At 39.8% G+C, this 88,487-nt stretch carries 89 protein-coding genes, 1 rRNA gene and 4 pseudogenes; 60 read left to right on the forward strand and 34 right to left on the reverse strand.

Translation table 11 applies throughout. The features are described 5' to 3' along the window. Window positions 1-132 precede the first annotated feature (132 nt). The 6 genes from rrf (at window position 133) to M3221_RS18215 (ending at window position 2,401) form a co-directional block, all read left to right on the forward strand. Window positions 133-248 (forward strand): 5S ribosomal RNA (rrf, locus tag M3221_RS18195). 824 nt (window positions 249-1,072) lie between these two features. Then, complete coding sequence (locus M3221_RS18200; protein ID WP_251273148.1) at window positions 1,073-1,237, forward strand: hypothetical protein; 165 nt, start codon at window positions 1,073-1,075, stop codon at window positions 1,235-1,237. After that, on the forward strand, window positions 1,234-1,359 hold the full coding sequence (locus tag M3221_RS26365; protein WP_285881188.1) for a hypothetical protein: 126 nt from the start codon (window positions 1,234-1,236) through the stop codon (window positions 1,357-1,359). Before M3221_RS18200 ends, M3221_RS26365 begins: the two co-directional genes overlap by 4 nt. A 116-nt stretch (window positions 1,360-1,475) precedes the next feature. Next, complete coding sequence (locus tag M3221_RS18205) at window positions 1,476-1,691, forward strand: hypothetical protein (RefSeq protein ID WP_251273149.1); 216 nt, start codon at window positions 1,476-1,478, stop codon at window positions 1,689-1,691. 39 nt (window positions 1,692-1,730) lie between these two features. Next, entirely contained in the window at window positions 1,731-1,874 is a 144-nt protein-coding gene (locus M3221_RS18210) for a hypothetical protein (protein ID WP_251273150.1), read from the forward strand. A gap of 254 nt (window positions 1,875-2,128) precedes the next feature. Beyond that, window positions 2,129-2,401, forward strand: a complete 273-nt coding sequence (locus M3221_RS18215) for a hypothetical protein (protein ID WP_251273151.1) — start codon at window positions 2,129-2,131, stop codon at window positions 2,399-2,401. Between the two features lie 834 nt (window positions 2,402-3,235). Here M3221_RS18215 and M3221_RS18220 read toward each other — a convergent pair. Beyond that, entirely contained in the window at window positions 3,236-3,565 is a 330-nt protein-coding gene (locus tag M3221_RS18220) for an ImmA/IrrE family metallo-endopeptidase (RefSeq protein WP_311316150.1), read from the reverse strand. 180 nt (window positions 3,566-3,745) lie between these two features. Between M3221_RS18220 and M3221_RS26610 the strand changes: the two genes are divergently transcribed. Continuing rightward, window positions 3,746-4,996 carry a two-component system sensor histidine kinase NtrB gene (locus M3221_RS26610; RefSeq protein ID WP_251273152.1) on the forward strand — a complete coding sequence of 417 codons (1,251 nt, stop codon included), beginning with the start codon at window positions 3,746-3,748 and terminating at the stop codon, window positions 4,994-4,996. A 199-nt stretch (window positions 4,997-5,195) separates the two neighbouring features. Here M3221_RS26610 and M3221_RS18230 read toward each other — a convergent pair whose 3' ends face one another. From M3221_RS18230 to M3221_RS18265, 8 genes and pseudogenes are all read right to left on the reverse strand, one after another. Continuing rightward, a complete protein-coding gene (locus tag M3221_RS18230; RefSeq protein WP_311316151.1) occupies window positions 5,196-5,492 on the reverse strand; it encodes an ImmA/IrrE family metallo-endopeptidase in 297 nt (98 codons plus the stop codon). A 72-nt stretch (window positions 5,493-5,564) separates the two neighbouring features. Continuing rightward, a pseudogene (locus M3221_RS18235) lies at window positions 5,565-5,687 on the reverse strand (excalibur calcium-binding domain-containing protein); the annotation flags it as partial. A gap of 324 nt (window positions 5,688-6,011) precedes the next feature. Further along, window positions 6,012-7,022 (reverse strand): formamidase, encoded by a 1,011-nt coding sequence (locus M3221_RS18240; protein ID WP_251273153.1) that lies wholly within the window; start codon window positions 7,020-7,022, stop codon window positions 6,012-6,014. Window positions 7,023-7,067: 45 nt separating this feature from the next. Next, entirely contained in the window at window positions 7,068-8,333 is a 1,266-nt protein-coding gene (locus tag M3221_RS18245) for a cytosine permease (protein WP_251273154.1), read from the reverse strand. 38 nt (window positions 8,334-8,371) lie between these two features. Further along, window positions 8,372-9,067, reverse strand: coding sequence for a biuret amidohydrolase (gene biuH / locus M3221_RS18250; RefSeq protein ID WP_251273155.1), 696 nt, complete (start codon window positions 9,065-9,067; stop codon window positions 8,372-8,374). Between the two features lie 51 nt (window positions 9,068-9,118). Beyond that, a complete protein-coding gene (locus M3221_RS18255; RefSeq protein ID WP_251273156.1) occupies window positions 9,119-9,859 on the reverse strand; it encodes a 5-oxoprolinase subunit PxpA in 741 nt (246 codons plus the stop codon). A 31-nt stretch (window positions 9,860-9,890) separates the two neighbouring features. Then, window positions 9,891-11,399, reverse strand: a complete 1,509-nt coding sequence (locus M3221_RS18260) for an amidase (RefSeq protein WP_251273157.1) — start codon at window positions 11,397-11,399, stop codon at window positions 9,891-9,893. 51 nt (window positions 11,400-11,450) lie between these two features. Next, entirely contained in the window at window positions 11,451-12,113 is a 663-nt protein-coding gene (locus M3221_RS18265; RefSeq protein ID WP_251273158.1) for a GntR family transcriptional regulator, read from the reverse strand. Between the two features lie 268 nt (window positions 12,114-12,381). Here M3221_RS18265 and M3221_RS26375 point away from each other — a divergent pair, with 268 nt between their 5' ends. The 4 genes from M3221_RS26375 (at window position 12,382) to M3221_RS18280 (ending at window position 17,494) form a co-directional block, all read left to right on the forward strand. Further along, window positions 12,382-12,513: a hypothetical protein gene (locus M3221_RS26375; RefSeq protein WP_285881195.1), complete on the forward strand. Its 132-nt coding sequence runs from the start codon at window positions 12,382-12,384 to the stop codon at window positions 12,511-12,513. A gap of 594 nt (window positions 12,514-13,107) precedes the next feature. After that, on the forward strand, window positions 13,108-15,312 hold the full coding sequence (locus tag M3221_RS18270; RefSeq protein ID WP_251273159.1) for a phosphatase PAP2 family protein: 2,205 nt from the start codon (window positions 13,108-13,110) through the stop codon (window positions 15,310-15,312). A 739-nt stretch (window positions 15,313-16,051) separates the two neighbouring features. Beyond that, the gene (locus M3221_RS18275; RefSeq protein ID WP_251273160.1) at window positions 16,052-16,873 is read left to right on the forward strand and encodes an SH3 domain-containing protein; all 822 of its coding nucleotides are present in this window, start codon (window positions 16,052-16,054) and stop codon (window positions 16,871-16,873) included. 297 nt (window positions 16,874-17,170) lie between these two features. Further along, window positions 17,171-17,494, forward strand: a complete 324-nt coding sequence (locus M3221_RS18280; protein WP_251273161.1) for a hypothetical protein — start codon at window positions 17,171-17,173, stop codon at window positions 17,492-17,494. Window positions 17,495-17,635: 141 nt separating this feature from the next. On the opposite strand, the gene M3221_RS18285 is transcribed toward M3221_RS18280, so the two are convergent. Beyond that, window positions 17,636-19,399: a sigma-54-dependent Fis family transcriptional regulator gene (locus tag M3221_RS18285; RefSeq protein ID WP_251273162.1), complete on the reverse strand. Its 1,764-nt coding sequence runs from the start codon at window positions 19,397-19,399 to the stop codon at window positions 17,636-17,638. A 241-nt stretch (window positions 19,400-19,640) separates the two neighbouring features. Between M3221_RS18285 and fdhA the strand changes: the two genes are divergently transcribed. Both fdhA and M3221_RS18295 read left to right on the forward strand, forming a co-directional pair. Next, window positions 19,641-20,855 carry a formaldehyde dehydrogenase, glutathione-independent gene (fdhA, locus tag M3221_RS18290; RefSeq protein WP_251273163.1) on the forward strand — a complete coding sequence of 405 codons (1,215 nt, stop codon included), beginning with the start codon at window positions 19,641-19,643 and terminating at the stop codon, window positions 20,853-20,855. A 12-nt stretch (window positions 20,856-20,867) separates the two neighbouring features. After that, window positions 20,868-21,623, forward strand: coding sequence for an MIP/aquaporin family protein (locus tag M3221_RS18295; protein WP_251273164.1), 756 nt, complete (start codon window positions 20,868-20,870; stop codon window positions 21,621-21,623). Between the two features lie 138 nt (window positions 21,624-21,761). Here M3221_RS18295 and M3221_RS18300 read toward each other — a convergent pair whose 3' ends face one another. Continuing rightward, a complete protein-coding gene (locus M3221_RS18300) occupies window positions 21,762-23,429 on the reverse strand; it encodes a GDSL-type esterase/lipase family protein (protein ID WP_251273165.1) in 1,668 nt (555 codons plus the stop codon). A gap of 522 nt (window positions 23,430-23,951) precedes the next feature. Then, window positions 23,952-24,722, reverse strand: a complete 771-nt coding sequence (locus M3221_RS18305; protein WP_251273166.1) for a thermonuclease family protein — start codon at window positions 24,720-24,722, stop codon at window positions 23,952-23,954. 579 nt (window positions 24,723-25,301) lie between these two features. Here M3221_RS18305 and M3221_RS18310 point away from each other — a divergent pair. Together M3221_RS18310 and M3221_RS18315 are read left to right on the forward strand one after the other, a co-directional pair. Further along, a complete protein-coding gene (locus M3221_RS18310; protein WP_251273167.1) occupies window positions 25,302-25,778 on the forward strand; it encodes an excalibur calcium-binding domain-containing protein in 477 nt (158 codons plus the stop codon). Between the two features lie 76 nt (window positions 25,779-25,854). After that, window positions 25,855-26,487, forward strand: a complete 633-nt coding sequence (locus M3221_RS18315) for a class D sortase (RefSeq protein ID WP_251273168.1) — start codon at window positions 25,855-25,857, stop codon at window positions 26,485-26,487. 133 nt (window positions 26,488-26,620) lie between these two features. Here M3221_RS18315 and M3221_RS18320 read toward each other — a convergent pair whose 3' ends face one another. Continuing rightward, window positions 26,621-28,162: an SNIPE associated domain-containing protein gene (locus M3221_RS18320; protein WP_251273169.1), complete on the reverse strand. Its 1,542-nt coding sequence runs from the start codon at window positions 28,160-28,162 to the stop codon at window positions 26,621-26,623. 516 nt (window positions 28,163-28,678) lie between these two features. On the opposite strand from M3221_RS18320, the gene M3221_RS18325 reads away from it, so the two are divergent. Further along, on the forward strand, window positions 28,679-29,101 hold the full coding sequence (locus tag M3221_RS18325; RefSeq protein WP_251273170.1) for a DUF6884 domain-containing protein: 423 nt from the start codon (window positions 28,679-28,681) through the stop codon (window positions 29,099-29,101). Between the two features lie 27 nt (window positions 29,102-29,128). Then, on the forward strand, window positions 29,129-30,499 hold the full coding sequence (locus tag M3221_RS18330) for an HI_0552 family protein (protein ID WP_251273171.1): 1,371 nt from the start codon (window positions 29,129-29,131) through the stop codon (window positions 30,497-30,499). 119 nt (window positions 30,500-30,618) lie between these two features. On the opposite strand, the gene M3221_RS18335 is transcribed toward M3221_RS18330, so the two are convergent. Continuing rightward, window positions 30,619-31,353, reverse strand: a complete 735-nt coding sequence (locus M3221_RS18335; protein WP_251273172.1) for a hypothetical protein — start codon at window positions 31,351-31,353, stop codon at window positions 30,619-30,621. Between the two features lie 243 nt (window positions 31,354-31,596). Between M3221_RS18335 and M3221_RS18340 the strand changes: the two genes are divergently transcribed. Continuing rightward, entirely contained in the window at window positions 31,597-33,444 is a 1,848-nt protein-coding gene (locus M3221_RS18340; RefSeq protein ID WP_251273173.1) for a DUF2075 domain-containing protein, read from the forward strand. 344 nt (window positions 33,445-33,788) lie between these two features. After that, entirely contained in the window at window positions 33,789-34,127 is a 339-nt protein-coding gene (locus M3221_RS18345; protein ID WP_251273174.1) for a nucleotide pyrophosphohydrolase, read from the forward strand. 328 nt (window positions 34,128-34,455) lie between these two features. Here M3221_RS18345 and M3221_RS18350 read toward each other — a convergent pair whose 3' ends face one another. Beyond that, the gene (locus M3221_RS18350) at window positions 34,456-34,614 is read right to left on the reverse strand and encodes a zinc-ribbon domain-containing protein (protein WP_251273175.1); all 159 of its coding nucleotides are present in this window, start codon (window positions 34,612-34,614) and stop codon (window positions 34,456-34,458) included. Between the two features lie 121 nt (window positions 34,615-34,735). Between M3221_RS18350 and M3221_RS18355 the strand changes: the two genes are divergently transcribed. Then, the gene (locus M3221_RS18355; RefSeq protein ID WP_251273176.1) at window positions 34,736-35,410 is read left to right on the forward strand and encodes a Rossmann-fold NAD(P)-binding domain-containing protein; all 675 of its coding nucleotides are present in this window, start codon (window positions 34,736-34,738) and stop codon (window positions 35,408-35,410) included. Window positions 35,411-35,564: 154 nt separating this feature from the next. Next, complete coding sequence (locus M3221_RS26875; RefSeq protein WP_396120369.1) at window positions 35,565-35,786, forward strand: hypothetical protein; 222 nt, start codon at window positions 35,565-35,567, stop codon at window positions 35,784-35,786. A 658-nt stretch (window positions 35,787-36,444) separates the two neighbouring features. Here M3221_RS26875 and M3221_RS18365 read toward each other — a convergent pair. The 5 genes and pseudogenes from M3221_RS18365 to M3221_RS18375 form a co-directional block, all read right to left on the reverse strand. Beyond that, window positions 36,445-37,041, reverse strand: a complete 597-nt coding sequence (locus M3221_RS18365) for a restriction endonuclease (RefSeq protein WP_251273177.1) — start codon at window positions 37,039-37,041, stop codon at window positions 36,445-36,447. 38 nt (window positions 37,042-37,079) lie between these two features. Next, window positions 37,080-37,265: pseudogene (locus M3221_RS26380) on the reverse strand (IS3 family transposase); the annotation flags it as partial. A 33-nt stretch (window positions 37,266-37,298) separates the two neighbouring features. Next, a complete protein-coding gene (locus M3221_RS26385; protein ID WP_285881207.1) occupies window positions 37,299-37,976 on the reverse strand; it encodes an IS3 family transposase in 678 nt (225 codons plus the stop codon). Then, window positions 37,977-38,261, reverse strand: coding sequence for a transposase (locus M3221_RS26390; protein ID WP_285881209.1), 285 nt, complete (start codon window positions 38,259-38,261; stop codon window positions 37,977-37,979). Window positions 38,262-38,693: 432 nt separating this feature from the next. Continuing rightward, window positions 38,694-41,087, reverse strand: a complete 2,394-nt coding sequence (locus M3221_RS18375; protein WP_251273178.1) for a hypothetical protein — start codon at window positions 41,085-41,087, stop codon at window positions 38,694-38,696. A 259-nt stretch (window positions 41,088-41,346) separates the two neighbouring features. Here M3221_RS18375 and M3221_RS18380 point away from each other — a divergent pair, with 259 nt between their 5' ends. Beyond that, window positions 41,347-42,429, forward strand: coding sequence for a DNA sulfur modification protein DndB (locus tag M3221_RS18380; RefSeq protein WP_251273179.1), 1,083 nt, complete (start codon window positions 41,347-41,349; stop codon window positions 42,427-42,429). A gap of 560 nt (window positions 42,430-42,989) precedes the next feature. Here M3221_RS18380 and M3221_RS18385 read toward each other — a convergent pair. Beyond that, entirely contained in the window at window positions 42,990-43,382 is a 393-nt protein-coding gene (locus tag M3221_RS18385; RefSeq protein ID WP_251273180.1) for a hypothetical protein, read from the reverse strand. A gap of 530 nt (window positions 43,383-43,912) precedes the next feature. Between M3221_RS18385 and M3221_RS18390 the strand changes: the two genes are divergently transcribed. The 7 genes from M3221_RS18390 to M3221_RS18420 all read left to right on the forward strand — a co-directional run bounded on the left by M3221_RS18390 (window position 43,913) and on the right by M3221_RS18420 (window position 50,853). Further along, the gene (locus M3221_RS18390; RefSeq protein WP_251273181.1) at window positions 43,913-46,144 is read left to right on the forward strand and encodes a Rab family GTPase; all 2,232 of its coding nucleotides are present in this window, start codon (window positions 43,913-43,915) and stop codon (window positions 46,142-46,144) included. Window positions 46,145-46,661: 517 nt separating this feature from the next. Next, a complete protein-coding gene (locus M3221_RS18395; protein ID WP_251273182.1) occupies window positions 46,662-47,669 on the forward strand; it encodes a RecT family recombinase in 1,008 nt (335 codons plus the stop codon). Then, a complete protein-coding gene (locus M3221_RS18400; RefSeq protein WP_251273183.1) occupies window positions 47,666-48,016 on the forward strand; it encodes a hypothetical protein in 351 nt (116 codons plus the stop codon). Before M3221_RS18395 ends, M3221_RS18400 begins: the two co-directional genes overlap by 4 nt. Further along, the gene (locus M3221_RS18405; protein WP_251273184.1) at window positions 47,985-48,656 is read left to right on the forward strand and encodes a CHC2 zinc finger domain-containing protein; all 672 of its coding nucleotides are present in this window, start codon (window positions 47,985-47,987) and stop codon (window positions 48,654-48,656) included. Before M3221_RS18400 ends, M3221_RS18405 begins: the two co-directional genes overlap by 32 nt. Before the next feature lie 138 nt (window positions 48,657-48,794). Next, window positions 48,795-49,154, forward strand: coding sequence for a hypothetical protein (locus M3221_RS18410; RefSeq protein WP_251273185.1), 360 nt, complete (start codon window positions 48,795-48,797; stop codon window positions 49,152-49,154). A gap of 119 nt (window positions 49,155-49,273) precedes the next feature. Continuing rightward, window positions 49,274-49,924 carry a JAB domain-containing protein gene (locus M3221_RS18415; RefSeq protein ID WP_251273186.1) on the forward strand — a complete coding sequence of 217 codons (651 nt, stop codon included), beginning with the start codon at window positions 49,274-49,276 and terminating at the stop codon, window positions 49,922-49,924. 107 nt (window positions 49,925-50,031) lie between these two features. Further along, window positions 50,032-50,853, forward strand: coding sequence for an ArdC family protein (locus M3221_RS18420; RefSeq protein WP_251273187.1), 822 nt, complete (start codon window positions 50,032-50,034; stop codon window positions 50,851-50,853). Window positions 50,854-51,238: 385 nt separating this feature from the next. Here M3221_RS18420 and M3221_RS18425 read toward each other — a convergent pair whose 3' ends face one another. Genes M3221_RS18425 through M3221_RS26615 form a run of 3 tightly spaced genes read right to left on the reverse strand, consistent with a single transcriptional unit; the run spans window position 51,239 to window position 52,858 of the window. Further along, window positions 51,239-52,420 carry a macrolide family glycosyltransferase gene (locus M3221_RS18425; RefSeq protein ID WP_251273188.1) on the reverse strand — a complete coding sequence of 394 codons (1,182 nt, stop codon included), beginning with the start codon at window positions 52,418-52,420 and terminating at the stop codon, window positions 51,239-51,241. After that, entirely contained in the window at window positions 52,417-52,716 is a 300-nt protein-coding gene (locus M3221_RS18430) for an AbrB/MazE/SpoVT family DNA-binding domain-containing protein (RefSeq protein WP_251273189.1), read from the reverse strand. Before M3221_RS18430 ends, M3221_RS18425 begins: the two co-directional genes overlap by 4 nt. Further along, on the reverse strand, window positions 52,706-52,858 hold the full coding sequence (locus M3221_RS26615) for a helix-turn-helix transcriptional regulator (RefSeq protein ID WP_311316148.1): 153 nt from the start codon (window positions 52,856-52,858) through the stop codon (window positions 52,706-52,708). Before M3221_RS26615 ends, M3221_RS18430 begins: the two co-directional genes overlap by 11 nt. A gap of 643 nt (window positions 52,859-53,501) precedes the next feature. Here M3221_RS26615 and M3221_RS18440 point away from each other — a divergent pair. The 13 genes and pseudogenes from M3221_RS18440 to M3221_RS18500 all read left to right on the forward strand — a co-directional run bounded on the left by M3221_RS18440 (window position 53,502) and on the right by M3221_RS18500 (window position 64,809). After that, window positions 53,502-53,648 (forward strand): DUF2264 C-terminal domain-containing protein, encoded by a 147-nt coding sequence (locus tag M3221_RS18440; protein ID WP_251273190.1) that lies wholly within the window; start codon window positions 53,502-53,504, stop codon window positions 53,646-53,648. After that, window positions 53,605-53,937, forward strand: coding sequence for a DUF2264 C-terminal domain-containing protein (locus M3221_RS26880; protein WP_396120376.1), 333 nt, complete (start codon window positions 53,605-53,607; stop codon window positions 53,935-53,937). Before M3221_RS18440 ends, M3221_RS26880 begins: the two co-directional genes overlap by 44 nt. A 112-nt stretch (window positions 53,938-54,049) precedes the next feature. Then, window positions 54,050-54,421, forward strand: a pseudogene (locus tag M3221_RS18450) (pyridoxal-phosphate dependent enzyme); the annotation flags it as partial. Window positions 54,422-55,242: 821 nt separating this feature from the next. Continuing rightward, window positions 55,243-55,422: a GGDEF domain-containing protein gene (locus tag M3221_RS18455; protein ID WP_251273227.1), complete on the forward strand. Its 180-nt coding sequence runs from the start codon at window positions 55,243-55,245 to the stop codon at window positions 55,420-55,422. A gap of 367 nt (window positions 55,423-55,789) precedes the next feature. Further along, the gene (locus M3221_RS18460) at window positions 55,790-56,389 is read left to right on the forward strand and encodes a sugar transferase (protein ID WP_285881218.1); all 600 of its coding nucleotides are present in this window, start codon (window positions 55,790-55,792) and stop codon (window positions 56,387-56,389) included. Between the two features lie 121 nt (window positions 56,390-56,510). Then, window positions 56,511-57,140, forward strand: coding sequence for a YveK family protein (locus M3221_RS18465; RefSeq protein ID WP_251273192.1), 630 nt, complete (start codon window positions 56,511-56,513; stop codon window positions 57,138-57,140). 24 nt (window positions 57,141-57,164) lie between these two features. Further along, the gene (locus M3221_RS18470) at window positions 57,165-58,616 is read left to right on the forward strand and encodes an oligosaccharide flippase family protein (RefSeq protein WP_251273193.1); all 1,452 of its coding nucleotides are present in this window, start codon (window positions 57,165-57,167) and stop codon (window positions 58,614-58,616) included. Window positions 58,617-58,621: 5 nt separating this feature from the next. Continuing rightward, on the forward strand, window positions 58,622-59,902 hold the full coding sequence (locus tag M3221_RS18475) for a glycosyltransferase family protein (RefSeq protein ID WP_251273194.1): 1,281 nt from the start codon (window positions 58,622-58,624) through the stop codon (window positions 59,900-59,902). A gap of 3 nt (window positions 59,903-59,905) precedes the next feature. Further along, window positions 59,906-61,036, forward strand: coding sequence for a glycosyltransferase family 4 protein (locus M3221_RS18480; protein WP_251273195.1), 1,131 nt, complete (start codon window positions 59,906-59,908; stop codon window positions 61,034-61,036). Then, window positions 61,036-61,698 (forward strand): acetyltransferase, encoded by a 663-nt coding sequence (locus tag M3221_RS18485; RefSeq protein ID WP_251273196.1) that lies wholly within the window; start codon window positions 61,036-61,038, stop codon window positions 61,696-61,698. Before M3221_RS18480 ends, M3221_RS18485 begins: the two co-directional genes overlap by 1 nt. 10 nt (window positions 61,699-61,708) lie before the next feature. Continuing rightward, the gene (locus tag M3221_RS18490; RefSeq protein WP_251273197.1) at window positions 61,709-62,611 is read left to right on the forward strand and encodes a glycosyltransferase; all 903 of its coding nucleotides are present in this window, start codon (window positions 61,709-61,711) and stop codon (window positions 62,609-62,611) included. Beyond that, the gene (locus tag M3221_RS18495; RefSeq protein ID WP_285881221.1) at window positions 62,608-63,783 is read left to right on the forward strand and encodes a DegT/DnrJ/EryC1/StrS family aminotransferase; all 1,176 of its coding nucleotides are present in this window, start codon (window positions 62,608-62,610) and stop codon (window positions 63,781-63,783) included. Before M3221_RS18490 ends, M3221_RS18495 begins: the two co-directional genes overlap by 4 nt. Window positions 63,784-63,795: 12 nt before the next feature. Further along, a complete protein-coding gene (locus M3221_RS18500; protein ID WP_251273198.1) occupies window positions 63,796-64,809 on the forward strand; it encodes a Rossmann-fold NAD(P)-binding domain-containing protein in 1,014 nt (337 codons plus the stop codon). A 35-nt stretch (window positions 64,810-64,844) separates the two neighbouring features. On the opposite strand, the gene M3221_RS18505 is transcribed toward M3221_RS18500, so the two are convergent. Beyond that, on the reverse strand, window positions 64,845-66,692 hold the full coding sequence (locus M3221_RS18505; RefSeq protein ID WP_251273199.1) for a polysaccharide biosynthesis protein: 1,848 nt from the start codon (window positions 66,690-66,692) through the stop codon (window positions 64,845-64,847). 1,277 nt (window positions 66,693-67,969) lie between these two features. Between M3221_RS18505 and M3221_RS18510 the strand changes: the two genes are divergently transcribed. Both M3221_RS18510 and M3221_RS18515 read left to right on the forward strand, forming a co-directional pair. Beyond that, window positions 67,970-68,287 carry an IDEAL domain-containing protein gene (locus M3221_RS18510; protein ID WP_251273200.1) on the forward strand — a complete coding sequence of 106 codons (318 nt, stop codon included), beginning with the start codon at window positions 67,970-67,972 and terminating at the stop codon, window positions 68,285-68,287. A 611-nt stretch (window positions 68,288-68,898) separates the two neighbouring features. After that, entirely contained in the window at window positions 68,899-69,192 is a 294-nt protein-coding gene (locus M3221_RS18515) for a hypothetical protein (RefSeq protein WP_251273201.1), read from the forward strand. A gap of 176 nt (window positions 69,193-69,368) precedes the next feature. On the opposite strand, the gene M3221_RS18520 is transcribed toward M3221_RS18515, so the two are convergent. From M3221_RS18520 to M3221_RS18550, 7 genes are all read right to left on the reverse strand, one after another. Further along, window positions 69,369-69,905 carry an RNA-guided endonuclease TnpB family protein gene (locus tag M3221_RS18520; protein WP_311316149.1) on the reverse strand — a complete coding sequence of 179 codons (537 nt, stop codon included), beginning with the start codon at window positions 69,903-69,905 and terminating at the stop codon, window positions 69,369-69,371. Further along, window positions 69,877-70,566: a zinc ribbon domain-containing protein gene (locus M3221_RS18525; RefSeq protein ID WP_251273203.1), complete on the reverse strand. Its 690-nt coding sequence runs from the start codon at window positions 70,564-70,566 to the stop codon at window positions 69,877-69,879. Before M3221_RS18525 ends, M3221_RS18520 begins: the two co-directional genes overlap by 29 nt. Continuing rightward, the gene (locus M3221_RS18530; RefSeq protein WP_251273204.1) at window positions 70,563-70,811 is read right to left on the reverse strand and encodes a hypothetical protein; all 249 of its coding nucleotides are present in this window, start codon (window positions 70,809-70,811) and stop codon (window positions 70,563-70,565) included. Before M3221_RS18530 ends, M3221_RS18525 begins: the two co-directional genes overlap by 4 nt. A gap of 134 nt (window positions 70,812-70,945) precedes the next feature. After that, window positions 70,946-71,233 carry a hypothetical protein gene (locus tag M3221_RS18535; protein ID WP_251273205.1) on the reverse strand — a complete coding sequence of 96 codons (288 nt, stop codon included), beginning with the start codon at window positions 71,231-71,233 and terminating at the stop codon, window positions 70,946-70,948. A 544-nt stretch (window positions 71,234-71,777) separates the two neighbouring features. Beyond that, complete coding sequence (locus M3221_RS18540; protein ID WP_251273206.1) at window positions 71,778-71,927, reverse strand: hypothetical protein; 150 nt, start codon at window positions 71,925-71,927, stop codon at window positions 71,778-71,780. Window positions 71,928-72,330: 403 nt separating this feature from the next. Beyond that, a complete protein-coding gene (locus M3221_RS18545) occupies window positions 72,331-72,582 on the reverse strand; it encodes a hypothetical protein (RefSeq protein WP_251273207.1) in 252 nt (83 codons plus the stop codon). Between the two features lie 333 nt (window positions 72,583-72,915). Continuing rightward, complete coding sequence (locus M3221_RS18550) at window positions 72,916-74,865, reverse strand: S-layer homology domain-containing protein (RefSeq protein ID WP_251273208.1); 1,950 nt, start codon at window positions 74,863-74,865, stop codon at window positions 72,916-72,918. Window positions 74,866-75,051: 186 nt separating this feature from the next. Here M3221_RS18550 and M3221_RS18555 point away from each other — a divergent pair, with 186 nt between their 5' ends. The 3 genes and pseudogenes from M3221_RS18555 to rpsI form a co-directional block, all read left to right on the forward strand. Continuing rightward, window positions 75,052-75,321 (forward strand): hypothetical protein, encoded by a 270-nt coding sequence (locus tag M3221_RS18555; RefSeq protein WP_251273209.1) that lies wholly within the window; start codon window positions 75,052-75,054, stop codon window positions 75,319-75,321. A gap of 113 nt (window positions 75,322-75,434) precedes the next feature. Continuing rightward, the gene (locus M3221_RS18560) at window positions 75,435-75,737 is read left to right on the forward strand and encodes a hypothetical protein (protein ID WP_251273210.1); all 303 of its coding nucleotides are present in this window, start codon (window positions 75,435-75,437) and stop codon (window positions 75,735-75,737) included. Between the two features lie 1,066 nt (window positions 75,738-76,803). Next, a pseudogene (gene rpsI, locus M3221_RS18565) lies at window positions 76,804-76,875 on the forward strand (30S ribosomal protein S9); the annotation flags it as partial. A 367-nt stretch (window positions 76,876-77,242) separates the two neighbouring features. Here rpsI and M3221_RS26885 read toward each other — a convergent pair. Further along, window positions 77,243-77,383 (reverse strand): hypothetical protein, encoded by a 141-nt coding sequence (locus M3221_RS26885; protein ID WP_396120384.1) that lies wholly within the window; start codon window positions 77,381-77,383, stop codon window positions 77,243-77,245. 361 nt (window positions 77,384-77,744) lie between these two features. On the opposite strand from M3221_RS26885, the gene M3221_RS18570 reads away from it, so the two are divergent. The 13 genes from M3221_RS18570 to M3221_RS18630 all read left to right on the forward strand — a co-directional run bounded on the left by M3221_RS18570 (window position 77,745) and on the right by M3221_RS18630 (window position 88,041). After that, window positions 77,745-78,104, forward strand: coding sequence for a DUF192 domain-containing protein (locus M3221_RS18570; RefSeq protein WP_251273211.1), 360 nt, complete (start codon window positions 77,745-77,747; stop codon window positions 78,102-78,104). Window positions 78,105-78,150: 46 nt separating this feature from the next. Continuing rightward, the gene (locus M3221_RS18575) at window positions 78,151-78,327 is read left to right on the forward strand and encodes a Flp family type IVb pilin (RefSeq protein WP_251273212.1); all 177 of its coding nucleotides are present in this window, start codon (window positions 78,151-78,153) and stop codon (window positions 78,325-78,327) included. Window positions 78,328-78,487: 160 nt separating this feature from the next. Continuing rightward, a complete protein-coding gene (locus M3221_RS18580) occupies window positions 78,488-78,997 on the forward strand; it encodes an A24 family peptidase (RefSeq protein ID WP_251273213.1) in 510 nt (169 codons plus the stop codon). After that, a complete protein-coding gene (locus M3221_RS18585; protein ID WP_251273214.1) occupies window positions 78,991-79,365 on the forward strand; it encodes a TadE/TadG family type IV pilus assembly protein in 375 nt (124 codons plus the stop codon). Before M3221_RS18580 ends, M3221_RS18585 begins: the two co-directional genes overlap by 7 nt. Before the next feature lie 5 nt (window positions 79,366-79,370). Further along, window positions 79,371-80,276 (forward strand): pilus assembly protein TadG-related protein, encoded by a 906-nt coding sequence (locus tag M3221_RS18590; protein ID WP_251273215.1) that lies wholly within the window; start codon window positions 79,371-79,373, stop codon window positions 80,274-80,276. Window positions 80,277-80,287: 11 nt separating this feature from the next. Further along, on the forward strand, window positions 80,288-81,250 hold the full coding sequence (gene cpaB, locus M3221_RS18595) for a Flp pilus assembly protein CpaB (protein ID WP_251273216.1): 963 nt from the start codon (window positions 80,288-80,290) through the stop codon (window positions 81,248-81,250). Window positions 81,251-81,253: 3 nt separating this feature from the next. Then, window positions 81,254-82,096, forward strand: coding sequence for a CpaE/TadZ family protein (locus tag M3221_RS18600; RefSeq protein ID WP_251273217.1), 843 nt, complete (start codon window positions 81,254-81,256; stop codon window positions 82,094-82,096). Next, window positions 82,062-83,492 carry a CpaF family protein gene (locus M3221_RS18605; RefSeq protein ID WP_251273218.1) on the forward strand — a complete coding sequence of 477 codons (1,431 nt, stop codon included), beginning with the start codon at window positions 82,062-82,064 and terminating at the stop codon, window positions 83,490-83,492. The genes M3221_RS18600 and M3221_RS18605 overlap by 35 nt, the downstream gene beginning before the upstream one ends. Window positions 83,493-83,640: 148 nt before the next feature. Then, the gene (locus M3221_RS18610) at window positions 83,641-84,423 is read left to right on the forward strand and encodes a type II secretion system F family protein (RefSeq protein WP_251273219.1); all 783 of its coding nucleotides are present in this window, start codon (window positions 83,641-83,643) and stop codon (window positions 84,421-84,423) included. A 2-nt stretch (window positions 84,424-84,425) separates the two neighbouring features. Beyond that, on the forward strand, window positions 84,426-85,337 hold the full coding sequence (locus M3221_RS18615; RefSeq protein ID WP_251273220.1) for a type II secretion system F family protein: 912 nt from the start codon (window positions 84,426-84,428) through the stop codon (window positions 85,335-85,337). A gap of 152 nt (window positions 85,338-85,489) precedes the next feature. Beyond that, on the forward strand, window positions 85,490-86,638 hold the full coding sequence (locus tag M3221_RS18620; protein ID WP_251273221.1) for a glycosyltransferase family 2 protein: 1,149 nt from the start codon (window positions 85,490-85,492) through the stop codon (window positions 86,636-86,638). Between the two features lie 720 nt (window positions 86,639-87,358). After that, on the forward strand, window positions 87,359-87,625 hold the full coding sequence (locus M3221_RS18625) for an AbrB/MazE/SpoVT family DNA-binding domain-containing protein (protein WP_251273222.1): 267 nt from the start codon (window positions 87,359-87,361) through the stop codon (window positions 87,623-87,625). Between the two features lie 14 nt (window positions 87,626-87,639). After that, window positions 87,640-88,041 carry a type II toxin-antitoxin system death-on-curing family toxin gene (locus M3221_RS18630; protein WP_251273223.1) on the forward strand — a complete coding sequence of 134 codons (402 nt, stop codon included), beginning with the start codon at window positions 87,640-87,642 and terminating at the stop codon, window positions 88,039-88,041. Window positions 88,042-88,317: 276 nt separating this feature from the next. Here M3221_RS18630 and M3221_RS26890 read toward each other — a convergent pair whose 3' ends face one another. Further along, window positions 88,318-88,485, reverse strand: coding sequence for an IS3 family transposase (locus M3221_RS26890; RefSeq protein ID WP_396120271.1), 168 nt, complete (start codon window positions 88,483-88,485; stop codon window positions 88,318-88,320). Window positions 88,486-88,487 lie beyond the last annotated feature (2 nt).

The following is an 88,487-nucleotide window of genomic DNA, read 5'->3' on the forward strand; positions in this document are numbered from 1 at the left end:
GAAGTGCGGCGACGCATGGAGCTGACGAATACTAATCGATCGAGGACTTAATCAAGATTAACAATGGCACGGTATGCCGTTACTTTACAGAGATTATCCAGTTTTGAAGGAACAATTTTGTTCCATACATAGTCTGGTGGCAATAGCGAAGAGGTCACACCCGTTCCCATCCCGAACACGGCCGTTAAGCTCTTCAGCGCCGATGGTAGTTGGGGGTTTCCCCCTGTGAGAGCAGGACGCCGCCAGGCAAAAAAGAAGAACAGCGTAAGCTGTTCTTTTACTTTGGAATTATATTCCATGAAACAGCATATGATTTAAGGAAAAGTTATAAAGAAAAGGCAAGGTGCTGCAACAGTCACCTCCTTTTATATAGATAAACACCGCCTGAAATGAAATTCAGGCGGTGTTTTTGTATTTGAATTGCTATTCCCTGTTTTAGAATTGTGAAATTAAGGGTTCTTATTTAGTTAAGGGCGGAGCTTTCGATATGCACAACATTAAGAATATCACTATGATTGCATTATATACAGCTGTTATGCGTACGAAAACGAAGAAAGCCCGCAATCTGGTCGGATTCTACAATGGCATATTGGATAAATAAGATGCTTGACCATTTTGTACTCGAAGGTTGTGTACGTGTGCTTGCAGAAGAAGCGTGGTTAAACGCACAAAAAAGCCACGGAGGGAGCTCCGCAGCAAAAGACTGATTATGTAACGAAGGTTGAAACTCGCAGGAGGTAGTTGGGGGACTACCCTGACGCTAATTTACCCGCTTTGATGTGAGAATAAACTATAGACGCCAAAAAAAGCCGCGGTGACCGCCGCAGCAAACAAGATGAACTATGTAGAGTTCAGGAGAATGGGTGGCGGGTGTGTGCCACAGGAAAACATTTACCCGCTTCGGCACTAATGTAAACCAAAGAAATAGAAAAAGGCCGCGGTCGCGACTCCGCGGCGGGAAAAGATGAGTAATGATGCAACGACTGGTGAGGTATCCAAGATGTTGTGCATCGTTGCATGGTATTTTTTACCCGATCGAAAGAACAATAAACAACAGGGAGGAATTTATAGCATGAGGATCTATCAGTTATACAGCGTCTTAAACAACGAAAATCATTACACTACGTATGTCGGCCCGGACCGTGAGGAAGCCTTTGACAGCGGAGGCAATAACGCTCGCATCCGCGTCTGGATCCACGGCACCTATGCCGAGGACTATTCGTATGGGAGCGGGTGAATAGCAGTCTGTCTACACGCGATCGGACTGAAGAGCTCAAGGAAGGCTTTGAGCGTATGAAAGAAGACGAAGAAAAGACGCAGCAACGGCTGGATGGAGAACATCCGGAAAGCAATCGTTAACTATGAGCAAATGTTTGCCGTCGTCTTGAAGGCGAAGTAACGCCGCGACGGGCGCTACAGTCTTATGGCGATCGCAACTGCATTATTTTCCGTTTGCTCTGCGAAGAAGCTAATTTTTGAGCAAAAAAAAGAAAGTACAAGCTACCACCCTTGTCCCTTCTCACGTTGGTATTCCTGCTAATCGTGTGGTTATGGTTGACGATGAAGGCAGGTATTTATTTCCAGGTAAAGACGTAATCTCCAAGCATAAAAGTCGGCATGCAAAAGTGAAGGGGAAAGATCTTAGCTCGCCACTCTTGCAGCTGGAAAAAGGGAAGGGCAGTAGGGTTTAATTACCTGAGTGCCTTAATAGATGAGTATCAATTAAGATCATGCGGACTGTTGCTGTTCTTCCTTTATACACAACCTTAACGGTATCACCGTCAACAACTTCTTTAACTGTCACTTTTGTAGCCGTCTTTGGCAGTGCAGCTTCAGCAGTGCAGCTTCAGCAGTTTGAGACGATAGATCGTTAAATACAGGTGTAAATGATCCAGCTAATAATGAAACAGACAGAAGGGACGTGGCAACTGGTTTAAATAATTTCTTTTTAAGCATTCTTTTTCTCCTCTTTTAGTAAATTATCTAAGATTATTTTTCTATGAAAGAGGACATGTTGCTAGCTTTTTCGTTCGACAAAATATAACAATAAGAGTACTGTTAATTATTCTTTCCTAAATGTACTAATCAAACAGGCAGAAACATAAAGCTTTTTGAAGGGGGTACTGCCATGCATTGGATTAAATTTATGATGAAACAATTCCTGAAAGAGCCATTGTGGTTTAAAATACTAATCTCTATCACTTTGCTTAGTTCAATTATTTTTAGCAGTTCGTTTTTTTCGGATAATGCCTATTACCAGGGTGGCTCTAAATTAGCTGCAGCTATCTTTTTTTGTGCCTATGGTATTAAATTGAGGAGAAAACGTCTGGATTCTATCTTAGTATTTGCTACAGCAATTATATGTATTTTTTTATTCTGGCACAGTATTAAGAATGCTTAGTCTTTTCTCTTGATACTATGAGATGGAAAGAAGTTTTTAAACATACCAACAAAGCAAAGCCGTATCAGTTATAGCTGCGTACAGCTTTTTTAATTTATGCACAAAAGTTCCTTTTTGTTAGGGCTCTGTTAAAGCCCGATGTCGATAAAAGCCCTGTTGTTTCTATGATGCACTATATAGACGTACTGTTGATTAAAACGTATCTTTTCAACTCACTTTATCATTGTAAAATTCGCAAGCAGCCTTTGGTTTGCTTTCCAGCTCTGTGGGGTATTATCAGTAAAGTAGCAAGTACTACCCCCATCTAATGTTAACTCATCTTTTTTCCCGAAGATCCTTTGGTTCTTCGGCTCTTTTTTTGCATATTTTTCTACAAAATGGGTATATGAAAATTAGAATGACATCTCAGATACTTCGCCTAAAACGGGATACATTCCCGTTTTTTAATGGCTGCTTTTTGCAAGAAAGATTAACAACTACCCACTTATAGAGCGGAGCTATTGCTATGAAACAAATAGTAAATATCTTTTCTAATGAATTATCCCTCTTAGCTGACGAATATAGGCGGTGCTCAAACATTACTCTTAAAAAGCAAATCCAAATAGATATCCAGCTCTTACAGAAAGCAATCGAACTTTGCGAACGGAAAGAATAATAGCCAGTATGTTTCATTGGCCTAACTGCTTTATTTTTTGTAGATGTGGTCCGTTAACAGTTTCGGTCTAATACTTAATTTCATTTTTATAAAAAATCAACAGTAACGTTTAATAGAGCCTTTATTAAAACAAAACCGCCATTATAAAAGAGAGGGGAATTTTCGTTACATAGCGCCCATCATTTGAATCTCCTACAAAGCAAGGCGTCTACTGCAAAGAAATATTCAACATTAAATAGCTCTGGAGCTTTATTGATGGCCAACCTTTTATCAAAGGGCAGATCCAATTTTTCAAGCATAACAGTCGGCATACAGAAATGAAGGGTGAATGTCTTAGCTTGCCACTCTTGCAGTTGCACAAAAGGGAAGGGCAGCACGGTTTGATTACCTGAGTGTCTTAATAGATGACAAACCTCCTGAGCGAATTCCTGCCATTGTTCTGCTTTAGATAAATTTTCATTAACTTGATCATCATAAAAGAAAAACCTGTCACTAATTAGATAAATTATCTATAGGAAAATACGTTATAATGTAGCATTTCTATTTTTATGTAAGCATTTTTTTGAATTAAAACTTTTAGGGTAGGTAAAATAATAAAACAATGTCTACAATGTATGCAATCGCAGTTAAGTGATAAATAATTTTTTAGTTTACCCATCAAAAGGGATGGAGAAGTGGAGTTGAAATATGTGTCTAAGGATAAAGGAAACTTTAATAAACTTAAGTCAGTTCAAGAGGAATTAGAGCTATATAAACGATTAGTTACAGAGCTCCCTGTAGATATAGATTATATTGACGAAAAAACAAATATCAGAGTTTTCAAAAATAAAAATGACAGATCTATTGTTATGGAAGAAGTTAATGTAGAAGATATCGAAAAAAGCGATTTAGTTTATCCGTCGATTGGATATAAATTTGAGCAGTTAGAAACGTTTTTACAACCACTCCTAGATGTAGTACCCCATCACATTGTTTTTATCGATAAGAATGGAATTATCACACTTTGTAACGCACAAACGTTAATTGATTTAAATGAAACGAAAAAAAACGTAATTGGTAAGAACATTTCTTACTTGTTAAAAATAGAGGAGAAGGATATTAAACTGCTAGAAACACTGAATACTGGGAAAGAATTTTATAACTCAGAGATTTTAGACTCGAACTACGGAATTATCAATACTAGAATAATATATGATGATAATGGCGATATATTGAGGATCGTTGGTTTTTTTCATTTCTTAAACCATTTAAAAGAAGCAGAAAAAATGAATATGATCGGACAAATATCAGCAAGTATTGCTCATGAAGTTAGAAATCCTTTAACAACGGTACGCGGGTATTTGCAGTTGTTGGGACAAGGAGAGCTAGAGGTAGATCCTAACTTATTTCGTACACTGTTAATACCAGAGTTAGACAGGGCAAATAAAATTATAAACGACTTCTTGATGGTTTCGAAGCCATCACCAATGACAAAGGAACCTAAGCTAGTAAGTGATTTAGTAGCGCATTTTAAAAGGCTTCTGGACAGTGAAGCTCTTCTTAAGAAAGTGAAGCTAATTGTAATCGTTAGTGAGGATTTAGAAGGTACGCTCATTCTTATAAATCAAAGTGAACTCATTCAAGTATTTGTGAATTTATTTAATAACGCAGTGGAATCTAAAGGAAACAATGACCTGGAGATTAGTTTAGTCTGCACGCAAGAAAAGAATAATATTATTTTTCAATTCAAAGATAATGGGGTTGGAATAGATGACCAAAAGTTAAAATATATTTTTGACCCTTTTTTCTCCACGAAGGACACCGGAACCGGCTTGGGATTGTCGCTTTCAAAAAAAATTATTGAGTTACACGGAGGGAATCTTTATGTTTCTAGTACTCCGCATAAAGGAACAGTTTTTACGATTAAAATTCCGATTTATGATATAAAAAAAGCTAAGTAAAACCAGAGACTTTCCAGGGGTAATCAGATTGTCGGATAGCATCAGTCAAAGCTGGAGAGATAAAGAATCCAGCTTTGTTTTTTATTATGATCTCGGTTATTGATAGCTCCCTAAATCTACCGCATTTTCCCCAAGTGATCTTCCGGTGCTTCATTCATCTCTTTAAAGAACAGTTTAGAGACGGTTTATTGAAGATCTTCTAACTCATAAAAGAGAAGGGGATTTTCCGTACATAACGCCCATCATTTGAATCTCCCAATTTGAATCTCCCAGAGAGCAGGACGCTCTTCCGCAAAAGAGTGTTCAACATTAGTTTCTCGAGCATAAAAGTCGGCATGCACAAGTGAAGGGTGAAGGTCCCAGCCTGCCACTCTTGTAGCTGGACAAAAGGGAAGGGCGGCACGGTTTGATTACCTGAGTGTCTTAATAGATGACAAACCTCCTGAGCAAATTCCTGCCATTTCTCTTCTTGAAGTATGTTCTCATTGTTGATAATTCATCAAAAGAAAAAAACTTTCATTAATAAATAAAAAACTCTCTCCGATTAAGAGAGAGTGATACACACACTTTATTCGCAAGCAACTCCATCGCCATCGCGGTCTAAGTGATCCCCAAATCCAGGATCTCCTTTGCGAATTGGTGCAGTACCAGCAGCTCTTACCGCGGAACAGTTTTCATAGAATACACTCTCTACCGCAGGTTCTTCCTCTTCGACTACCGGTTCGGCGGACGGAAAGGTAGCCGATCCACAGGCGAAGTGATGGATGTTGAATAAATTGTCAATCACTACATAGTCCGTATATCTAATGTAACGCTGGCACTTCCGGCAAAACATTTTCTCCGTTCGTTTCACGTTATCAGCTCCTAGCCTTTTTCTTCATTATAGAAGATAGACGGATAGTTCCACTGTAAAGATTGCGTAAATAAAAAGGATTGATGAAAAGTAAAGGATATCGCAAAGTAAAAAACAGCCCGGTAAATAAGCCGCGGCTGTTTAAGTAAAACAGAGAATAAATTATTTGTTCACTAACGCTTTATTTTCAAAAGAACGGGTTGGAGGAGGAAATCCGAAAGCAGAACCGTCTGTGTGGACGACTTCTTCTTCCCATGGCAAAGCATACTGGCCTTCAACAAGATCCTTCATATAGGTATATGGGCAATCAGAAGCTCCACCTTTTACTGCCACGTAACCTCGATGGCCAAGCTGATAAATGTTATTTTCTACTGCCCATACTTTGCGCGCTTCTCGTACAAGCGCTGGTCTTACTTCTCCTGTAATGATTTCATCCGGCCGGCCTCCACCTTTTACGAGGGGCACACCATCAAAATTAATAATCGATCCTTCGCCCATCGAGTCAAAGGTTCCATCGCTGCCACTTAAACAAACGGAGGCAGTGTACATTAAATTACAAAAAGCATTTGATTGATTGGTAATATCCCATGAATGCCGGATCGGTGCTGTATAGCCGGCGGTTCGGATCATAATATCCGCGCCTTTATAAGCGCACTCCCGCGCCATCTCTGGAAACATTCCATCGTGGCAGATAATAAGTGCCAGTTTGCTGCCGTTCGGGCCATCGCACACTGGAATTCCTAAATTGCCTGGTTCCCAAGGTTCAACAGGCACCCAAGGATGTAATTTTCGATAATTTAGTTTGATTTTACCTTTGTCATCAATAATTAATCCTGTGTTATAGGGGTTTCCATCAGGGTTATATTCCATAATGGAAAAACAGCCCCATATTTTATTTTCTATGCATGCTTTTTGAAAAGCCTGCACTTCAGGTCCGTCTACTTTGCACATAATTTCCGGATTCATGTCCATAGAGAGTCCATGCAGTGAATATTCCGGAAATACAACTAGATCCATCGTCTGCTGATTTCTTCTTGCTTTGCCCACAAGCTCGCACACACGATCTGTCTGTTTTCGAAGATCTTCTTTTGTTTTCACCGTTGGAAGCTGAAGCTGAACTAAGCCGATGACAACTCCATCGGGAGACTTATTTAATCCTCCAAGACCACTCATTGAAATCCACTTCCTTTTCTTATGCTAATTTCTATATTCCAAAACTCAACCTGCATTTCGAATTTCACCTGCGCTGGCGGTTTTTCTTGAGAGCAAGGCATAAGCCGCGCCGCCCACAATCATTGCTGCAAAAGCCGTGGATAAAAACGGAGCATAAAATTCCGTAACCAATCCTGCCAATGAACCAATAAACCAAGCAACAAACGGCTGTGAGCGAAATGATTCGGAAATGTCGGCGTTTTTCCTAATAAACATTTGGTCGATGATAATAATTGCTCCAATTGGGGGAACAATAATTCCCAACAAATTCAACCATGTAATAAAGTGATTCCAAGCACCTGAAAGGGCAATAACGATACCAATCACACCCAAGACCAAAGCGGTTGTTCTCATTTTCTTTCCGAGAAGACTTGACCATCCAACAGCTCCGTTGTAGAGGCAATGGGAGCAAACACTGCCTAAATTCAAAAATAATAGCAATACAGCAATCAGTGAAATAGCTCCGCCTTTTGCAGCAATATATTGAAAAAGGTCGGCATTCTGGCTGGCAGCTGCAGCAATCAGTCCGCCAAATACCATAGCCGTCATATTGGCAAAAGGGAAAGCAGTACCTGTTGCAATAATAGATTCTTTTGTATTCTTAGACCATCTATTAAAGTCTCCTGTTAACGTTCCTGAATCAATAAATAAAGAAACAACCATTGTAACTGCGATACCCAGATTTAGCGTATTGTTTCCAGCAAAACTTGTAATAGAAGACCAGCCGCCTGCCGATACGGCATCTCCAACTGCCCAAAGGCCGAAAATGAAGAAGAAAGGAGCGGATAGGGCACCAATATAAGTTAAAGCTTTTACACCTACCAAAGTAACCCCAATGTATAAGACCCCTGCGATTAATGTAATCAAAAAGAAGTTAGAGCCAAAAGCCTGATTCATACTGCTGCCTGTTAATCCTGTCTGCACAGCGAACCAGCCGATAACAAGAGTAGATAACAAGCCGGATACTATCATTGATCCTTTGCGCCCGAAGGTAATAGCTGATTGCAGAGAAAAGTTATAACCCTTTTTTGTTGCTAAAATCCCCAATAGCCCTACATATCCGAATAAGATAAGGTTTCCAAGCAGGATGGCAAGCATTCCTTGCCAAAAACCTAAGGAGGTAACAATGGCAGCACCCGTTACAGAAGCGGTGATGATCATCGGAAAGCCGATCCATACCAATGACACGGACAATAAACTTTTCCGGGCTTGGACAGGGACAGCGGAACGTTCATATTCTTCTTCTAAGATCGCTTTTTCGTTTGTACTCATTTCTCTGCCTCCTTTAATTGGTTAAATTCTATTTTGAATCAAGCGTTAACAAGCAGCTCGCTGAGTGCTTTTATAACATGGGTTGAACTTGAAACACTGCCAAATACGCCGCCCTGCATCGTCACCATTTTAAGTGCAGCCAGGTGGTTATCGTGGTCTGTTGCACCGGTGCAATCTTCTAAAATCAGACACTCGTAACCTCTGTCATTTGCTTCCCTCATGGTTGTATGAACACATACATCTGTTGTAATACCGGTTAAAATCAAGTTTTTAATGCCTTTTGTTTTCAAAATTAAATCAAGGTCTGTGGCGTAAAAACTGCCTTTTCCAGGTTTATCGATTATCACTTCTCCCGGCGCCGGTGTCAGCTCCTCGATAATTTCCCATCCTGGCTCATTGCGAACAAGGATCCGTCCATTCGCTGTCTGTGAGCCGATTTCTGCGCCGGCTCGTTGGCTTCTCCAGCGTTTGTTCTCAGGAAGGTCTGATAAATCAGGCCGGTGTCCTTCTCTTGTATGGATGACAGTGAAATTATCTATTTTTCTTACGAGTTCAAGAAGTTCTTTGATAGGCTTTATAGCTTTTCTTGTTAGTGAAATGTCATAGCCCATCTGATCAACATAGCCTCCATAACCACAAAAATCAGTTTGCATATCAATAATAACGAGTGCCGTATTCTCGGCGGTCAACTCTCCATTAAAGGGATACAGATAGGGGTTGGCTTCAATATACATTTACATTCCTTCTTTCTTTTGAGGTTAAAGCTGTCATTGATTTCTGTCTGCTTATAAAGAAATAAGGCGTTCTTCTTTTTGCAAAGCCTCGTGTATACATTTTGCAATTAATGCTGCATTAGGCGTATCGCTGTGAATACAAATCGTATCGATTTTTGTATGTGCACTTTCAGCAGTCAGCTGTTTCTCCAGCAGACGGACAATGGTTTCGGAAATCTTTTGCGGACTTCCGATTTCACTTAGATTCCAGTTAAACATTTTGACTTGACCGTTTGTATAGGGGCGATCCGCAAAATATTCATTCATTACTTTTAATCCGGCTTCTTCAGAGGAAACAGCAAGCTCTGAAGAGGGAAGTGCATATATATCCAAACGTGGATTGTAATCGGCCACTGCTTGTACAGCTGCCTGACTTAATGCTTTGCTTGAACAAGCCATCATATAAAGGGCCCCATGCAGCTTCATATGTGACATAACCGTTTTATTTGCTTTTAAGAATCCATCCAGCGCACCAAGCTGATACAGCACATAATCATAGACCTCTTGGGGAGTAGCATTGATTTCTCTTCTTCCAAATCCAAGTTTGTCCGGAAAACCTATATGTGCCCCAATACGTACACCATGAGAGGCGGCTAACTGAACAGTTTCTCTCATAACATGCGGATCACCACCATGAAATCCACAGGCAATGTTAGCGGAAGTAATATAAGGCATTAATTCTGAATCCGCTCCATACTTGTATACACCAAAGCTTTCTCCCATGTCGGCGTTAATATCTATTTGTTTTTTCATCAAACAACCTCCAGCCAAGGATAAAAGGCAATTAATGATTCACTATTTTTTCTGGCAGTACAGGCGGCTTTCTTGGTTTTGCTAACTTTTCGTATGCATAAGCCAGTTGGAGTAAAGAAGCTTCTGAAAAAGGCGTTCCTAACAATTCAAATCCAACGGGTATGCCGTCTGGTGTAAATCCGCCCGGAACTGACATAGAAGGCAGGCCGGTTTGAGAAGAAATCGTTGTATTCGTTGGAAAGGTCAGGCAAGACCATTTTTCCGCATGCAGCTCTTCGTAGGTTGGCGGCAAAACTTTTACGTCTGGAAACAGTAAAGCTTCAACTTCATAAGAAGCCAGCACATTCATAACGGTTCTTCTAAATTCTTCTTGAGCAAAACGCTGGCGGTAATAATCCGCCTGCTCAGCAGGTTCTTCAGGTCCATCTGCAATATCATGGAATAGATCATTTAAAGGATGGAACGCTTTAGCGTTATAAACCTCCATAAAAGACTTTAACGGTGTGTTCTCTCTGCTGCTTAAAAAGCGGGTGATGTCCTTTTTTGATTGAAGGGTATACATGGACGTTTCTTCCAAGAAGCGGTCCAGCTCCGGAATTTCAACAGAATCCACAATAACGGCACCTGCTGCTTTTAAACGCTCTATCACGGACTCGATGACTTGGTTAACGGGTCTCGAATCGTCATTATCAGGCCCAAAAGCACTTCTTAATATTCCAATTCTTCGTCCTTCTAAATTAGAGTGTTTAAGGAGTTCTTCGTATTTGCCTGCATCTCTTGCTTGAATAGCTGCTGCAGTAAAAGGATCCTTTTCGTCATAACCGACTATTACATCAAGCAGCTTCGCCATATCTCTTACTGTTCTTGTAATGGGTCCCGGAGAGTCTTGGAAATGAACGAGCGGAGAAAAGCCAAATCGGCTGATTAGTCCTGTCGTGACCCGCAAACCAAACAAATTGTTAAACGAAGAAGGGATACGAATGGAACCGCCTGTATCTTCTCCGATTCCAACTGCCCCAAAGTTTGAAGTAATTCCGCAGCTGGTACCTGCACTTGAGCCTCCTGCTTCGCGGTTTAGCGCATAGGGGTTCTTAGTTTGGCCGGTGACAGATGAAAATGAGAACCATCCTGCAGCAAAATCACACATACTCGTTTTCGCCAGAATGATAGCGCCTGCTTCCCGCAGCTTTTCAACCAGGGTTGCATCTGATTTAGGTACATATTCTTTAAAAGCGCTGCTGCCGAACGTGGTTGGAATCCCTTTTGTTTCGGCTTGATCCTTTACTAAAACAGGAACTCCGTGTAGAGGCCCTTTTAACTGACCATTCACTTTAAAATAGCGGTCAAGCTCTACTGCTTCTTGGCGGGCTTTTTCGTTTACATTGACTATTGCATTTAATTCCGGGCCAGATTGATTAAAAGACTGTATGCGTTCTATATACCATTCAACCAGTTCTAAGCTAGTCAAAGTTCCTTTTTGTATAGCCTGCTGAATCTCTTCGATGGTTGTTTCTAAAAATGAAAATGAAGATGCACCCATTTTAGTCACTCCTTATAAAAATAAATTCTAAATATTCTGATAATATAAATGTTAACTGTTGCTTTCTTCGAGCCCTTTTTGTATGGCTTTATATGTGTCTTCTAAATGTTCCACTAGTAAGTCAAGCAGTGCTTCTTTATCTTTTTTTATGAAGTAATCTAACATTAAATAGTGCTGCTTTTGTCCTTCTTCAAAGGAATTAATAGTAGACGAATAAATAAACATATAAGGCGTAACCTTATCCCAGACATTTTCAATTAACTGCTGCAAGGATGGGGAATCCGCTAATTTATACATAGTTAGATGAAAGGTGCGATTTAATCGTTGCCAGTCATTGTAGCTGATTTCTTTGTTGTCCATTTCTTCTAAAATTTCCTCAAGCTCTTTTATCTTTTCCCCATGATTATCATTTAGATTTTGAAGGCACCATTCAATAGAAAGCGATTCTAGACGCTGCCTAATCACAAACAGCTGATTCACTTCATCCAATGAAAGTTTATTCACGGTTACACTTCTGGTCTCTACCGATAAAAACCCCTCTGCTTGCAAACGGCGTATGGCTTCTCTGACCGGCATTGTGCTTACACCAAAGCGTGTTGCAATCTCCCGAATGGTAATTTTTGATCCTGGCCTAATTTTTCCGGTTCTGATCTGCTGGCGAAGCTGTTCATAGACTTCCTTGTTTACGGTTGAAACTGTAATAAGCTCAGACAATGATTCACCTCTTTTCTGTGATCAGTGATATGTGATCACAATGTAAAAATTATTACTTCTATGTTGGTTGTTATGTTGATCTTAATGCACTAAAAAACATTTTTCTTAATTCATGTAAGGTTTTCTGACAGATTAAATATTTCTGTATCAATAAAAAAGGAACATATAACGGCTGAGTATCTGAATAGAAAAACAAAATGTGTCAGTGATCGGCTTTCATGACGTCTTTTTCACTGAAACACTTTAGCCGCCATTGACGACGGTTAACATGCCGCTTTACGAAATGGGCTGCCAGTCTGTTAAAAAAATGGTCGGCATTTTAAAAGGGAAAGATAATGGACAGGGGATGATCATTAAAGGCGCGGAACTCATTGTTCGTCAAAGTACAGGCCGCCGATAAGTAAAAAAATGAAGAAATTTATGATCGAAGAGTAGCTTAGAAAAATGCAGAATGGGTGAAATGGGCGGCATGATGTAAGTTAAAACGTTGAATTATTAACGTTTTAAAGTATTATTCACCATTTCATTTTGAAAAGCAGTTACGGTTGCTTTTCAAAATGAGAACTGTTCAAATAAATTAATTTTTTCTAAATTATAGACTACTTCCTAAAAATAGGAGGTAGTCTTTTTTTCTTGAATTTACATATCGGGATTGAATGGAGACTGGAAGTTTAGAAACACAATTAAGATTAATATTCAAAATTACAAAGTATTGCTTGGTGTATTTGCTGGTTACTGTATTAATCATGGAGTTAGAAATATTAAAGAAATAATTAGTAGTGTGCTGCAAAAGTTTACATGATCTTTACAGATTCAATATATTTATACAATATAACCTTCTTATACTGGAATTTGTGTTGTTAATAAGTATTCAACTTCTTAAATGTCCGCTAAGAGATTGAATAAACTATTAAAGGTGAAAATAAAGTATTTGAAAAAGAAATCATTTAGAAATTCGCAGTAGAAACGGAGAGATGTAAAAGGTATGAAGTTTATGAAAAGAAAATTAATGAACTCAGTAACAACACTTGCAGTGCTAACGATGGGATGTTCCGCGCTTCCTGTTCAGGCCGCCAGCCAATCTTCTGATATCGAGGGGAGCTTTGCGAAAGATAAGCTTTCAAAACCTTCTAAACCACAAGGAACTACTGAAGAAGTAAATATAGATGCTCCTAAAGCTGAGCAACCTTTACCCGCAGTGGATAATGGCGGAAATGCAAATGATTCTGTCTTAAAGAATATAGCTGCGACCAATCCTTTTATTAATATTTTAGATGGTTTTGATCAAATCTGGTCAATGAATCAACCGGATTGGAGAGACGGAACAGCGTTAACTAAACCAGGTGCAAATGGTGAGATTGCAGACTATGGCGACGGACCTACCGTTTATTTTGATGGATATAAAAATGATGAAACAAAAGTAGTAGCTGATAAGAAAACATATGCAAACGAAGAAATCAGAAATGCAGAGACTTGGAAAGCTAATATAAAATATGTAGAAGATGTTACGAAAAACCGAACAGATGAAGAGGCGTTAGCAGCCTATTATGATGATCAAAGAGATAAGATATATAGTATGATGGAAGCTTATGGGCCTTTAGCTAATACATACGTAGATATAGTTAAACCGACAACAAGTATTGTAAGATCACCAGAGGACATGAATAAGGTATTGGAAGAAGCAACTGTTGAAGACCAAAGCCAGGGAATGGGGCAATGGAAGGAATCTGAACTTTCAGATGCGATGGATTTAGTTCATTTAATTAGATTTAGAAGTCCTTCTTCGTCAAACCCTTCTAAGTACTTTTTCTCTTCTCCAAGACCGTACAGAATGAATTCAAATGGAGAAGTGAAAGAAGTTGTTGATCAGAATGGTTTACCTGTTTGGGAAACAATCGGCAGTGGTGAGAGTGCAGCAGAAGAATTGCCTTCAGGCGGTAAAAAAGAAACAGGAGAAAAACATTTCCAGCAATATGAAACGAATGTGGAAGTAATTCCTGCATTAGAATATGTAAGAAGAAAAGCGGAAGACGGAAGAGGAAAAGATGGAGCGTTTCCGAGTGGGCATACAAGTGCAGCATATTTGTCAACATTCGGATTTGCATATGCAACACCGGAAAGATATGCTGAATTTTTAACAAGAGCAGCTCAAATGGGAGAAAATAGAATAGTGGCCGGAATGCACTCTCCACTTGATGTGATAGGAGCAAGAATACAATCTACAGCAATGACTGCATTTGCATACAATCTTCCAGAAAACAAAGAGGTATTAGACAAGGCGTATGAAAATGCTGGAAATGTATTCGGTGAATTAGCTGAATCAAAAGGAATGAGCTTGTACGAATATGCACATACGGTAACAGAGGATTATAAGTTTGAAAGTGCGTATGATGAAGAAAAGTGGGAAGATCATGAAGCAAATAAAGCTTTCTATCGGGAAAAACTTACTTACGGATTACCTCAAACAGGAACAAAAGGTTTAGCCCCTGTAGTGCCTAAAGGGGCCGAAGTTTTATTGGAAACTCGTCAGCCTTATTTAACAGATCAACAACGCAGAGAAGTATTATATACCACAGAAATTGAATCAGGCTACCCTGTAATAGACGAGTCAAATGGTTGGGGAAGAATTGATTTGGTAACAGCAGCTGATGGATATGGTGCGTTTTTAAACAATGTAACAGTTGATATGGATGCTTCAAAAGGAAGATTTAATGCACATGATTGGTGGAGAAATGATATTACTGGCAGTGGTATGCTTACCAAAAAAGGGACAGGAATGCTTACATTGACAGGAGATAACAGTTATATAGGAGGCACATTGCTAAAAGAAGGAACGCTAGAAGCTACTTCTACGGCTGCTTTTGGTAAAGGCGATCTTTATGTAGAAAATGGAACAGTTTCAGTTGATGCAGATGGACCTTTAAATCTAAATGGCAATTTCACAATAGAAGCTGGAAACTTAGATATTGCAATGGATGATGATAGCAGTCAAGTAAATGTTGATGGACTGTTATACCTTGATGGTGGGGACCTGAATTTAGATCTTTCTAATTATGAAATAGGGAAGGCTAAAGACATTACTTTGGTGACTGCCGACAAGGTGAAAGGTAAATTCGATAATGTAACTGCTAGTGGTTACAAGGTAACTGTCAAATATAAAGATAATAGTGTTATTGCAAGTATCAAAGCAAAAAAATAGCAATTGGTCATTCAAAATATCTAAGCTGCCGACTATTGTCGGCAGTTTTTTTCGTGTGCCGGCATGGGTTATAACTAGGTGATGAAAGTCCATTACAGAACTGGCAGGAGAAACTGTTAGCGAATGGATGTCTATCGTGGGTTAGAATCTGAAGGAAGCCGGACGCAAAATCCTGAACTGACGAACAGAAACTGAATACAAGGCAGATTTAGAACGGACAAGTTTGCGATCCAAAACAAAGTCCAATACTGCACAGCTTCCGTATAGTAAATACAGCAGTTACATGGGAGGAAAGTGATAACCCTTACCAGGGGAGGTCTCGCGATGGTCAGTTAAGATAAAATATTCTACTTAGAAGTGTTATGGGCGGTATGATGTAATTAGCGCCTTAAACCCTTGATATACCAAGGATTTAGAGGACTTTTTATATCATATGGTAAGCTTTTCGGTAAGCTAACGCCTAAAATATAGTCAAATGAGCAAGTCTCCCATTAATTCACTATAAAGCCTGAAATGAAATAACATCCACCTGATTGACCAAACATTTCTTTAAATTAATTAACAGTTTTGGTCAACTATCTAGAGAATATTTTTTATTAAGATATTCGAAATACATGCCTGTAATTATATCGAGAATATCAATTCTCTATCCAAGTTATTCTTTAAATGGAAAAATATAATACTTTGAAGGGAAACTCTCTTTCGCGTCGAAAGTAATAGACGAAAAGGGGGCTTTAATTTGAAAAAAATTTCATCAAGTATTTTAGCTGTAATTCTTTTTTTAACAGTTTGTTTGTTCGGTATTCAGACAGAAGCAGCGGCTGTAAACAAGCATTACACAGTAAACGTTGCAAAGTTGGACGTACGTGAAAAACCAAGCCCGAAGGCAAAGATAGTAGGTTCTCTAAAAAAAGGAACGGTTGTGTTTGTTTATAGTACTGAGCCGGGTGGGTGGTCAAGGATTAAATATAATGGAAAAGCGGGATACATAGCTTCGAGTGGATTAAAAGGACAAGGAAGCAGTACTAAAACAACTCCGATATTAATGAAAGATATTAAATTTGGAATGACATATCAGCAAGTAAAAAATAGAGAAACTAGAGGATTGTATTATGACTACTATGATCCGTTAATAACTTCTTATCTGACATACGATCTAAAAAAGTCTAAGTATAATATGACTTCTCATCTTGTTTATCAGTTTGATTATAAGAGTTTAGTTAATGTTTGGTATGATTTCAATCCAAAGAGAAATTATCATCCCATCAGTCAATTACGTAGCTACTACATGAAGCTACAAGCACAAGGAATAAAAGAATTCGGTGGCGATTATTATTACAATCACACGCAGAATGGCGATTATGTTGACTTCTCAACTACGTGGAGCTTAGATGGATACGATGTAACACTTGGTGTAACCAATAAATTTGGGTATAGTACAATCACCTTATATTATGATCCGGTAGGCTATCAATCATCTTCATCGCAAAGTGATGAGGATAAGTTCAAACGTTTAATTGAAGAAGTTGAAAAATACAATAAACAATTAAATACTCACTAAACTTCTAGAGACCGTCCATTAGGGCGGTTTTTTAATTATATAAGATTGAGATATTGGACAAATTTTTTCTTTGCCAATGAATAACATGGAAAAATATAACCAAAAGCTTCTTTGAGGGGTAGGATAATGACTAATAAATTAATGGCCAAAATTCAATTATCTCATAGTGTTGGCTGGTCTGAATCAACCGGCAGACAATAGGTAAAGAAGTTTAAAGAATATATTCCTTATGTTAAACAAGGTACAAAACCTTTTTATACAGAAGAATCATTAAGAGTTCTAAGTGTTATTAAAAAAATGAGCGAACTAGGTTATACAAGTGCAGAAATACAAGGAATTTTCAAAGTGGATGGTGTTCCAAGTGAGGAGAAATTAGAAACTCTGCTACTATCTAATAAGTACAGTAAAAGGAACTTAGATTACGATGAACAATTAGCGGAATCTGTGCCAACCCAAAAGGAATTAGTCATTTCTATTTTGAAAATCTTAAGTGATGGAAAGCCGTACACCTCGGTAATGATGAGTGATAGCGTTGCAGCACATTTAAACTTATTTTTTAGGGAAAGAAGAAGAAACCCAGTCATATCAAGGCTTAAAAATACATTGAAAATTTTTCTTTAGGGGGCGAAATGTAAGCTTGCACATCTTTTAAGCGCTATTTTTCACGTTAGCAAAAAAGCAAAAGCGACCTTTCAGAAAAGGAAAGGTCGCTTTACAGTTATTTTTTCCTTTTTTTCACCAGGCTCGAACCGCCCCCTCGCTTCACAACTCATACTTCTTCATTTTAAGATACAGTGTATTGCGACTAATCTTCAATATCCTCGCAGCTTTGCTTATATTCCATCCAGCAGATGTTAGTGCTTGAGTGATGGCCTCTTTTTCCGTCTGCCTGAGTGAAGACAGTTTTTTTTCTACAATTGCTAATTGCTGAGTTTGTTGTTCATACACATCTTCAAAGTGTAAATCATCCGCCTTAATCTCGTTTCCTACGGCCAAAAAGGAGGCTTGGATAAGGACACTTTTAAGTTCTCTGATGTTTCCTGGCCAATGATAGGCGAGGATTTTTTGCTTTGCTTCCTCCGATAACGAGACTGGTGAATGGTCTAATGTATTAATGAAATGCTCGGTTAATTCAAGGATGTCGGTTCTGTCTTTCAGCGGCGGGAGGGTAATGAAAATCCCTTTAAGCCGGTAGTATAAGTCCTCTCGAAAGCGTCCTGCTTTAATTTCTTCACGTAAGTTTTTGTTTGTAGCCGCGATAACCCTTGTGTTGATCGGGATGACTTTCACACCGCCGACTCGTGTAACAATACTTTCTTGTAAGACACGGAGTAAAGCTGCTTGGGCCTTTAAGGACATATCGCCAATTTCGTCGAGAAAGATGGTTCCGCCGTTTGCTGCTTCAAATTTGCCCGGAGATCCTTTGTGATTCGCCCCTGTAAATGCCCCCTTTTCGTAGCCAAATAATTCACTTTCGATAAGATTTTCTGGGATCGCGCTACAATTCACAGCGACAAATGGTTTCCCGAATCGTGAGCCATGGCTATGTAATGATTGTGCAATAAGTTCCTTTCCTGTTCCACTTTTCCCGTAAATAATGACAGGGTAATCAAAAAAAGCCGCCTTTGTTATCATGTTTCGAACCTTTTCTATTTTGGGACAAGAGCCAATGATATCTGAGGTGCTGTATAGTTTTTTTGCCGTCTCGTCCTTCTTGTTTGCTTCGTTTAAAGAAACAACGGAGCTGTAAACTTTTTGTGATTGATCAGAGATGATTTCAACCGAGTAACCTTTTCCGACATGAAACTCATCCCCGATGCAATCTTCCCCTAAAATAAAACGGGCTTTTTGATTGGCACGAATAATCGTATTTTCACGGTCAAGGGTAAGAAGCGGAACGGTTGATAAGTTTGATGTTAGCTCAAGTTCTTTTAATGCTAACACCTTTTCTTGCTTAGTCTGGTCAAGAAGCAGCCGGGTCTGTAAACTTTCGGCCATCATCGTTGTTAAGGAAATCGTAAAAAGGTGATACATCTCTTTTTTTGCACTAATATTAACCGCACCTATTAACTCTCCAGTTGGAGAATAAATGGGACTTGCTGCACAGGTAAGAAAGTGATTTTTCACGTAGAAATGGTGCTCAGCGTGCGTAATGATTGGTTTCTTTTCGTAGATGGCGAGTCCCATCGCATTGGTGCCTTTTCTTTTTTCAGACCAATTGGAACCAACTGGCAAATAATCAATCGTCTCATTATTATCCAGATGGCCTACTTTGTGAATAATGGTTCCATTCCGATCAACAATCACTGTGACGAGTCCTTGGGAGTGAATGGCAGGATAAAGGTTTTCTAAAATTAATGTTGCGTGCCGAATCATCGACTGATTTTCAGTTAATACCTCTTGTAAGGCACTACCGGTTAAAATCGAGTCATCCATAGGGTCGGAGGGTGAAAGTCCAAAATTTTGACAACGTTTCCAAGAACGGTTGATTATATCAACCCGCTCGACAAGGTTCTCCTGTGGCATTTGCTTGTCCCCCTTTAAATAGTAACGTTTACTTTAAATTTATTATACTATTTGGATAAATATTTCCAAGTTCAAATGAACAACTGTCCTAAAATAGGACAGGGTTGTTGTTCAGAAAATAAGCAGGTTTAATAATCACTCATCATAAAAAGGGGCTTTAAACAAAAACTTGGATCATGGCGCGATTCTTGCAAGATATAAAGTGAACTGCCTGACATTTATCTTAAGGGGGAATTGCAAAATGAGTGGAAACAAAGCAGTCGCGTATGTGAAGCCAGGCAAGGTGGAAATACAGGACATAGGTTATCCCGATTTAGTGTTAAGAGACGGCCCAGGTGTTAATCCACTGAATGTTGGTCGTAAATGTAACCATGGTGTGATTTTAAAGGTTGTCACAACGAACATTTGTGGAAGCGATCAGCATATGGTGCGCGGAAGAACGACTGCTCCAACTGGACTTGTTCTTGGACATGAAATTACAGGTGAAGTCATTGAAGTTGGAAGCGATGTTGAGTTCATTAAAAAAGGCGATCTCGTATCTGTTCCATTTAATATTGCTTGTGGGCGCTGTCGTAGTTGTAAAGAGCGTGACACTCATATTTGTGAAAATGTAAATCCTGATCGTCCAGGTTCAGCGTATGGCTATGTTGATATGGGCGGATGGGTCGGAGGTCAGTCTGAATATGTTATGGTTCCGTATGCTGATTTCCAGTTATTAAAATTCCCAGATAAAGATCAGGCAATGGAAAAAATAAAAGATTTAACAATGCTCTCAGATATTTTTCCAACAGGTTATCACGGTGCAGTCAGTGCAGGGGTCAAACCAGGCTCGACGGTTTATATTGCTGGAGCAGGTCCAGTTGGGTTAGCAGCAGCGCACTCAGCTCAATTACTCGGTGCGGCTGTTGTCATTGTCGGTGACCTGAACGGGGATCGGCTTCAACAAGCAAAAAGCTTTGGATGTGAAACCGTAAACCTTCGTGAACATCCGGATCTTGGTGAGCAAATCGAACAAATTTTAGGGGTTCCTGAAGTCGACTGCGCCGTTGACTGCGTGGGATTTGAAGCGTCAGGACATGGAGCAAATGCAGGGGAAGCGCCGGCAACCGTACTTAATTCAATTATGACCGTAACACGTGCTGGCGGGAAACTTGGTATTCCAGGGCTTTATGTAACAGGGGATCCTGGTGGAATTGATGAAGATGCACGAATCGGGACATTAAAGGTGCGTCTTGGCCTTGGTTGGGCAAAAGCACATACCTTTGTAACTGGGCAAACACCTGTGATGAAATACCACCGTGACTTAATGGCAGCGATTTTAAGTGGAAGAGCACAAATTGCGAAAGCCGTAAATGCAACCGTTATTTCTTTAGAAGATGCGCCAAGAGGGTACCAAGAGTTTGATCAAGGTGCAGCGAGAAAGTATGTCATTGACCCTCACGGACTTGTAAAATAAAGGAGGTCTGTCATGGAACCCCCAGTTCTGTTCAAACGATGTGTGGCTGAAGGTATCGGAACTGCTTTACTCGTACTCATTGGTGCTGGAACTGCGGCGTTTAATGGGGTCATTACAACAAGTAATAATGCGGCGACGACGCTTGCGGATATCGGCGTAATAAGTGTTGCCTTTGCGATTGTCGTCATGGCGATGATTTTTACAATCGGAAAAATCTCCGGCTGCCATATTAATCCTGCCGTTACAATTGGTTTAGCAGCCACTGGTCACTTTGCCTGGAAAGAAGTTCCCGCATACCTCATTGCTCAGTGCGTTGGCGGTATCATCGGTGCAATGGCGATTGTTGCTGTTCTTGGAATGGACGGTCTTCACCTTGGAGGGTTAGGTGCAACATCACTTGGTCCAAGTACGGGCTATGTACAGGGGATGGTTGTGGAAGCGATCGCAGCATTTGTACTTATGTTTGTGATTATGGGGATTGCTGTTGATTCGGACGCCCCGGGAAATTGGGCAGGGCTTGTGATTGGATTGACGGTAGGGGGACTGATCATGTTAACAGCTGGGGCAACTGGCGCTTCGTTTAACCCCGCTCGGACATTTGGCCCCTATGTGATAAATAGCTTAGCAGGTGGCAATATCAGCTGGGCACAGTTTCCAGTTTATGTGATTGGACCGATTATCGGTGCGATAGGGGGAGCCGTTGCTTATAAAGGGTTAACAACAAAGCAGCAGGTGGCCGGGTCTGCCCCCCGCTCTGTTAAAGTGTGAAGCGTTAAAGTGTTTGAGAAGTACGGGACGGTTCGATACCTCCAATTAACCAATTTTAGTTAAGGGCAAAATTTCAAGTTCAAAACTTAAATCTAATGAATTCTAACACTGAAGGGGGAAAACCTTTGCGGTTTTCTCCTATTCAACAATTTTAAAATCAGTTGATTTCCCTAGAGGGTGCGCAACTCGATAAACTCCTGCTGTAAGAGGCTGCTTAAATGAACGTGCATCAAGAGAGATACCTGCTGTAGCAGTTGTATTAGGCATTAAAGTTTCGACGATACCAGGAAAAGCTAATTCATCACTGTACTCCACTGTAACCCATTGATTATCTAGCTTTTTTTGAAGAAAGCTCGGCGGCGAATAAGAGTATGATTTACTATCCATATTCGATATAGTGATTTTAATACTCTTATCGGTGGACAGATCATAAATATCTTTATCTACCTTAATTGAGACATTAAGTTCATCTGATGGATTGCTATTGATTTTGTCCGAAAGTTTGTTCTTTACGTGCTCGGCAATGATGTCATTTGCTTTTGGAGTCATATGGATTCCTGTCTTATCATCAAGCAGGCCACTGCTGCCAAGCAAATAATCAGTTGCACCGCCAGCTTTTTCAACGAGGATATTATGAACATCTACAAGTGGAACACCCTGATCCTTGGCAACTTGACGGATGATATCGTTATAGCTGTTAATCCAGTTGCGTAAGCCATCTTTATCAGTGTATAAAGGTGCAATGTTCTTGTTTTTGGTTACAATCTGGGAATTGTAGTAAATTCCTTCGATAACCGGAGGATTCGTCATTAGGACTACTTCAATGTCTCTTGCTTTAAGCTGGAAAACCATGCTGGTAAGATTCTGTTTAAAAATCACTTTGCTTACCTGCGGCTGGCCATTATCAAGTAACAAGGCGTCATTAATCCCAAACATAATTGTTACGGCCTTAGGATTTACATCAAGCACTTTCTCTTTAAAACGTACTGCCCCTTGTTCTGTGGTGTTTCCTCTCACCCCTGCATTATATATAGTAGAATTTATTCCCTCGCCGTAAACAGCCGCTACCTGGTCCGTCCACTTATTTCCTAGAGACTCTGGAAACTGTTTTTCAAAATAGAATCCTTCTGTATTGCTGTCGCCAAATGCAACAAAACCATGCTTTTCTTCGGCTGGGAGCGGTGAGTATGGTGGCAGCAGGCTAATTCTATACATCAGTAAAGCCAACTGTCCTCTTGTTAAAGGATCGTTTGTGCCAAACTTCGTATCATTGATTCCCAGGATAACACCTTTATTGACTAATGCCTGTACAGCTCTTTCGTATCGAGGCGAAATGTCTGTAAATGAAGTTGTTCCATCGGCATCCGGAAGTTGATAGCCAAAGGCTCTGTAAAGCATGATCGCCGCCTCGCCCCGTGTAATATTGTCTCCGGCCCCAAAGTATGTATCTGTTTTGCCGTTCATAATGCCGTTATATTTAAGGAACGAAACAATGTTAACTGCACGAGGTGGGAGATCTCTGAATCCGGATTTAGGAATGTTTGGATTGCTTTGATCAACGTTTAAATACTTTCCAAGGATTACAGCCGCATTCACTCGTGTGATTGGATCTCTTACGCCGAATTTTGTAGCGCTAATACCTTTAGTAATTCCATTGTCGTAGAGAAACTCTACAGCTTTTGAGTATTCCGTTCCGTTTACATCAGTAAATGGTGTGGGATCTTCTGCAAACGCGGGTGAGATTGAAGAGGAAAATATGGTTCCGGCAAGTAACGTGGCAGCTAAAATGTTCAATGGCTTTTTCATGGTTGTTTTCTCCTGTTATGTAATTTGCTAGTATCTATTATAACAGAATAAACTTACGGGTAGTTCCTCTACATTTAGAAGTTAAAGCGGAAAAATTTTGAATTAGATTTTAAATGCAATGCTGAAATTAAATCAGAATCAAACTGTAAGTTAAAAGTAGCTTTGCCGGCAATTTAGGAAGAAGAGTAGAAATAGACTCTTATTTTTAATGATTTACCAAATAAGCTGAAACTTTTCTTGCTTTACTCTCTGTATTTTCTTAATGCCTGGTAGGTATGATCATTTCCTATCCGAAATTATTTTTTGAAAAAACTATACAATTTTTGAATCGGAAGGTAAATGAAACTGTTATAGCGTAAGGTGAATCAATTGAAGAGCTGATAAAGGGAGGTTGAGAGAAACGAGAGTATTAAGGAAAAAGCCAGAGCAATTAAAGAGCAGTAGCTAAAACGTAAACAATAAGAAAAGCCATATCAGTGCAGTAACTGATATGGCTTTTCTTTATAAATCAATATTTCTTTCTTATCTTTCACAAGCCCATCCGTCTTTATCGCGATCATGCTTAGCATCATAGGCAGGGTGGCCTTTCTTAACACCATTTGGGTACTTCTTGCGAAGCTCTGTGCAGTTCTTAAATGTTTCTTTCTTTGGAGCCGGAGCTGGTTTTGGAGCTGGCTTCGGTGCAGGAGCTGGTGTTGGTTTTGGAGCCGGCTTAACAGGAGCCGGGGCTGGTTTTGGCGCGCATCCGCCTTTAATTGCATTTGAATTTGACCAGATTCCTTTTTTGGCTGATTTCGCTTTGGTTTCACTTTCCTGCAGTTTCTTTAGGTATTTTGTGTTTGGTTCAAAAACAGCAATTCTGGCTAATCCATTTTGAATCAGCAGCTCATTAAACATGGTTTCATTCACATAGACGTAAGCAAGAAGGCGGCCATATTGATCCCGAGTATCTTTATCAAGCTCAATGCTGACTGTCTTCGTTTTATCAAGTAAGTATTTCTTTGTATAAGCAGCTGCTTCTGGACCATACAGTTGAACGCATTTATTTGGATCTTTCGTTTCTGGTGTATCAATCAAGATCATGCGGACTGTTTCTGTTCTTCCTTTGTATACAACTTTGACTGTATCGCCGTCGACCACTTCTTTAACAGTCACTTTAGCTGCTGTTTTTGGCAATGCAGCTTCAGCTGTTTGAATGGATTGATCTGCGGCAAATGGCACGTAAGAACCAGCGACTAGTGATAAAGAGAGAAGAGAGGCAGTAAGCGGTTTGAAAAACTTAGATTTAAACATGTTTTTTGCTCCTTAAAAAGTTATATAATCCAGAGTCAGGGGCGACATGATGAGTATTGAGGTTCTCATTTAAGTAATAAAAAGCGTACAAAAACAAGATATGTTTGGATTTGGTAAAGAAAGGACCTTCTGTATTTTCCTATAAAAACAAGTAAAATTCTATAACTTTAGTTCGACAAATCACGACAAAAGAAGTGAACAGCAATCTTATCTACATTTTTATGTAAATTCAACAGGTAGTTGAGAGGTGGATAACAATCAGTTTTTTAGAAAAAAGGACGATTCTTTAAACAAAAAAATATTAAAAAGTAATAAAAAAATGAAAATAAAGATTATAAAGGCAAAAATCGGGTAACCCAATAAAGAATATGAATCATCTATTATCTCAATTAGTTGAAGGCTTTTTTTGCGTGAAATGTTATTTTCATAATCTTTATGGTTCATTGCTAAAAAGATAGTATATCGAAACTTAAAAATTGTTGAGTTTAAAAAATGAAGGTTTTAATGCATCACTACATAATTGACACTTTACTTATCGGTAGTAATGTTTCAAAAAATATAGTGAAAAGAGGGCGAAAGATGAAGAAATGGTTCTCAGGATTTGCAGTGGTTTCATTTTTATTAATGGCGTTTGCAAGCGGTTCCTTAGCGGCACCTGCGGATGACAGAGATTGTCCACAGTTTTCAAGCAATCAGGAAGTTATGCAATTTTGGTATGACAATGGATACAGCGCTTCTAATGATCCGCATGATTTAGACCGTGACAATGACGGAGCCCCTTGTGAAGTGAGTTCATCAGAGTACAACGACTTTGTTGCTTCCCAGGAAAGCAATGACTCTACATCTAACAGCAATGATTCTACATCAGAAAACACGGATTCATCATCTGATAGTACTTCTGAGGATCAGAGCAATGCTAACACTCAACAATCAAATGCAGCAGGTGAAAAAATGCCTGATACGGCTACCAATGATGTCGGGATGATAGGAATGGCCGCTGTTATGGCTGCAGCTGGCGGAGCCCTTCTTATCCGCCGCAAAAAAGTGAAAGAGTAACAAGAGCGACAGGGCAACCTGTCGTTTTTTATAGGTGGTAAAAAGATAATTACATACGGTCAACGGAGGTGTTATTTTGAGAAAAACAATAGGCATTTTCTTGTTGATAGCTGGATTGGTTCTCGGGGTCTCTAATTTTGTAAGCTGGCAGGAAGGCCGTTCATCAGCTGAAAATATGACAACAGAAGAAGTAGCCCACTATAACCGGATTAAAAATACTTCTGAGAAAACAACGGACGACCGAAAAGTTACACCTTCTCCACAGTCGACGAGTAAAGAAAAGGTTACGATAAACAATCAGCATATACTAGGTGAAAAAGTAGGTATGCTTGTAATTCCAAAAATCCAACAAAAATATCAGATATTTTGGGGAACCGATGAAAAGGTGCTGAAAAAGGGAGTAGGGATGTTTGACAGCAAAAGAACGACACCTCCCGGGGAAAAACATACAGTGTTAAGCGGTCATAGAGATACAGTTTTTGTTCGATTAGGTGAATTGGAAATAGGTGATTCTTTGGTGGTGGAATATGACAACCAAACCTATCATTATATTATTCAAAAGATATGGATTACAAACAAAGAAGACCGCTCGGTAATAGTGGATAAAGAAGAACCTACATTAACGCTCACGACATGTTATCCTTTTTCCTATGTAGGGAATGCCCCCGACCGGTATATCATTCAAGCAGTTCTATCAAAACCAGCCTGATAAAACAAGCAAGCCGCAGAATAAATTTGCTTGCAATATCCACAGAGAAAAAGAAAGACCCTATCAGTCAAGGAACTGATAGGGCTTTCTGTGTTGTAAGTAGAAATCTTTCTATGTTGTATCGAATAATGAATTAAGCTAATTGCAACATTTCTTTTTCCATCTGTACAGATTGTCTGTAATCTTCTGCGATGGCTAACTTGGTAAATTCAACAGTTTTATTATAATTTTTCGTAACTACCTGTTCAATTTCCTGTAATGTAACTCTGAAGAACTCTTTTCGATCATTCACTTTATTTACTTTGTTTTTTGCAAAGGATTTATGAAGAGCATTTTCTAGAGCAGGAGCATCTTCACAAAAAATCATTGCGTGGACATCAAATGTAAAAGGAACAGAAGCATCACCAAGTTCTTTGACTCGATCCATTGGCTCAAGACGTCTGGTCATACCGATTTTATAAACATTCTCTCCAAAAGAACCGATGTTGGATATGATATATACATACCCAGCGCGAGTATTTTGGACACGGAACAGAACGTCCTCTTTATTTCTCTTAGTATCTGCAAGTTGAGCTTCAAGCTCTCTTAGTTTAGCCAGCAGCTTTTCTTTTTCTGCGTCATTAGAATTAGCAAGCTGCATATTCATTTTTTCGATCGCTTGCTCAAAATGTTTCTCTTCTTTTTCGACTTTCTCTTTTGCTTTTTCAAGCTCCTTGAGTGCTTTTGCTTCTTCACGCATTTGTTCTTTAATCGCCTGTTGTTCTTCTTTTTCTTCCTGTTTCTTCTGCTCGAATTCGTATTTTAAATCCAACTCTTTTAGTTTAAGTTCACAATAGTGTTTGGTAATGGAAACACTCTGCATATCAGTAAGCTTATTTAATTCTGTATAGACTTTCATTAAACGTTTCTCACTTGCTTCAACGTTACTGAATTTCACCTTACTAATAATATTGTCACATTCGTTGTTAAACGCTCTTAACGTTAATTTGATTGTATCTAAGATAAACTCCCGGCCTTTTTTCTTGTCATTACCGATTGTCCAATCTAAGGAGTGGTGGGTAGCTGCACGGTCCTTTACAAGTTGTTTTTGTTCAGAACGGATTTTATCCAATTTCTTCTGGTACATTTCTGAGGTTTCAAAACCATATTTAGGTTCATAGAAACCGAAAGACTGCATCTGTAATTCTTCCTCTACGTCGACTAGTTTTTGTTGCAAAGAGGAGATATTTTCTGCTAGTTCTTGTTTTTTGCTATGCAAATTATCGATATCATTCGTTACTTTTTCTTTTTTGCTTTGTATTTCTGAGAAGGAATTAATTTCACTTAATTGAGTCAATAGAACTGTCTTTTGATTCTCTAACTGGTCTATTTTTTTCTTGAGTTGTGTCTTTGTAACTGAAAGATCATGAAGAGGAGCAAATTCATCCAGCTCTTTCAGTATCAATGTTTTTTTGTCTGAAAGCATTTGGTATTCGTGTTTTAGGCTTGTTAGCTTATCTTGAACCTCTTTTAATTCTGCAAATCCACTATTTTCCCAATCAACTTGAGCTTTTTTCATTTCACTACGACGCTGAATAATGAGAACAATTGCAATGATAACAGGGACAACTAAAAACCAGAGTGCTGAGAGAAGGGAAATGAACCAGACAGAATGCTGCCATTTCTCTTTATACATAAAAAACCTCCATTTTATTTACAAGTTCACAGGACAAGAAATGATATATAGTTTAAATTTAACAATATCCACCATACCATAACATTTAGTAGACATTATTCTTAATTTGTTACAAAATAATGGATTTTTCTATAGTTTTTTTATCTGTAAAATACCACAAATGATGTTGTGCATTTCTTTTTTGCTAATAATGTAATCGAATTAGGAAGATTTTTCTCTTCATATAAAAATGCATAATGAGATCGATAAAGTAATATCAGAACCCTGAACAAGCCGTTAAAAATGTATATCGTGTTTTAATGTCTAGAGGCAGAGTGAGCTTGATTGTATATATACCTAAGCAAGCTAGAAACATGGAAACTATTGCACTTCTTCGCGCTACAGGCATGGATTTTATATAAAGCGAATTGAGGCATGTTTATTTAACCAGATTGGGAGTAATAGTTAAAGGATGCTACTCTTTTTTGTATAAACATATTTGGTTTTTGAGGATATGAATCACGAGGAGAATATAAAATGAAAATTGCGCTAGTAAGCTGCACAAAACTAAAAGCTAGTTATCCGTGCACCGCAAGAGAGATGTACCAGGAATCTACTTTGTTTAAGAAGGCGGTTAATTTTATTGAGCAGCAAGGCTATGATGATTGGTATGTGTTGTCTGCAAAGTATGGACTCTTAAGACAAAAAGATTTGATTGAGCCATCCGACTTAACCCTGAACACCATGAAGGTATCAGAAAGAAGAAAATGGTCCGAGATGGTGATTAAACAACTAGAAGATTTACAATTGGATATAACAAATGTTGACTTCTATGCAGGGGCTAAATATAGAGAATATTTAATACCTACTCTTACAAAAAAGGGGCTTACATGTAATGTACCTCTTGAAGGAAAAGCGATAGGTGAACAGTTAAGCTATTATACAACCCACACCAGGTAACACTATAGATAATGAGGTGCTGCACAGATGCCTATACCTAAAAATATTAACCAAGAACATATAATCCAGGCAATACAAAAAATCAGTAAAGAGGGAGTGCCAGAAAAGAGAGGATCAACAAGGTTCAGTATTTTATATGAAGGAAAGCATTATCCTCCTAAATATGTTATTTCAATTGCAAATATCTTCGCAAATGGTGAAGAACTTTCATCTTCAAAGTTTAGCGGCGGAGAAGAAACAAATAAATTTCTTAGTAAACTAGGCTTTAACATAGTTGAAACTACAATAAATAAAGCAGAAACTCGTTTTGAGTATAGTGAAATGAATAAAGAAGTCAATCCTCATGCTATTATTCAAAGAAAAGCCGATGAAAGTCTTTTCGAGGTGTTTGACAAGGAGCTTTACGATACTAGCAGGATGATTCAAAAAGAATTCGAAAAAGAAAAGCACAAAGAAGCCTGGAATCAATGGAGGGATATAATAAAAAAAGTTATTGAGGAAGTTGCTTATGATTTTGATGTAATCCCTCATAGGTGGATTATTGGCCAACGTCTTTTGCAGTATTTTTGGTTTGAAATAAAACATAAAGATAGACGAAATTCTGCATCATCAATTTCTTTTTCAGTAAATCAGGAGCAATTAAAAGTATATCTTGAATGGAACAGGCAGCAGAGTGAGAGGTCAGTAAATAATTTAGAAGAGCATAATCAATGGATTAATTTCATAACTAGTTGGGTGAACGGTTACCACATTGACTTAAATAAATTTAGTTTTTGGGTAGTCAACAATAACCCTGAGCCTATCACTTTAAATCAATTTATAAATGATTCTCGAATGGCAAGACTCAAGATTCAACAACAGCAACACAATGATATTTTTTCTTTTAGAGTAGGGGTTATTATTTCTAGAGAAGATTTTCTAAGGCTGAACAATTATGAATCTAAATTAATGGAATGGTTTATTCAACTTAAAGGAATTTATCCACATACAACTCGAAATTTATATAATGGTGAATTGGGAAAGGCAGTTTATGGAGATATTGAGGCTGAACTTTTAGAAGAAAACCTACATCGATTTGAAGGGAAAGTTAAACATTACTTTGGCAAAAGGTACGAACGCGACCCTATAAATCGCAAGCATGCTATTGAAATTCATGGTTTATCGTGTAAGGTATGTGGGTTTAATTTTGAAAAGGTTTACGGGGAGCGAGGCAAGGACTTTATCGAAGTACATCATGTAAAGGCGCTTAGCTCATTAGTAGAAGAAATGCTCATTGACCCTAGAAAAGACCTTGTACCTATCTGTGCTAACTGTCACAGGATGATACATAGACGAAAAGATGATGTGTTAACAATTGAGGAACTAACAACTTTATTAAAAGATAAGAACACCGATTAAGGAAAAATTTTGTCGGAAAATTCACAAGTAAAAGTGCAATTAAATTTTCCCAAACGTACGGAGTTAGCGAAACAATCCACTTTGCTATAGGTATTCGCAAAGTGGACTTTTTAAAAATGCTACTCTAAATGCTCGTCGATTTTCCCTTGTAAATATAACATTGCTACATTGTTAAAGTTTAAGGCAGCAGCTAGTATTTCAATTTGTTGAAAGGCAGATAACTCTTGGAATCGTTGAGCGTTTTTAAAAAAGTGCTGTAAAAATTTGCGTTTTTCACCTGTCAGTCTTTCTGCATTGTTTAGACCTGCTCTTTCGTACAAAAAATCCTTTACAGAGTTTTCTAATTTCAGACCCTCAATCCAATTTAAGGTTTCTTCTGTTGTGTAGTCATTTTTATATTCAGCTGGAACGGTTGGTTTGTATTGATAATTGGTGAAATCCTGATTTGTGAAACCGGTCTTTTCAAGAATTTCTATTGACGGTACATTGCTCAACAGGAGCTTATTTAAAATATACTGCTTATTAGCTTTGTTCGAGTCTCCTTTGTTATCAAGTCTTTTCAGGATCTTAAGATATTCCGAATTTTTGTCTGTAAAATCTTCTATTATACAGGGAGCTTTTTTAAACCCCATCTCTTTGATGAAAGAGTAACGATCGTAGCTCCCTACTAAATAATACTCATCTTTTTGAGGATGTTTTTCAACGGGTAGAAGTAAGTCAAAAGTGTTGAGGTAATCAAGACTCCTGTGCATCCTTTTTGAGAACGTTCCTGTAACTTTTGGGTTATATAGAGGTTTTATTTTGTCTATTGGTATTGTGATGATATTTATCTCGGTTCTCGTCTTTGTAAACATACAAGCACCCCCCTTACACCATGCATATGAGTATTGAAACTTGTCCTATTACAACAAGCATTTCGTATCTTAGTTAGATTGGTTAGAGAAGGATGCAGAATTTGCTCCTGTATAAGAACTTGCTCCTGTTATAAAAATAGGTGGTAATTTATCTTTTATAAGGAAGCTGTTTTTAAAGAGAGGAAAAAGGTTATAGAAATTTGAAAAACACAGCAAAATACTCCATAGAATAGGAGAGAAAAAATGATTATATATAATGAAACTTCATCAAACTTTTTAGATCATGTGTATGACAATAAAATTGGCTATGTGCTACAACAAAATGTGCTGTCTAAAATGAACAAGGTGGTTTCATCAAGCGAACTAAGATCCTGGGAAAATTCTCTTCCGCAGATGGCTAAAGTGTTACGTGAAGCTGATTTACAGAAGGATACTCATGTTTTACTTGAGTATAAGTTACCCTCTTCAGAAAAAAGAATTGATTTTCTAGTTACGGGCCAAGATGAGAAAGGAAATAAGAATGCCGTAATTATTGAGCTGAAACAGTGGCAGAAATCAAAGGTTGCTGAAGGGGATGGAATTGTTCGAACCTTTCTGGGCGGCCGGGAGCGGGAAACAGTTCATCCTGCGTATCAAGCTGCTTCTTATAAACGATACTTGCAAAACTTCAATGAATCCCTATACAGCAGTTCATCTATCCAACTTCATTCTTGTGCTTATTTACATAACTATATTGCAGCTAGGAATGAGGAGCCTTTGTTAGATGAACGGTATAAGGACTATATTAACGATTCTCCATTATATTTTCAGTTTGACGATAGAGAGTTGGCTCAAAAGATTGGCCAGTGTGTTGCACAAGGAAATGGGAGAGAAATTGCAGAAACGATTGAGAATGGAAAAATCCGACCATCTAAAAAGTTGGTGGAAACAGTCAGTTCACTTATTGAGGGAAATGAAGAGTTCATTCTACTAGATGAACAGAAGGTAGCATACGAAAAAGTAATCAGTAAATATAATGAATTTAAAAATCAAACAGATCAAAAACATGTCATTTTGATTAAAGGTGGGCCAGGGACAGGGAAATCCGTTATTGGCTTAAACTTAATGAGCTATATGTTAAAAAACAGGGCGTATGTGGAGTATATTACACCAAATCAAGCTTTCAGAGAGGTACTACGTAAAAAGTTAATTGGAACATCAGGACGTATGGAAGTAAGGGACTTGTTTAAAGGGTCTGCTTCCTATGTTGATGCACCTGAGAACTACTTTGATGTACTTATTTGTGATGAAGCTCATCGTTTAAAAGAACATGGTCATATGAAAAAGAAAATTGAGGGCGAAAATCAAGCTACCCAAATTATCAGGTCTTCAAAGATTAGTGTCTTTTTTATCGATGATTTTCAACAAATCTCTAGAAAAGATATTGGAAGCCTAGAGTTGTTGAAAAAGGAAGCAGAGAGATTTGGAGCAGAGGCCCATATCGTTGAATTAGAATCACAGTATCGCTGCGCCGGTTCCGGAAATTATATTGCATGGTTAGAGAGTATTTTTAACGAGAATGACCATTCTATTTCACTCGAAGGTGATTTTGAATTTAAGGTTGTCTCCAATCCTCATGAGTTGAAAGAAGAAATCGTGGATAAGCGTGGTGGCAGGCTTTTAGCTGGATATGCATGGGATTGGACAAAGAATACAAAAGGTGCAGAATTGCCAACTGACGTTGTTATAGAGGAGCATAACTTTGCCCTACCATGGAACGATCCAAATCGTATTGACTGGGCTATCCATCCAGACTGTGCTAGCCAAATAGGCTGCATTCACACTGTGCAAGGGCTTGAAATGAACTATGTCGGAGTTATTATTGGGAAAGACTTAGGCTATGATGAAGAAACAAAATCTCTCATTGTTCGAAGAGACGAGTTCAAAGATAAAGGAGCCAAGCCGGCTAAACCAAAAAAAGGTCAGCCTGACTCTCTTGAGAATCTTGTTCGTAATACTTACAAAACCCTAATGACAAGAGGAATGAAGGGTTGCTATGTTTATTGCAGTGATAAAGAGTTGGAAAAATATATACGGGAGCGCAGTAAATAGAAAAATTAAGTGATCTCGTATGTTAAAAAAGAATAAATGATTTATTCAAGCGTATCCTATTTTTCTGTAGTATTTGTATTAAGATAGTTCATTATAGGAAATCTTTAATAACAGCTTAATGATAATTGTAAGCTTCAATTTTCCGTTTTGGTACAGCTGCCTCACCTGTTGTTTGAATTTGGATATAAAAGTACCGTGTTCTCGCTTGCTTATCGTGCGGCGCTTTATTTGTTTTAGGTCAAGTGTACGTGACCTTAATGTTTTGCTCAGATAATTGTAAGCGTTCCAAAACAATGCTTTATGCAGTATTTCGGTTTGAAAAATCAATGAAATAGGGTGTATATATGAATGAGATTAAGGAACTAACAAATAAAGTGATTCAATTTAGAGATGATTGCAATTGGAAGCAATTTCACACCCCTAAAGATTTAGCGTTATCTCTTTCTCTTGAAGCAAGTGAGTTACTTGAAAATTTCCAATGGCAAAGTAGTCATGAAGCAGTAGCCGAAAAACATGAGAATATGAAAGAAGAACTTGCGGATGTATTAATGTATGCATTGCTATTTGCACATGAGGTAGGAATTGATGTTAAACAGGCGATTGAAGAGAAGCTCCAAAAGAACAATAAAAAATATCCTGTAGAGAAAGCATACGGAGTAAGTACGAAGTATACAGAGCTATAGGGGATAGTTTCGAAACATGAGGTTGCTATATTTCTTATCTAAAAGCAACCTCGTACACCCACATAGACAATAACGGTCAAATTTTACACCCTGTATTTCTGACATGACGCAGCCAAACTGTTGTTTCCCACTTATATTGACATCGATGACATTTCTACCGAACTTTTCTTTGACTTCCTACACTAATTTCTTCAAGAACAAGTACACCATTTTTCTCTGGAGGCCATTCAGATGACAAGTAAGGGTTGTTTATCGAGAGCCGGTTACAATCACATAGCCGAGGTTTACTGCCTTTTACTCTTGATTGCACACTCATGGGATAGACAAATCAACAATTTTCACAAACCCAGTAAACTTTTTTGTTGCTATTAACAGCTAATTGGTCGGCCGTTATGTTTTTGTTTAATTCTGTTGGTGCAAGCCATTTTGCAATGTCTGCACGTTTAATAGATAAGCGATTCTCATCTGTCAATTTGTTACTTCCCATTTCATTTCAATCCTTTATAGCTTCTTAATTGTAACAAAAAGAAACATTCTGTTTTCTTGGTGTATATTGGAGGTTATGGGTGAAGAAGAATGATTCAGTCATAAAAAGGAGATAATGTATAGTGAATAATAAGATTCGAATTTGGGAAGATTTTTGTTCCCACTACCAAGTGTTTGAAAAGGGAGTACCTTTATTTCAAGGTAGTGAAAACAATGTAGAAACCTTTCCGTATGGAACTAATAATCGGATCATGCTTAAAAGAAGTTCTAGCATGGAATCCTTCCTAATTAATGAAGTAGAAAAGGTCCTAACTGATTACATAGAGCAGACAGAGAAATACGATGGTTTGATTTATATGATGTTTTGGAAGAAAGATAATAAGGTTATTCCATTATATATAGGGAAATCTGAAAAATATGGAAAAAGCGGAGGTAATTTATCCATAAACATAAAAAATATTAGACAAAATAAAGCAAACTTTTGTAGATGGGGTTACAATTACGCTTATCATATAGGGGATTTAAGTGCAGTAGTTTGTTTGGGACATCCTGAAGTTAAAAAACTAAATAAATATTCTAAATGGGCAGCTCTATTATTTGAAAAATACCCAGTTGAAGACCCTATTTTAAAAGCTCCTGTTTACTTCTGGATTAAAGCATGGTCCAAAAAAGATATTGGGGTTTGGAAAGAATTTGGTGAAACATCACTTACATTTCTTGAATATTTGCTAATTGGCTTAGCTAGTGAGTTGTTTCCCGGAACGCTTTTGAATCAAGAAGGAGTGAATAGAAAGTAATGGAAAGACTATGTATTATTCCTTGTGGGGGAAAAAGTATGCGATAAGAATCCGGCCGCTGGACCAACAAAAGCATGGGATGTTTATATCGGTTCATCTCATAACTCTTGTCAGAAATATGCTAATCGTTTTTTAAAAGTGGGTTATACTTTCAGTGAAACATGGATTTTTGTTTCCAGAGGATATTGTTGAATCAAATTACGATGTTTCATTTGGTTCTAAAAGTTCGGACATTATTAGCATCGATGAATTAAAGCAACAAATTATAAACAAGAAGTTGGCGAATTATGAGGAATTAGTCGTATTAGGTGGAAAAAGTACAAAAGGGTCGTTGAGTAAACCTTTGGAAGTAGTTATGGTTATACGTATGCCTTGAATGGATAGGCTACATGCTAAAAAAGTTACATAATTCTATTTTTTTAGGAGAAGAAATAAATGATTAAACTAATCGAGAATCTAAAAGATCAAGGTATTCAAAGAAGACACCTACTTCCTGTCTTATGAATTACAAGGAATGGCCTACAGTTCACCCGATAAAGTTTTTAAGCTGGCTGGAAAGCGTGTAGGAATCGAAGGAAAACTCATACCTACCGATATCATTTTTCCTTAAATACTTTGTTAAATAGCTGTGACATTTATTTTTTATCACGCTTAGGGGATTCTTCGCTCACAGTTACCCAAACATATCTTCAATCGTTAGCAGACGACAAGTTAGGGGACAAGCAAATGTAAGCAGTCCTTTAATGAATATAGGAAGGAAAAACTCATAAAAGAAAATTAAATAATGACATGCTGAATGTAAGAAAATAAATTGCAGAAAATAATATAGCGAAACTGTGAACTTCTAAATGAAAAACCCTGACCTGCATCCAGAAAAAGTTGAAAATCATTAAAGGAGAAAACAACGTATTGTGATCAATTGAAATTTGCGGGGTGTAAAAGGCTAAGATTTTAAAATTAAATATCTTTAAAAATTTAATATTTTATTAAGTATATGCTGTAGAAAAACCATATGATGAAAACATATGGCTTTTCTATTCCTTACTTTGCTTTTTTTCCTTACTTGGATTAAATAATTCCTCAAAGAATCTATCTATACCTTCAAATATAAGATCAAAGAATCCTTTTTGTAGTGGTTGGTTTAACCAACTTTCCTTTTTACCAAGCCAATACATAGCCAGATCGTGTCCGCTAATAAGCTCAATACCTAGACCATCCGCATACTTTAGAGCATTTTCATTGTAGGAAGATGTTGTAACGAAGTAACCACCCTTTGCGTTATTTTTTACTATATTAGAGTGAAGAATAGAGATAGGTTCATAAGTAATTTTGTCACTAGGTTTATAACATTTAACCTGTGCTAAAAATAAGTCTCCATTGATTGCATGTTTTATATCAATACCAAAGTCACCAGATTTTTTAGTTGTCTCTGCTTTTCCACCTAGAATATCTTGCATTATAAGAGCTACAAACTCTTCAAAATTGTATGGATCTTCTATTACTTCCTCTGTTATTTTTATAATTTGTTCAACATTAGGGTCATTTGAACTTATAACAATGGGTTCTTTTTTCTTGAAACGATTATAGATGCCCAGTGCTAATGTTTCATATAATTGATTTTTACTATGCATCAAATATCTCCTTATTAAGTGTAGATAATTTATATTTTTTACACTTTAGGATAAAAGTATTCATTTAGATGAAGTAATGTTGAAATGTCAACACTAAACCAGACAATTTTCTTAAGGGACGATCGTTTGTATTCAATTGGACTTATGTAGCCTAGTGTTCCATGAATTCGCAGCTTGTTAAACCAGTTAACATAATCACTGAATTCAAGCGTAAAATGCTCTAAACTATCAAACTTCGTCTATCTGACAAACTCTGTTTAAATGGTTTTAAACGTGGCTTCCGCCACGGCATTATCATATGGACAGCCTTTCATGCTTAAAGAGTGGCCAATCTGGAAGGCCGCTAACGTTTCGTCGATGAGCTGGTTTTTAAACTCACTGTCACAATCGGTGTGGAACAGCTGGATATCTCGCAGATCACCTTGAATGAAAGAAAAAGCCCGTACGACAAGGCTCTCATCTTTGTTGGGTCCTGTGCTCAAGCCAATGATTTCGCGATTAAAGAGATCGACAAAGATACATACGTAATGACATTTGTTTTTGACTTTGAAATATGTTAAATCACTGACGACTACTTTTTTCGCTTTTGTCTGCTCAAACTCGCGTTTCAATTCATTTGCCTGAGCTGACTCATTATAGGGAGTTTTCTGCGGCTTGAACTGTGCCACTGTATAGGGAGAAACAAGCCCTTGTTCCTTCATGATACGGCCAATACGTCTCCTGGAAACCGTAAATCCACGCTTATGCAGTTCGACTTTGATCTTGCGCGTGCCGTAGGCACTTCGGTTTTGTTCGAAAATCTCTATGACAGCGCCTGTTACGTCGTCTTCTGACTGACGTTCTTTGGCCTCATAATAGTACGTACTACGTGAGATTTGCAGGACGCTGCACATTGATGATACCCGAGTATTTGTCTTTATTTCGCTTAATGACATTTAATTTCGTCCCATGATCAGCGCGGCTTGCTTTAAAATATCATTTTTCATTCTAAGCTGCTTTAGTTCCTTGCGAAGTTCCAAAAGCTCCTGCTGTTCAGAAGAACGATTGTCTTTCTCTTTAAAAGAACCGGAGGTTTCATCCTGGTTGATCCACCGGTCAAGAGAGGACGGAGTCAGATCATATTCATTAATAATGGCTCGTTTCGTTTTTCCATTCTGGTACAGCTGCACCATTTGCTTTTTGAACTCGGGCGTGAATGTGCGGCGTTCTCGCTTTGTCATAGTTGGAGCTCCTCATCTGTTTTAGGTCAAGTGTACGTGACCTTAATTTTTCTGTCCAGATAAGTGTAGACGCTCCACTCCAAGTCTTGAATTTTAAAGTTAATTAATAGAAAGGAGCCCTTTAAACAAAGGGCTCCTTTTAATTTCCACTTAGCAACCGTGCATACTACAACGAGATTCTCTTTCATCATGTAATCAGCTCCTTTACCTAATCAGTAACAAACGGCCATTCTCAGGTTGAAGGGAGATAACAATGCTTTTCTATCTACATAGGGAAGTTCAACCGCATTCACCCGCAGCTCGCTCCTAGTAGCTTATAATAAATTGATAGTTTTTTGTATCAGCTGTGTCGCTAACATTTCCGATATTCTTCATTATAATATACTAAAAGCACGTGCTAATATATAGCACGTGCTTTTAGTACTAATCAAATCAATCTTCTACTGCGGTAAAAGAATTCAACATATTTAATGTAGGAATAATAAATGGAGCATATGCTTCACAAATCTTTTCGACATCTTCTAAAGAATTAAATCCTTTAGAATTCTCCTCATCCTCTTTAACAAGAGAATATGCTGCTAGCCCTAACATTGTCATTCCATAGATAAACTTGTTTTTAGTTAAGTCTTTTAAGCTTTTACGGGCAGAACTTATTTCTGATTTCAATGCTGTATTATCCGCATTGAACATAAAAGTTAAAGAATCTGTGCTGTCAATAATTTTTAATACACGCTTAGCATTAAAATTATGTTGTTCCCAATCTTCTTTTGTAACTGTTGAGATATTTGGCAGCTTTAATTTACTTTGGGACGGGGCATTTCCTGTACCACCGGTATTTCCACCAGTGGTGCCACCTCCGCCATCTCCCCCAGATGGTTTAAAAGGCTTGACAATTGTAAGTTTAAATTCATTGCTGAAAATTTCATCTGCTGTGTCATTTTCCACATCAAACCTAAATTTTACTATATCATTTTCCGTATAAACACTTGGAGGGTTAAATGACAATGATGCATTACCATTTTTAAGCTTTAGTGAGTAATCTAATGGTGTAGGATTCAATCCAGGTTGTACTAAGAATAATTGGCTTTTCCAATCTGATCCTTCTCTTATGAAAAGGTCATCATTAGCATCTGTTTCGAATTTAATGCGAGATTTTTTTCCTTCTTGATTGTTTCCTTTAAAGACATAACCGTCTTGCTGGCCATAAAATCTAAAGAAGGTTGGAGTCTCTTTTCCTACAAAATTTTCTGATCCGTCACCTTCCTCGTCAATCTCACCAGAACCAATACCATCGTCACCTGGAATGTCAATTCCTAAATCTAGTAACTGGTTTAAAACTTCTGTATTCTTAACGACTTTTTTTAAAGCATCTGCTAAAGGCTTATTATCAGCCATATTGTTTTTAATCATTTCTTGAATTCGAGCCTCATTTAATCGCTTAAGATTTGCTTCGTATGCTAGATAATTTTCTAGCTCTTTTTTTATTTCTTCAGCGAAAGGCGAATCCACTAACCGGTCACGACTGTTCATGAATAATTTTTCAATTGCTACATTACTTAGGTGAGAGCAATCAACAATTGTTAAAGTATCATCCTTAATCTCATTTAGTTTGAGTCTCTTACGTGAATAAATAGCCTTATCAAGCATGGCATGGGTTTGGCCATTTAAAGAGAAAATGACCCCGGTACCACGTAAGAACTTTGAAAGCGTTCCTCTCTTAAAGACATATGTTGAACAGCTTAGAGTCTCTCCTTGCACAGTCATTGTAGTATACGTGGGGAAGCCTTCCTCTAAGTCTCCTTGACGAGAATCAGTAAAGTAGTCTAATAATCCATCAGCAAATACATTTTTAGACCCTTGTGCTCTAAAAGCCCGGAATTCACAAAAACGAACAGGAACTGTCATTTTGGGTAAACGCATTTTAATAGCATGACCTAATCCATTATCTAAAAGAATACTAGTTTTATGTGCACCAATTTCGTAATCAAATAACTTAATGAATGTTCCATAGTTTACTTCAGTACCACATAAAGCCGATGCATTCGGAATAATTGGGAATGTATCTGCACTGAATCCTAAAATAGAGCCTTTCTTCGGATTCATATCTGCAGCAATTGGTGCCAAATACTCAACTACCGAACTGCGCATGTTGCCAGTTGGGGGAGTACGCCGAATTACTGTAAATGCCCACTGATTATTACGAGAGTTTGTAGGATCGACTAAAGCAGGGTTTTTACGAGTAACAACAACTTGTAGCTCTGTAAACTTTGCTACGCCACTTCCTCCCATGTTATGTTTTCCTTGAACAATTGAGATTCGGATTTTATTGCTTTTTCCTAGTGATAAAATAGTGTCGGGTAAGCTGTCAGGTGTTTGTCCTTCTCCGCGATCTGCAATTGTAATATTAGGATTTTCAGGCGATTTAGCACCGGTTAAGGAAACTGCAACTAACCGTGAAATGTCGTCTTTAATCAGTTTTATATCAGAAGCTGTACTGTAGCGTTCTTGAATATATTTAAGTATTTTTTCTTTAGTTCTAGCTGGATCTAGGATATTGTCTAAGTCAATTCCTAGCTCTTTACCAGCATTCATTAAGATAGCATCGAAAGAATTGACAACCTTTTCTACTATGGAAGAAACTGGATGACTTTGCTGATTTCCAATGCTAGAGTAGTTGTTTTCAGTGTCACCTAAATATCTCCATACTTTGTCATCGTGCCAATAGCCTTTTTTTACAAGAAAATCAATGAGTTCTTGAGTTGTTTCGATATTACAAATTGCTTTTACCTCATCTGATGTAAGATATATGTCTTTTACAATACTCATAATTATGTACCTCCATGTTTTTGAGCGGCTCGTTTGTAATTATTAAATAACAAGAATCATGATTTGTCAAATATTTTTTTAATAAATAAAACGAAAAACGGTTTTTATAAAAAGCCGCTCAGAAAATATGTGTGTTGATACAAAAGAAAGTTATTATTCTAATTCAGTTTTAAAGTTGTTTGGTAATTAAAATGAAAAAGGTTTGCAATAAATTCGAGGTAATGGTAAGTTTATTACATATTAATCTAGAGGTGAGGAAATGTCGACGTCAAATTCAATCAAAATTTCATTCAAGGGATCGAAAGGAAACCAATTCGGGAGAGAAACTTACGTAACAATGATTCCTTTTAATAAATTGGAAAGTTTCTTTAAAGTTTTTCCGGAAGTTCAACGGAAATTAAGTAAGCCGCGTGTCAAATCAATTGCAAAATACATCTTAGATGGTATTGACAAAAAGAGAATGACATTCTTAAGTGCTATTACAGTAACATGTAAGAGTGAAATTGATTATAACGAAGAAGAATCTACAATTGATGTAGATATTAGCACTGTTTTCTCTATTAATGATGGGCAACATCGATCTGAAGCTATTAAATTGGCCATTGCAACCCTAAAAGAAGATATTGAAAAATCTATTAATCATAATGAAAAAGAAAAGCTTAATGAAAAACTTAATATTTTAGAAAATATGACTATTCCAGTTGTGATTTTCACAGGAATTGATCAAAAGGGTGAGCAACAACTATTCCATGATTTGAATCTTTTGGCTGGTAAACCTAATAAGTCCATTGCATTAAATTTTGATTCAAGTGATCAATATAATCAACTTGCTAAGGATCTGGCTAAAAACAACCAGCAGTTATTAAGATTGAACATTGAAACTGAAAAGACTCAAATTCGTGGTAATAACAATCAAATCATGGTTCTTTCTACTTTAAGAAACATGTTATGTTTTATTATTACAGGCGCAAACAAGGACAAAGATGGACTCTTGAACATTGAAACTTATGATGATTTGCGTAATACACTTGATGAAATTATTAACTTGTTGTTTGAAGTATTGCCAGAAGATGCTTCTAATCGTGATAAATATATTATTGGTACAGCCGCTACGATTCAAGGGATTGGTAAATACCTTAACGAAGTGATTTATAATCAAAATAATCTCGATTGGCAAAATGAAATCAGGAAGTTGGGAACTATTGATTGGTCCCATAATAGTTCAGTATGGGAAGGTTATGGGGGCAGTTACATTCCTGAGAAAAATAAGTTTGTATTTACTGGTACTAGCTCTGGTATAAATGGTGTTTATGAAGCACTTAAAAATACTTTAAATAAATAAAAAATGAGCCGCTCAATTATTATTGAGCGGCTTTATATATGTATCGAGTGTTCAAGAAATATATAAATTTTTTCAGAAAAAATACAATAACGAGCCGCTCGATCGTATATTGACAAGAATTTAACTAGATAGCTGTTTAGGCGATTGTTTACCGATAAAAACTTTCAGGAGACTGTGTTGAATGTGTTTTTGAATGATGTTTACGAATCAGCATAGGATTTGGAAATAAGAGAATAAATATATCACTAAACTACGATAGATGTTCTTGGTAGTTTGTCATTACAAATGTAAGAAACAATTGAAGCAATACGCAATAGAAGGATAATTATTAATATAGCTATCCTTATAACTCCAAGCTTTTTTCTATCTATATCGTCATTCCCTATTAAAAATAGTAAGTGCCTTAATATAGGACTGTTTAGCAAGCCAGTAGTTAAAAGATAAAAGACAACATGCTGAATGTTAAACATTTTATTGATCTGTAGAATAAAAGAGCAGATACTTGGTTAAAAAATACTTTAAAAAGAACGGCTAAATAGCCGCTCTTTTTGTTTTTAAGATCATTTTGGTATTACTCGGATTTTGATAGGAACGGTTTTAACGGTAAAGCCACTTGACTCACAAAGTGATTTTTTACACCTGCCACACTTTGGACACTTTACCCAGTAACATACATTACATGTTGTGTTAACGGAACTATCTACTTGACCTTCACAATCATGACCCCAACATTTATTTTTGTAGGGCTTTAACTCTGACGTATGAAAGGTTTCGATAACATATTCATTAGAAGACTTGTCCTTAAATATAACACTCCATCGTTGCTTGTCCTCAACTGGATACAAGAGAGTTCCAGGTCCAGCATATTTTTTAACTGAATATTTTTTTTGTCCAGTTAATATTACAGTTTTCGTGTTTAATGCAACAGCCTGGCCTGTATGAAAATTTGTCATACGTAGCCTCCTCGTCCTCGTATTAATCTCCAACGTTAAAATATATTAGTAATTCCGAGTAGTTAGAACTTTCACTGTTAATGGGGATGCACATAAAAGAACAGGTGTAGTCTTAAATTAGTTTGTAGGTCCAAGTTACAGCGAAGATCATATTGGATTTCGGTATGACGGAGGGATTGTTCCATACGTGATAGGAGACCATCATGATTCACTCTTTCACATTGAGCAGAGAGAAATAGATCAGTAAATAATTCAATTCCCCTCTTACTTTCCTGACAACAGTAATACGGAAGGCAAAAAAACTTGAGATTGGGGGGAGGTTGAAGTTGGCCTTTGTAATTTAATGCTAGATAATAAGTTAGTGTTGGCGATGTTACTATGACCCAGCCTTTCAGAATCACTTTTCGCATTTACACCATACGATAAAAAAACATTTTTACGAAGAATTTTTTGAGAAGAAAAGAATACTGTTAAACATAACCTGGAACACAAATCACGTGCTTTGGAACACTTACGGGGGGGGATGCTACGTGAGCTATACGGCTAGTAAGGTCAAGGGAACAGGCAGGCACTCCTGGTCAGTTGTTTTTAGGCACCCAGTTAAGAAAGAATTGAGTGGCAAGGCTGGTCTTAGAGTAAGAAGAGGGTTAGGTACAACTGATGAAAGAGAAGCGCAACGTTTAGTCGACCAAATGAATGAAATATTGTCGGATAAAACATTTTGGGATCTTAGTGCAAGACCGATTGCGGCCGTGCGTTTTGACAAAAAAATCGTAACTGCTTTTTATGATTGCTTAGAACCAAAAAACAGAGATTATTTTAATCTCAGAGAAGACTTATTACCTTTGCCAGGCGCTGAACAGGGATATGCAAAAGTTCTACTTGTTGGTTCTACAGGGGCTGGAAAAACCACTTTGTTGCGTCAAATTATAGGCACTGATCCTAAAAAAGATCGGTTTCCATCTACTTCACCAAATAAAACAACCGTTTCTGATATTGAGATAATATGTTCCCGTGGGGAATTTGAAGCGGCCGTTACTTTCTTTGAACGAAGAGAAGTAAGGTTACACGTTGAAGATTGTGTAATGGCAGCGGTATTAGCTAAAATCAATGGTCTAGACAATGAAATAGTGTGTATGCGGCTTCTTGAACACAGCGAGCAACGTTTTCGTTTTTTTTATGTACTTGGAGATCCTAACACAGATTTAGATGAAGAAGATGAAGAAGACGAGGATGTATCAATTGATGACCAAGAGATAACTGTTGAAGAGAGACAAAAATATTTAACTGTAATTAAAGGATTTTTAGCACAAGTAACGGCCCTTACTTCTGTAAGTGAGAAAGTTAAGGGAAATTTAATTAGAGAACTTAATATCAATCCTGCTTCATTGAATTCGGAGGACAACACAGCATTTGAAGAGATTCTAGAAGAAGAACTTAGGCAGAAAAGAGAATTTCATACGCTGGTAGATGACATGATGAATGAAATGGCCAAGCGATTTAAGCTTTTGAAAGAGGGAGAGCTACAGCCAGAAACAGAGCAGTGGCCTTCGGTGTGGAGATTTCGAACTGAAGATAGAACGGCTTTTCTTAAAATTATGCGGCGCTTATCCAGTAATTATGCACCTCAATTTGGAAAGTTGCTTACACCTCTAGTTCAAGGAATTAGGGTTAAAGGTCCATTTATACCGAGTTGGAGCGACATTGTACCTAACTTGGTGTTGATTGACGGTCAAGGAATAGGCCATACTGTATCTTCAGCCGTTAGTTTACCAGCTCAAACCTCTAGAAAATTCGAAGCGTGTGACGCAGTTTTACTAGTTGATAGTGCCAAACAACCGATGCAAACAGCCTCCTTATCGGTTCTAAAAGAACTGGCTGCTAGTGGACATATTTCAAAATTAAGCATATGTTTCACACACCTGGATGAATTAAAAGGAGATAATCTGCCAAATAGAAAAAGCCGTATTAATCATATAACTGCTTCATTAAATCAAGTTGTTTCACACATTAGAGAAACATTAGGTCATGAAGCTGCGATTAATTTAGACTTAATGTTGCCTGCACGTTCATTTTTCTTAGCTAATTTGGATCGAACTATGCACGAAAGAAACAAACATACATCTAAAGAACTAAAAAAGTTAATTGAAACTTTAGAAACAAGTATTTTTGAAGAAAAAATGCCTGCAGCTATCCCATTTTATAATGAAGCAGATTTAGGTTTTGCTGTTCAAAACGCCACAAAGAAATTTCATGATATTTGGAAAGGACGTTTTGGGAAAACGAGTATCTCTAATGAACAGCCGCAGCACTGGGCAAGGTTGAAGGCATTATCTAAACGTCTTGCACTAAGCTATAATAACGGGGAATACGATACTCTCCGTCCAGTGTCTGAACTTAAAGATTGTTTAATGTATCATATACGTATTTATCTAAGTCAACCCGTTCGTTGGATTCCAGCCAATGTTACAGATAGCGATAAAAAAGATGCAATCGATAGAATTGCTCGTGAAGTGCACTCTAAGCTTTTTGACTTTACAACTGAACGTATTTGGTTTGATCAGCTGGCTCCCTGGAACCATGCATTTAATCTTAGTGGAGGAGGATCAGGCAAAAAAAGAATTAATTCTATGGAAAGAATTTACGAACAAGGAGCACCGATACCCGGAGAAGCTACCACAACCCAAACACAAGAATATCTATTAAGTACCAGGCGGTTGGTGAAGGATGCTATCCTTTCAAAAGGCGGCAGGATTGTATAAATAGAGGTAAAGAAAGCTCAGCCAAAAGAAGGGAGGAGCTTTCTTTACCTCTGGCTATAAGCAAGGCTTAAAATTAATTTTTAGCTTACTTTGAGAAAGGTCAATTTCTTTAGCTTTTTAACGCTTGTATATTATCAGAATATTTGTTACTCTACCTTCATAGTTTTAGTTATTTGTCACTTCAAGTGAAAGTCATTGTACCCTTCATTTTGTCAGGGGAGAATCGACACAAAGGAATTGCCGCTATTCTTACTATGCATTGCATAGATCAGAGAAACAGCAGGCCGATGGCTCAGCCATCCTAAAGTGATTTATTGGATTTTTTAAAAGTAGGCATGTGATCCTTATTTCACTATGCCTTTACAGAGCAGACCTTAAAACCGGTGGATTCCGTATGGATGAAATCGGTTTTTTTTGCGTTTAATGCTCCATGATCCCGTTAAAAGAAGCGCATTTGCTCTCTAAGAGCAGTGCGCTTTTTTTATATAAAAAATTCTCAGAAAGGGTGTTTGTCAAAATGGAAAAAGCATTGGTTTTTTCCCAGGAACAGAAGTCATTGATCTGGAGCCGCTTTGTCGGACCAAATGAAGGAACACAGGAAGAAGCCAGGCATTTCGTAGAAGTCTGCGAAACGTTTGGACTGAACCCGCTGCTTGGGGATATTGTGTTTCAAAAATACGAAACAAAGCAGGGTACACGTACAAACTTCATTACCACAAGAGACGGCCTGCTTCGTATAGCGGCCCAGCATCCCGATTATGTCGGTGCCCCTTGTGCGGCAGAAGTAAGAGAAGGAGATGAGTTTGAGTTCATCCCTTCAGAAGGGACTGTGCGGCATGTGTTTGGCCAAAAACGTGGGAACATTATCGGCGCCTACGCCGTGTTATACCATAAACGGCTCCGCCCCTGCGCAGTATTCGTCAATTTTGCCGAATACTTTAAAGCCAATGCACGCTCAGAGAGAGATGGCGGAAAAGGCGGCTCATCTATTTGGGATGCTATGCCAAGCACCGCAATCATTAAAGTGGCAGAAGTGCTCGTTTTAAAACGCCAGTTCCCGCTCGGCGGCCTTTATACAGCCGAAGAAATGGGGCTGGAAGAGTTTAAAAGCGAACAGGCAGATATTATTCCGGACCATCAAAAGAGTTCTAAAAACAATACGCCTGATTCTTCACAGCCTGTTCACTATCAAGAGGCAGAAGAAAATCTGCCGTCAGATGAAGAATCAAAAAGCAGCTCAACAGAAGAAAGCCAGCTGACCTCTGCTGAAGAATCAGATTCAAAAGGCTTTGTTTTAAAACACTACGATTCCGGTGTATCACCGAGCGGCATTCCATATGCCAAGCTGTATGTGGTCGATCAGGAGTCGAAGAAAGAAAAACTGGTTCTGGCCAAAGGAGAAGAATCGCTGGAACTGACCCGGCAGATTCCAGAAGAAGAAACCTTTCTCATGGATGTGCGGGAAGAAAACGGCTATCTCTTTTTAGAATCAGTCAACCACATGGAAGCGGGCGCGATCTCATGATCACCACCGCATTCACAGACGGTAATACGCTGATTTGTGCAATGTCATCTGAGCGAAAGAGCGGCCTGTATTTCATTGCGGTCCGTCCCGAAAAAGGCTGCCTTATAGTTACTCACTCGGTATCTGGCAGCCCAGAAAACCAGGCATTATACGTGGAAGAAGCAGTGGCTTGTTACCATGTGTGGCAATGGTGGGATCCGCGCACAAAGGTGATTGTAAAAACGGCACCTATTACCCTTAAGCCAGAATGGGTTCAAATTCCGGTTCCGGGCACAGTGCAGGATATCATCCAGCAGATTGGAGAGGAGGAGTGGCATGCTGCCGAATATTTTGGATATTGCCGCTGAACATGGACTGACGTTCCAGCCGCAATCATTCGGAAAAAAGCAGACACTCGCCAAATGCCCCTTCTGCAAAGAAGACGACCAGCACAGGAAGCGAAAAAAGTATTACCTTTCCTTAAATACACAGGAGCAAATTTTCAAGTGCTGGTTTTGCGGCGAATCCGGCGGTGTTTTCCGGTTTATGGCTCTTCTGGAGGGCGTATCGGAAAACGAAGCCATCGACCGGTACCGTAAAAAGAGCGGCAGCACCTATAAACGGCACCCGGCTGAGAAATTAACGGGCAGCCAGTGCAGAATGATGGGGCTGGGCGCAAAGCCAGACTGGGTTGATATCCGCCATTTTGATGATCAATCCTACAAAGAACTGAGGGAACTCGTCTGGAAAGCATGGAAGCAGTTTCTGTGGAATGAAAAGCGGTTTGCCTATCAGCTGCTTGTTTCAGGCATTATAGGCGGAACGTATGAACATACGGTAGAATCCATTCGGGAAAGAGAACGAGAAATTGGCACACCGCTACTTGAGGAAGTGCTGGCTGTGTATTCTCTTTCCGAGCGGCCGAGAGAGGTCAACCGGCTAGAAGCCTTTGTCCTGCATGTCTCCAATCCATTCAAGTATCCGTATTCTCACATTGAAGCGGAGTAAAAGAGTGGGTTGTTATGCAGTGCAGCAGGCGGTAATGAAAAGCAGGATGGTACGAACTGTTTCATTCAAAGGAGGAGTAACCATGTTAAAAAGGATGAACACTGGGCATGGAGAACATCGAAAGTGCGGTGATCCGTTATGTTAATGGCTGTTCCAAAAATCAAATCTACACAGGATGCGGCAGAGCTTGCTGCGGAAATTGAGCGCATGGAATCGTCACTCAAGACATTGAAAGCCGAATTGAAAAGGTTTGTAGACCAGAACGGTGCAATAGAAACGAAAGAAAAAGTGTGGAATTATAATGTGGCGGTCTCCTGGGAGTTTCATGAGTCCGGCTTGAGAGACATGGCAGACCAGCTGGTGATTGAAGGGATGAACCCGTGGAAGCTCATGACGATTTCCGCGGCAAACCTGAAAAAAATCGGTTGGAGTGAAGAGGTGCTGTGCCAATTTGGGCAAAAAAAAGAGACGAAAAAATTTTCGTCCCGAAAGAGATAAATAGAGGTAAGTGATAGTATAGCATATCAAAAATAAGCCTTCCACCCCGGGCATATAAAAAACGGTGGCATGAATCCTCGTGCCGCCGCGGCACGGGGGCTCATGGAAAGGAAAAAATAATGGAGAAAAAATATATTGAAACAGCGCGTGAAGTACTTTCTAATTATGGTTCAGGCCAGGGTGTGGACCTGCAGCATCTGCTTGCGGTTTTAATTGGACCGAAAGCCACTCCGGAGCTGTGCGGCCGTCTTTCCGCCAAAGGGCTTCAAGACCTGGCTGACCTGACAGAACATGAGCTGCGTAAAGAAGGGCTGACCCTTACGCAGGCTCAGCGTGTCATGGCCGGATTTCAAGTCGGCAGAAAGTGGAGTTTCATTTCGGCGGCTGAGCAGCGCTTTACAGTTCGCAGCCCGGAAGATGCGTATAACTACATGCGTTCCAAGATTGCCTATGAAAAGCAGGAAGTATTTTACGTGCTTTATTTAAACACCAAAAACCAGGTGATTTATGAGCGGGCTGTCTTTAAAGGAAGCTTAAATGCTTCGTTAGTGCACCCGAGGGAAACTTATCGCTTTGCGATCCAGCATGCGGCTGCAAGCATTGTCTGTGCGCACAATCACCCGTCGCAGGATCCTTCACCAAGCCGTGAAGACCTGGATATCACCAAGCGGCTGGCGGAATGCGGCAAGCTGATGGGCATTGAATTGCTTGACCATTTGGTGGTCTGCTCAGAAAAGTATGTGTCCCTGAAAGAAAAAGGCTGCCTGTAAACCAGCCTTCTTACCATTAAGAACTAATAGTGACTTATTAAAGCCAAATCCATTCTCGGATTTGGCTTTTTGTCTTTTAAAAACCCTACACAAAGGAGCGCATAAAAATGAGCGATACAATCTATCAAATGGTCACAAACCGGATCATCGAGCAGCTTGAAAAAGGTGTAGTGCCATGGCGCCGCCCGTGGAACAATGGTGCGCCAGTAAATTGGGTAACCCAAAAGCCGTACCGCGGCATCAATTCTCTTCTCTTGGAGCCGGGAGAGTATTCTACGTTCAAGCAGATCAGAGAAGCTGGCGGCAAAGTCCGTAAAGGTGAAAAAGGACATATTGTGGTGTTCTGGAATTGGATAGAGCGTGAAAATGAAGAAACCGGCGAAAAGGAACAGATCCCGTTTCTTCGCTACTACAAAGTGTTTAATGTAATCAAGCAGGCAGAGGGTCTCCAAAGCAAGAGAGAGGCGGAAACATTTGACCATAATCCAATTGAGTCTGCCCAGCAGATCGTGCGTGGATACAAGGATTCACCTGTTATCCATCATCATTCCGGGCGTGCTGTTTATTTTCCTAGGTTGGATCGTGTCAGCGTGCCGCCATTAAAAGACTATCGCACAGTAGAAGAGTACTACTCGGTCCTGTTTCATGAAATGGTTCACAGTACAGGCCATAAAAGCCGCCTTGCCCGCAAAGGGATTACACAAAGCGGCGTGTCGTTTGGAGATGAAGTCTATTCTAAAGAAGAGTTGGTTGCGGAAATTGGGGCAGCGATGCTATGCGGGGTAGCAGGCATCGAAAACATGACGATTGAGAATAGTGCGAGCTATATACAATCCTGGCTTCGTGCACTTAAAGAAGATTCAAAACTGATTGTGCAGGCAGCAGCACAGGCCCAAAAAGCAGCTCATTATATTAGGTCACCAAACTAAAATCGTGTGTTATTAACCACAATCAAAAAGTTAGTAATCACAGGAGTACTTAATAATAAGTGTACTTTAGCAAAGGTGTGTGTTTGCTAAAGTACACTTATATTATTAAAAGGTATTCCCGATATTAAGGCAATCAAAAGGTTAGTAATCATAAGTGTACTTAAACAAAAGTATACTTTAGCAAAAATACACCTTTGTTGTTGCTGAGGTATTCCCAGCCAAAAGATTTATTTATAAAGTTATCACAGATTGCTACAAACGCTATATTGTAGCCCAGGAGTCCAAGAATAAAGGATGTTCTTGTGGTTTATGAAAAATAACCGTAAAAAACGGTTAAGAAGCCGTGCAAGCCTAATAATTGATCCTCAACAAGTTTTTTAGGTCTTCAGGATTTTTCCTCTATTTTATCCAGGATCACATCTGCTGCTTCTGCTGCTCCTCCTGCATTTCGAAAGGACTCTGACAGTTTCTGCGCCTTTTCAAGGTAACTCGTATCTGCTAGTAATTCAGCTGCTGCTTTTCTAATATGTTTAAACTTGTTTCCTTTTAGTTTGATTCCTGCCCCGAGCTCGGCCACTCGGTCAGCCACTACTCCTTCTTCGCTATGCAGCGGATATAAAACCATTGGAACTTCATAATATAGGCTTTCATTTACACTATTCATCCCGCAATGGGTAATAAATACATCAGCCTTCTGTAAAACGGCAATCTGATCTACATAATTTTTCACTGTGAAATTGTCCGGTATACGGCCAAGCGAAGCCATCTCTATTTTTTTACCAATCGACATTACAATATCATAATCACAGCCAGCGAATGCCTGGATACAACTTTGGTAAAACTCCTTGTTTTGATTGAGCACTGTTCCTAATGAAATATAAATGACTTTTCTGCCGTTTTTATCAACCTGTACTTCAGGAGACTGCCGGATGGAAGGGCCGACAAAGGCATATCTGTCAGAAAAGGTTTCCGACAATGGCTGGAACTCTTTGCTTGTATACACAATGGTATCCGTCTCATTATCATTTTGGATAATCGATATAAAACTATCCGCTTGATATCCGTAATCTCTTAACAATTGCATTTTTTTATTAATGCGCCGCATGCCCATGATCATTCGAAACATTTCTCTTATGCCGCGTTTCATCAATTTTGCCGTATGCTGATTAAATGCAAAGGATGTTGTTGAACAGACATACGGGATGCCTAATTTCTTGGCAAATAATTTACCCCAAAAGCATAAGGAATCCGATACAATGCAATCCGGCTGAAACGCTCTTAATTCTGTACATACCTTTTCATCTAAAGCAATGGTCGTATCCACAACCATTTCAATCAACGCTGCAAAATCTTTTCCAACTTTGCGATTTAATTCTTCTTCTGATATCGAGGGCAAGAATTTATCACAGGAAATAAACTTGGCTCCGGTTTCTTCTATTTTTTTCTGGAATTCCGAAAATGAATAGTACCAAACTTCATGGCCTCTTTTTACTAATTCTGATACAACCGGAAGTGTTGGATTGGTGTGGCCATGGGCGGGAATTGAAAAGAACACAATTTTACTCATTCTGGCTCCTCTCCGGCCGATGCGGCGTTACGAATCATATCTGCAAACTCTAAAAAACGATCACTTTTTAAGATGGCAAGCCCTTTTGTAGCATCGTCCCCCAGCACAACAAGCTTATCACCTGTATGAATCCGATACATTTCCCGCGCCTGTTTTGGGATGACTATTTGTCCCCGCTCGCCTACTTTCACAACACCGAAGAACTGTTTACCCTTGGGACCAAGCTGTTTTACATCTTCTGTACTCATATCATCGGATAATTGATCCAATGTTACCTGAAAGATATCAGCTAACATTTTCCCTTTTATGTATATCAGGCAGCGCCTCCTCGCTTTCCCATTTTGCGACGGTCTGACGAGATACGTTTACCTTCTCCGCTAACATTTCCTGGCTCATTTTGTGCTTTTTACGTAGAACACGTATATTCATACCAATCATATTTTCACCTCTGTATAGAATTAACTATATAGAAAGAATTGGATAAATTCTATCAACAAACGATAACATTTTATGTTAAAAATTGTGTCAGTAATGTAGAGCCCTCGCTGCTACAGATGCTGTGCGGTGTGACCAGTATTGAGAATACGAGATTAAAAACAGTGACAGCTATATACAGTCCTAGCTATGGGTACTGAAGGAGGTCTCCAAGCTGATCGTCAAGAACAGCCAGCAGGCAAGTGGTATTTAATATAGAACATTAGCATAAAACTGGACGGACTAATCGCAGACTGACCCAGTTTCAACCATGAACAAATCAGCAGAAAACATAAAAAGCGCTATTCCCTTTATTAAAAGGGAGCAAAGCACCATTTATGTCAGTCCCGATCGCTTTCTTTGGCTTTGTTATGAAATCCATTCTTTTCAAATAATATTTAAATTGCTCAATTTACAGACTTTCCAAGCGGGAAAGCCCACTTCTTCAGAGGTGGGATGAGAGCGAGGTAGAACCGGGCATGTCTTTGATAGGTCAAAGGTTCGATTAGGCGATTATTTATATAGGGTTAAAAGAAAAATAGAAGAATTTAAAATTTAAGAAGATGTTTTATTTTTCAGGTGGAAGCCGTCGTGGGAGGATGTAGAAGTGAAGACGTGGATCGTTCCGGGAGCTCCCTGGCATATGCGCATTCACTGCATTCAAACAGACCGGCCGCTGGATGCAGCAGAAGGCGGTTTTGCTTTGGGAATTGGGCAACAGGAAGACTTGTCTTTTTATAAGAGACCAGCATAGCCAGCATAGCGGAGCCATTTCGCATGCAGGTAAAAGCTTCATTAAATCGCTTCATGGTGGTGGCACAGCGGATCTTATTTATCCGAATGCCAATATGAATATAATTCATAACTGGACAGTAATCCCGACCATTAAAACGAGCATCGAACCAGGAGTTACTTGGCTTGCAAGTGCTGTGTATGGATCGCCTCACAATCAGGATGAACCAGACGAACCGAAAATTGATATTCAAGGAAACAAGATTAGAATTCAAATGACTGAATCACATGAAGTGGTACTGTTTGTTTAATTATTTTTTATATCAGAATAAGGAAAAGCTGGTTTCCGAAATGGATCCAGCTTTTCCTTGTTAGCAGGCATCTAGATCTTCTATCAATGATGAATCACTCGGAAAAAGAAGAGAAGCCTGGGAAAAAGGCGAAAAAGAATCCAAATTCTTTGAAGACTCAGCAACTTGTGCATTTGGGATCAATGTCCCTAAAGCGTTAGGCGATTTCTTAGTTCTTGAAGGGCTTTATGCAACAGAAGGTTGTGCGATTGCCATTTCAGATGAGGAATTATTGAAGGTGCAAAAACAAGTAGCTTCCTTAGAAGGAAACTTTGTCTGCCCAGAAGGAGCAGCAACCTTTGCGGCAGCGAGAATCCTGCGTGAACAAGGATGGATCCAGGCGGATGAGCATGTTGTATGTCTTAACACGGGCTCAGGCCTCAAATATCCGGAAACAGTTAAAATCGAAGGTGTAGAAATACTTCAGCCGGGACAGGAAATATAACCCCTGAAGGATGATAATGAGAAAAAGAATCTACCTTGTCATCATCAAATGCAAGGGGGCCATGCCACATTATATGAATCCTGTTCTTTATAGTATTTATCAACTGCCAATGAAAACACAGTGGTAGAGGAATGTTTAAAATGTGTCTAAGCGTGCGAAGAATGTACAACGACTTTCCTGCAGAGACAGACGTTCAAGTAAAAAACGGCGTCCAAACACTGCAGGAATGCGCTCAAGTTTGCTGGCAGGCCGTCTCATTTTTGGTCCACTGTAGCTAGTTCGTTCAACAAAACTGCAAACTTGGCGCCGCCATTTGCGAAACTTGCGTAGAAGAGTTCAGCGATACTTGTTGCCGTGAATGTGCACAAGAGGTTGACTTAAAAGGAATGTATGTTTTACTTGCTAAGTAACAAACGAAAAAAGCGGCCCTTCATCTTCCGCATACTGTGAAGCAATTTGAAGGAGTCTTCTGGCCTGTAATGCGATCAAAAAGTTGGTAATCACAAGTATACCTACACAAAAGTATACATTGTCACAAGTGTACTTTTGTATATGTACACTTGTGTGAATATAAAATACTCACATGATAATAAAATAAAATTTTTATCATTCCTAGCAAGGATATCCTCTTCTTTAGCCCGCTAAGTAACCGGTAGGTGAACTTCTCCATCAAAACCTTTGATTTAGGTGGAGAGGTTCACGAAAGGAGAACTCTTTGCTCGGTCTGGCGTTGAGGAGTTTGTGCTTACATTGAGGAGTCAGTAGCAGATGGTGAAGCGTTAGCTAATCAGTTACGCAGCTATCTAGAGACACAGCCGCTCATTACTACTAAGGGAGTTCTTTCTGTTACGTTAAGCTTAGGGATGGCTGAAGCAACGAAAGAAGACGAAGAGACACTATACGGGATTCTCAATAAAGCAGATAAAGCTTTATATTCGGCAAAGCAAGAAGGCCGAAATCGGGTACGTGTCTATACAGAGATTAAAGAAATACGTAACTGAAAATGAGGAGTCTTGCTGACTTTTCTGCTCGGAAAGTCTGTAAAAAAAGCGCGTTCTATTATTGAGGTTGGACGGGTATATAATCCAACAATAAAATCATATAGCACCTAATAAGAAGTTCCAAGAGTACATTACTATGATTGAAAAATATTTGTTTATAACAGTAAATGGTATCGTTGTTTGTGTTCTGTTCTTAATAAATCGTGTTTCGTCAAATCTAGATAAAAATATACAAATGGACAATTTATTAAAACCTTTCGAATGATTCGCAAGGTCTTTTTGCAATACAAAAATAGTCTTTGAACGTTCTTTTATAAAAAATCATATAAATGGAAGGAAGTGAGAAGAAGAGCATGAGGTGGCTGCCATGAAAAGGTGTATTGACGTAGTTCTGTCTTTTTGTATGATTATAGCCCTGTTGCCCGTTTTTGCTTGCACAGGGTTAGCGGTATACAAGTTTTTAGGGAACCCCGTGTTTTATAAACAGCAGCGTGCAGGCAGGAATGGAATTCCATTTAATGTATTCAAATTTCGTACGATGACGGATGAGAGGGATGCATTAGGCGAACTGCTGCCTGATGCATCACGTCTGGGGAAGTTGGGTATTTTTTTGCGCCGCTACAGTTTAGATGAGCTTCCACAGCTTTGGAATGTATTGAGGGGAGATATGAGTCTGGTGGGACCGAGGCCGCTTTTTGTCCATTATGTGCCGCTGTATAACGCTCAGCAGGCACGCCGCCTTGAAGTAAAACCGGGGCTTACAGGCTGGTCGCAGGTAAATGGGAGAAATGCGATCAGTTGGGAAGAAAAATTCCGGCTGGATGTGTGGTATGTAGAAAAGTGTTCGCTCTGGCTTGACTTATATATTCTTTTGCTTACCGTCTGGCGTGTGTTGCGTCCAGTAGGCATTAATCAGCCCGAGCAGGCAACGGTTGAGCCATTCAAAGGAAGTGACTCGGATACATGAACCAATCCTGACCAGAGTTAGATTGTATCTGCTTTCTGGAAAAAGTAGGGCATGGAAAGAAGGTAGGCTGCATACATTGTACAGCAACATAAAGAAGCCTACTAGAGAAAGGAAGACGGAAATGGCAGAAGAACATCTTGATTTTCCTCAATTTTTCCGCATTGTATTGAAACGCTTTTGGATTATTTTATTGATCACGGTGGCAGCAGTGCTAACGAGTGCTTTTGTTTCCTATTACGTGCTTACACCTGTGTACCAAGCAAAAGTCAATATGCTCGTCAGTATACAGCCTGATGCAAAACAGACAACTGCTTTGTCACCTATCGATGAATCACTCAAGCTCGTGACGACCTATGAAGATATTGTTCAAAGTCCTTATATTCTACAGAGTGCTCAGCGTGCTTTAAATACAGAAGGCCATAACATTGAAATTGACAAGAAGGACATTTCTGTTGAACACACAGAAGAATCTCAAGTATTTGCGCTCCTTGTAGAAAACGAGGATCAGGCGGAAGCTGTGGTCGTGGCCAATGCTATCGCGGAAGCATTCGATGAGAATGTCAGCTCTATTATGAATACAAAAACAAAAAATGTGCGTGTTATGAACACGGCTGCAGTTGACCCGGATCCGGTTTCGCCAAAGCCATTATTAATTATGGGGTGTACCTTTGTACTTTCCTTTATTTTGTCAATCTGGGCAGCTCTTTTGGTTCATAACCTTAAGAAGCCGCGAAAACTGTCTCGCGTTTAAGGCGTGAAGGGGATATAAATCCAAATGCAGCTTTTAAAAGGAACGTCGGCTCTTTTTTTCGCTATGGCTTTGTCTGCTCCTGTATCAGCTGTAACAGGCATTTGGATTCGGAATATTCTAGGGCCGGAACAATACGGGATTTGGCTCGTGTTTTCGATGATTTTTATGTATGGCTACTATATGCACCTTGGTATTTTGGATGGATTCAGCCGGGATATACCGCGCCTTCTGGGTGAAAAAAAGTCTCTTCAAGCGCATCAGCTGCGCCATGTTGTATTCACTTGGATGACAGGCTCCGGTATGATTGCTATCGCATTCATGCTCTTGATCTTATGGCTCCCTTTCACTTCTCTTGAAAAGATACTGGGTATCATGGCGTTTGCGCTTATTCCTGTTCAAAATATTGCTTTGTTTCATAACCAACTGCATCTTACAACCCAGAAGTTCAATCATGTAGCAGTGATCCAGCTGATCATCGGCTCGCTTCAATATGTATTAATGGCACTTCTTGCCCTTCTATTGGGTATATACGGCTTGTTTTTAGGTGTACTTATAGGAAATGCCTTGGCGATTATGTACAGCTCGAAGCATCTCCCGTATAAGCTAAGGCTTTTATGGGATGGAAACGTACTGAAAAAAATGCTTCCATATGGCCTGCCGATTATGCTGATTGGCCTTTTAACCAGCTTGCTGACTACATTGGACCGGCTGCTCGTTTATTCTTTTTTTGGTGCAGCCGCAGCAGGGCACTACGGCATTATTGCTTTTGTTTATCAAGGTATTATGGTACTGCCGGGTGTTTTTCATCAAATTATGTATCCGAAAATCAATTATATGTATGGGAAAACAAAAAAGAAAAGGCACCTTAAACACATTATCCTCCGCCCCGTTTACTACATGGCGTTTGTCAGTCCGTTTTTTTTAGGTACATTGCTATTTGTATTCCCGCCTTTTGCAGCTGTGCTGATGCCCGAATATAAAGAAGGAATTGATTTATCAAAAGGAATTATTGCAGGTTTATTTTTCTGGCTTTGGGCTCCTCTTTTTGCTCAATACTTGATCGGCGTCGACAGGCAGTGGACCTACGTGAAAATACTAATTGGAGCAGTCCTGATTAATGCGGGAACCACTATTTTGTTGACTATGAATGGTTTTGATATGGAAGGAGCTGCTGCAGGCCTTATTGTGTCACTTATATGCTGTTCTTTCCTAGTGATGCGCGCTGTATTAAAGGACATGGGGGAAACCCTGTTTTATTTCTTAAAATGCGCTGCAGCCATGATCCATCCCTTTATCCTGATGGTTTTACTCGTATGGTGTGTGCAGCTCCTGCCGGCTCATTTTCTGGTGCAGTCCATCCTGTTTTGTGCTGGATATAGCTTTATATTAATCGTCTATTCTTATTTTGTGCCACCATTTAAAAAAGCAAGACGACTGCTTATCTCTCGTCTGGGAAAACAAAAAAAGAGCAGGTGAGCAAGATGATAGAGTCAATCACGCAAAAAAGCGTGTGGGTTTTGGTCTCACTGGCAGCCGCCATGACGATCGGTGCTCTTGTTTCACTGCATAATGTAACTTTAAGTGTGTACGCAGGTATTGTCCTGATGTTTTACGCATTCGCTTTTTTGCTTTCCACTTTTTTTCGTCAGCCCAAACTGGTCATGCAGATCGTTTTATTTGGGCTGACAGTCCGGCTTTTTGCCATGATCATTTTAAAAATATATTCCTTTTCGACAGGGCTGGACGGTTTTTTTCCAGGAGATATCGATGCGTATGGGTATCATGGAGACGCACTGGCCGCGATCCAGTCGCATTCCTGGCTTCAGGCGCTTGAAGGCAACCTTTCGTACACCGTTTTTGTCGCGTTTTTGTACAGCATCTTTGGCCCGGATATGAACATCCCACAGCTGGTCAATGCAGGTGCCTCTATTTTACTGATCCCTCTTTTGTACGAACTGGGAAACCGGGTAGGCGGAAGGCGGGCGGGAGTTGCAGCCGCTGTATTGTGGAGCCTTTTTCCAAGCGCTATGTTTTGGTCAGTTTCTTTATTAAAAGATGGATTTATTGTATTAGGCATGATTTTGGCTGCGTTTTTTATTCTTGGGCTAAACAGGCGAAACATTCAGGTGCATGAGGCAGTATTAGGCTTATCTGGGGTTATCATAATTGGTTTTCTTCGGCCGCAGTTTTTATTGGCGATTGCCCTTCCCATCGTTTTTATCGTTATTCGGCAATTTGCCCGGGGGAAACACCATTTTCTTCGAAATACAGTGATTCTCGCGCTGTGCATAGGAGTTGCCGCAGCGACAACAGCCGGGGATATTATTTCGGAAGCCCTGACAGACTCCACATCGGCAGAGGAAGTAGAGAGAACGGATGAAATTGCACTTGAAGGCGGATCCGGTATTCCGCTCGTGACGATGTTTCCTCCAGAAGTACGGTGGATCGTGCAGCTTCCGTTTTCTATTCTTGCGCCATTTCCATGGCAATGGTTTTCCGTCAGCGAGGGATTATATATACTCTCAGGAGCAGAGATGATTGTCTGGTATGTTCTTTGTTTTTCAATTTGGCGCAGCCGGAGAGAACTGCTGGCGGGAAGCGACACGAAAATCCTGCTGCTGTATGCTTTTGCTATTTTCCTGGCGGTATCGTTCAGCCTGCCGAATATCGGTTCCATCTATCGCTACCGGCTTGCAGCACTGGCTGTACTCCTGCCTCTCGTACTTCGTAAGCCGTTTCGAAAAGGGGAGGGAGCTGGATAACTGGTGTCAAAAAGTGTTTTATTTATCACGACGATCAGCAGAACCGTGCAGGCTTTTTTGATTCCGCATATTTGTTATTTTCTTGAACAGGGTTATCGCGTCGGTATAGCGACAAACACGGAAGATGAACCGTTAGATCACTTAACTGAAATGGGTGTAACAGTTCATTACGTCCCGTTTAACCGAAAGGTACTGTGCAGGAAAAATTGGAGAGCGTTTAAGAGAATCAAAAAAGTAAGCAAGGATTACGATATTCTTCATCTGCATACACCAGTCGCGTCTTTTCTTGCACGCATGGCGGCTTCACGGCAGCACCGCATTCTTTATATGGTGCATGGCTTTCATTTTCATGAAGGAGGCCGGAGTTGGACCAATTGGATATATATACTCGCTGAAAGAGCAGCCGGCTGGCGCCCACAAACCGTTGTGGTTACGAATCGGGATGATTTGAAAGCGGCGAGAAGGCTTCTGCCGAACAATAAGATTCACTATGTTCATGGAGTCGGTGTAGACACAGAACAATTTAAAAAGCGTGTGCCATCAAAAGAAGAGACACGAAAACAAAAAGTAGCTCTTGGTATTGCCAAACATGTGCGTGTACTTACCCATATTGCGGAATTAAATGAGAATAAGCGACAGTTCGATGTAATCGATGCCTGTGCTCTTATGAGAAAAGAGAGAGATGATTTCATGGTGCTGCTCGTTGGGTCGGGTGAAAGGGAAGAAATGATTCGGCAATATATTCGGAGCCGACAGCTTGACGATCATATTAAATGTCTTGGATTCCGCTCTGATATCCCAGATCTTCTTGCTATCACTGATATTGGCCTGTTGGTATCTATAAGGGAAGGACTTCCACGCTCGATCATGGAAATGATGGCATCTCAAATTCCTGTTGTCGCAACCGATATACGAGGCAACCGTGATCTTGTTGAAAACGAGGAAACCGGTTTTTTAGTACCAGTTCAAACGCCGGAAGCTATTGCCGAGAAGTGTCTGTTTCTGTTGGAAAATAAGCAGCTTGCCCGGCAGCTCGGTGTAAAGGGCCGTGAAAAAATAGAAGCATATTTTTCGCTTCCGGCTGTTCTTAAAGAAATGGAGGCCATTTACAAAGAATTGAACAATGAGAGGTGATGGATGTGAAGAAAATCATCATCATTGGTTCAGGAGGGCATGCAAGCGTCATTATTGACGCAGTTGAGAAAGAAAAAAAATACTCGATCTATGGCATTATTGATCCCGTCCGTCCTGTCAATACGATCATTTATGGTTACCGGGTGATTGGAACAGAGTCTGTTTTGCCGACGATCATGAAAGATGTGCATGGAGGAATTCTTGCAATTGGAGACAACTGGAATCGAAAAAAAACGGCCGAAGCAATCCGTACGCTTGTACCCGGCTTTACGTTTGTGTCGGTCGTGCATCCAAAAGCCTGTATCAGCAGCAATGTAAAAATAGGAGACGGTACAATTGTCATGGCCGGGACGGTTGTAAACCGCAACGCGATCATTGGAGAGCATTGCATTTTAAATACAAACTCGTCGGTTGATCATGACTGCATCCTTGGTGACTTTGTCAGTATTGCACCAGGCGTCGTCCTCGGCGGTAATGTAAAGGTAGGAAATAGTACGGCCGTGTCACTCGGGGCTAGGGTTATTCATTCTGTCAGTGTCGGTGAGCATACGGTCATTGGGGCAGGCTCTACGGTTGTGCATTCAATTGATTCATACTGTGTCGCTTATGGAACCCCTGCCAAAAAGGTCAGATCGAGAAAACCGGAAGATGGCTATTTGTAGGGAGGACTAAATGAAACGAGTATTAATGCTGCGATCGGGGAAATCGTATCTGCCGCAAATAGAAGCGACAATTGACTTTTTTTGCAAACAGGATACGCACATACAGTTTGTAGATTCTGCAGAAGCAGAAGGAGCGGGCCTGCATGAATTCGATGGTGTATGGAAGTTTCCGGGCATTGATTGGAATGAAAAGCTGTCTATTCCACTTATTCACGAGTACGCTTCTCTTTCCACCGGACTCTTTCCAAGATGGAAAAACAAAGTAAAAAAGATGGTCAATGTAAAGCCAGATCTTCGCATTTATTTAAACGAATTTGTAGAAGATGGATTTTCGTTTTCCGACAGCGTCAGCTTTGTGTATCGGGATATGGGTGTAGGTGATCATTTTTTTGACTGTCAGGACGCTGTCAAACAGTACGATTGCGTGTATGTGGGAGCTATATCTAAACAAAGAGGGATCAGCCGAATGCTTGATCATTTTAAATATCGAGCTAAAAGCAGCAGCCTTTTAGTGGTCGGCAGGGTGGCGGATGACCTCTATAAAGATTACGTTTCATGCTCAAATATTACTTTTACCGGTGACGTTGCTTATAAAGATGTGGCCAAATATGCATCGACTGCCGTCTATGGGATTAACTATATGCCTAATAAATATCCGTACAATAGGCAGACTTCTACAAAGCTGCTAGAGTATGCAGCAATGGGATTAAAGATCGTAACAACGGATTATTTATGGGTCCGGCATTTTATGAAGCAGCAAGGAGCATCTTTTCTGTTTGTGGATGAGCATCTGAATGGACTTGATTTTTCAACGCAGCAAGAGCAGGTAATGGTGGATGCTGATCAATTCAGGTGGTCTAATGTGATACAAAAATCTGGTCTGGAAGAGAAACTGAGGATTCTTTTCTCATGATCATAAAAAGAGGTGAAGGATTAATGGAGCCTTCCAAAAAGCCAATTTATCTTTCACCGCCTCATATGGGCGGATTGGAGCAGCGGTTTATTGACGAAGCATTTAAACAAAACTGGATCGCTCCTGCCGGCCCTCACATTGCCCGTTTCGAAGAAGAACTGGCCGCTTATACGGGATCGGGCGGCGCGGTGGCATTAAGTTCTGGAACAGCTGGCATCCATCTAGCTTTGCGTGCCCTTGGGCTTCAAAAAGGAGACACGGTGTTTTGTTCGTCTTTTACGTTTGTGGCTAGTGCCAATCCGATCCGATACGAAGGAGCGGAACCGGTGTTTATCGACAGTGAACCGGAAAGCTGGAATATGAGTCCTGCAGCGCTTGAGCAGGCTTTTCGGGAAGCGGAGCAGAATAACCGCCTGCCTAAAGCGGTGATTGTTGTTCACTTGTATGGCCAGAATGCTGACATGGATCCGATTATGAAATTGTGTAATACGTATGACGTGCCGGTTATTGAAGACGCAGCCGAATCGCTAGGTTCTACGTACAAAGGACGGGCAAGCGGTACAATCGGTACATTTGGGATTTATTCGTTTAATGGAAATAAAATTATTACTACTTCTAACGGCGGCATGATTGTGTCAAACGACCGGGATGCGTTAGAAAAGATCCGGTTTTGGTCCACGCAGGCAAAAGACAACGCCGGACATTACCAGCACAGTGAACTTGGATACAATTACCGCCTCAGCAACGTTCTTGCCGGTATTGGGCGTGGACAGCTGCTTGTTTTAAATGAGCGAATCAGTGCTCGCCAGGCGATTTTCAACACGTATAAAAAAGAACTTTCACCTCTTCCAGGTGTTCGTTTTATGCCGGAAACATCATATGGTACTGCTACTCACTGGCTGACTGCACTGACACTGGAAGAAGGACGTGCAAAAATAACACCTGTGCAGCTAATCGAAGCTCTCGCTCAAGCTGATATTGAAGCGCGCCGTGTATGGAAACCGATGCATGCACAGCCTCTTTATCAGCACTGCAAGTACGTTCCTCATCAGCCGAACCTTAGTGTCTCAGATGCTGTTTTCAAGGAAGGGGTTTGTCTACCGTCAGGGTCAAGCTTAACAAACGAAGAACAGCAGCGGGTCATCGATTGTGTGAAAAAGGCACTGCGGTAAGGAGGGAAGGCGATGAACGTTTTAAAGAGGGTCAAAGAAGAAATGAGAAGCTTTCAATGTGAGTTTGAAGGGCGAATTGCAACGGTAGGAACCACTGCAAGAGATTCGCAGCCGTTTTCTGTTCTGCCGCGCCGGAATGCACTTGGGTTTGAGGCCATTAATTTTTTGGTGCTGCATCCTGAGTATGCAGAAGAATGCTTTACAGCGCTGGATGGCAAAGTAAAGTATATACTAGTCGATATTGAAATGAAAAAACAAATTGATTTAATGGAGATTGCTCGAAAATGTGTTCAGCAATCAACACTCGTTTCGTATAAACCAAATGATACAACACTTGAAGCGGCTGACTTTTTTCTTCGTCACTCCTTTGCCGATAATATGCGGGGGAAAAAGGTTTTTATTTATGGAGCAGGGAACTTGGGAACAAAGCTTGCACTGCGCCTGGCTGAACGGGGAGCCGAGGTGTTCTTAGATTCACGAAATCCTGTTAAAACAGCGGAGATTATCCGGGCACTTAATTATTTAATGCCAAGGTGTTCAAGTCAGTCGATTTACCCGGTGCAAAGTTATAACACACTGGACAACGAAATTGATATATTTATTTCCTTTACCTCTGCCTCTCATATTATTACTCCTGCCTATCTTACTTGTATAAAAAAAGGGGGATTAGCCCTTGACGGAGGTATCAATAACTTCACCGATGATTTTATAAAAGGAGCAGCACGGAAATCGATTGATTGCTGCCGGCTTGATGTTCGGGCTGCTTTTCCTCATACTATTTTATTTTTACTGAAGTATATTCAGAATTTTTATGAGAATGTGCAGGGAGAAGCCATTTTTTGTGGGGTGAAAGCAGTAGCGGGTGGTGTCATGGGGAAAGAAGGAGACATTGTTCTGGATCAAATCAGGAACCCGAAGCAGATTGTCGGCATTGCTAATGGAATAGGCGGGCTGAAACCGGAAAATATGTATACAGACATCGAAAAACAGAACCTTCAAAAACTGAGAGACTGGCTGGAAAAGTAAGAAGGAGCGGCAGCGCCGCTCCTTCTTGCTTTTTCTTAATGAAACAAATCAATTTGATAGGAAGGAACAATTTCTTTTAACAACAGCTTAATGCGTGCGTCGGTCTGCTCGCTGCCAGGCTCATAAACAATTTTTTTGAGCCGGCCTATCCAATGATCCATATCAAACCCACTTAAATCTGCTGGTTTGGCCACGAAAATCAACTCGTGTTTGGACGCCATATGTCCTTCTTCTGTGGTGAAAAGTTCTTCGTATAACTTTTCCCCAGGACGCATGCCTGTATAGCGGATTTCGATATCTTTTCCTGGTGTCAGACCGGATAGTGTGATTAAATTACGGGCCAGTTCGCTAATTTTAACGGGCTTACCCATGTCTAAAATAAAAATTTCTCCGCCCTTTGCCAGCGCCCCTGCTTGAATTACCAGCTGCACAGCTTCAGGAATAGTCATAAAATAGCGTGTCATATCCGGGTGTGTGACTGTAACAGGGCCGCCATTTTGAATCTGCTTTTTAAACAGTGGAATCACGCTGCCTCTGCTTCCGAGTACGTTCCCAAACCGGACTGCGACAAAGTTCGTTTTGCTCTGCTGGTTTAAATTTTGAATGACCAGCTCAGCGATCCGCTTGGTTGTCCCCATGACGCTTGTTGGATTGACTGCTTTGTCTGTGGAAATTTGTACATACGTCTCAACATTGTATTGGTGGGCGCATTCTGCCAGATTTTTTGTACCGAAAATGTTATTTTTAACAGCTTCGGTCGGGTTGTGTTCCATCAAGGGAACATGCTTATGAGCGGCTGCGTGAAAAACAACCTCCGGACGGTAAACAGAAAAAATGTGTTCAAGCCGGTTTTTGTCTTGAATATCCGCAATAAGTGCTTTGACAGGAAGATCGGGATAAAGCTGCTCAAGCTCTTTTTCAATCGTATACACGCTGTTTTCACCGTGGCCAAGCATTAATACTTTTTTTGGTTGAAACGAAGAAATCTGCCGGCAGATTTCAGAACCGATTGAGCCGCCAGCTCCCGTAATTAGCACTGTTTTTTCCTGTATATATTGGGAAATTCCTAGAGTATCCAGCTGAATCGGTGGGCGTCCAAGCAAGTCCTCCACATTTACCTCACGGATCATACTTAATGTAACACGACCGTTAATAATATCTGTGATACGCGGCAGGATTCTAACAGGAGTGCCACAGCTTTGGCAGCTTTTCACAATCCGGGTAATATCGCTTCCGGAAGCAGATGGCATGGCAATAACCGCCGTTTCAATATCGAATCGTTTAATAACCTGTTCGATCTCGTGACTTGTGCCGGCAACTGGCATGTTTCGCACATGAAGGCCAACTTTTTCTGGGTCATCATCAATAAATGCAACAGGGTACAAAGGGGAATCTATCGTTTTTTTCAGCTCTTTCACCACTAGGATACCTGCATTGCCTGCACCGATAATCAGTGTCCGCTTTCCTTTTTTATTTGGAATCCCCTTGTTCTCATTTACAGACCATAAAATCAGCCGGGAAAATAAAAATGCTGTTAATGCAACGGTCCAGGTCATAAAAACAAGAGAGAACGGCAAAGTGGTCATATTCCATGCGGAAAAAAGAAGATGGAGAAGACCCCCAGTGACAAAGGCAAATGCGAAGCTTTTTCCAATAACTTTTGTTTCCCCCATACTTGCAAAACGCCACAAGTGGCGGTAATGGTTAAAGTAATGAAAACCAACTGTCAGCACAGCCCAAAGCAATCCGAAGAGATACACCATTTCAGAGAGTGTAATCCCTCTGCTGTTTTCATAGAAAACAAAGCAGGAAACTGCAACTGAAAGAAGGATAATCCCAAAATCCACCAAAAGCGCCAGAGCATATCGTTTCGTTCGGCTCATACAAAAGCCTCCTTTCTATACTTTTTAGCTCTTTACTTTATATGAGTTTATGGAATGAAGTGTGAGATAATTTGGAAAAAACAAGGGTAAAATAGGCTTCTGTTAAAAAAAATGGAACAGAGTAACTTTATTTCCATTCCGTTTGTTTTCTGGACAAAAAATTAGCGCCGTATGCCCCGTCAAAATCTTCGATTTAGTGGGGGTTAGGCGCTAATTTTTTGTTCAAGCGAAATTACCTGCATTTCCATTATCTCAGGTGCCGTAGCGGAAAGAAGGCAGGAGTCCGGTTCATTGTCGGATTCATGCCCAAAAAGCAGCTTAATAGTTATGGCTAACTTTTTGGGTCTAGATAGATCATCTTTATGTACGTGAAGAAGTAAGGACTAACCTGCTTACTTCTTCCTATAACAATGTACGTGTCAACTTGGTTATTGATACAAAAAACAGCCAGGCTGGACCCGGCTGCAAGAAATGGTTTCGATCTTGATGAGTTTGAATTTTATTAGTTCGAAACATTACCGTTATTACCATAATATAGATTTTTATACATAATATAGAATCACCTTGAAAAATTGAATAAAAAAGGTGACAGCTTGCAATTTTCGAAGGAGAATGGGTCATTGCCGATGTTGGAGGCAAGCCAACTTTCTTTGCTCTGAAGAAAGCTTTTGAAGCAGGGGATCGGGCAGAAAGTAGCGGTAATAGAATATAAAACAGGGAGATTAGAGGCGGAGCGGAGACATTATGTTTACAGGAGCAATAGTGAAAATTTGCAAGGTGAAACAGTAGAAGCTTGAGGCGCATTATTAGATGAAAAAAGTAACTATTCCAACCAAGAATAGTTACTTCAAAAATTTCTCAATACGCGTGAAAGGAAGTGGGGTAAATGTATTATATGCGGCAACGATGGAAGAAGTGAAATGTAGTTTGCTGAATAGTGAACTTTCGCATATTATTCACGTCTAACTTTGTTCAAATAAGACAGAATCGTTGTTTTCAAAAAACTAGGGATTCATAACCATAAAACCATTTTATAAACAAGCCGGAAACTTTGGAACTTATGAATATTGAAATTAGTAAGCTGATGACCGTCGCTGTTGTTGGAACGAATGGTTTAGGAGGTTAAAAAAGATTTTTAACAACTGTGTTATCACTAAGACAGCGGAAGCTCTTATAACAGAGCCTAAAAACCTAACTTCTATTGCGGAGAAATATATGGATTTAATTCCTTTTTATTCCTAATACGCTTTTTCTTATTCAAAAAGGGGGAGGCAGCCTTGGAGATCGGAGAGTGGAAAAGAGTCAAAATCGGCGACGTTACAGTCATCGGATATATAAGCCGCATTGTTTTTTCGGGCAGTCAAATTGAGATAACGATAGTTGCCATTATCAAAAACGATCTACTGAAATGGGGAAGGGGAATGCCAAGGACGTTACTATTTGGGAAGCATCGTCTAGAACCCATTGGCACACTGCTAGATGATATACAGGATAAAACAGCGCTCATTGATCTGGCACTTATGACGAAGGACAAAGACTGGTTTGAAGAATTGACTGAAGGATTAAAGAGTGGCATATCGAGGAGCAGTAATTGAGCAGAAATAGCCGTTGGAAGAAATAAAAGTTTATTGCATGAAAAAGAGAGAGGGGTGAAAGGAGGCCGCTGAAAAAGTCATTGATTTCGAAAGTTAAAAAATCGATTCTCAAAATAACGTCACTTTTTAAAGGTAAGTGGGGGGTATTTTCGTCGCTTTTTAAAAATTAGACTTTTTCATCAGCCTCGTGTGGAAGGCGAGCACATTTTTGTTCGGTATTAGACCTTAACGCCGTAACGTTTGGAAATAGCGAAAAAGCGGTGGGAATTTGCATAAAAAGCAGCCAGGTGAGAGACCTGACTGTAAAAACGTTCTGAGTTTATCGCATTACTGGTCATTCATCTCCCTCAAATTGTTTCGCAATTAGGGGAGATAAATGGCCTCTTTTTTGTTTGTTGCTTAGCATTTAAAATGTATGTTTTCCTTTTTGGCATACTCTATTTTTTAAATAATAGATGAGTGAGATGATGCTGAATTACCGCTTCGAAGTTTTTTCGAAGCAGAACAAAAAAGCACCCTTCACTCATGGGTCAACCTCTGCCGCCAGCAGTCACATTATGAACTATTAAGCATAAAAATATACAAAACTATAAAAATAGAGGAGGCCCAAGATGGAATTAAATCGTAAAAACTACTTCTCTTTAAAAAAGTCTGGTGCAAGCGATAAAAATGCAGCCGAAAGATTTGGTGTCTCTTTATCAAAAGTGCAAAAATGGAAAAAAGAAAATCTGACTTCTAAAGAAATCAGGAAATTGCAGTTAGAAAAGAAGTTTGTTCCTGGGTGCGAATGTGAGGAAGAACATTGCAATTCTAGTAAAGTGCATGTTTGGTACATGACAGAAGAAGAGCGGCTAGCATACATCAAAAAGCATCCAATTCGGTCAACCAGCCGTACAAAAGGATGATCGTTTTCTAATATTGACGGGTACGGAAAGCGGTGGAAAGAGAAGATGGATTGATGAACAATATTTGAACTACCGCCCACTTACCTGACGGTTGAAGTGGGGGATTCCTGGGCAAGAGGATCTTCGCCCCCCAGTAATCGGGCTAACCCCGTATTCCAACGGTTTTATGACCAATCTTAAATAGACTGAAGTGAAAGAAGCCGAAGGGCTTCTTTTTTAATATTCAGGCTTGCATTCAGGTCCCGGTCGTGACGCACGCCGCAGGACGGACACTCCCACACCCGGACAGCGAGATTTTTTACATCCGTATGCTGGTGGCCACACCCGGAACAGAGCTGGCTTGATGGGAAGAACGGATCGACTTTTATAATCGTCCGTCCGTACCACTTCGCTTTGTAGGCAAGCATTTCGTTGAACCTCGACCATGACGCACCGTGAATCCCTTTGCTTCGCTTTTTACTTTGGACGAGATTCTTCACCGATAAATTTTCCATCGCGATCACTTGGTTTTCATGAACAAGCCTGGTCGTCAGCTTGTGAAGGAAATCTTCTCTTGTGTGTTTGATTTTTTCGTGCAGTTTAGCAATCTGGACTTTATTTTTTTCCACGATGTGAACCTCTCCACCTAAATCAAAGATTTTGATGGAGCATCCCTTACCTTGAATACGGTACAACATCAGCTGGTTAAGCTTCCTTCGGAAGCCTGAGTGCATGATGGAGACTAATGAACGAAGACAAGGTCTGCGATGTCCTTATTGCCAGCTCAGGAACTTTTGCCTGAAGTGACAACCATTTCGTTTCCGAGATGGATTTTTGAAAAGCTCGAATGAAATAACGAGCTCCAATATTATAAGAAGCAGATAAATCCGCATGATAGACTTTGCCTGTTGAAAACGTGGCAAGGTCTTTTTTCTGGTTCCGTTCCACTTTTTCGGAGCCGTCGAACGCCAGGGCGCTGGTGTTTCGCGGATTGATCCAAGATATGCGCATGCCCAGGCAGTGCGCCATTTCTTCTACTTTGTTCTGGATGCCTATTTTCCGCCACCCGTGAAGCTTGAAACGAAGTTTCCTGGCTCCATAGAACCCCTTTGGGGTTTTCATTCTGCCCAGGTATTCGAATACGATAACGTCACAGTCATGCTTTGACGCGAATTTAACAATTTCATGGCTAGTGTGGCGGACAATATGCTGCTGGTACCCATTGATCTGCCGCCAAAAGTTTGGCGCAGGAATGCGGCCGCTTGCCCGCTGGGCTTTCCGCAGTTTGTTCGTTAACGTATGCAGCCGGTCTTTTTCTTTAGGCTGGTCAATAAACGTCCGTCCTAAGACAGTGCCTGTTGCATCGATAACCGAACAAACCGCAGAATTTGTCAATCCGAGGTCACCGCACACACTTTTTGCTCTTGAATAGGTGTTTTTGTTAAAGTAACTTTATTTTCATAACTGATGGAAAGGAAGAATTTCTTTCCCCGCTTAATCAGCTTAGGGTTGTTTTCTTTCCATTCCCAGACACCACATTTGTAGTGGTCTTGTCCTTTGAATTCGATATCCATCCATACCCAGTCATTCTGATAGAACACCTTAATTTGTGCAGATGTATCGGATGTTTTATTAAACATGTTCCCTCGATAAAAAACAGGGAATTCTTTATGTTCCGCCTGCAGGCGCGGAGGCTGTTTCTTAAATCTCTTTCCTTCGGAAAGAGCATACTTCTGCTCTTTTTCCCAGTTTTGATAGTTAGAGCGGAAGCTCTTTACTTTGCCAAAAGCAGAAGCAATGGCACTTCTACGGAAGTAGGACGGAAACTTATAAAAACGTTCGTTAAACTCTTTGTATTTCGGAAGAGGGTTTGATTTAGTTGCTGAATCAGTTTTTCTACTGCCGGCACAATCGATTTTGTTGTCAGGTTATCTGTATTATCAAACTCTTTGTCGATAACCCGGATGATGAAGGACAGGGCGTCATTGTAAATATCCAGCGTACTATTAAAGATTTCAGTCTGGTTTGTAATTTTGTGTAGCAGAGACTTCACAACTTTCATAGCCAAACCCTCCTTTCCATTTTTTAGTCTTTATGATATGTTGATCGTACCAAAATGGAAATCACTTGTAAAACGAAAAGAGAATTAGTAAGAGTAATGATAAGTAAGAATCGGCAAGCGATATAATAAAAAAAATATATAGGAGAACAGGGAAAATAAAGACCTTAGCGCCTAACCCCCACTAAATCGAAGATTTTGAAGGGGAATGCGGCGCTAATTTTTTGTTCAATTGGTAGCTATAAACAAAGGGGGAAGACAACGTGGCACCAATTCAAGGTTATGAGATTTAGCAGACGCTGAACGCAGGTTATTCATTCGAGCACATCAGAAGTACTTATCGTCTTTAACAGATAAAGAAGGTGAGCAGTACGGACTTGGAAACGTCGTAGAAGTGAAATCAAATCCGCAGCAAGCTGCAATTGATGTTCAGTTCTAAATGGAGAGTAGCAGCAATTCACAGCAAAAGGAACATGGTATTAAAAAACAAAATTAACAATAATGCGAAATTTATTTTAAAAAATAAAAAACCTAGTTATAGTTACTCTTATATAGATTGATCACACAAAAGAATGGCCTCATTTAACAACTGAATATCACCCTGGATTTGTTTTTTGATTTCAGGATCACTGTACTGGTAATAGTCATTAATTAATTTACCTAATTCTTTGTATAGAATAAATGTTAATTCTTGCATGAATTACACTCCGTTTTTGGCTTTATTATCACGAATCTATCTTTATTTTATGATGATTAGGTTTACGAGACTATATAAATATATCCAATTACTTAAAAATATGCATGAATTAGAAATTAATTGAACAAATTGATTGTGGAGGAAGTTTAAAGATAAAAAAGCAGCCAGGTGTAAGGAACCTGACTGCAGAAACGGCTTACCAGTACCGTATTATAGACGATTCAAGAAAAATTTATACAAAAAAGCCAAGGAGGTTCTCAAACTCCAAGGCCATCAAGAACGTTAATTTATCGCAAGGGGATTAACGTCTCAGTAATGATCATTTCCCTCACCAATAGAAAATATACAAAACAAAGCTGAGGAAGCTCCTCAGCTCTTTAAGATAATACGGATAAGTTTTATTTTAAGATACTGGGGACGCACTTGTGGAGAACAAAACAACAGCAGAAATTAACTTATTGAATTTTTCTTGAGTTAGTCCTTCTGTTTTGTCAGCAGTTTTAGTAATTCCTTCAGTTGATGCTGGTGCTGCGTCTTCTTTAGTAGTTGTTACTTCGATATCTTCCATTTCGTTATCGGCGACCACGGCAAGGATAATCAATATAATAATAATTCCGATGATACCCAAGCATCCAAACTTAAAAATTTTGCCCATTTGTAGTATTCTCCTTTATATCTATTAAAAGAATACAGGAGGGATTTAATGGATAAAATCCAATTTTAAAACATTTCGGTGTAATAAGGAAAAAAAATCGTACTGGTCATTAACGGTCCATCCATAATGTAGGAGAAGAAGAACGGTTAACCCGCTTCTTCCTCCTCCAATGAGCTGTAACTGTATCAATATTGATCCTTTAACAAAAATTTATACATTTAATTAAATATGAAGTTAAAGAAGAGGCTGACGCAGAAGACATTTATTAAGCTAAAAGGCAGGCTGAAACTGTTTCGAATATACCATTTACAGAATGTTTTTCTATTTTATAAATTATAGGATTTGATCAAGCAGACTGTTGTCGCCCATCCCCCCCTCAATCAGTCCACTGCCAAGCTGGCCGCCACCTAAAAGTTCATCCAGCAGATTGTCAATGCCTGTGAGTAGACCTTTTGTAACCGTAATTGTTACGGGATTACCTGTAGATGTTTGTGTACCGGATGTAATTTTTGGAGTAACGGTGATTGTATCGCCTGTTGTAAGTCCCTCCAACAGACGCTTTACAATATCTTCATTCGTAAAGGTGTATTCAATATAACCACGGTCAATGTCCGCCTGGGTAATAATCTTTGTTAAAGTTTCATCCTCTGCTCCGTCTACTGTTAAAGAAAGAGTGCTGCCTGCTTTTAGTTGCTGGAGGCCTTCTCCTTTCAGGTCAATACGCAAAGCCTGATCGCCTGATAAGATGGAAAGTAAATCCGAAACCGTTGCATCCGCTAAGTCAACCACTGGCTCCAAGAGCGGCAGTACAGGAAGCTTAATACTTCCTATGGTTCCACTTAGCTGATTCCCATCGCGGTTCACAGTAGCTTCTATATCGAGCAGCTGTCCCCCCGTTAGATTTCTTAAAATGTCTGTGCTCAGGGAAAGGTTTACAAAACCTTTGTTAATATCTTCCTGTGTGAGTGTCGCTGTCAGCAGGTTTGTTCCATCTGCACGAAGTGAGATTACATCTCCTGCATCCAGGCCGCTTCCCGGGAGAAGGTTCAGGCGAAGCAGATTAGAACTATTTAACAGTTCATCCAGTGAGATCGAACCGTCTAGCAGGCCGCTGTCTAAAATGTCGAGATCAATTACACCATCAAGGATACCGTCGCCAGTTCCTACTTCCAAGAAGACATCTGCCGGTACTGTTTCAACGGTCCATTTCGAGCCGTTCCATGCTATTTCTACTTCTACATCTGTGCCTCCAAGATTAACATCGAACTCCGCTGTTTCGCCTGTTTTTGCGCCTGTGTCTGTTATAAGCGTCAATGTTGTCCCGCTGTCACTAAGGATTACTTCCGCGTCGGCAATCGTTCCGTCCACTGGGCTGATCACGCCATCTTCACCAATAGAATCGGTGAACGAAAGCTCAACATCGTTTGCATCCGCTCCCGCACCTGCTGTAAAGGAAATTTGTTTGAGCTCCAGGCCATTAATCGCAGTTGTCAGGTTTTTCGCAGCCTGGTCAACTTCTCCCTGCGAAGCATTGGTATCATTTAAAACGTCTCTCGCTGCATCAAGGGCATCTTCGAGGTTTTGCCAGCTTTCCTCTGTGTAATAGCTCTCATCGTAATTACCCAAATCATTAATTAAGCCCTGTAAGCCTGATTTATTGACTTCTTCTCCCTTAACCGGGAATTTAGAAACTCGATAAAGGAAAATTGCAAACTCCCCGCGTGTAATTGGGTCTGCCGTTCCGAAGGTGTTTACATCTTTTCCTGATGTGATCCCGCTTTCGAGCAATGCACTAACCGCTGCCCAGTATCGCTCTGGCACGTCAGTAAAGGGGATATTATCCACGGTGGAAGAGCCAATAGTGTATGCTTTGGCCAGCATAAGAGCCATTTCCCCGCGTGTGACATTTTGCTGGGATGCGAATTGCGTTTTATTTTTCCCATTTACAATACCTTTTGCTTTAAGTGCTGCAACATAAGGCTCGCCTCGTTTCGGTACATCCGTAAATCCGGATGGCGGCACACCATCAGTTTCTAATTTTAATGCTTTTGCCAGCATAATAGCAGTATCCACGCGCTTGATCGGAAGTTGTGTGCCAAATTGAGTACTTGTGATCCCATTGGTAATTTTCTGATGAACTAAATAATCTACTGCCTCTTGATACCGGGAAGAAACATCCGAGAAATTGGATGCTGCCTTTGTGTACGAGGACGCTGGACTGACAGCCAGTCCGGCAGCAACTGCTGTGAGTGCTGCTTTTTTATAAAAATGATTTTTGTTCATCGCGTAACCTCCAGTTTTGATTTGAACAACAATCACAATATTATGTAAAAAACAGGTGTGTTATGAAGAATAATCCAAAAACCCAATATAGCTAACAAATAAGATATATTGAACAAAGGATACAGCTGTTTGGTAAACTAATTACCTTTTTCAGTATTTTTAGGCATAATAGTTTTTAAGGAGCAATTGGATAACCAGTTGATTTGGCTCGGTAGTTTGCAATGCGAAATAGATAGACATTTTTTTATGAACTCAACCCGTTTTTTAGTAATGACTAGGGTACTGAACAGACGCGGAAAACCCGTGTGCTGTTTGGTGCCCTTTTCTATTTGTCCAAAAGGAGTAGATGAAAACAATGAAAGAGCAGCTAAGACAATGGTGAGAAGTGAATACGGTTCCGGCTCCAGCGAAAAAGAAACAGAAAAAGCGCAAGCCAAAGCAGCAACAGCCTGTTAAAAAGCAAGAGAAGCTGCCTACTCAAGATTTAAGGTACTTGATGAATACAAATATGAAAATATTGCGCCGAGGCCGTGATGGAGCATACAAGTAAAATATAAAGGAGAATGAACATGCGGACACTCATTTACCAATATAAACAATCTCTAAGAGTGCTAAAGGAAATGAAAGCAACGATTAAAGCCAAACAGGAATTATCCGAACAAAAAATCCAAGATAAGACGCTTATTAACAGTATGATCAGCGAAATGGAACCTGCAATTCAATGGCCGAGATCTGGCTGGAATCCCGACGCAAGAGGTGGGGCGGATCGGACAGGAGCTTATACGTTGGATCCCAAATTGATTGAAGCAATTGTATCAAATCGAGAAGCCCATGAAGAGATCAGTCTTTCTTTAATAGAAAAAATATATTGATTAAGAGGATATGAAAATAAGTTTATTCATTCGAATTAAAAGTAAATGTTAAAAAGTTTTTTTATTGCTGGAAAACTATCCGGATGACTCTGAGTCGGCTTTAGTATTTGTAAGATTTTTGCGAGCTTTTTTAAGGACAGATGCTAGTAAAGAAGCGTTGCCTGCAATTGAAGTTATGACATTGATAAAACAGCATAAGCCTATTGTATTTCAGACTATGAGAAAACTTTCCGAGAAAGATAACGTTTTAGCCTTTCTAACGGGTTTATCAATGGATATTTATGAAGCAGAGACCAGGCGTGAACCTCTCCACCTAAATCAAAGATTTTGATGGAGAGGTTCACTAAAATGTTTGAGCGTTTCGTACTTGAAGGTTGTGCACATGTGCTTGCAGAAGAAGTGTAGTTAAACGCACAAAAAAGACCACGGAGGACTCTATGCCCACAGCTTAAACGAGACTGCGTGGTATGTGGAACCATGTTTATACATCGAGCGATATAAACAAAAAAAGGCCGCGGAAAGATCCACAGCAAGGTTGGGGGTAGCTATGTACAAGAATGACTCGAACATTAGATAGTGGTGGGATACCACTGTCACTCTTTTACCCGCTTCGATGCAAAGGTAAACCACATACACAAAAAAAGACCGCGGAAAGATCCGCGGCAAAGACTGATTATGTAGCAAAGGGTTGAAACTCGCAGGAGGTAGTAGGGAACTACCACGATTTTTAGTTTACCCGCTTTGATGCAAAGATAAACCAAATAAATAAAAAAGGCTGCGGGGACAGCACCGCAGCAAAAGACAAGATATCGGGTAGGGGGTTTAAAGTGAAACCATGTCTTGGGTTACTTACCCGCTTTTTAGAACAATAAACAACAAAGCGGAAATTTGCGAAATCACGCCGCGACGCATAAAAAAGGCCGCGGAGAGAGTTCCGCAGCAAACAGTGTCGCATATGTAGAGAAACTAGGAGATGGTATTGGTTACCACGATTAATCCTTTACCCGCTGTGCCGAGAAGATAAACCACAAAGAAAAAAATTATATATATGAACCATGCTGAAAGTGCTGGAATAAAAGAACGTAAAAAATACGGTCTTAAAGGCGCTCGTCGCGCACCTCAGTTCTCAAAACGTTAATTATCAACGTTTCAAAGGCTCTCAACCATTTTGGTTGGGGGTCTTTTTTATGCTTAAAAAGAGCTTTTGACCACGGTTTGACCACGTAATATTTTTTGACCACAATTTACAGTTCAATGTACCTTTGGAACTTTGCTGCTGTCTGCTCTTTTCAATAAAGAATTGAGCTTTTCATTTAGGGTAAGCCAACCGGAGGGGAATCATCTCGAGTGAAAACAAATTTACCATTATCCAGGTGATCCCCATTGGCTAAATTCGCTTCATTTTGCCGTACACGCCATTTGTTTAGTAGAGCAGGGGTTTTGGCTATCTAGACTAAGTAAACGTCTTGAATCCTTCTTTTAGACGTCTGAAGGAGAAAATCACCCTAGTTATGAGAATATGTTTTTACTAAGCGGATAGAATTTTCCTTAAAGTCAATATCATCCCATACAAGTGCTAATAACTCACCTTTGCGTGACCCAGTATAAATTATAAGGTGAAAAAGTCCATGGTCACGAAACGACAATTCATTTTTAGTTACTTCTAAGAAGCTTTTTAATCCATTCTACTTCCAGTAATTCCGCTGATCGATTCCGCCACTCTCATTGATCAGCTCTTGTGATTGCTTCGGTATACTAACATGCTCCAGCGGATTCTTTAAGATAATATCCATTTTCAAAGTTTATTATTTGACCTATGAAAAAGCTAATCTAAAAACCTCCTGCTAGGAGAAGGTTTTTAGATTAGGAACCTGGGGTAAGAATTAAATATAGGAATTAATTTCTAGGTTAGGAGAATGGTAGAAAGGGTAATCCAGGGGATATTTTATTTTATCGAAACCTAGCATAGTAAGCCTTGTAAGTTGTTCAACAAAGGCAAGGGGGTGTTTGGAAATAAAACTGCTGAACCTTCAAACGAAACAGATCATTGCTAAGGAGGTGAAAGTTGCTTATCGTTTTTGGTCAAGATTTAAAGGCTTGATGTTGACAAAAAGCATGCCTGATAACCTGGCTCTTCATATATCACCTTGTCCTTCCATCCATACTTTCTTTATGAGGTATGAGATTGACGTATTATACCTTAATAACAAAAAAGAGATTGTGGGAATCGAAGAAAGCCTGGTACCAAGGAAAATAGGAAAAAGGTTTTCAAAAGCCGAATCAGTGATCGAGCTTCCGGCAGGGAGAATAAAAGACACCTCAACGACAGTTGGACAAACTGTTGCTTTTATAGAAACAAGAAAGTAATCAAAAAAACAATATTAACTTTATTTATATAAAAGGAGGGAATTACGTGTTAGAACTAATGAAAGGTTTAATCATCGAAGAAGAAGGACAAGGGATGACGGAGTATGGTTTGATTCTTGGATTGATTGCGATTGCTGCTGTTGCTGCGCTAGGTTTGTTAGGTGACGATATTGGAGCTACCTTTAAAGATATTACAGATAAGTTACCAGGAGGAACACAATAGGGTACCTGGAGGAATGCCAGATACAATATCGGGTAAAAATGGATAATAAACTATAAATTATCTTGCTCAGTAAAGTGTTTTTCTGTTTAAAGCTAGGACCCTATTAAAAATAGGGTCCTTTTATAAGACCTAGCAAAAATCGAATGAAAGGACGGCCGGTATGATCGACCTTTTTCTACTAGTGATCCTATTAATCTGTGTCATTACCGATATAAGAAGCAGAAAAATTTATAACAAAGTTATTTATCCGGCGTTAATAGCAGCGTTTCTCTTTCATTTTGCCATCGATGGCTGGGAGGGCATCAGCTATTCCTTTATTGGATTTTTGATTGGATTTGTCTTATTACTGATCCCTTATATGATGAGGGGAATGGGAGCAGGAGATGTTAAGCTTCTTGCTTTAGTCGGAGCATTAAAAGGAGGAACCTTCGTATTTGAATCCTTCATCTATATGGCACTAATTGGCGGAGTTATTAGTTTATTTATCATCCTTATCCGAAGTGGAGCTCTTAAGTCCGTTGTCCAGTTTTTATCTGGCTTAAAAAACGGGACAGTTTATTACTCGTTTCATACAAGCGATGCACTTAAGGTAAAGTTTCCATATGGTATTGCGATTGCAGGGGGAACGGTCCTTTCCATGCTAGCAGAGAGGATGCCAGGTATATGGTAAGGAAGGAAGACGGCCAGTCTATCGTCGAGTTGGCACTTGCATTGCCAATAGTTCTTCTTTTACTAGTTGGGATTATTGATTTTGGAAGAGTGATGTTCATCCATCTTAATCTAGAGCTTATAGCCCAGGAATCCGTAAGACTTGGCGGATTGGGCAGAAGTGACGAGGAAATTCGTGCATATGCCCAAGACCGGGTTAGCCTAGAAGATCCTTCACGGCTGGCAGTGAATATTACTCCAAGTGGAATAAGAAAATCCGGAACATATGTGACTGTAGAATTAACTTACCCGGAAAATCTTCTCGAGCCGCTAGGTGATTTGGCGATTCCATATACTATTAAAACTAGTTCAACCATCAGAGTGGAGTAATGTAGATGAAGAACTTTTTAAAAAAAGAGGAAGGCAATGTCATTGTTCTTCTTGCATTTGGTTTAGCAGTGATGATTTCCATGTTAGGGTTAGTTATTGACGGCGGGCATTTATTTGTTACGAAAAGCCATTTGCAGAAAGCAGCCAATGCCGCCGCATTATCGGGGGCACAGGAAATTCCAAACGATGAAGCAGCTGTCCAGGAGGTTATTAACAGGATTTTGGTCTCGCATAATGAAACAACCAGCCTGGTACAATCCAGTATAAAGAACAGCAGCGAATTGCATGTCGTACTGGAGAAAAATGTTCCTGTCTTTTTTTCATCTTTATTTGGCGTAGAAAATGTTCCTATAAAAGTCGAAGCTAAAGCGGCCTTAAAGCCATTGGGGGAAGCGAAAGGGGTAGTCCCTTTAGGAATTGAAGAGTCGGTTAATCTTCAATATGGGCAAACTTATCAATTAAAAGTAGATTCCGGTGATTCCACATCAGGGAATTTTGGAGTTCTTGCCCTTGAAGGCCCGGGGGCCAAGCTTTATAGAGAAAATTTACTGTATGGTTTTGATCAACCCTTAAAAGTGGGTGATATTCTCAATACACAGACAGGTAATATTGCTGGAGCAACAAGAGAAGCTGTTAACTACAGAGCTAATGGATGCCAGCAGCCGCCCGGGGAATATGATCAAAGGGATTGTTCAAGGTTGATGCTTGTTGTGGTTTTTAAAGACATATCCACTGGAACACAACGGAAAAGTGTCAAAATAACCGGCTTTGCCTATTTTTATCTAACAGATCAAATGGGCAGTACGGATGATTCAATAAAGGGGATCTTTATTAAAAGGGCAGGGGCCGGTACTGCAGAGACGGCTGCGCCACTGGATCGCGGAGCTTATGCTATAAAGCTGACGGAGTAGGTGAATATCAAATGAAAACAAGGAGATTAGTATTTTTGGCCATTGTCTCCGGATTAATAACGACCATGCTTTTTTATGTGTTTTTAAAAAAGGAAATGGAAGGAACGGCGGGGCCGCCAGTTCCAATGGTCAAAGCGGTACAAGCCGTTCAAGATATTAAAAAGAACGAGAAAATCACTGAAGAAAATATTACAACAATTGAGATTCCAGAAGATCAGCTGCATCCCGAGACCGTACAGGATCCTCAGGCCATTTTGGGAAAACATACATCTGCCAATTTAAAGCAGGGCGAGATAATCATGCAGCATCGCATCCAGAAAACCGAGGAAGAGACTAAAGTAGTTTCAAGGAAAATTAAGGAAGGATACCGGGCTGTCTCGATTAGCACGGATTATGTAAAAGCGGTTTCCAACCTGATTGAGCCAGAAGACTTCGTCGATGTAGTGCTGATTGAACAAGTACCAAAATCCGCGCCTGAGTTTGTAAACACAGAGCTTATTCTAGAAAAGGTAAAAGTACTGGCTGTGGGAAAACGAATGGTTGAAAAAGGAGAAGTTTCGGAAGAGGCTAAGGAAGGAGCAGAACCTGAATATTCAGCTGTTACCCTTGAACTGAATCAGTATGATTCCATAAAGTTGATTAATGCGAGTGCAAGAGGAAACCTGCAGCTCGTACTTCATAGCAGGCTTTCGACAAAGAAAGTTAAACAGAGTAAAGACTCAATGGAGGAAACTTTCGAAAAGGCACCAGGTAGAGCACAATTCCTACCTGTACCAAAACGCTCCATCATTCGCGAAAAACCTCACCCTAATGCTCATGTGATTACAGTGATAAAAGAGGATACTGAACTCATTTTCTTTGGAGACGGAGACCAGCGAAGAGATGAAGAGGGCAGGCTCTGGTTCCGTGTAGAAACTCCTGATGGAAACCAAGGCTGGATCAGCAGCCGGATTGTGAAACAGAAGGGGGAATAAAAGATGGAGATACCCAGCGGAAAAAAGCAGGGGAAAATGTTAGCCATATGCAGTGCTGTAGGGGGAGTTGGAAGAACAGTCATTACGGTTAATCTGGCAGCTCTGTTAGCAAAAAGAAAAATAAGAGTAAGTATCTTTGATGCAGACCTGCAGTTTGGAGATCTTGCTCTTGCCTTGAATCTCGAACCTGTTTTTACGATCAAAGACGCAGTTGAACGGAATGATCTCCAAAATGTCCTAGACTATTGTCTCCTGCATGCATCAGGAATTCAGCTGCTTGCGGCACCAAAACGTCCAGAGTATGCAGATTTAATTACTCCGGAAAGTCTTGATTTAGGAATTGATGCGCTGCTTACTGAAACAGAGCTGTTATTGATTGAAACTCAGCCAGGGTTAAATGACCACAACCTTATGATCATGGAAAAGGCAGATCATATTTTGTTAGCGACAACTGCGGGAACGACTTCCTTGAAGAACACTAAATTAATGGTAGAAACCTTGGATGCTTTAGGTTTAAAAGACAAAATTATCTTAATCGTTAATCAATCAACCTCTTCCTCTATAGTCAAGAATGGGGATATCCCAAAATTAACGAAGGTGGAACAAGTGTTTTATTTGCCTTCTGATACGAAACAGGTTACCTATTCATTGGATATAGGCATCCCTCTTGTTACAAGCCATCCGAAGCTTACATTTTCAAAAGAAATGAATAAACTAGCTTCTCAATTTTTTCCAAAAAGACATGATCCAAAACTTAAAAGATTGTTAGCGAAAAGCATTCTTAAAATATTAGGATCAAGGGGGAAAATGAATGGGTTTATTGGAAAGACTTCAATCGAAGAGTAAAAGTGATTTAAAAACAGGAAATGAACAAGAAGAAATACCGTTACCAGAAGCAGAAAAAGCTCAAAAAGTAGAACCGCTGGCTCCCGAAGATATAAAATCTGCAGCAAAACCGAAAAAAAATAACATTGAAAAGAAAAAAACAAATGATGAGTACCAGCTGCTAAAAAATCTGACGTTTAAGCATATTTTAAAAGAACGAAAAAATGAAGATATCGAAGTGATCGTATCTGATTTGGAATCCATTATTTCTGAAATACTTCAGGAGAACCAAAACATAGGCAGGGTGGATTATTTAGAGAGGCTAAAGAAAGAGCTGACCAATGATCTGACAGGTTATGGGCCGATCAATCCTCTACTTTTAGATGATGAGGTATCAGAAGTCATGGTAAATGGCCCACATCAAGTTTATGCCGAGCGCGGCGGCCGGTTGGAGCTGACAGATATAACCTTTCGTGATAATGAACATGTGATGGCTGTATTGGAAAAAATTGTGGCGCCACTTGGCCGGAGAATTGATGAAAGCAGCCCTATGGTTGATGCACGATTAAGTGACGGTTCAAGGGTAAATGCCATTATTCCACCGCTTGCGCTGGGCGGTCCCACTATTACAATTCGTAAGTTTTCGAAAGATCCTTTTACAGTTAAGGATTTAATCCGCTTTGGAACCTTAACCCAGGAAATGGCTGACTTTTTAGAAGCATGTGTAAAAGCAAAACTGAACATATTTGTCAGTGGAGGTACCGGTTCGGGAAAAACGACTACTTTAAATGTATTGTCTTCTTTTATTTCGAATGAAGACCGGATTGTTACGATTGAGGACGCGGCAGAGCTGCAGCTTGGGCAGGCTCATGTAGTATCACTCGAAACTCGTCCCCCAAACATTGAGGGAAAAGGAGCTATAACGATTCGGGAGCTTGTTCGGAATTCCCTGCGTATGCGCCCGGACCGAATTGTAATTGGGGAGGTACGGAGCGGGGAGGCGCTTGATATGCTGCAGGCCATGAATACAGGACATGACGGTTCCCTGGCAACTGGACACGCGAATAGTCCTAGGGACATGCTGGCCCGTCTTGAAACGATGGTTTTGATGGCTGGCATGGAACTGCCGATTAAAGCCATTCGTAATCAAATTGCTGGAGCTCTTGACCTCATTATTCAGCAGTCCAGGTTGAAGGATGGTTCAAGGAGGATAACCAATATTACGGAGGTTCAAGGTCTTGAAGGGGATGTCATTGTCCTCCAGGATATATTCGTTTTTCAGCAATCCGGAGTCGGGCCAGACGGGAAAATTATCGGAAAACTAGTGCCTACCGGGGTTCGGCCGAAATTTTACGAACGAATGGAACGTGAAGGTATACACCTTCCTGCCTCCATCTTTTTAGAAAAGGGGGAATAAACCGATGGTGGAAATATTAATACTATCTTTTTTTATAACCTGTTTCCTGACCCTTTTGGCGGCCTTCTCTTTTACTCATCCTCAAAAACAAGAGGCGAAGAAGGGGGAGCCAGTTACTTTAAAAGAGTTTCTTAAAAAAGGAAATGAAATGTTAAAATCTTTGCTGGTTAGGAAGAAAGACAGCAGGCGGCGTGAGAGACTTGAACAAAAAATAAGTCTCGCAGGAATTCCATTAAAAGCGGAGGAGTTTGTTGTCTTTCAATGGTTTGCTGTTCTTATTGTGGGTGGCCTGTTTTTTCTGCCGTCCCATCAAATGGTCATGTTCCTAGCAGGAGGCCCTCTCGGTTATTATATGCCTTTATTGTGGCTGAAACAGAAGCAAAAAAAGCGGATAGAATTATTTAATGCCGGTATGCCGGGAATGTTGACGTCAATTATAGGTTCATTGAAAGCCGGCTTCAGTTTTCTCCAGTCCCTGCAAATGGTCGCTCAGGAGTCTGATTCTCCGGTGAAGGAAGAAATTGAGTTTGTTTTAAAGCTGCTTCAATATGGGACGAGCATGGAAGAAGCCTTAATTGAATGGAAAAAGCGGATGCCAAGTGAGGATTTGGATTTATTAGTAGAGGCAATATTAATTCAGAAACAGGTTGGGGGGAATCTCGCTTTTTTGCTCGAAAAAATTGTCGATACCACCAGAGCGAGAAACAAGCTTGAAAATCAGGTTAAAACACTTACAGCTCAAGGAAGATTGTCCGGTCTGATTATCGGCTTTCTTCCTATCGGATTAGGAGGCATTATTTATTTCCTAAATCCTGAATATATCGGCCCTCTTTTTACTCACCCCATTGGCCGAAGCTTGTTAATTGCCGCGGTAATTAGTGAAGTGATAGGGTTTATGTTCATTCGGAAAATCACTACAATTGAGGTGTAAAAATGCTTTTGTATATAAGCTTTTTTATCTGTGCGAGCCTGTTTTTCTATTCGATCCTCGCCCTTGCGTTTAAATTTGAAAAGAAGACAAATATACAAAAGAGAATAGATTATTATTTTCTTCATGATGCCTCTTCAGGCGTAGAAATGGAGTTGGAGGAAGAGCTTTCTTTTTCTGACCGGATAATTAAGCCTTTCTGGAAAAGCTTTAAAACCAGGTTGCAAAAAAGGCTAAACAAAGAAAAGGCTTCCCAGTTGGACTTAAAGCTTGCCCAGGCAGGCCACCCTTTTGGGGCTAGCGCTGTGGAATTTAAAATCTTTCAAGTTTCCCTTATGGTTATTTTCCCTATAATAGCAGGAGGGTACGCTTTTTTATTGCATGTCCCTTTTACTATAAAAATGATCATCTGTTTGGTTTCGTTTTTGGGGGCAATCATGCTTCCTAAATATTACTTAAAACTGAAAATCGGGAAAAGAAGCAAATGGGCTCTGAAGGAACTTCCAGATACACTTGACTTGATTACGACCAGTCTTGAAGCGGGCCTAGGGTTTGATGCTGCTTTAAGCAAGGTTGTTTCGAAAAGGAAAGGAGTTGTGTCCGACGAGTTTAAGCTTGCGCTCGAAGAAATCAGGCTGGGAAATACAAGAAAAGAGGCCCTTATCGGAATTCGAGAGCGTTTGCCAGTCGAGGAGTTAAAAACCGTCATAAGCAGTATTATTCAGGCCGAAAAATTGGGAATTGGATTAGTCTCGGTTCTTAGAGTTCAAACGGAAGATATACGGGAACAAAGGAAGCAGAGAGCGGAAGAAGCCGCAATGAAAGCACCAATAAAAATGATGTTCCCTCTAGTTCTCTTTATCTTTCCTACTTTATTTATCATTCTGTTAGGGCCCGTTATTTTAGAGTTTATTTAGGTTTTATCATCTTCGGCGAGAACACCCCCACTTCAAGCTTCTGGCTAAGTGGGGGTGTTCTCGCCGAAGATGATAAAAAGGATAAAAAGAGAGGGGGAAACATTATTCTTACTGTTTCTGTATTATCAATCATTTGTCTTTTCAGCATTACGGTGCTGCTCATTCAAACGGCAACGGGATTAGAGAAAATTCCTATAATTACACGCAAGGCAGCAGGTATAAAACAAGGACCGCTCGTTACTGTCATTATTGCCGCCAAAGAAGAAGAGAAGCATATTGAAAAAACGATTAAATCTTTGTTCAATCAAATATACAGCAATATGGAAGTGATTGTCGTAAACGATCGCTCCGAGGACAACACGGGGAAAATTGTGGACAAGCTGGCCAATAAAAAGGAAGAACACAAAGATATTCGGTGTGTTCCTATTCATATTCATTGCCTTCCTGATGGCTGGCTTGGAAAAAATCATGCATTGCATCAAGGGTATATACAGTCGAAAGGGGACTACCTGCTTTTCACAGATGCAGACATTACCTTTCATTCTAAGAGCCTGTCAAATGTCATGGAATATGTGACAGCTAACCATGCGGAACATTTGTCCATGTCTCCTCATTTCCGCTGTTCATCGTTTTCTTTAAAAGCGTTTATTCATTTGTTTTTAGGTATTTTCTGCTTTATTGTGCAGCCGTGGAAGGTATTTGAACAAGGTGACAAACAACAAGGCATGGGCGTAGGTGCTTTCAACCTTATTAAAAGAAGTACCTATCAAGACCTTGGCACGCACCAGGCCTTTCCGCTTGAACCACTTGATGATGTGGAACTTGGAAGAAAGGCGAGTGCCTTAAACTGCAACCAGCACTTTGTCATTGGGAAAGAACTGATTGAAGTAGAGTGGTACCCAACGTTAAAAGGAGCCATTAATGGATTTAAAAAGAACTTGTTTGGGGCAGCAGGATATAAGCTTAGCAATGCGATTATTTTTACCTTAGTTCTCATTCTGCTAGGCATTTATCCATTTATCGGTGTTTTTCTGTTTGAAGGGTGGAACTTTTTCATTTGTCTACTGTCCTTACTTTTCTTATTTACGCTTTACACAATTGGTATCCAAAAAGTATCATTTCCTTCCTGGAGTTTTATCGTAGAGCTGGCGAGTTTCCCACTTACAATCATATGCTATATTTACACTCTCCACTTGTCCGCTTATGCTGCTATTAAAATGGGTGGTATTTATTGGCGTGGCACTTTTTATTCGTTGCAGGAATTGAAAAAGGCGAAGCAGGGAGAGCGCGCTGCCAAGTAAATAGGTATTATATTGACTATTAAAAATCACAGGCGAATTTTTGCCTGCTGAATTTGTACATTGTCATCACTACGTACCTACAAATAGGGGAGGAACAGATGAATTCAGTAATCTGCGCATCCTTAACAAGATGGCCCATATACTGATACACGCAACAGACGCCCAAACTATTAACAAATATCTTGATATGCTCAGACTAAATAACGACGCAATCAAGAAAGTTAATGAATATCGTAAAATGTGTAACTTAGAACCTATCAGTTAAAAGCTATTGAAAGATGGAATGCCGTGTGTGATGAAAGTCGCTCGCACGGTGTGGAGCGGGGGAAAGGCAGCGATAACTTCAAAGTCTTACCTATCGCTATAAGACGACCAGCCCAGAAAGCGGAAAAAGTATTATCTGTCCTTAAATACACAGGAGCAAGTCTTTCGATGCTGGTTTTGCGGTGAATCCGGCGGTGTTTTCCGGTTCATGGCTCTTCTCGAGGGCGTGTCGGAAAATGAAGTCATCGACAGGTACCGTAAAAAGAGCGGCAGCACCTACGAACGGCACCCGGCTGAGAAATTAACGAGCAGCCAGTGCAAAATGATGGGGCTGGATGCAAAGAATTCTCGAACTTGCAGAGTATCGGAAAAACTGTATAATTGTTATAACAGTAAAAATATATAACTCATTGATCCGTTTTTTCTGCATATACTACTAAGAAGGGAAGAATAAAAATGGCGGTGAAAGAAGTGGAAAGAAAAATAACTAAGATTGGAAACAGCCTAGGTGTCACATTTCCTCAGGAAGTGCTGGAGCATTTAAAAGTAAAACAAGGGGAGTCTGTTGTATTCCGTATTGGTCAAAATGGAGAAGTGATTTTTAAAAAGCGCCCAGCTGTCAATGTAGAGGGGTTCGAGGATATTGATGAAGATTTCCTTGAGGGAATGAAAGAGATGTTTAGCCAGTACGATAACACGCTTCGTAATCTGGTAGATCGGTAATTGAGGTAAAGCAGATGATCAAATTCCTTACGCACAAACAGGTCATTTTTTTGAATGGAGTGGTTATTAAAAGATACTCACCAGACGAAATGATTGGTGTGAAAGACGAAAAAATGCTGGATAGTGCACTAATGCGCCCTCAGTCTTCCGCTTTTGGAGAAGATGCCTATCCGAGCTTGACGGAAAAAGCGGCTGCGCTGTATGCGAGTCTGGCACAAAACCATGCATTTCAAAATGCGAATAAGCGGACAGCCTTTGCCTGTTTGCACCAGTTCCTTTGGATAAATGGCTATAGGCTGCAGATTCCTGAAAAAGAAGCGGAGGACTATACTGTATATGTGGTAAATGAAAAACCGCCCATTCAGCTTATTAGCGATTGGATCAGTGAACATATTTCCAAAAAAAATAATGGCTGATGATCTATGCTGTTGGGTAGGGCTAAAAACTTGATGCTAATAGTTATTATTAAAATATTAATAGCCTAATGGCAATAACCCTAATTAAAAAGGCTCTTATATTCACATAGATTTGTGAATATAAGAGCCTTTTGGGTGTGTGAAACTATTCGATAGCTATATTATATGAAAAGTTTAAAATTGCTCTTAAATATGCTTAAAATTCCATTAGCAAGACAATTAAAAGTTACTAAGCACAGGTGTACATAAGCGAAAGTGTGGATTGTCAACACTAAATCAGACAGCTTTTTTAAGGGACGATTGTTTGTATTCAATCGGGCTTACATAGCCTAGTGTTCCATGAATACGCAGCTTGTTAAACCAGTTGACATAGTCACTGAATTCAAGCGCAAGATGCTCCTGGCTATCAAATTTCATTTGGCTGACAAACTCTGTTTTGATGATTT

The organism is Domibacillus indicus, assembly GCF_023715895.1.
GTDB classification, from domain to species: domain Bacteria; phylum Bacillota; class Bacilli; order Bacillales; family Domibacillaceae; genus Domibacillus; species Domibacillus indicus_A.

Coding starts and splice junctions, on each gene's coding strand:
- M3221_RS18200 (WP_251273148.1), top strand. CDS start 1,073: ATGAGGATCTATCAGTTATACAGCGTCTTAAACAACGAAAATCATTAC.
- M3221_RS18210 (WP_251273150.1), top strand. CDS start 1,731: ATGCGGACTGTTGCTGTTCTTCCTTTATACACAACCTTAACGGTATCA.
- M3221_RS18215 (WP_251273151.1), top strand. CDS start 2,129: ATGCATTGGATTAAATTTATGATGAAACAATTCCTGAAAGAGCCATTG.
- M3221_RS18240 (WP_251273153.1), bottom strand. CDS start 7,022: ATGAGTGGTCTTGGAGGATTAAATAAGTCTCCCGATGGAGTTGTCATC.
- M3221_RS18245 (WP_251273154.1), bottom strand. CDS start 8,333: ATGAGTACAAACGAAAAAGCGATCTTAGAAGAAGAATATGAACGTTCC.
- biuH (WP_251273155.1), bottom strand. CDS start 9,067: ATGTATATTGAAGCCAACCCCTATCTGTATCCCTTTAATGGAGAGTTG.
- M3221_RS18255 (WP_251273156.1), bottom strand. CDS start 9,859: ATGAAAAAACAAATAGATATTAACGCCGACATGGGAGAAAGCTTTGGT.
- M3221_RS18260 (WP_251273157.1), bottom strand. CDS start 11,399: ATGGGTGCATCTTCATTTTCATTTTTAGAAACAACCATCGAAGAGATT.
- M3221_RS26375 (WP_285881195.1), top strand. CDS start 12,382: ATGCCGCTTTACGAAATGGGCTGCCAGTCTGTTAAAAAAATGGTCGGC.
- M3221_RS18270 (WP_251273159.1), top strand. CDS start 13,108: ATGAAAAGAAAATTAATGAACTCAGTAACAACACTTGCAGTGCTAACG.
- M3221_RS18280 (WP_251273161.1), top strand. CDS start 17,171: ATGAGCGAACTAGGTTATACAAGTGCAGAAATACAAGGAATTTTCAAA.
- M3221_RS18285 (WP_251273162.1), bottom strand. CDS start 19,399: ATGCCACAGGAGAACCTTGTCGAGCGGGTTGATATAATCAACCGTTCT.
- fdhA (WP_251273163.1), top strand. CDS start 19,641: ATGAGTGGAAACAAAGCAGTCGCGTATGTGAAGCCAGGCAAGGTGGAA.
- M3221_RS18295 (WP_251273164.1), top strand. CDS start 20,868: ATGGAACCCCCAGTTCTGTTCAAACGATGTGTGGCTGAAGGTATCGGA.
- M3221_RS18300 (WP_251273165.1), bottom strand. CDS start 23,429: ATGAAAAAGCCATTGAACATTTTAGCTGCCACGTTACTTGCCGGAACC.
- M3221_RS18305 (WP_251273166.1), bottom strand. CDS start 24,722: ATGTTTAAATCTAAGTTTTTCAAACCGCTTACTGCCTCTCTTCTCTCT.
- M3221_RS18310 (WP_251273167.1), top strand. CDS start 25,302: ATGAAGAAATGGTTCTCAGGATTTGCAGTGGTTTCATTTTTATTAATG.
- M3221_RS18320 (WP_251273169.1), bottom strand. CDS start 28,162: ATGTATAAAGAGAAATGGCAGCATTCTGTCTGGTTCATTTCCCTTCTC.
- M3221_RS18325 (WP_251273170.1), top strand. CDS start 28,679: ATGAAAATTGCGCTAGTAAGCTGCACAAAACTAAAAGCTAGTTATCCG.
- M3221_RS18330 (WP_251273171.1), top strand. CDS start 29,129: ATGCCTATACCTAAAAATATTAACCAAGAACATATAATCCAGGCAATA.
- M3221_RS18335 (WP_251273172.1), bottom strand. CDS start 31,353: ATGTTTACAAAGACGAGAACCGAGATAAATATCATCACAATACCAATA.
- M3221_RS18340 (WP_251273173.1), top strand. CDS start 31,597: ATGATTATATATAATGAAACTTCATCAAACTTTTTAGATCATGTGTAT.
- M3221_RS18345 (WP_251273174.1), top strand. CDS start 33,789: ATGAATGAGATTAAGGAACTAACAAATAAAGTGATTCAATTTAGAGAT.
- M3221_RS18350 (WP_251273175.1), bottom strand. CDS start 34,614: ATGGGAAGTAACAAATTGACAGATGAGAATCGCTTATCTATTAAACGT.
- M3221_RS18365 (WP_251273177.1), bottom strand. CDS start 37,041: ATGCATAGTAAAAATCAATTATATGAAACATTAGCACTGGGCATCTAT.
- M3221_RS26385 (WP_285881207.1), bottom strand. CDS start 37,976: ATGTCATTAAGCGAAATAAAGACAAATACTCGGGTATCATCAATGTGC.
- M3221_RS26390 (WP_285881209.1), bottom strand. CDS start 38,261: ATGACAAAGCGAGAACGCCGCACATTCACGCCCGAGTTCAAAAAGCAA.
- M3221_RS18375 (WP_251273178.1), bottom strand. CDS start 41,087: ATGAGTATTGTAAAAGACATATATCTTACATCAGATGAGGTAAAAGCA.
- M3221_RS18380 (WP_251273179.1), top strand. CDS start 41,347: ATGTCGACGTCAAATTCAATCAAAATTTCATTCAAGGGATCGAAAGGA.
- M3221_RS18385 (WP_251273180.1), bottom strand. CDS start 43,382: ATGACAAATTTTCATACAGGCCAGGCTGTTGCATTAAACACGAAAACT.
- M3221_RS18395 (WP_251273182.1), top strand. CDS start 46,662: ATGGAAAAAGCATTGGTTTTTTCCCAGGAACAGAAGTCATTGATCTGG.
- M3221_RS18400 (WP_251273183.1), top strand. CDS start 47,666: ATGATCACCACCGCATTCACAGACGGTAATACGCTGATTTGTGCAATG.
- M3221_RS18405 (WP_251273184.1), top strand. CDS start 47,985: ATGCTGCCGAATATTTTGGATATTGCCGCTGAACATGGACTGACGTTC.
- M3221_RS18410 (WP_251273185.1), top strand. CDS start 48,795: ATGTTAATGGCTGTTCCAAAAATCAAATCTACACAGGATGCGGCAGAG.
- M3221_RS18415 (WP_251273186.1), top strand. CDS start 49,274: ATGGAGAAAAAATATATTGAAACAGCGCGTGAAGTACTTTCTAATTAT.
- M3221_RS18420 (WP_251273187.1), top strand. CDS start 50,032: ATGAGCGATACAATCTATCAAATGGTCACAAACCGGATCATCGAGCAG.
- M3221_RS18425 (WP_251273188.1), bottom strand. CDS start 52,420: ATGAGTAAAATTGTGTTCTTTTCAATTCCCGCCCATGGCCACACCAAT.
- M3221_RS18430 (WP_251273189.1), bottom strand. CDS start 52,716: ATGTTAGCTGATATCTTTCAGGTAACATTGGATCAATTATCCGATGAT.
- M3221_RS26615 (WP_311316148.1), bottom strand. CDS start 52,858: ATGATTGGTATGAATATACGTGTTCTACGTAAAAAGCACAAAATGAGC.
- M3221_RS18460 (WP_285881218.1), top strand. CDS start 55,790: ATGAAAAGGTGTATTGACGTAGTTCTGTCTTTTTGTATGATTATAGCC.
- M3221_RS18465 (WP_251273192.1), top strand. CDS start 56,511: ATGGCAGAAGAACATCTTGATTTTCCTCAATTTTTCCGCATTGTATTG.
- M3221_RS18470 (WP_251273193.1), top strand. CDS start 57,165: ATGCAGCTTTTAAAAGGAACGTCGGCTCTTTTTTTCGCTATGGCTTTG.
- M3221_RS18475 (WP_251273194.1), top strand. CDS start 58,622: ATGATAGAGTCAATCACGCAAAAAAGCGTGTGGGTTTTGGTCTCACTG.
- M3221_RS18485 (WP_251273196.1), top strand. CDS start 61,036: ATGGATGTGAAGAAAATCATCATCATTGGTTCAGGAGGGCATGCAAGC.
- M3221_RS18490 (WP_251273197.1), top strand. CDS start 61,709: ATGAAACGAGTATTAATGCTGCGATCGGGGAAATCGTATCTGCCGCAA.
- M3221_RS18495 (WP_285881221.1), top strand. CDS start 62,608: ATGATCATAAAAAGAGGTGAAGGATTAATGGAGCCTTCCAAAAAGCCA.
- M3221_RS18500 (WP_251273198.1), top strand. CDS start 63,796: ATGAACGTTTTAAAGAGGGTCAAAGAAGAAATGAGAAGCTTTCAATGT.
- M3221_RS18505 (WP_251273199.1), bottom strand. CDS start 66,692: ATGAGCCGAACGAAACGATATGCTCTGGCGCTTTTGGTGGATTTTGGG.
- M3221_RS18515 (WP_251273201.1), top strand. CDS start 68,899: ATGGAATTAAATCGTAAAAACTACTTCTCTTTAAAAAAGTCTGGTGCA.
- M3221_RS18520 (WP_311316149.1), bottom strand. CDS start 69,905: ATGCACTCAGGCTTCCGAAGGAAGCTTAACCAGCTGATGTTGTACCGT.
- M3221_RS18530 (WP_251273204.1), bottom strand. CDS start 70,811: ATGTTTAATAAAACATCCGATACATCTGCACAAATTAAGGTGTTCTAT.
- M3221_RS18535 (WP_251273205.1), bottom strand. CDS start 71,233: ATGAAAGTTGTGAAGTCTCTGCTACACAAAATTACAAACCAGACTGAA.
- M3221_RS18540 (WP_251273206.1), bottom strand. CDS start 71,927: ATGCAAGAATTAACATTTATTCTATACAAAGAATTAGGTAAATTAATT.
- M3221_RS18545 (WP_251273207.1), bottom strand. CDS start 72,582: ATGGGCAAAATTTTTAAGTTTGGATGCTTGGGTATCATCGGAATTATT.
- M3221_RS18550 (WP_251273208.1), bottom strand. CDS start 74,865: ATGAACAAAAATCATTTTTATAAAAAAGCAGCACTCACAGCAGTTGCT.
- M3221_RS18560 (WP_251273210.1), top strand. CDS start 75,435: ATGCGGACACTCATTTACCAATATAAACAATCTCTAAGAGTGCTAAAG.
- M3221_RS18580 (WP_251273213.1), top strand. CDS start 78,488: ATGATCGACCTTTTTCTACTAGTGATCCTATTAATCTGTGTCATTACC.
- M3221_RS18585 (WP_251273214.1), top strand. CDS start 78,991: ATGGTAAGGAAGGAAGACGGCCAGTCTATCGTCGAGTTGGCACTTGCA.
- M3221_RS18590 (WP_251273215.1), top strand. CDS start 79,371: ATGAAGAACTTTTTAAAAAAAGAGGAAGGCAATGTCATTGTTCTTCTT.
- cpaB (WP_251273216.1), top strand. CDS start 80,288: ATGAAAACAAGGAGATTAGTATTTTTGGCCATTGTCTCCGGATTAATA.
- M3221_RS18600 (WP_251273217.1), top strand. CDS start 81,254: ATGGAGATACCCAGCGGAAAAAAGCAGGGGAAAATGTTAGCCATATGC.
- M3221_RS18605 (WP_251273218.1), top strand. CDS start 82,062: ATGGGTTTATTGGAAAGACTTCAATCGAAGAGTAAAAGTGATTTAAAA.
- M3221_RS18610 (WP_251273219.1), top strand. CDS start 83,641: ATGTTAAAATCTTTGCTGGTTAGGAAGAAAGACAGCAGGCGGCGTGAG.
- M3221_RS18615 (WP_251273220.1), top strand. CDS start 84,426: ATGCTTTTGTATATAAGCTTTTTTATCTGTGCGAGCCTGTTTTTCTAT.
- M3221_RS18625 (WP_251273222.1), top strand. CDS start 87,359: ATGGCGGTGAAAGAAGTGGAAAGAAAAATAACTAAGATTGGAAACAGC.
- M3221_RS18630 (WP_251273223.1), top strand. CDS start 87,640: ATGATCAAATTCCTTACGCACAAACAGGTCATTTTTTTGAATGGAGTG.